An 83,244-nucleotide genomic window follows, 5' to 3' on the forward strand; every position below is an offset into this window, starting at 1 on the left:
GCACCTTCCGCTTACGAAGACAGTTATTCCGAGAATAAGATTTTGTACAGGAAAATATTGGTGGGCGCAGTGGAAGTTTTCGAGTATTCGAACAATCCAACCGATGTGCTCTTCAATGTGAAATTCACCTTGGTCGGGAACAATCAGGGCAATTATATTTTGGTCAGCAATCAGGCCGTGGGGCGTATTTACGAATATGTGGCACCCGTGGCCGGCATTCCGCAGGGAAATTTCGAACCGATTACCCGTTTGGTTCCGCCAACGAAAATTCAGATTGCGACCGTTTTGGGAAAATACAATCCGGGTGAGAAAACGAATGTTGATTTTGAAATCGGCATCAGCAATAACGACAAAAATTTATTTTCTTCGGCAGACGACAACGACAACAAGGGAATTGCCGGAAAAATCAATGCAAAACAACGCCTTTTCACCGGAAAATGGCATGTGGATGCGTTTGCCAATTATCAGCTGGTACAGAAAGAATTCAAAACCATCGAACGCCTTTTTACCATTGAATTTAACCGCGACTGGAATTTGACGAACCCGTTGGGTGACCAAAGTCTGCTGATTTCCGGAGTGAATTTCACTTTACCCAACAAAGGATTTACAAGATATCAGCTGGAAAAACTCGACTTCTCGGAAAGTTTTTCGGGAACCCGACATGTTTTGGATGGTTTTTACAAATTACAAAATTGGACTTTTTCCAACAACAACAGCGCCTTAAAAAGTGACGGAACGTATGCCGATTCGCGTTTCATCCGAAGTCAGACCCAAACAAAATACCATTTTAAGAAAAATTGGATTGGCGGCAGTATCCGATTGGAAGACAATGAGGAGAAAATAAAAGCAACCAATCAGTTTTCCGCATTGAGTCAGCGTTACAAAGAATTCGGAGCGTTCATTGGTCGTGGCGACAGTACGAAAGTGTACACTGAAATCGGCTATCTGCAACGTTCAAACGACAGTTTACAAAACGGTTTCATTCAGAAAGTCAGCACTTCCCATTCCTACTATCTGAAATCCAAATTAATCCAGACGGAAAAAAGCGATTTGTCGTTATTTGTGAATTACCGAAACCTGACGTTTGAAGACACCAACCGTCCGAAGGAACCTTCTTTGAATTCCCGTTTATTGTACAACGACCGTTTTTTCAACCAACTGCTTCAACTTTCTACAGCCTACGAAACCACTTCCGGAACGATTCCGCAACAGGAATTCACCTATCTGGAAGTCGAACCCGGACAGGGCGTTTACACCTGGAACGATTACAACGGCAATGGCATTCAGGAATTGCAGGAATTTGAAGTCGCTCCGTTTCCGGATCAGGCGAAATATGTGCGTGTGTTTCTGCCCAATCAGATATTCGTAAAAACCCATCAGAATAAATTCTCGCAATCGGTAACCTTAAACCCGTTGCAGTGGCAGAACGAAACCGATTTCAGAAAAATACTCTCCTATTTCTACAATCAGACTTCTTTCATGATGGACCGGAAAATACTGCGTCAGGGCGATAATTTTGATTTGAATCCGTTTTCCTATAGCGATGAAAACCTCTTGGGATTGAATGCAACCTTCCGGAACAGTTTCTTTTACAATCGCGGAAAGCAAAATCACTCCGTAACCTATACGTACCTTACCAATCATACAAGAATCTTACTTTCGGCAGGGTCCCAGGAAAGCCGGAATGATTCCCATCAGTTCCAGTATGCGCATTTGGTTCAGAAACTCTGGCTCTTCGGATTCCATGGAAAAACCATTTTAAACACGGTAACTTCCGAAAATTATCCGAGTAAAAACTTTGATTTGAAAGGCTATCAGTTGGGGCCGAAAATCTCTTATTTGTTTTCACAAAATGCCAGTTGGGATCTTTTTTACGAATTTCAGAACAAGGAAAATACCATCAATGCGATGGAAGCTTTAAACCAGCAGCGATTCGGCACCTCTTTTACCTATTCCTCGGAAAAGAAATTCACGGCAAACGGCGAGTTCTCGTTTTACAAAAACAGGTTTGACGGAAACCAATTATCGGCAGTGGCATTTCAGATGCTGGAAGGATTGCAGGCTGGCGAAAACCTGACCTGGCGTTTGTTATTGCAGAAAAATTTAACACAATACCTTGATGTGAACGTGAATTATCAGGGCAGAAAAAGCGAAACGAGTAAAGCCATCCACACCGGAAGTATCCAATTAAGAGCCTATTTTTAATTGTCGGTTTTTGCCGTTTTTTTTCATACATTTATACTGACAATCAATAATTTACCGAAGTATGAAAAAATTCATCCTGCTATGTTTGAGCATAGCGTTCACGTGGGGTCTTTCCGCACAGGAAACCACCGTTAAGAAAACCACCCGAAAAGTTAAAGCGAAAACCGAAAAAGTGGCCGATAAAACGGAAGCGGCCTTAGAAAAAGGGGCTAAAAAAACGAAAACAAAAACGAAGGAAGTAGCGGAAAAAGCGGAAAAAACAGCTAAAAAGGTAGAAGCCAAAACGGCAAAGGTAGCCAAAGAAACCGGAGCCAAAATAGACAAAACCGCTAAAAAAGTTAAAACCAAAGCCGGAGCGTTAACCGAAAAAAATGACGCTAAAGTTAAAACCACCCCAAAAAAAGCGGCAAAAAAGACAAAAGAAACCCCAAGTAATGAAAAAGCACCTAAAGTAGCGGATCGGGTTACCGGGGAGTACAACGGGAAAAAAGTATATACCGGCCCGAGAGGCGGACGCTATTACATCAATTCCAACGGAAACAAAACCTATATTCAGGAGTAACTTAGTGGTTTCAAAAAATAAAAGAGGCTATCTTAAAAGTGATTTTAAGATACTTTTTTTCTAAACAAAAGTTAAACTTTTACATATTGATAGTATTACTATTATATTTGCATTATTAAATATCAAAATATGCAAAACTTACTATCGAATTTAAAAATAACCATCAACGAAAAATTATACGTAAAGGACCCGGAAACTTCGGAGTTGGGACGGAATATTTTAAAAAACAGCATTCTGTTGATGGATGAAATTGGATTTGAAGCCTTTACTTTTAAAAAGTTGGGCGAAAAAATACAATCCAATGAGAGTTCCATTTACCGCTATTTTGAAAACAAGCACAAACTTTTGGTGTACCTGACATCTTGGTATTGGTCGTGGATGGAATATCGAATGGTCTTTGTAACAACAAACATTGCAAATCCGGTTGAAAAATTGGAAAAAGCAATTAAACTGGTAACCGAAAATGTGGCAGACGACCATGCGACTCCGCACATTAATGAAGAAATCCTGAACCGAATCATCGTGGAAGAGTTCACCAAAACCCTGATGACCAAAGAAGTGGACAACGAAAACAAAGAAGGCTTCTTTTTGGTTTATAAAAGAGTAATCAATCGTATTATAGAAATCATAAAAGAAGTCAATCCCGAGTATCCGTTTGCTAAAAGTCTGGCTTCAAGTATTGTTGAAGGCGCCTTACACCAACATTTCTTAAAAAATCATTTAAAAACGATCACCAATCTATCAGAGAAAGATTGCGCAACCGATTTCTACACCGATATGGCAAAAAAAATATTACTATGACACCTTTAAGAAGATTTAAAAACCTCATTATAATTGACAAACAGGATATTTACCAAATTTTTCTGTACTCGATTATTGCAGGATTAATCAGTTTATCGCTTCCGCTTGGAATCCAGTCGATCATAAACTTTATTCAGGCGGGAAAGGTAAGCACCTCATGGATTGTTTTAGTCTTAGTGGTGGTGATTGGAGTGGCCTTGGTTGGTTTGTTAAAAATCATGCAATTCAGAATTACCGAAAATCTACAACAAAAGATATTCGTGCGTTCCTCCTTTGAATTTGCCTACCGCTTTCCTAAAATAAAGTTCAGCGAGCTACACAACCAATATCCTCCGGAATTAGCCAATCGTTTTTTCGACACCCTAACCGTTCAGAAAGGATTTTCAAAATTACTATTGGATATTTCGGGCGCAGCTTTACAGATTTTTTTCGGAATCGTATTGCTTTCCCTATACCATTCGTTTTTTATCTTCTTCGGCATCATTCTGCTTTTGTTGTTGTACCTGATTTTCAGAATCAACTTTAATTTAGGCTTACAAACCAGTTTAAAAGAATCGAAGTACAAATATAAAATTGCGCACTGGTTGCAGGAAATTGCTCGAAATCACTTAAGTTTCAAAAGCAATGCGATCTTTAATTTTTCCCTACATAAAAATGACAAACTGGTTAGCGAATACTTAAAACAAAGAGAGAATCATTTTCAGGTTTTACTGAAACAATTCATCCAATTAACTGGTTTTAAGATTATTATTACAGCCGGATTATTGATTATTGGCGGATTATTGGTGATTAACCAACAAATGAATATCGGGCAATTTGTCGCTGCAGAAATTATCATTTTAAGCATCATTACCGCCGTTGAAAAATTATTCTCAGGATTGGAATTGTTTTATGACGTATTGACTTCCTTAGAAAAATTAGGCTCTGTAGTGGATATGGAATTGGAAGAAGACATTCAGAATTCCAACTATTTGGTCGATAAAAACAAAATTACGATTGAAACCGAAAACGTGGCGTTTCAGTATCCGAAATCGGATAAGGAAATCCTGAAAAACCTGAACATTTCCATTCAACCCAAACAGCACACGTTAATTTTAGGCGAAAACGGATCTGGTAAAACCACCCTTTTGCGTTTGTTGGCCCGACTGATTGAACCAACATCGGGAAGTATTTTCATCAACAACACCAATTATAAAAAATATTCTTCCGATGAATACCGTTCCAAAATAGGTATTATCACAGCCCATGAAATGCCCTTTGAAGGCACCATTTTAGAAAACATCACGTGTAATAATCCGGAAATAAAAATGGATACGGTTTTTGAGTTAATCGAAAAATTAAAACTTACCGAAGCCATTAAGGCACTTCCAAAAGGATTAGACACGCAGATATCTTCGGAAGGAAAACAAATCAATTCGTCTACGATTCAAAAAATCGTATTGGCGCGTTGTATAATTAACCAACCGAAACTGTTGTTTTTAGAAAACCCGTTGGACAAATCCGACGAAGAAAGCTGCAAAGAAATTATTGATTTCCTTAACGAGGAAAAACATCCCTGGACATTGATTGTAATCAGTAAAAACAAGCATTGGAAACAAATTTGCAAACAAACGATTCTTTTGGAAAAAGGAGAAATTAAAGCTATTTAAATCATGCTCAACATCACAAAAAACAGAATTGACCAATTTATAAAAATTGACGATTTCAAATCGACTGCCATTTTTAAAGAGCAAAAGTACTACAAGGTAATCCGTAAAATTATCTGGTCTTTTGTTGTGCTTATTGTGCTGTTTCTTTTTCTTCCGTGGACGCAAAACATTAAAGGAACCGGAAATGTGACCACCTTAAAACCGAATCAACGACCACAAACCATACAAACGGTTATTGCAGGGCGCATTGAAAAATGGTACATCAATGAAGGGGATTTCGTAAAAAAAGGCGACACGATTTTATTCATTTCGGAAATTAAAGAAGACTATCTGGATCCTAATTTGGTTGAAAACACCGGAAATCAGGTAAAAGCCAAAGAAAATGCGGTGCTCTCTTATGTGGATAAAGTAAATGCATTGGAAAATCAAATGAGCGCGATTCAGAACGAGAAAAACCTAAAATTAAAGCAAGCCCAAAACAAATTAAAACAAGCGCATCTGAAAGTACAAAGTGACAGTGTCGATTTTGAAGCCACGAAAACACAACTGAAAATTGCGAAAACACAATTCAACCGTTCGGTGAATTTAAACAAAGAAGGTTTGAAACCCATGACCGATGTGGAAGAAAAAAGAATGAAATTGCAGGAAACGGAAGCTAAAATCATCACTCAGGAAAACAAATACATTGCCAGTAAAAATGAGGTTTTAAACGCTACAATGGAACTGAACCGAATCAGTGCCGAATATGCTGAAAAGAACGCTAAGGCCAGCAGTGACAAGCAAACCGCTTTGAGTTCCCAATTTGATACCGAAGCTCAAGTGAACAAACTGAAAAACCAGTATAAAAATTACCAAATCAGAAATGGCATGTATTACATCACCGCACCTCAGGATGGGTATGTGAATCGTGCGCTGCAATCCGGCATTGGCGAAACCATTAAAGAAGGCACACCGGTTGTTAGCATCATGCCGGCCAATTTTGAAATTGCCGTTGAAACCTACATAGAACCCGTTGATTTTCCCTTGATTAACAAAGGGGAGAAAGTCCGCGTTTGGTTTGACGGATGGCCAACGGTAGTCTTTAGCGGATGGCCGGGTGTTTCCTTCGGAACGTTTGGCGGTATCATTGTTGCCAAAGAAAATTTCATCAGTCCGAACGGCAAATACCGAATTTTGATTGCACCCGACCCAAAAGACAAAAAATGGCCGGAGCAATTAAGCATCGGTGCCGGAACCCAAACATTAGCCCTTTTAGGCAATGTGCCGATTTGGTTTGAAATTTGGCGTACCTTAAATGGTTTCCCACCTAACTTTTATCAACCGACAGCAACTGAAAACACTAAAAAGTAATGAAACCGAAACTGTTTTATTTATTTCTTTTCCTTTGCAGTAGTTTAAAATTACTCGGACAAAACAACGCGACCGAATTCAGTTTCAATGAGTTCTTGGGTTATGTGAAAAAATACCATCCATTGGTAAAACAAGCCGATTTAAAACTGAATGAAGCCCAGGCAAATTTAATGCAGGCACGAGGCGCTTTCGATCCGAAAATTGAAGTGGATTTCAATGAAAAACGATTCAAAGACAAGGACTATTATTCGTTGCTCAACAGCAGTTTTAAGATTCCGACCTGGTATGGCATTGAACTAAAAGCGGGATTCGATAATGCGGAAGGCATGTATGTGAATCCGGAAAACACCTTACCCAACAGCGGTCTCACATCCTTAGGGATTTCGGTACCCGTCGGTCAGGGATTGTTCATCAATCAACGCATGGCCGATATCCGAAAAGCCAAAATTGCCCAAAATTTAAACATCGCCGAACGAAATCTACAGGCTGTCGAAGTCATTTATGCCGCTGCTTTGAGTTACATGCATTGGAAAAGAAGTTTTGACGAAGTACTGCTTTATGAAACCTATTTAAAAAATGCCTTAACGCGATACGAAGGGGTGGCAAAATTAATTGAAGAAGGCGACAAACCGGCCATTGATAGTGTGGAAGTAGGAATTGCGGTAAAAACGAGACGGTTAAATCTGGAAGAATCCAAATTAAAACTGACCAAGGCGAAACTGGAATTATCCAATTATTTATGGATGGAAAACAACATTCCGCTTGAGTTAAATGACAATTTGCAACCTGAAACCTTACTTTCCAAAACCGTTAAAGAAACCCTTCAAATAAACGAACTAAGCAGTATTACTTTAGACAATCACCCGAAAATCAAAGCTTTGGATGCTAAAATCGCGCTGTTGAAAGTCGACCGGAAACTGAAAGCCAATTCCCTGTTGCCCAAACTGGATTTGAGTTATAACTATTTATCCGAACCCGGTTATTTCGATAATTATCGTGTTGAAGATTATAAAATCGGACTGAATTTTTCCTTCCCGGTATTTCTAAGAAAAGAAAGAGCCGGTGTTAAACTGGCCGACCTTAAAATTCAGGACTCGGAATTTGGTTTGCAATTCGAACGAAAAAATCTGGAGAATAAAATCAAATCGCAACAACAGGAAATCATTTCCTTAGAAAAACAACGCGATTACAATACCAATTTGGTAAAAGACTACAACACGCTTTTAAATGCGGAAGACCGACTCTTTGCAATGGGAGAAAGTTCTCTGTTTATCATCAACTCCAGGGAAAATGCGCTAATCAGTTCGCAACTCAACGAAATCATTTTAGAAAACAGGTACCTGAATGCCCTGTTGGGATTATACAAAACCATTGCAAATCCGGAATAAACAAAAGGGTTACAGTTTGAACAATTGTGTGTAAAAACTCCTTTTCTGAAAAATAAAAAAGTACCGTGCAACCACCGTACATTTAAAAACAACAAAAACCGCAACTGTTACTGCTGCGGTTTTTTACTGTGGAGAAGATGGGGCTCGAACCCACGACCTCTTGACTGCCAGTCAAGCACTCTAGCCAACTGAGCTACATCCCCAAAATTCAGATTCGCTTGTCTATAAAAGTTACAGGCTTACGACTCATCGGTGCAAATATAATCTTATTTAGGATATCTTGCGCAATAAATTCAACTTTTGGTGTAACTCTTAATTTTGCCCTGAAATGATCCTTGATATGATCGAGTAATTCTTCCGTGGGTTCGTTGGAAGCGATTTTAATCAGAATCTCATCCGTACCCAGGTCATTTGTCGAAATTTCAATCAAATGGCCCTGTACGCCTTCGAAAAAGGTTAGCAGGTCGTGCATCGCCGGCGGGTACAGGGTAGTACCCTTATATTTTATCATGTGTTGCTTTCTGCCTACAACGGGACCGACACGAACGGTAGTTCTGCCGCACAAACAAGGTTCCGAATGCAGCCTGACGATGTCACCCGTTTTGAAACGCAGCAACGGTAAAGCTTCCACACCAAGTGTGGTAATCGTTAATTCGCCGCTTTCCCCAGCTGCTACGGGCTGATTATTGTCATCCAGAATTTCGGTGATGATTAATTCCGGATGATGGTGTCCGCCCTGAAAATGGCCGCATTCGTTAAAAGCGGTACTCATTTCGGTGGAAGCATACGTTGAAAACAACTGTATATCCCATTTATCGGTAATTTTTTTGGCCAAGACCGAGGGTGAAAAATCCTGATTTCGCAAAGCCTCTCCGATGCAGATTACCCCTTTCACGCTCGAAGCGTTATAATTGATGTTGTTATTTTCGGCGTATTCTATCATTTTCAGTAAAAAGGACGGAACGGTAATTAAATATTTCGGATTGTATTTCAAAATCGAATCCCATTGCAGCTCCGGAATCCCGGCGCCCACACGAATCACTCCTGCACCCAATTTACGAAGCCCTAAAAAATACGCCAATCCTGCCATGAATCGGCGATCCATCGTGGTCATCAGCTGTACTACGTCGCCTTGCTGAATTCCGGAACACGCGAACGAAATGGCTTCATTATAGGCCAGACGCTCCAAATCGCCATCGGTTAACCCGAAAGTCACCGGATTGCCTAAGGTTCCCGAAGTGGTGGCATAATCAACAATCTTATGCATCGGAACGCAAAAGAAATCATCGTTATTTTCCTGAAGGTTGGTTTTGGTGGTAACGGGAAGCTGTTGCAGATCTTCCAGTGTTTGTATGGCCGTAATATCAATATTCTCTTTCGCAAAAAGCGCTTTGTAGTATGGTGAGTTTTCACTTAAATATACCAGCGTTTCTTTCAGTTTTGCTTCCTGAAATTTTTTTATTTCCTCTAAAGGAGCCTTTTCTATTGCCGGTATCATTTGCGTTTTCGGTTTATTTTTTCAAGATATGCTTCGATTCGAATCCTATCCGGAACGGTGGTTATTTCTTTGGTTAATGCTTTTTGGAATTCCGCTTCGGCCGCTTTGTACCATCCGTTTTCGTAATAATACTTGCCGGCTTTATAATACACGATCCAAAGATTCGGATTCAGAGCCTGATAAGCTTTCACAAAATCCACATCCAATTTCTCTTTTTTCGTTATCGCTTTATCAATGATTCTGTCCTGAATGCGGTAGTGTTCATAATTCTTAAACACGTCCGTTTCTGAAAAATCATCTTTCGGAATGTTCAGCGCATCTGTGCCTAAAGCTACAAGATGATTTTCTTTCTTACTGAAAATCCTGTTCAGGTCATAGGCCACGAACTCACCTAACTGATAGGGATTGGAAGAAACCCAGGCCATACGGCTTTCCGGTTTGAAAATAACACTGTGATGGGCCAACAGCTGGTTCAGTGACTTTTCGTTCCCGAAACCGATATGCTCCTCGTTCAATCCCTCTTTATTTCGCAGAATTTCAGCAATCTTGACCGGGTTCATCCGATCCTTCTCTGCCAACAATTCGTGCATTCTGTCAAAACGATATTTGGAATGGCTTTCCTGAATATGCAGCTGATTGCGTTCATCCGACTGATAAACTTCGCTTTGAAAATGATTGGAACACACCAGTTGGTTGCTGTTCTGCACGTCAAAGACCCCGAATTTTTCCGGTGAGACTTCAATCAAAACCGCTTTTTTGTCTTTGGCACTGCCTATCATAATGGATTCGGAAACAAAAACAGGTCGCTTTTTCGCTATTGCCACCGCTTCCTCAATAGTGGAAGCATATTGTAAAATTTCCCGCGCTACAATGGCAATCGGGGTTTTAGCAACAAAAGGGATTTCCGATTTTCCGGCATTAATCGTTACCGTCAAACCTTCTTTGTTCATACCCGAAACGGCGCCAATCATCCCTCCCCAGGTAACGGTCATGAACGGATGTCCTTTTTCCGGAGTTATGAAAGCCACTATTTTATCCTGAGCGAATTCATCCCCGGCATAAAAATCGAAATTCCGGCCAATCAGCAATTCCCCGTCATCCGACTTATCACCCCAAACCGCTAAAGAGGAACAACCTACCAACGCCAAATCCTGTAAAGCATGCCCGATATCGTGGGACCCGTGAAGGTAAAGGGTTCGCAAATATCTGGGGGCTACAAAATTAAAATCGTCGGAAGCATATTGCGAAATACCGTAAATTTCGGTTTGGTATTCTTCCGGAACATGAAGATACAGTTTGCGGTTGTACCATTTCAGAAATTGGCGCAGCAACTGCAGTTTGAACTTCGACGGAATAATCTCCTGGATTTTGGAAAAGAAGACACGCTCCTGCTTTTTTACCAGTGGCTCCGAAAGACTGCCCATAAGCAACCCTCTTTGCAACGCGTCGCCCGAAACATACAATTCCCAAAGCTGTTGTTTGTTCTTAATGAGGTAATTCGAGCCCGAAGAAAAAAGGGTGTCGGAATGTTTTACAACAACGGGTTGCTCCTGATTGTATCCTTCCAGTTGTGGCTGGTGTCGAATGGATTTCGAAACCCCACAGGAAATCATGGAAAATAAAATTCCGGTAAGAACCGCTATTTGAATGCTCCGCACCATACTTACTGCTCTAATTCACTGTTTATTTTATTGATAAGATAGTCTTTTCCTAAAATTTCGGAACAGGTAACCACTGCGCCGATAGTCACTCCCAAAACACCGTGCATGTTGATACTCTGACCGGTCAGGTACAGGTTCTCCAATTTTGTTTTTGGTGAAATGAACGTTTTCATCGGATTGTTGGAATCTTTGATGTAACCGTACAGATTTCCGTTGTGTCCGCCGATATAATCACGGTAAGACAAAGGAGTTGATGTGTGCATGGACTGAATACAATCGCGGATTCCCGGAAACTTCTTCTCAATTTCAGACAGAAAGGCTTCCGCTTTTTCGGCTTTGTATTTTTCATACGATGCGCCTCGGTCCCCTTTTTCCGAAACGGTATTGTGCGTGGCTGCCCAGGCTTCAAACTCCTCGAATTTCAAATAGGTGATTGCCGTTAGACTTTCGGCCCAAATCTGGTTCTCGTCGGAAATATTCATCGAGGCCATATAGGCTTCCGGCCAGGACGATTGGGTATATTCATTCGCATTCCATACTCTTGTACTTTCCCTGAAATGATAATAATTATGATTCAAATATTTGAAGGTATTCGGTTTAAAAACCAGGTACAGACTAAAAGCGGAAGGCAATACTTCCAGACTCTGAATCCGACTGAAATACGATTTTCGGAATTTGTCTTCGCCAATCATTTTCAGTGTGGTCTTGGGTTCAATGTTCGAAATGAAAAGATTTCCAAAATACTCTTCTCCGTTTTTCGTTTTAACCGAAACCAGTTTTTCGTCTTCAAATCCGAATCCGACCACTTCTCGTCGCTTGTAAACCTCTCCGCCGTATTTTCTTAGTTCCTTAATCAGCAATTTTGTAATCTGACTGCCTCCGTTGATACAACGCCAGGAGCTCTGGATATAAGAGTTCACGGATAATGCATGGACATAGAACGGTGTTTTGTCGGCAATTCCGGCATACAAAAAATTGGAACCGGCCAGAACCGCTTTTAACTTCTCGTTATCGGTCAATTCGTCAAGATATTCTTTGGCGTTGATGGACAAAATCTCGCTTTGATAGCCTTCCCCCTGTTTGAGGTTGTACAACGGAAACGAATCACAGGTGTAAATCAGCTTTTCGCAATATTTCCGAATCGTGGCTTCTTCTTCCGGGAAATGAACCGCCAACTGTTTGATGAAATTCTCATAACCTTGTGCGTGCGGGTATTCGGTGGCATCATCATCAAAGGAAATGACATCGAAAGCGTCTTCGTTCATTTTTTTCAGCTTTAGCCGATCCATAATGCCGATGTAACTGAAATATTTATACAGGTTTTGTCCTTCAGCCAATCCTCCGATATAGTGTATTCCGGTATCAAAAATGGTTTTATCGCGCACAAACGTCTGCAGGTTGCCGCCGTATTGGTTGTTTTTCTCCAGCACACAAACGCTTTTGCCTTCTTTAGCAAGAAGAATAGCCGATACCAAACCGCCCAAACCGCTACCGATAATTACTATGTCGTATTTTTTATTCACCTTTTATTTCTTTAAAACCACTAAGTCCTTCTCTTCCGTACTCACTTCAAAACCAAGACTTACAAAATGGCTTTTCCACTCAAAATTATTAATTAAAACGATTTGTTTTACAATTCCCGCAATTTCCGGATGCTTTTCAAAATCGAAATGCTGATCCGAAACCAAAAGCGTATCGGTTTTCTGCAAGTCTTCGGAAAGCGAATTCAGGTACGCGATTTTTCGTTTTTTCAGCAGGTAATTCGTGGAAGCTACGGCTCTTTTCTCTTCGTTATCCAACCAACTGTAAATTTTACGTTTCGGTTGTTGTAACGCTAACAAAACATCCAATTGTCCGTAATCATCAGCGAGGTGCAGAATTTTCGCCTCTTCTTTTATAACCGCATTCAGCCTGAAATACAACGCTTTTTTCTGTTCAAAATCGGATTTCACCTGTTTGATAATCTCCTGTTCTTTGTATAAATAACTCAGCAGCAATTTCTTTCTGAAATAATTCTCCCCTTCCAATTCCTTACGCAACGAAGCAAATTCCTCGCGGAAAAACTTGTTTATGCTTTTGGTACGCTCCGAATAATTTGTTCCGAAAGAAGCATCTTCCGCAGCAATGCGTTTCCCGATAACCACCGAAATGTTTTCATCATAAATAATATGATCTCCTTTTGGTAAAGCGTCTGAATTCCCGTGAATGTACACCGGTAAAACATCCAGGTTAAAATGTTCCGCCAGATAAAAAGCCCCTTTGTGAAAACGCTGAATGTTGCCGTCTTCCGAACGCGAACCCTCGGGAAAAACCATTAACGAAAAACCTTGCTCCACTTTATCCCTCAAATGTTCCACGCTGCCTTCCACGCCTTGCGAAACGGGATAAAATCCGGCCAATTTTACCGCTCTACCGAAAACGGGTGAATTATACACCCAATCGTTCACCAGAAAAATGATTTTAGGACTTAACATGCCCACCGCAAGAGTATCCAAAAACGACGTGTGATTGGAAATGATTACGGAAGCTTTCTCAAATTTTTCACCGTTCGTATTGATAATCTGTTTTTTGACAAACGGATTGGTATACAACACCGATTTCATGAATTTCGACATCGTTCGTCGGAACCACATCATTTTCACTTCCCTGTTCAACGGAACAATTTTCATCACCAACTGCCCGGTTAAAGAAAGCAAGAATCCGCCCAGACCGTAATAAATGAATGACAATGTGGAATGAAGCAGCAATCGCAGCGATATGGGTGATTTCCCCTTTTTGACCCTATTGAAAATGCAGATTTTAAACAGAATCGGATAGAAAATAAAGGTAATAAGCAACGCGGCAAAAACCCCGATTAAAGAAACGGAAGAAATCGATTTCAAGGCCGGATGTTCCGCAAAAATCAAAGCTCCGATAGCCAGAATCGTGGTTAACGCGGCTAAGATAATTGACGTTCGGTACGTAGGCATTTCATTCTTGCCCGTGGTATATTCTTTTTGCAGTGCGCTGGTCATGAAAATACTGAAATCGACCCCATGACCGAAAATCAACGTACAGACAATCGTACTGAAAATATTGAGTTGGATATCGAAAATCCCCATGACACCCGCGGTCACAATTCCGGTAATTACAATAGGAATCGTACTGATGATAACCAGCTCCATGCGTCTGAAGAACACAAATAAAACCAGAATTACTGCCACAAACGAATAGTTGATCAGGTCGTTGAAGTCATCACGCAGTTTGCCTAAAAAGGTTTCGTTCATCTGCTGGCGGTCAATGGCAATGACATCGATTTCCGAACCTATTTTATCCACAAAAATATCTCGTTGTGCGTTGGAGACTTTTACCACCGATGAAATCGTATAAAAACCGTCTTTCTCCGAAACAAATTCGTCAAGAAAAAAGGCTTTCACTTTGGCATATTCCTCAAAACCAATCGGCTTGAAGCTTGTTTGAAGCAAATCATAAAACCGTTGATGCGATTGGGGTTTGAAACCGATGGCGCTTCCACTGGAAACCAGACTATTTTGAACAGCGGCTTTCCTTTCCGGTGTCCAGAACGAATTCCACTTGTGGATTTTTTGCTGTTGTGCGGTTTTAGGAAGTACGATACCGCCCAGCGAACTGAAATTCAGGATTTCGTTCTTGTCTTTTTTGGCGGACAATTTTCCGAAAAGCGCATTATTCTGTTCCAAAACCGCTTCCATCGAAGTGCCGTACGAAGCCAGATAAATTGATTTTGACGTCAGATTGGTTGTGCTTTCCAATTTGGCTTCGGCATTTTTAATTTCGGTCGGCACAAAATTCAGTTCCGAAAGGTTGTTATTGAACTTTACTTTTCCGAAGGTAAAAAAGCTGACCACAATCAGGATCACACTGGATATAATCAAAAATTTGTTGCGTTCGAATGAAAAACCGGCCGCTTTATCCAAAACCGTTTTCCGGTTTTCATCACCTGCTTTCGGTTGGTACAAATGCGGAATAATCAATAGGGAAAATAAGGCCGAAACGACCACACTAATCGCCGCAAAAATCCCCAAATCCTTCAAGGCCTCGGAATTGACAAACAGCAGACACAAAAACGCCAGAGCGGTAGTCGTGCTGCTCATAATCAGCGGCATGGTGATGTCTTTGTACAGCGTTTTCAGATCGCTGTTGTTTTTATAATGCGTGAGGATGTGCAGCGAATAATCGATGGTTACCCCAAGAAGTACCGCGCCCACACTCAATGAGATAGCGGAAATGGTTGTTTTAATGAAATACAGACAGGCAATCGCAAACAACACTCCGAAAATGGTTGGAATAAAAATGATGACCGGAATAAGTATTTTCCTGTAGAATACGATTAAGATCAGCATCAGTGTTCCCAAAGACACTAAAATGGTGGTGATGATGTCGTGTTTGATTTGCTTCGCATTGGCTACTGCAATTAAAGACGCACCAAAATAATCAACCTTTGCTTTTCCTTTAAACTGAGCGTTTAAATTTTCTTTTATATGGGTTAGCTTATCAACGAAAATCGTGTTTTTTTCAGTCTCGCTTCCGCTTAATTTCGGGTTGATGAACAGCAATAATTTGGATTCGTCTTTTGTCACCAGAAACCCATTTTTAAGCTGAAATTCATCGCCCACACTCAACTGTTGCAATTTCTTCAACGCAATGAACGAAATGCCCAAAGGATCGTTCAGGATAAAATCTTTGGCTACAATTCCAGTGGGTGAAATCAACGTTCTGTAGTTTTGCTCCACCTGTACGGCAATACTGTCTTTGCTGAGTTTTTGTTCTATTTGAGCATAATCGGCATCCTCTAAAAACAAAGGAAGGTTGTTGTACACAAAGTCAAAAGTCTCCTGAATGTTTTCGTCTTCAACTTTTCCCTGAATGTCTTTGACATAGGCGTTGCAGGAAGCGATACTGTCCAGAAAAACGGTAGCGGTTTCCGACAGATCGTCTACCGTTCCGTTCTTGTCTTTTTCAATAATAACCGTGATTTTATCGGAAAAATTGAGTTGTTGTAGCACTTTTGCAGTAACATCGGCTTTGTCATTTTTAGGAATAATGCGGGTAATGTCTTCCTCGAACTTGATTTTAGAAGCAAAAAAACCAAAGCCCAATAAAAACGCCAAGGCTATTCCAATTGAAAACAGCTTATTTTGCTGGACAAAACGATGAATTCTAATGAAATAGTGGTGCATTTATTCTCTTGATTTTTTCGAAAGCGAAAGTAATAAATAACTTCCAACTCCGAAAAGAATTGCCGCAACAGTTGCTAAAACAAAACTTCCGATGATGTACTGGGTCACATGAACCTTAATATGATCCAGTGATACCGGGGTGTCCAGACTGAATTTTGCGGTATCCTCCACAAAAAAACTTCCTAATTTTAAAGATCCGAAAATGATAAACGGAATCATGGGCGGAATGCTCACATTAGAAAAAGCAAAAGCCAACACCTTATTCCACCGCAAGACCACGGCCAGAAAAATAACAATTGCCGTTTGAAATCCCCAAAAGGGAGCAATTCCAATAAAAACGCCCAGAGCTATGGAAAGTGCTTTTATGGTATTGGAATCGGAACTTTCAAGAATGTCTTCTTTTATAAAATCTTTAATGCTTTTTTTTTTGAAACTTCTGAAAAAGTTTCTTGGCTTGATGTATAAAAGGGTGATTAGCACCAAAATCGTATTGAGAATACTGATTCGGGTAAAATCCTTAAACGGACGGAAATGGGTTACGCGTTCGTTGGGATCGTATAGGATATTGATAGGGACATTCTTCACTTCCACGCCATTCCAGGCGGTGCGAACAATGACTTCGATTTCAAATTCAAATTTTTTGGTAAAAAAACGATTCGGAATCGCATGTAACGGATACAGTCGGTAACCGGATTGCGTATCTTCTAAGGTAATTCCGGTTTCAAACCAAAACCAGAAATTGGAAAACTTGTTTCCGAAACTGCTTTTTTTGGGGATTCCGTCCTGATTCATGTTTCGGTTGCCAATCAACAGGATGTCTTTTTCGGAAGCTTCCAAATGATTCAGAAAAACAGGAATGTCCTCCGGAAAATGTTGTCCGTCGGAATCAATCGTAATGGCGTACTGAAATTCTAGTGCTTTTGCTTTTTTAAACCCTTCGCGCAAGGCATTTCCTTTTCCCTGGTTTTTGGCAATATGCAGCTGGGTTACATTCGGATAGGAGTCCAGAATGTCTTTGGTCGTATCGGTAGAACCGTCATTGACCACGATTACATTTTGGGTATATTTCAAAACCCCGTCGATAACGCGGCGCAGTGTTTTGTGATTATTATAGGTCGGGATAATAACACACAATCTCAGATTGTCAATTCGCTCGCTGATGGATTGATTTGGGTACATAGTGTGTTATTTCAAGATCAGTTGCTTCTCTTTGTCGGTAAAAACTTTGGATTGTTTGACGTAACGCTGGATGATTTCCTTCAAATCGCCCGATTGCTTTTCGTAGGCCGTTACAATTACCTTTTTATCTTCGTCGATATTGGCTTTGTACTTTAGTAACTTCGGAGTGTTTTCCTGAATACTCAGACGGATTAGGCGGATTTCGACATTATTGGGTTCCTTTTTCACGGCATTTTCAACCAACTTCACGCCTTCGATAAAAAAATCCCGTTTTAGTTTTCTGTCCGGCTCAAATTTTGATTTCAATGAAATTCCCGCTCCTTTATAAGCCAATACAGTTTTGTTGTCCCCATTGTATTTTGCAACCAACTGATAAAACTGTTCCGCATTCTGCTTTGTTTTTGAAGCCGAATGGTAGCGTTCCCTAACGTCAGGCAATTCCTGAGCGGCTAAGAAAAGAAAAGAAACTACTATGGAAAACAAGGTTTTCAAAACTACGCTTTTTTATAGGTATTGGTCAGTTTCAACGCCACGGTTTCCTCAAAAACAGTAGTGTTTTTCACTTTTATTTCGGAGTCCAGATCGCCTGAAATTTCCAATTCCAGTTTCAGTGTCGGATTGACTTCCGGATTGATAAGCGCCATGAATTTCACATTCGAAGAACTTATCATAAACAAAGAACTCCCAACAATCTGCTGTGAAAGTTCTTTGATTATCTGCATCATACAAACGCCGGGCGTTACCGGATTTCCGGGAAAATGTCCTTTAAAAATATCGTGTTGGTTATTGAGTGTAATAACCGCAGTATATTTTCCTTCAGAAACATTTTCGAGTTTATCAACCGTGTAAAAATCCTTTAGTAACATCGTGTTCATACCGTATTATTTTATGTCAAAGGTATAAGTAGCTCCAACCTGGAAAACAACATTGGTGTAATTCTCATCGTAATCCCAACTGTCGTTAACCGGAATAATTCCTTTTTTAATTCGGGCTTCAACACCGAAGTTTTTAGTAAAATCGTAACCAACTCCAGCGAAAAAGGCAAAATCAATTCCGGTATACGGGTTGTTATTGAATTCATAATAGCTTGGATTGCCACTATTGGGAGCAATCTCTTTATGCGAATCATTCACTTTAATATCGATGGTTGGACCTACCTGAAAGTTAAAACTCTTAAAGGTGAATTTGTTGGCAACACCAATAGACAAATACGAAACATCCAAATCCTCTGTACGTCTTCTATTATCTTGATCAAAATACTCTCTTTCAGCTCCTTGTCTTGTATACACCAATTCGGGTTGCAACGTATAAACTTTAGTCAGTTTCAAAGCGCCAAATACACCCGCGTAAAAATCGGTTTTTGAATTAAATTTTTCGTCTGTTCTGTTCGTTTGTGTGAAATGCGACACGTTTAAACCTGCTTTCACTCCCGGTCTGAAAGATACCTGAGCATTCATCTGTGTTAGTCCGAAGAAGCATAGTACTGCTACAACAATCGATTTTTTTATGTACTGGTTTTATTAATTACTGATTTGATTTAACTCTATTTTTAATTTAATGTTTTTATGCTGAATCGTAATGTACTTGGCAAAAGTACTGTTTTTTGATTCAAATTCGAAGATAACCTTTTCCTTCCTTTTTGAAGCATTGACTAACTTTATCAGTTGGTTATCCTTTTTGCTTTCGTAAAAATAATTGAATCGTTTTGCGTCGGCCAATTTATAAATCACGTATTCCTCATTTTCAAAAACTTCCTGAACCTTATGATTGGTTTTTAAAAGCAGCCGAAAATCATCGCGCAGGGTATTGACGATCATTTTCCGGTCTAAATCCTCCATGATGTAATTTACCTTCAACTCTTTTTCAGACAACTCGAAATCCAATAATTTATTACCGAAATCGGTCGTAAAAACAACCCGGTGCAACGTATCGTTAATTCTTTTCGCAATAAAAAGGCCGCTTAGTTGGTTTCCGTACACTTCAATATGCGCTTTGTAGACATAATCAATTTCGGGATTCGAAAAATACGGGTTTTTATAGTCGGATACCGGAACTTCTTTTTTAACCGCGTTTGCTATCTGATAGGATTTACACGAAAAAAAAAGGATCGACAGTACGCTAATTAGTAAAAAACGAGTCATCGACTTTAACATTAAGCTGTTTGTTTTTGAATACGATGCGAGTAAAATCGCCCGAAGGTTCAATCAGTTTGACCTGTGACACCGTAGCGTCATTCATCGGAAAATACAAATCCACCTGATTGATGTATTTCTTGATTGTTGCTGTTTTCGGAGTCAGTTTTGCGATATACGAATCCTTGTTTTTGAAATAGGCAATCGAAAATTCCTTATCATCAAACATGTTTCCGCTCACACTGCCTACAATCAGTTTGTTGATTTTTTCAAACATTTTGCTTTTGGCATCCACGGTGCTTTTGTTGCCCTGATCGTTAATATACACTTTGTTGTTTTTAAAAACGATACTGTACTGATACGGTTTCGTGTATTGCCAGTTCAGTAAATTGGGTTGTTTGAAGTACATTTTGCCGGAAGTTTCGATGTCTTTCGACAGGAAATCCAGGTGTTTGTATTGGATAAAATCGGTTTTGAGTGATTTTATGGTCTTCGTTTCTTTTTCCACTGTAGCTTTAAAAACAGCAATTTCTGAAGCCGACATTTTTTGCTCTTGTGCAAAAAAGGTCAGACTCATCATAAAAAGAAACACTAAAAAAACGTTACGTTTCATAGGCCGGAAGGTTTATCAATTTGTCGATGGGAACCACATCATAGTTTTCTGACTGCAAAAATAGCAATAACTGTTCCAAAACGTTCACCGTTTTTTGGGAAGTGTCGTGTAACAACACAATTCCGCCGGGAGCGACCCTGTTTTTTACTCTTTTCAGAATTTTATTTTCGTCTTCAATAACCGTATCCAGCGAACGGTTGTTCCATCCGATTACGTGGTGGCCGGTATGGGTGACGGCTCTGGCGATATTCGGATTGGTAACCCCAAATGGCGGTCGGAAGTACACTACTTTCTTTCCCGAAACAGTATGAATGATATCATTTGTACGTTGAATTTCCTCTATTACCTTTTGGGTGGAAAAAATGCCAAATTTGTTGGTATGCGAATAACTGTGATTTCCAACTAAGTGTCCTTCGGCAAGAATTCTTTTAAAGATTTCCGGATGTTTTTCGATTTGTTTACCGATGCAGAAGAACGTCGCCTTCACATCGTATTTTTGGAGTACATCCAACACTTTTTCGGTTATCGGATGCGGACCGTCATCAAAGGAAAGCGCTATTTTCCGCTCCTTTTCATTCGGATTGTTGCAATGGGTTTTCACAAAATACCCCAATCGGATATCGGAAGAACCCCAGACCGTCATCGTTAACCAAAACAAAAAAAGCAGCAGGAAACTCCACCATTTCACTTCAAAAAAGAAGCTTGTAAAAGACAGAATAACCAAAACAGCAACACAAAAAAGAAGTGTATTTTTATGTTTTAGCATTTTTTGAGTACGATTAAACTATGATCTTTTCCGCGGTATTGGTTGTACAACAATACGGTTTTATAACTTTCCTTGTGTAATTTATTTAGGCTCACTACCTCCGGAAGTTGTTGGTTCTTAATGATATTGGAAGCAACCCAAAAACCAAAAGAAGAAGCAGTATTGTATTCGCCGCTTAAATGCTTGTAATACACCTGAGGCGTTTCTTTGAATATGGAATCTGAAATCGCGTAATAGCCGTCAAATTCAACATCGCCGTTGTTTCCTAAAACCACAGCATCGATATCGGACTTTTTTAAATTATTGGAGGCTAGGAAAGCTTCGATGTAATTTTGAACCTCATCCATTTCCAGAGCACTAATCGTCGAAACTGCCTGGATGGAAGCATACGAACTCTCCTTTTTCTGATTTTCCAGCACAAAGAAACTCGCGCCTTCACTGAAAACGATTCCTTTCGAATTCGGCTGCAAAACAGAATACGGTTGGTCTTCTTCCTTTTTAATTAAATTCACCAGTTTGAACAACTCAAGCGTGTGTTTTGAAGTTTCATCGATTCCGCCAACCAAAACGGCATTGGCTTCCTCATTTTCAACCTGCATTTTCGCATCCAACAAAGCCGTCTCAAAAGAAACCGCGCCGTTCACATAGGTAAAATTATAGCCTTTACACTGTAATCCTAAAGCAATCTGACCTCCCACGGTATTGTGAGTGGATTGTATAAATGATGTTGGTGTCAAAAACTCTTCGTTATTGTCCAGAATCGCCTGTAGAAATTTTTCAGAATCTTCCACACAGCCCATTCCGGTTCCGGTAATGATGGCGTCCGGTATTTCCACATTGGCTTCTTCCAGGGCTTTTGTGGATGCGGCAATCCCCATTTTCACTCCTTTAGCCATACGACGGATGGCCGCTGGCGGGATAAATTCTTTATAGGAAGGCTGGTTGGCAAAAAGTACATTTTCCGTTGTATTAATTGCGACTTCCGACAGAAATTCCGTGTCAAACGTATTTTGGGTCGAAATACACCCCACTCCATTGATATAGCACTTCTTCATTAGTTTTTCGAAAATATTACGGTTGAACAATTGCCTCCAAATCCAAACGAATTGGACAATACGTGATGCATCGTTTTTTCTTTCAAAGTCGTTTGCGGAATCAGGTCGAATTCGGCCATGGGCGTTTCGAAATTCAGATTCGGGAAGATGACATTATGCTGTAAGGCCAAAACGCTGTAGACCGCTTCAATGGCGGCTGCGGCGGCCAAAGTATGCCCCGTGAACGCTTTTGTCGAACTGAATTCCGGTACGTTGGCTTCGAAAATCCGAAGAATCGCACGGCCTTCCGACAAATCGTTGTTCGGGGTTGCTGTTCCGTGAGCGTTGATATAATCAATGTCTGACGGTTTCAGGCTGGCTGTTTTCAAGGCTTTTTGCATCGCCAGGAAAGCACCTTCGCCATTTTCGGAAGAAGCGGTCTGATGGAACGCATCGTTTGCATTTCCGAAACCGGAAACATACGCCAAGACTTTTCGGTTCTCTTTCTGAACGATTGCGTCGGATTCCAAAACCAAAAAAGCGGCGGCTTCCCCTAAATTCAATCCTTTACGATTGTTGTCAAAAGGTTTGTTGTAGCTGTCCGATAAAATCATCAGGGTTTTGAATCCGTTAATCGTGAATTTGGCCAAGCCATCGGTTCCGCCCACAACCACGCGATCCAATTGTCCGGACTGAATCATTCGGGCGCCCAACATAATGGCATTGGCCGCGGAAGAACAGGCGGTACTTACCGTGGTTACAAACCCTTTCAGTCCAATGTGTTCCGCGATTTTATGACTGGAATCTCCGGCATCGTGACTGGTAATGTATTTTCTGCAGGCCTCGTTTTCAAAATACTCGTAATAATACTTTTCCGTCATGTCCATCCCGCCCACACTGGTAGCGGAAATCAAACCGGATCGGCAATCGTTCATGTTTTGAATACCGGCATTTTCAACCGCCTGCTGTGCTGCTATAGCGCCAAGCATTGCCGTTCTGCTGAAATCATTATCGTGCCCAATACCGAGTTGTTGCGCTAACTGTTGGTTCGTCAGTTTAATTTCTCCCACTTTGATAACGTCTTTGTGTACCGTTTCAAAGTTTTCAATGACAGAAATTCCCGTATTACCGTGTACTAACGCATGATAATTTTCTTCGACATTGTTTCCAATCGAAGAAATTATTCCCATTCCGGTTATCGCTACTTTCATAAGTTAGAAATTTGAAGTTAGAAATTTGAAGTTAGAAACTACTTCGTATTCATTCGTAACTTTGTGTTTTTTAATATGGCTACAAATATAGCAGTCAATTCATTTGCTTCTTTCAAGGCACTATCAACTGTTACATCATTAATCCACTTTTTCTCTTTAATAGTTTCAGGCCAAAACAAACTTTCATCTGATTCTTCTAAAACAATATTCATTTTAGAAACAAATTCATTATCGCTTCTAGACCTTAGCGACGCTCAGTAATTAGCGCCAACTGACGTTCCTGACTTGGCTAATTGATGACATATCACTCTTGCAGAAATGGTAATAGGAAGTAAATCAACAATATCTAATATTTGTAATGAAAAGACTTTTGTTCTTACTTTTAAATCTTTATCCACAATTCTAACCTCTAAATTCTGAATTTATTTTGTTCTGTTTGCAGCAATGTAATTCGCCATGGTTTCAATAGATACGAAAATTGATTTTCCTTCTTTCGGATCGGTCAATTTGATTCCGTAATCTTTATCCAACAACACGATCAATTCCAATGCATCGATAGAATCCAATCCTAAACCATCACCAAAAAGGGCATCGTTATCGTTAATATCCTCAACTGCAATGTCTTCTAAGTTTAAAACTTCAATGATTTTTGATTTTAATTCCTGCTTTAATGCTTCCATGATTATTTAGTGTATAATGTATTAACTGTTTGTTCGTTATGTTCTAATTTCCCTTGTTTTTCCACCAGATAAACAACGGCTTTGAATTTTTCATTGTAATATTCCACCCATCCGCATAGGACTTTTTCTGCCTTGTTCGTTTCCAGAAGCAGGTTGGCGTAGTTACTCATAAACGCTGCATTGAACTCCCCAAAAACAAAAAAAGCGTTTTCCGATTGCAACTTGTGTTTGATACAGATTTCTCCAATACAGATGTTCGGCAACGTATACACAAACACCGACGGACTGGGAAAATACGCAGTTTCATCGGCAATCGAGCTTTGGTACTTCGCATCGGTATCCAAACTGGACGACTGATTGGCGAAAACCAACGCAATATCATTTTCTTCTGCGGGATTTACAACTTCTTTCAGAATAATTTCGGAAGTCAGAAAAGCCAACTTGCTCAGATTATCCATTTTGAAAAACTTCGGATAATCGATACCGAAATGTTTATACGCCGCTTTGGCAAATTCCGAAAAGGAACCGTTTTCCAATGCAAACTGCGGTTCCCCATTGATGGCAACCGAATTGTTCTCGATTACGCAATACTGTGATATGTACTTATTTGCCTCCAAAATTAACGTACTTTTTCAAATAAAACTGCCGTATTACAACCGCCGAAACCGGAAGCTGTTTTCAGGAAGTAATTGATTTCGTTTTCCGTATGTTCTTTTATCACTTCAATTGACTGTGTCACCCCCATTTCTGAAAATCCTTTGGATCCGATCAACTGGTTTTTTCGGGCACTTTCAATGGCAATTACCGTTTCCAATAAACCTGAGGCGCCCAAAGTATGTCCGTAAAAGCCTTTCAGACTGTTCACGGGAACTTTTTGCAAACCCAATCGGTTGAAAGCAACGGCTTCCATCTCGTCATTATACAACGTTGCCGTTCCGTGTGCCGAAATATAGGACAATTTTTCAGGCTCCAAACCCGACTCCTTAAAAGCACTTTCAATACTTCTAAACAAACCTTCGCCTGTTCTTGAAGGCCCCGAAATGTGGTTCGCATCATTGATCGCTCCGTCGCCCAAAATTTTCATGTCACCATTTTGAACCTCATCCGAATGGGACGTCATGTAAACTGCTGCGGCGGCTTCCCCTAAAGTCACCCCGTTTCTGTCCTTATCATACGGTTTACAAGGTGCTTGACTCATCGCCTGAAACGAATTGAATCCGGACAAAACAAATTCCGAAACCTCATCTCCAGCAACCACAAAGGCGTTGTCGTAAACACCCGACTGTAGCATTCTTTTAGCCACCGCAATCGCCAAAATACCCGACACGCAGGCATTGGAAACCACAATGGGTTCGGTAGTGAATCCGAAAAAAGTGCTTATTTTTTTGGCCAAAGCCGATAAATGAGCCGCTTCGATTTCGCAATTTTCATTTTCCAACAGACTGATGTTTCCTTTCGTAGTGGAAAACACAAAAGCCGTTCTGTTGGTAATTTTATGTTGACTGATAATTGGCGCCAAAGCCAAAATCAGCATTTTTTCTAATTTGGTAAAATGACTTTCCCCGGAAATTCCGGCAAAAGCGGTATTCAGTTGTTCCGAATCGATTACTGAGGCATAAAACGACTCCAGCATTCCCAGTTTATCATGCAACCCAATACCGGACTGTCCTTTCAGCAAGGCTTCCCAGTTAGAGGTCACATCAAAACCTAAAGGCGTGACGCAATTGGTATCGGTTATGTAAACGTTTTTTTTCATTTTTTTGTTTCCTGATATGCTAACAGTTTCCTCTTTAGCCCCGACAGTAGCGGTATCCTTTTTCTTTTTTCAAGAAAAAGATATAGCGGATGGCGGGAATTGCGTTCGCAAACATACCCAAGCCTTTCGCTTCTTATTTTAACAAGCCTACTTTACGCTTCCATTCTTCGAAAAAAGGCGGAAAATTCAACGACAAGGTTCCTGTTTCATCCACAAATACCTGAACGGTTTCTCCCGTACAGGCTATTTCATTGTTCGCATCGTAAATCTTATACCTGAAAATCATTTTGGCAGCCGGAGAATCCACGATAGTCGTTTCAATTCGGGCCACATCCCCATAGCGCAACGACAATTTATGTTCGCAAGTGGATTTCACGATTGGCGTTGTATACCCGTATTTGTTTACGTCCAAATAGGAAATGCCATGTTCGCGACCGAACGCTTCACGGCCGTCTTCGAAATACGTAATGTAATAGCCGTGCCAAACAATACCCAACGGATCGGTTTCATTAAAACGAACACGAATCTCTTTGGCAACCGTAAGTTCCGCGACTTCGTTATACTGCTCTTTTCTTTTTATCATAGCCGATTGCAATGGTTATTGTAATTATAAAAAACAAAAGTAATAAATTAATCTCGGGAAGGATTTCGACTATGCCTCCGTTGCGCAGCAGCACATCGTAAAAAGCATTCAGCCCCCAGTTCATCGGTGAAATGTGGGACACGTATTGCATGATTTTCGGCATGGCGAAAACAGGTACCCAAACGCCTCCGATGGCCGCTAAAATAACTACAGACGTGGCTCCGAAAGGTGCCGACTGTTCCTGTGTCTTAGCAATGGTTCCCAATAGTATTCCGAATCCGATAGCGGCTAATCCGGAGAATAGGGCCACGATGCTCATCAGTATCAGTTTTCCTTCGACTTCCAGCACTGGTAATCCCAAATACGGGAAGAGGTATACGCCCACAGCCACCATCAGGAAAAACTGTATCATGCAAATCAACAAATAAGTTGCTGTTTTCCCCGCAATGATTACGGCATACGGCACCGGATTGGTAATCAATCGGATTTGCGTGCCCTGCCCTTTTTCCTTAACGATATTGATGGAAAGCGGCACCACAATGAAAAATATGGCGAACAATGCCCAAGCCGGAACGTTGTGCTGTACCGAATTGGGAAGGATTTCTTTGTCGTTTACTTTGGGAACGATTTCTTTGAAGGTAATGAAACTTTCCTGTTCGAAAATAGGTTCGTCACCTTCACCCAGCTGATCCTGAAACGTACTGTAAATGGATTGGGTTTCAATTTGTGAAATCATTTTATCGATAGCACTTTTCACTGCGTTTTTAAACGTAAGTTGGGTAGCCGGATCGAAATAGAGTTTCACTTCTTTGGATTTCACAACCGGATTCTCCTTTTTAACGGAAATCGTGTCCTCCAGACCGAACTGGCTGACGATCTTTTCCACATTCTGATTTACTTTGAGTTGTAAATCGGCACTTAATTTTTCGGGGATGACAATGGCTAATTGGTATTTTCCTTTAAAAACCGCTTCTTTTGCTGTTGCTTCCGTTACAGTGTTTCCATCTATTTTGGTTACGATTTCGAAAGAACCGCTTTCGTTTAAATTCTCCTTAACGGTTTTGGATATGTTGCCGTTATCGTTATCAACCAACAGAATCGGAATACGGCTTTCAGTAACCGACTTGAACGTACTGTCCTGAATCAGGGTAATGGTTATAATCAGCACCAAGGGCATCACAAAAAGGATAACCAAGCCGCCGAAATCCCTTTTCAGCAAGAGTATTTCTTTATAGACCGACATTAAAAACTTATACATCATCGCGTAGTTCTTTACCGGTTAATGAAATGAACACGTCTTCCAGATTATGGGCGTGTGGTGTTTTATGAATCAGCCCTTCCGGAGTGCCTTCTGCGTAAATTTTTCCGCGATCGATAATGGCAATTTTGGTACAGAAATCCTGTGCTTCCGTTAAATGATGGGACGTATAAATGATGGTTGTTCCTTTAGAATTCAGTTCTTTCAGATAGTCGATGATTACGTTTTTGGACTGTACATCCACGCCTACTGTGGGTTCGTCCAAAAACAAAACCGAAGGCTGGTGCAAAATACCGGCAATCAGGTTCACACGGCGTTTCATTCCGCCCGAGAACGTTTCTATTTTTTTATCGGCAAACTTTAGAAGCCCGAGATGCTCCAGGGCCTCGTCCACTTTCCGGTACAGTTCTTTGCCTTTCAAGCCATACATGCTTCCGAAGTAACGAAGGTTTTCACGCGCCGTCAGTGTGGGATACAGCGCATACTCCTGAGGCACAACCCCAATCGTTTTTTTTATTTGCGTGGCATTTTTATCGTAGGAAAGTCCGCTGATCGTAAATTTACCCGAAGTGGGTTTCACCAATCCGCACAACATGGAAATCAACGTGGTTTTTCCGGCACCGTTGGGTCCCAATAGCCCAAAGATCTCGTTTTTTTCAATGAACAGACTCAGGTTGTTGACTGAAAAATCGTCGGCATCTTTATACTTTTTATAAAGTTCGGCTATATGGATTATCGGTTCGCTCATTGGATCAAATGGCCTTTTTTAGTTTTTTGAAAAAAGCTTCTTCCAAATCGGCCAACTTTAACAATTCATCGGCCAGACTGTTGTACACGTCGTTTTGATTGCTTCGGTTTTTGTAAATACGAGCGGCATTTACGGCAAAATCGCGCCATAAATCACCGATTGCGGTCATTTCCTGGGAAAGTGCTGCCAGTTTTTCATTTTTCAGAATAACCGAAGCTTCCTGAAGAAAAGCCGCATAAATGAATCGGAAGCCGCCACCGCCGGTACCAATTTCTTCCTGCATGCGCACCATTTGAGCCAAATAATGATTGGCTACTTTCACGCCTTTTTTAGCAGGCCATTTTCGGATACTTTTGGCAAGAAAACGCATGGCCGCCACCCCTACAATTGGAACTGGCGCCAACATATCGGTGCACGTATTTTTTATTCCTTTTTTTATTGCGGATTCCCAGTCTATCTCTGTTGGGATTTCAACCGGATAGTACATTTGCCCTTTCGGTGCCAATGCGCCTTTGGCAAAACGTACTTTTTCCAATTCCTTTTCGGTTAGCGTGGTAACAGTTTCCATTACCGGATCGCTGATTAAAAACGTATCGTTGTTTTTTCCGTACACCACCAGATTGTGGGCATTGAAATGAAAACGGTATTCGTCCGGGAAATAAGTCAGGTTATAAACACCCACCTGTAATCCCGACGGTATATTATTGTTAAGATTGTCTTCCAAGGCTTTTTGTGCCGATTGCGGATTGGAAAACTTAACGCGTTTTACCTTAATCCCCAATCGTTTCGCGGCTTTATTGAAGATAAAACCAGGCATTGGTCTGTAACTGATTGCCGGAGCATGATTTACCTTAAGTAGGGGCAAATAGAAAAAGAACAGTCCGGAACCGATACCGAAAACCATGGGTTCGCTGATGTTTATTCCGTGGTGCTTCAGCAAATTGGAAGCAACCCCGTTCTCACAATGCGCCGACTGATGATGAACAAAAGTAGTTTCCATTACGCTCCTTTATAATTTTTTAGCTCCTCCACCGAAATTTCAAAAGCTTCGGCATATTTCGCTAACATTTTATCACTCATTTTTTTAAATACCGAAGGCTTTCCGTGTCGTTTTACACGCCAGGTCCACATTCCCACATAGCCCGAAAGCGTCATCCAGTCCATCTTATGCACTTCCATAAAATAGACAATCGGACTCAACGTCCCGTTTTTCACTCCTGCTTTTGCCGCTTCAATGCGTTCGTTAATATCCTGAATGGAATTTTCCAACGCAATGGTTTTGGGCTCCCAGCCGGTACTTAATGCGGTGGTGTAATTGCCGTTTTCGTCGGTGGCATAGCACAACTCTTTCATGTTATTGGATGAAAGGTTGCTGTTGTCCTGTGGTACTTCTTCCTTCTTCATTTATCGTTTCTCCTGTATGAATAAATTTATTTCGGCTTCGAAAAGCAAAATATCATTGCAATACGTACTGCATATCATGGTACAAATGCAGTACTCATCCGTATCAAAACGGGAATGCAAAACCGCATTGGTAGTGATGCTGCTGCCCACTTGAGGCAACGCAAACACTTTCATTTTTTTTATCCCACTGATAAAACCTATCACTTCAATACCGTCTTTTACCTGATCCTCCTCGTCTAAAAAAAAGGATTGCCCTACGATTGAGGAACACGTTTGAGCGGCATTTTCAATTAACCCGACCTCGGCGAAAGCATCATCCGCAACAAAAACATTGTCTGCTTTAATCTCGAAAACGGTTTTCACCTTCTCATTAGTGAGTTCCAGGATGGAATCCACCATAAGCATCGGCTTTCGATGGGGCAGGTAATTTTGGATATCGATGGTATTGACTGTTGACTGCATAATTTAACTTGCCAAAACCGTTTTCATCTGACCGCGCGCCACTTCCTTATTGTTCACTCTGGAAACAATATCCACCAAAGTTACCCCCATAAATTCCTGAAGTACATTTACCGTAGTTTCAATCTCCGCTTCTAATTTGGGTAATTCGGCAATAGTTATCGATTTTATGGAACCAATGTACCCAGTTGGTGCCGGTTCGTTTTTCAAATGAAACTGATACCCGGTAAACAAAGCTACCGATTGCGCCATATGCTCAATCAATCCGGATTCCTGAAAGATCCCGTCGGTAACAAAAATATTATCCTCTGAAACGGTCAAACCAGCCACTACTTCATCTTCTGAAAACGAAAGCAGTTTGTCGACCATTACAAACGGAAATTTCTGTGGAATAAGATTTCCGACAAAATTTTTATCTAATATGGGTAGTGTACTTTCCATTAGCAAACCGTTAAATACGCGTAGGAATATGAAAATCTTCCGCTTTCAGGCACCGATAACAATATCGTTTCGCCTTTTTTCAATTTACCGGAATTCATCAATTCTTCCAGCATCAGATAAATCGATGCCGAACCTACATTTCCTACTTTTTTCAGATTCATAAACCATTTCTCCATCGGAATTTCAACCCCTTCTTCCGCTAAAGCCTTATACAATCCCGCAACAAAATAATGCGACGAAACGTGGGGCAGGAAATAGGTAATGTCCTCCGGTTTAACGTTGTTTTTGTTCATGGCCGCTTTCATGCTGTCGGCGCCTTTCACAAGAATATGTTTGTCCAGTATTTTCACATCCTGTTTGATGGAAAACACCGATTTTGTCAACCATTCGCTTGATTTGTAATCACTCCACGGTTTGATTTCGCCATTTTCCATTTTATCACCACCGGCGTACATACAGGCTTCGAGTTCGTGGGCAAAGGAAAACGCTTCCATCCATTCGATTTTCAACGGATTTTCACCCCTTGGTTTGTTTTCCAGTAAAAAAGCCGCGGCACCGTCGGACAACATCCAACGAAGGAAATCTTTTTTGAAAGCGATGATGGGTTGTTCCTCTAAACTTTTCAGACTCACCACTTCATTTTCGAATTTGTCGGCAAGCATCCAGCTGGAAACCCTTTCCGAACCGGTACAAACCGCATTGTTGGTGTTTCCGGATTTTACCGAAAGATACCCGAATTTCAGTGCGTTCATCCCTGCATTGCAAACTCCCGATGAGGAATTCAGTTCCACCGATTGGTTTTTCATCAATCCGTGTACCATGGCAGCGTGTGACGGCAATAAGTTGTCCGGAGTTGATGTTCCGCACGAAAGCAATTCGACGTCTTTTCGGGAAAAAGTTGCGTCATAAAGAGTTTCAATCGCGTTATTTGTCAATTCGGCATTCGTGTGTGTGGGATTTCCCTCTTTATCCAAAGCATAGTAACGCGAAACAATTCCGTTATTTCTAAGAATTATGCGTCGTGCTTTTGAGGCCGAGTTATTTATCAACCCAAGAAAGGATTCCATCTCCTCATTCGAAACGGATTCGTTAGGTAAATATTTTCCCGATTTTGTTATGTAGACTTCAAGCATATTTAATCAATAATTCTTTAAACCCCGCTATAGTAGGATTTTCCTCTTTTAATGGAGGCATATTTTAGGGGATACGTAAAAAGGTGCAAGATATAGACAATTGGTGACATTACCCAAATTGCCACCAACAAATAAATATTAAATCCTTTAAGCCAAGCCGGTCGTGAAGTTGTTTTTTTAACGATGATATTGGCCCATATTTTAAACATTTTGTTCGCTTTTTTATCCATTTCTATTAAAAACGGACGGATTTCCACGGCATCGTTGGCTACTAATTCTGTCTGCAAAGAAGTGAACGAATCCGCTTTTAAATGGTTGAGAATAACCGTGCCGAATTTGGAAGACTCCGCGATGTCTTTATCCGAAACACCGGGTCTTGGAAATATCCCTAGGAATTTTTCTTTTTTTCCCGTAAACATCCATTCCACAATGGTAATTACACTCACATGATTGATGTGTCTGTCCACCAAAGCGATATTTCCCACCAGTTTTGCACCAGTAGCCACCAAAAGCGCTTTCATTTTTTCCTGTGCCAAGGCCCACATGTTTCTGCAGCCTATAACGGTAACCACCGGCGTGTTTTCTAACAATGGCTTGGCAAATTCGCTTTTCAGAAAAGAATTTATCGGAATGGACGGTGACAGGTACCAAACCTGATAGGCTAAAATCACCAAATCGTATTTTTTGGAAAGCACGTACTGTGATGGCGCGTGAATTTCGGAGGGTATCTGAAGAAACGACTCGGGAAAAGCATCGAAAAAAGACGCTTTCTTCCAAGGAAAAGGAAACGGCTTTACCATCTCAATGTTGCAGAAAGTAACCGAAACCTCCGCATCCTCCAAAAGCGGTTTTGCAATGGTTCGTGCGATTTCTTCCAACTGACCCGATTGGGTATAATACAGTACAAGTACGTTTTTCATTTCCTTATTTTATAAACGGTAACAAAGATAAAGTTACCCCGTATTTTTCAAAATAGTTTATTTAATTAACTTTCATTTCTTTGAAATTACGCATCTTATCCTCTCTTTTTTTATGAATAAATTCACTCCAGGTCGACGTGTCTTCGGCATCATAAATGGTGATTTTCTGGCTGTCGTCTTTCAGTAACAAATCATCCGATTTGCAATTTAGAATTCGTGCCGCCGTTTCCAATCCGGAATAGGTAGCTCCGGTTACACCATGCGATAAAGTGCTGGCGCCACAAAGGAACAGATTCTCGAATTCCGTTTTATTCTTATAGGCAAAAGGACCTACCTGACGCAATGTTTTTTCGGTGCCGTATACGTTTCCACCGGTTGTGTTGACGTAAAACTGATTGGTTTTTGGCGTTCCTAATTCGGCCTGAACGATATGTTTTCGGGCATCCGGAATGATTTTTTCAACACTGTTGAGGAATTTCTCAATAATTCTCTCTTTGAACGCTTCGTATTTCGGACAATGGTAATCGTCCAACGCGTCAAATTCTTTAAAACTATCGTAATCCACATAGGTCACCACTTCGAAATTATGGTACCTTCCGTTAAAACTCACCGGATCCTTAATTGTCGTGCAACTCATGAAAAACGCCGGAAACTCTTCATCCTGCAGAATATCCCCTTTCGTTAAGGTTTCAAAATGTTTGTCGATATTTTCATCCTTGAAATTCCAGATGTTTCCGGAATCGATTCCGTATTGGGTAACATCCATGTCCAAGGTCAGAAACAAAATAAGCGACGTAACCGAATACCGGGTCTTGTCGATTTTCTTACTCAGCTTTTTGCTGATGTTTTCCTTTCCGATCAATTTTAAATAGGTTGTGGAAGGATCCGCATTGGAAATAATGTTTTTGGCCATTATTCGTTCTCCGCTCGCCAACTCCACTCCAAACGCCTTTTTATTTTCCGTCAGTATTCTGACTACCGATTGCTGTGTTCGCACAACACCTCCGTAACTTTTTATTTTGGTGGTCATGGCTTTAACGATACCGCTTCCGCCACCCATCGGATAAAAACCACCGTCGAAATAGTGATTCATTACCGAACAGTGTACCGGAAAACTGGCCTTGTTGGGCGGTAAACCGTGATCGCCGCATTGGGCATTCAGGATGGCTTTCAGTTTTGAATCTTTAATATGCCAGTCGATAACCCTTTTCAGACTGAAAAGAGCAAACTTCCCAAAATGTTTGGTTCGGAACGGTACCGTAATGTTTTGCCAGATTCCTTTCAGCTTAGGGATTAACTGCAATTCTTCGCTGACTTTATAAACCAAGTGAAGGTATTCTTTGATGTTTTTTTCCTCTTTAGGAAAACGGGCAATCAAATTTTGCTGCAAATTTTCTCTGCCTGCGGGAAGATCGAATTTTTCACCGTCTACGATACAATGATCGTAAGCTTTCGGATTCATTCGGAAGAAAACGATATCGTTGGCAACACCCAATCCTTTGTACAACTCGCTGGTGGATTGCCCTTCGTCCAGAAGTCCGATATAATGCACCCCGGGACTGAACCGTTGACCGTTTAACGTAAAACTGTGGCACCAACCTCCGGGAACGGAATGTTGTTCCAGTACGAGCACTTTTTGTCCGGCACGGGAAAGACATAAGGCGGTCGCTAATCCTCCGGCACCTGAACCTATAACAATCGAGTCGAATTCTTCCATACTTTTATTTTGAGTTTAGCTAAAATTGGAATGAATATGAGAAGTCAATTTTCGCCGGATGTCTATTATTTTTCTGATTTATTCCAAAATAGGAAATAATTAAACCATTGCAAAGGATATTTTTCAAGCATGGATTCGACACTTTCAGCATAAGCCTTCAAAAGTCCTTTTTCGTCACGCTGTTTCACATTGGCCATTCGGGCATACAGATGGTAATGAAGATTGGGTTCTTTCATTACGTACACAAAAACCACGGGTACCTTTAATCGCGAGGCAATCAGGAAAGGTCCGGCCGGGAATTTGGCTTCCTCACCCATTAAGGTTTCGGTCATAACTTTGCTTCCTTCGAAATAGCGGTCGCCGGTAAAACAAATCAACTCATTCTTCGACAAGGCATTATTAATCTCAAAAATATGGGATAAATCGTCTTTTACGATAATGAACTTTACGGATGGTTTTTTGGTGACGCGCTCGAGATATTCTTTGATGGCGGAATGTTCTCCATCGGAAGTCACCAGGTTAATCTGACATTCCAGATCGATTTCTCCGAAAAAATGCTCGGCGATTTCAAAATTCCCCACATGGGCACTGATTAGCACTCCGCCTTTTTTCTCGGCAAGAAGTTCGCGCAGTAAATCAATACCATCAAACTCATAGGTGAATTTATCGCGCAGACCGGCTGAAATTGCGGTTTTATCAATAAGTGTCTGTCCGAAAATAAAATAGCTCTTGTAGACCATTATTTTCGACTTCAGATAGGAATAATGAAGTCGGCTTCGGAAATAATAAAACGTAGCCCGATTGGATTTTCGTTCAAACAGAAAATAATAAAAAGCTACAAAAATCAAGACAGAATAGGCTGCTTTGATTCCGAGCTTTTTTATGCAAAAAACAAATATTTTGTATCCTAAAAGAGTCCCTTTGGACTTTCCATCCCATTGACTCATAACGGATTAGTTCTTGTGCTGAATTTTAGTTTCAATCAGATTATAGAAATCCTGGAACGTGGCGATTCCGACAAAATCAGCCTCACCCAGTTTTACTCCAAAGTTTGCTTCAATGGTTACTACCAAATCCACATAATCCAAACTATCCAAACCCAATGTATCTTTAAGGTTTGATTCCGGGGAGATTACCTCTGCATCTACTTCAAACTCGTCGATTAAAATCTCATTAATCTTCTCTAAAATCTCTTCTGTATTCATATAAACTGTTTATTATTTTTTAAAGGTAATGTGGAATCTCATTTTCATTGGCTTTCTTACCTACTGCAGATGCTTACTTCCTGTTTACTCTTTAAATTTCTTTACCACAACTGCTGAATTTGTCCCTCCAAATCCAAAAGAATTCGACAAATATATATCAAATTTTTTATTTACGGTCTCGGTTGCAATATTTAACTTTTTGGAATCCTCATCAGGATTTTCGAAATTAATGTTTGGTGCGATGAAATCATTCTGCATCATTATGGTCGAATAAATCACCTCACTGGCTCCCGCCATCCAACATTCGTGACCGGTCATTGATTTGGTGGAACTTACGTGCGGATTACTTTCCCCGAAAACTTCATGAATCGCTTTGGCTTCATTGGCATCCCCAAGTGGTGTTGACGTGGCGTGGGCATTGATATAACCTACTTCACTCGGATGTACGCCCGCCTGTTCCAAGGCGCGTCGCATGGCTGTTGCCGGTCCTTCCACGTTTGGCGTTGAAATATGGCCTCCGTTTGAAGAGAAACCATACCCTATGATTTCAGCGATAATCGGCGCTCCGCGTTTCACGGCCGATTCATAACTTTCCAGGATTAATGTGGCACCACCACCACTTGGCACCAATCCGTCACGGCCGGCATCAAAAGGTCGGGATGCTTTGGCAGGTTCTTGTTCGTTGGGTGAAAAAACGCCCAATCCGTCAAAACTCGCCATGGCATATTTGTTGATTTCCTGTGCGCCTCCGCAGATGATCATGTCCTGCATTCCCTGTTTAATCAACAGAAAACCCAATCCAATGGAATGCGAACCGCTCGCGCAAGCCGCACTGATGGTCATGTTCACGCCGCGCAATCTGAAAATGGTAGACAAGTTCATGGTTACGGTAGAGTTCATCGATTTGAAAATCGCACCGGAACCGATTAAAGCGGTATCTTTCTTTTCACGGATGATATCGGTCGCTTCAATAATGGCTTTGGAAACACTGTCGTTACCGTATAAAATTCCCACTTCGTTTTCGTCGAAATAACTGTCTTCAATTTTGGCGTTTTTCAATGCCTCGATGGTTGCCATATAGGCATATTCCGTTTCTTCGCCCACACTGATGCGTTGGCGACGGCTTAACAGGTTTTTCAGATCCGGTTTCGGAACCATTCCACTGATGGCCGACTGAAATCCGAATTCTTTTCGTTCCTCATCATATACTATCCCTGATTTCCCTTCGTAAAGCGATTGTTTCACTTCCTCCAACGAAGTTCCAATACAGGAATAAATCCCCATTCCGGTAATAACGACCCTTCTGTCCATTTTTTAAAAAGTAATGTTATGAATAAATTCCCCCGTTAATATTAATAACTTCTCCTGTAATGTAACCCGCTTTTGGTGAGGCTAAAAAACCAACCAATTCGGCCACCTCTTCAGCTTCCCCGAAACGGTTTGCCGGCACCATTTTGATTAATTCTTTTTCATCCAAATCGCTGGTCATGTCGGTACGGATAAAACCGGGCGCCACAGCATTCACGGTAATATTACGTTTAGCCACTTCCTGAGCCAAGGCTTTGGTCGCTGCTACAACAGCTCCTTTAGCCGCCGAATAATTGGTTTGTCCCGCCGTTCCTTTTACACCGGAAACCGACACCATGTTCACGATACGGCCGTATTTGTTACGCAACATTCTTTGAATAAAGAAATTCGTCACGTTGAAAAACCCGTTCAGACTTGTGTTGATTACATTGGTCCAATCTTCGTGCGACATCCACATGAACAAACCATCGCGTGTGATACCCGCATTATTAACGATAACCTCAACTACCGCTTCCGGATTGGCTTCCTGCCATGCGGTCAGTGTATTTTTCACTTCCTCTGCATCGGAAACATTGAATTTTATAATTTCACCGGTCGCACCTTTTTTCACCACTTCTTCCAAAGTTTTTTTGGCCGCTTCCTGATTGAACTGATAATTGATCAGTATATGATATTTTTTATCTTCTGCTAATTTCTGGCAGATAGCGCTCCCGATTCCGCGGGAACCTCCTGTTACTAAGGCACACTTCATAGTCTTATTTTTGAAATAATTCGGCGTTCTCAAACCACTTTCCGCCCAAAACGCTTCCGTCCGGTTTGATAAAACCCCATTGTTTTCCTGATTTGACACGTGCCAAACCATTGATGAATCCTTTATCGCTTTTCTTGAACAAAGCAGCCAAACCACCGGCCGTAATTTGATAATTGGCCGGAATAACCAGTTTTCCGCTGGCATTGATGAAGCCCCACTCTTTTTCTTTTACCGGTGCCAATCCGTCCGGACTAAAAATTTCGGCATCAAGATAGGTCGGCTGAACCACATATTCCCCTTTCAGGTTGATGTAACCCCATTTTTTTCCTTCGCTAACCGGCGCCAGGTTTTTTGAAAACGCTTTTACTTTGTCAAATTTAGGCTCGATAATCCAATTCCCTTTCATGTCGATGAATCCGATTTTATCCCCTTTTTTGGCATAGGTATTGTCCTGTGTATGGAAATCCCAAATTTTATTCACTCCTTCTATAGCAGTGAATTTATTGGCTGAAACCAAACCGAACACTTCTCCTTTTCTGGCCCAGGTGGTATTTTTGAAAAAGTTACCGATTTCATCGTATTCGGTGTTTACCACCAACTTTCCGGTTTTATCGATAATTCCCCATTTATCGTTGAGTTTCACACGGGCAAAACCTTCGTCAAACGATTTGATTACCTGATAGGTTGGCTGAAGTAGGATATCGCCTTTTGGATTAATTAATCCGATTTTTTCATTTTGTTTTAGAAATGCCACACCTTCTTCAAAGTCAAATACTTTTTCCGAAGCCGGCATTTTAAGAGTTTCCCCTTTCTTATTAATGTAGAACCACTGCTTGTCTTTTTCCACCACGCAGATACCGCTGTTGAAATATTTGGCATCCGAAAACGAAGGCTGAATTACCCATTCCCCTTTAGGACCGATAAAACCCCATTTCCCGTTCTCTTCGGCAGCAGCCAACCCTTCTGAAAAATTCTTTGCCACTTTAAATTTCGGCTGAATCGCAAAATCTCCGGTTTTGGTGATGTACCCAAATTTCCCGTCCTGACGTACCAGGGCCAATTCCTGTGCCGAAACCAACTGAACCAACAATAGTAATAATAAAGCGACTTTTTTCATAATTAATTAGGATTTTAAAAGGTTTTATTCTGCCATTAAATATTCTTTCACCTTCTGAACAAACGGATACATTATCTGATCCTGTTTGAATTCCGGGATGATATTGCGCACTTCATCGTACATTTTTCGGGTTACTGAAGAAACCTCGCCTTTAAATTCCAAGGCGTCGATGGCCTGTACAATAGTTATCAATTCGATTGCCAAAACCTCAAACGCGTTTTCAATCACTTTACCGGTAATTACCGCAGCGTTGGTTCCCATACTTACAATATCCTGATTGTCGTTGTTGTTCGGAATACTGTGAACGTACATAGAATTGGACAACATCTGACTTTCCGCCGTGGTGGAAGTAGCCGTAAACTGCACCCCCTGCATTCCGAAATTGAATCCTAACGTACCTAAATTTACAAACGGAGGCAAGATTTCATTCAGTTTGGAATTCAGCAAATAGTTCAGCTGACGTTCGGCCAACATCGTTAATTTGGCCACCACCAGTTTCAATTTATCCATTTCCAACGAGATGTAATCCCCGTGGAAATTTCCGCCGTGGTACACGTGTTGGTTTTTCACATCCACAATCGGGTTATCATTGGCCGAATTGATTTCGTTTTCCAATACCGATGCCACGGTGTTTATCGTATCGAGTACCGGTCCTAAAATTTGCGGCACACAACGTAATGAATAGTATTCCTGTACTTTTTCTTTGAAAACGTCTTCGGTATTTTCACCCGTATAAAGGTGGTCTTCGCGTTTGCGTACCAAAGCACTGTCGGCAAGGTTGTCGCGCATCATTTTAGCAATTTCCTGCTGACCGAAATGACGTTTGGTGTTGTTTAACTCGGCCGATAAATGATCGTCATACGCCTGAACGATTTCGTTGATCGCACAAGAACATTTCACTGCCCAATCCAGAACTTTTTCAGCATTATGAACATTTACGATACCGATTCCGGTCATTACCGAAGTTCCGTTCATCAAGGCCAATCCTTCGCGGATTTCCACATTGATCGGTTGCAGGTTTTCAATTTCGAAAACTTCTTTAGTCGCTCTTCGTTCGCCTTTGTAAAAGACTTCCCCTTCACCGATTAAGGTCAGTGCCAAATGCGCCAACTGAACCAAATCACCACTCGCTCCTACACCGCCGTGTTCGAAAATCAAAGGTGTAATATCTCTGTTAATGAATTCTTTCATCAAATGAATAACCGAAGGATGTACGCCTGAATTCCCTAGTGAAAGCGTATTCAGTCGCGCTAAGATGGCGGATTTCACACAAACCGGGCTCAATGGCTTTCCGGTTCCGGAGGAATGACTTCGAATCAGATTGTATTGCAATTGTAAACGGTCTTCGTCTTTAATTCGGTATTGTGCCATGGGACCGAAACCGGTGTTTACTCCGTATATTACTTTATTTCCTGAAAATTCCTTTAAAAAATTAAAGCTCTCTTCCACTCGGTTCAAAACCTGGTCGCTTACGGCAACTTTGTTGTTTTTAAACACGATGGCTGTGAATTCTTCCAAGCTCAAATATTCATTTATTGTATTCATTAAGGCTGTATTTTTTTGCTTAAATATTGTAAGCAATTTTATTTTAAAATTGAATTTATGTCTTTACATTTGAATGCCTGCAAAGGTAACATATTATTAAAAAGAAAAAAGAAAAATATGACACAGGAGTTTGTAGATGTTTTGGTTATAGGAGCCGGTCCTTCCGGTTGTGTTTCAGCATCTTACCTACATAATAACGGCACAAAAGTCAAAGTAGTTGAGAAAACAAAATTCCCGCGCCTCGTGGTTGGTGAAAGCCTTATCCCGAGGGTTATGGATCATTTTGATGAGGCCGGTTTGTTTCCTGCTCTTGACGCCATGAATTTTGAAAAAAAACTTGGTGCGCGATTCATCAGAGGTGAAGAAATATGTGTTTTCGACTTCAGTAAAAAATTCGGAGAAGGTTGGGACTGGACCTGGCAGGTACCAAGAGCCGATTTCGACAATACGCTCGCTCAGGAAGTCATCCGAAAAGGGATTGACCTGGAATTTGAAAGCGAAGTTTTGGCGGTGGAATTCAACGGAAGCGATTCGATTACCACTGTAAAAGACAAAGACGGGAACCTGAAAGAAATCCATGCGAAATTCATTATCGATTCCAGCGGATACGGACGTGTTTTACCGCGTCTACTGGATTTGGACACCCCTTCTAAATTAGACCCGCATTCCTCCATTTTTACCCATGTCAAGGATGTTAACCGTCCCGAAGGTGAAGAAGGCACACTGATTTCTTTCGATATTTTAGAAACCGAAGTCTGGTTATGGGTTATTCCGTTCTCCAACGGCAATACCAGCTTAGGTGTTGTGGGACCAACTACCTTTATCAATTCCCTTTCCGAAAATAAAGACAATGCGGAGGCGTTGAAAAATGCCATCCAGTTATCCGACTACTACATCAAACGTTTTGGCGGGGTGGAGTTCTTATTCGAACCGGTGAAACTGGAAAATTATTCCCGTTCGGTGAAGAAAATGTACGGTGACGGTTTTGCGTTAACCGGAAACAGTTCGGAATTTTTGGACCCGGTTTTCTCATCCGGAGTTGCTTTTGCTACGGAATCGGGTATGCTTTCCGCGAAATTGATTCACCGTCAGTTGCAGGGTGAAAAGATTGACTGGGAAGTGGAATTTACCGAATACATGCGTAGAGGCATCGGTGTGTTTACCACTTATGTGAAAGAATGGTACACCGGTAATTTACAGACTTTATTCTTCCACCAGCCGGAAAACCCGGAAGTGAAGGAAAAAATCTGTGCGGTTTTGGCCGGTTATGTTTGGAATCAGGACAATCCGTTTGTGAAGAAACACGACAATGTGATTAAAAATATGGCACACATGATCAATCTTGAAAAAGAGCAAGCGAAATAAAATAAAAAACCCCGATGCATTATCGGGGTTTTTTATTTTTCTATTTTCCGTTGTACTCACTCATGGTATTTCCCAAACCGGCCAATGCGAATGAAGTGACTGCTGCCACTGCCATATCGAGACGTTCGGGCAACGCAGTTTTTTCCTGTTCGTCCCATTCGCCCAAAACATAATCCACCTGTTTCCCTTTTTTGAATTCGTCACTGATGCCGAAACGGAAACGCGGATAGTCGGTGGTATTCAGAATCTGTTGGATGCTTTTCAGTCCGTTGTGGCCGCCATCACTTCCTTTGGGTTTGATGCGTATGGTTCCGAAGGACAAATTCAGATCGTCGGTGATGACCAATACGTTTTCCTTGGCGATTTTCTCTTTTTCCATCCAGTACTGTAAGGCTTTGCCGCTCAGGTTCATGTAGGTATTCGGTTTTAACAGTAAAAGCGTTCGTCCTTTGGTTTTGTATTCGGCGAGCGCGCCCAACTTTACGGTTTCAAAAGACAACCCTTCCTTTTTGGCCAGATGGTCCACGACTTTGAATCCGATGTTGTGGCGGGTGTTGACGTATTCGGCACCGATATTTCCTAAACCTACAATTAAAAATTTTTTGCTCACTTCGTTTGTATTGTTTTGTGGCGTTTGCAGCATCTCCGATTTCATGGGATCAATAGTAGCTGTAACCGCTGTTTCCTTTTTAAAGAATTGTGTTAACCATTTCATCCGGCAAAAGTAAGTTAATTTGAAAACGTTTCCAAAAACACGATGCCTTTGGTCCAATAGCCCCGATAGGAGTGGAAATCCTGTTGTTGTGAGATTGCTGCGCAAGCTCGCTACGACAGAATTGCAACGGATAGCGGGAACAGGGATTGCCTAAACGCCCAAGCCATTCGCTTCCCGATAAAAATAAATTAACCGCAAATTGGCAGCTTAAAATTATCAAAATCTACGAATCTGCGGCATAATAAAACCTCTAAAAAAAGAGCATAAAAAAAGTCCCGAATACATCGGGACTTTTTGGTATTGAATAAAATAGAAATTATTTTTTCTTTTTTGCTCCACCTTTTTCTGCTTTTGCAGCTTCCTGAGCCGCTTTCATTGCAGCACGAGAAATTCTCACTTGCGCAACCACCGTGTTGTCCGGGTGCAATAAACGGAAATTGTTTGTAGGGATTTTAGTCACATACAATTTGTTACCCATTTCTAATGGCGTAATGTCCGCTTCTACGAAGTCAGGTAAGTTAGCCGGTAAAGCTCTCACTTTAAGTTTACGTTGGTTAAGACGTAAAACACCTCCTAATAATACACCTGGAGACGTTCCAACAACTTTCACAGGAACTTCCATAGTGATTTCTTTGTCATCATGTAACTGATAGAAATCGATGTGCAAAATTTTGTCAGATACCGGGTGTACCTGAATGTCCTGAAGAATCGCTTTGAATGATTTTCCACCTTCCAATTCAACTACAACAGTGTGTACGTTTGGAGTGTAAACCAAGTTTTTGAATGCTTTTTCTTCAGCTGAAAAATGTACTGGTTGATCTCCTCCGTATAACACGCAAGGAACCATTCCAGCATTACGTACCGCTTTCGTTGAAGCTTTTCCTACGCTTTCTCTTTCTGATCCTTTAATCGTAATTGATTTCATTTGAACTATTTAAATATTAATAAAATACTACATTAAAAATTTACCGCTGATGGAGTTGTTGTTCTGCACCATGTGCATTACTTCTGCAAATAGTGGTGCGCAACTTATCGCTCTGATTTTTTCGCTTTCTTTTTTCAAAGGAATCGAATCGGTAACTATTAACTCTTTAATTTGTGAGTTTTCAATTTTTTCATACGCCCCACCGGATAAAATCGCATGCGTACAAATCGCTCTCACGCTTAACGCACCTCTTTCCATCATCATGTCGGCTGCTTTTGCCAGGGTGCCTCCGGTGTCGATCATGTCGTCCACCAAAATCACGTTTCTTCCTCTTACATCTCCAATCAGCTCCATCGTATCAATCACGTTAGCCGCTTTTCGTTGTTTGTAACAAATGACCACATCGGATTCCAAAAACTTGGAATAGGCATAGGCTCTTTTGGAACCGCCCATATCCGGTGATGCGATGGTTAAATTCTCTAAATTTAAACTTCTCACATACGGAAGGAAAATGGTCGATGCAAACAGGTGGTCCACCGGTTTTTCGAAGAAGCCCTGAATCTGATCGGCGTGTAAATCCATCGTCATAATTCGGGTTGCTCCCGCGGTTTCCAATAATTTGGCTACCAGTTTGGCTCCTATCGGCACTCTCGGTTTGTCTTTTCGGTCCTGACGGGCCCATCCGAAATACGGAATTACAGCGGTAATGTGTCGAGCCGAAGCTCGTTTAGCGGCGTCAATCATTAACAAAAGCTCCATCAGATTGTCGGCGCTTGGGAATGTTGAGCAAACTAAAAACACGCGTAATCCGCGGATTGACTCTTCAAAAGACGGCTGAAACTCACCATCACTATATTTAGAGAACGTTACCTTACCCAGCTCTACACCATAGTGCTTCGCGATTTGTTCGGCAAGATAGACACTTTGTGAACATGCAAATATCTTTGCTTCCGGTTCAATGTGTGACATTTTAATTCGTTGTTATGTAGTTAGTTAGTGTTGTGTCGCGTTAACGAGGTGCAAATTTAGAAATTAAATTCAACTCTGAAAGCAATTTTTTCTTTTATTTTTTGATTGTTTGTAGAATTTTTTTTTACATTTGCACCCACAAATTGAAACAATCAATTGTTCAAACAATTACTGTTTTAGCGTTTTTCTCTAAATCACTAATTAATTTGAATTGCCCGGATGGCTTAACTTTAATTAATTTTTTATAAAAATTAGCAAGTAAAACATCCAATCCATTAGCCCGGATGGCGGAATTGGTAGACGCGCACGACTCAAACTCGTGTACTTAGGTGTGTGGGTTCGATTCCCACTCCGGGTACTAAACCTCTCAGCAATGGGAGGTTTTTTTATTTCTAACGATTCGTTTTTTTAAACACTCTTCAGTTACAAAGTGAAAAAGGCAACCACTCCAGCCAACAGCATCACGCCATACCCGAGGTAGAGATAGTATTGCAGATGTCGGCCGCCGGCCCAAATCCCAATCCCCATCTTCACTAACGTATTGCTTAAAGTCGCAACGAGAACCGCTTTGGAAGCCAGCGCCACATCCAAAGAATGACCGGTTAGTTTCGAGATGGATATTGTAATGGCATCGATATCCGAAAAACCCGCTATGGCACTGGAAACCAGCATTCCTTCGGCACCCAGATTCGCATTGGCATAACTGACAATCAACAGAATAACCGTATACAACAACCCGAAAACCAAGGCACCCGGCAAATCCAACGGCTTGTCTTTTCGAACCACTTCCTCCATTCCTTTCACGTTTCGTTGTTTGAAATAAAAATAGAGCACGCAAAGGACAGCCGATCCGAAAACGATAAGCATGGCCAGGTACAATTCGGAAAAAAGCAATCGGTTAAAAACGAAAGTCCACACAAAAACACGGACAATCATCATGGCGGAAGCCGAAAAAATAGCGGTGGCACAATAAAGGGACAAATGGTCGTTTTCCTTGCTTTTTTTTGCAAAAATCCAAGTGGTGGCCGTACTGGAGACCAACCCTCCAATGAAGCCCGACAATAAGATTCCCCATTCGGCACCAAAAAAGCGCATGAGTACATACCCTACAAATCCCAAACCGGAGGTCAGGATAATGACCAATCCGATTTCATGTGGATTAATAACATCATACGGACCAAAAGTTGCATTGGGCAAAAAAGGAAACACCAGCAATACAATTACCGTAAAGCGAATAAAATCATACAGTTCATCTCCGGTTATTTTTCCGATTACGGCTTTGAGTCGGATTTTGGCGGAAAGCAGTACCACGACCACCACGGTAATCATCAGACTGATTTCTATAAAACCCAAAAACGTTAAACTTCCCAGCAAAAAAGCAATCAGTACGGAAGATTCGGTTGTGGCACCGATATCACCGAGCGAGGCCGTTATCCAATAAGATATTCCGACGACAATTATAATCGCCAGCAGCACTCCGAAATAAATCCAGGGTGAAAAAAGAAACGAGGTCATGGCCCCCATGAAACCCAACAATACCACAAAAACAAATGTCCGCATCCCCGCCACACTTTGCACCTTCTCTTTCAAGGCGTTGTGCTCCCGCTCCAAACCGATCAGACAACCGATTCCGATGGCCACGAGCAACCGGACCACAAACTCCGATTGCGTCATTTTGAACGTAAGCATGTCAACAAATTGAGAATCCATCCTAAAAAAAGGTAACGGTTAGCGGTAGAACTAATTTCGGAATTTTATCTGAATCACAGTCACTTCCACCAAAAAATCAAAACCGGACAGCAATCTTTACAAACACCTGTAACTTTACCCACAGAACACTAACCAAACCCATATATTAAGAAAATAACTTAAAAAATTAAGTTATTTTCTTAATGCATATACTTATTTTCTTAATAGATTGATAACGACTATTTATAATTTTAAGTTGTTCTCTTAAAAAACACAGTTATTTTCTCAATTTACCACGTCGGTCAACGTGGTAAAAGACGTTTAAAAACACTCCTAACAAAATTTTTTACTTCGTATCTAATTACCTATTTTTGAACCATTCAAATAATGTAGTATGAGTACAACAACGAAACACAACTGGACGAAAGAAGAAATCATTGCGATATATAACAAGCCATTGATGGATTTGCTTTTCGAAGCGGCCTCCATTCACCGTGTAAATCACGACCCTAATGTGGTTCAGGTTTCCACGTTACTGTCGATTAAAACAGGCGGTTGCCCGGAAGATTGCGGATACTGTCCGCAAGCAGCCCGTTACCACACTAAAGTAGAAGGTAACGATTTAATGTCGGTTGCACAGGTAAAAGCACAGGCGTTACGCGCCAAATCCGGAGGTTCTTCCCGCGTATGTATGGGAGCAGCCTGGAGAAACGTAAAAGACGGACCCGAGTTCGATCAGGTTTTGGAAATGGTACGTACCATCAACAAACTAGACATGGAAGTATGCTGTACTTTGGGAATGTTAACCGAAAACCAGGCGCACCGTTTGGCAGAAGCCGGATTGTATGCCTACAACCACAATTTAGACACCTCTGAAGATTATTATAAAGAAGTGATTTCCACCCGAGGATTTGAAGACCGTTTGCAAACCATTGAGAACGTTCGTAAAACGAATGTTACCGTTTGCAGTGGCGGAATCATCGGTATGGGAGAAAGCATTGAAGACCGTGCAGGCATGTTGGTGGCCTTATCGACATTGAACCCACAGCCGGAATCGGTGCCGATTAATGCGTTAGTTGCGGTAGAAGGCACGCCGATGGAAGACGAATTGCCGGTGGAAATCTGGGAAATGATCCGTATGGTAGCCACTACGCGTATCGTAATGCCGGAAACACAGGTGAGACTTTCTGCCGGAAGAACACAAATGTCAAGAGAAGGTCAGGCGATGTGTTTCTTTGCAGGAGCGAATTCAATTTTTGCAGGTGACAAATTATTAACAACACCAAATCCGGATGTAAACGAAGACATGAAAATGTTTGAAATGTTGGGATTACAACCGCAAAAACCGTTCATCAAATTAATGCAACCGGAAACTGTGGAAGCGGAAGACTCCAAATTCCAGGCCTTGGGCGAAAAACCAAAATGGTCCCGACCGGAGCATAAAATTGAAAGAAACCTTGAGGCGCAGGCTAAAGGAAAATAAAATCACATCTCACTTAATTGATATAGAATACTTTATCTTATATTATAAAGATTTTTCTTAACTTTGCTCTTAGCCGCCCCGCTAAGAGCATTTTTTTTGCAATTCATTTTAATCGCCGAATATGAAGTTACATTTAACCGAAATTGAGCGCGTAAAAACCATTTCAAAAGAAGATTTTTACCACCATTACGTAAAAAAACAAAAGCCACTGGTAATTGAGCAGCTGACTACCGATTGGCCGGCGTATGAGAAGTGGAACCTGAATTACATCAAGTCCATTGCGGGTGAAAAAACAGTGCCGCTGTATGACGACCGTCCCGTTTCACATGAAGATGGTTTTAACGAAGCGCATGCCGAGATGAAAATGAGCGATTACATCGACCTGTTACAGTCAAAACCCACCAATTACCGCATCTTTCTTTACAACCTGATGAAACAGGTGCCGCAACTGCAAAACGACTTCCTATGGCCTGATATTGGCCTGAAACTGATAAAACAATTGCCAATGTTGTTCTTTGGTGGTGAAAATTCCAAGGTGTTTATCCATTATGACATTGATTATTCCAACATATTGCATTTTCACTTTCACGGAAAAAAACAATGCATTCTTTTCGCTCCGGACCAAACCCCTTATTTATACAAAGTCCCTCATGCTTTGATTTCAAGGGAAGACATTGATTACGACAACCCCGATTTTGAAAAATGGCCGGCATTAAAACAAGCCAAAGGGTTAATCTGCAATCTGAATCATGGTGAAATGCTCTATATGCCGGAAGGCTACTGGCATTATATGAAATACCTAACACCTGGTTTTTCGATGAGTCTGCGCGCCTATCCCCGAAAACTGAGCAGTTTTTACTATGCCGTATACAACATTGTGGTCATGCGTCATTTTGATGAACTGATGCGCAAATGGAAAGGTCAGCAATGGATAGATTACAAAAACGAGCAGGCTATTGTGAGAACGCACAAAAACCTGAACATTATCACATAAAAAAATCCCGATATGAATCGGGATTTTCTGTATTAATCTACTTCTGATTTAGTACATCACTTTTTTAGTAACCACCTGATTGTTTTCCAAAGTTACCTTAACGATTAAAGCGCTTTGTGTCGGTCTTACATGAGTGAGTTTCGCTGTATTACCGTTCACGTTTTTCTCTTCTGCAATTTGTCGCCCTAGAACATCATACACCACAACCGCTTTAATTTTCACTAAAGACGATGCCACATTGATACTTCCGTTGGTGTGAATCACTACCGAATTGGCCACCGCTTCAAAGGTATCATTGGCTAAAGTTGTATTGGTGAAACGCAATTCGAAACGGTCGTTGAATTCACCCGCCGGAGTGGAGAACACATAATCGGTCGCCTTTAAATCGTGAACCACATTCAATTGACGGTCTACCAGATAAACATTCTCACGATTCAGGATTCCTTCCACTGCAGCAATTGAAATGGTATAGGTTTTTTCAAAATTCGACTGAAACCCTAACACTACCGTATCGTTGATATCAAACGCTCCTCTACCCTGAATTTTATATTTGTCTGTTCCGATTAAGGAATAGAAGGTAGCCGGCGTATTTGTTTTTGCATACGCTCCATCATAACCAAAATCCACTCCGGAAGTCGCTTCGGGAAAGAAACCGGTTAACAGTTGACTGAACACCCCTTCCTCATTGGATAAAGTAAGCCAGATTCTGTCTCTGGTAACCGGAGCCACAGACCCATTACGATAAAAATTCGTATTCGCATAGGTAATGTTACGCATGCTGTTATTGAAAACCACATTTCCATTAACGGAGGCATCCACCTGAAAGCCCTGTCCCGAAGCAATCACACCTGTTGGCTGCGTCGTGTTTCCGGTTCCGGTTGCCGACGTAGCTGTTCCGCCCGAAAGGTTATAATAAGCAAAGTCATTCGAACTGTAGGCCGTTCCGTTAAAATTACCCACATGCGTCCAAAAATACAGTGTTCCAGAAATCACTCCTGCATTCGCATTGATAAAATCATCCGCGTCAATTGCTGAAGGATACGGATTTCCGATCAAATTGAAATCGTCGTTATTTTTAGCATTGTCCAAGCTCAAACTCACCGGTACCGAAATGATTCCGTTATTAACCGGTCCGTTAAAGGCAACGCTTGCCTGTCTCGGGAAAACCCCGGATAAGTTAGCCATAGCAGCGTATCCTCTTCCCGGCGACATGGTTTCTGTTTGTGGTGTGAACACCCAAGCATCACCGTTATCATCGTGAGAATCGTTATTATCGTCACGGAAATTGGCTGCGTTTAATTTGTAAATGGCATTTTGATTCCATCCCGACAACACATTCCCAATAGTGGTATTGGCAACCGGTGAAGACCAGAAGGTATAATCCAGACGATCAAAAGCCGCCGAAGTTTTGTTTACCGTCATTGTTCCGTTATTGGTAACTATGCCCGCATTATTAACCATCACCAACGATCCTTCATTAAGGACATTCAGCGTTCCCGTTGCATTAACCGTCAGATCACTGGTTACTTCCACATAATTGTTAGCACCCACTGTTAGCGTGTTTCCACCATTAACAATTAAGCTGCAGCAAGAAAAACTACCGTTAATTGAGGTGTTATAATTTCCGGCTATCGTTACAGCGGTATTCTTTGTCGGCACTCCGTTTGACCATGCGCTTCCATTCCAGGATGAAGAAATCACTCCACAAACCACAGGGATTTCGGTTATCACCTTTTGACATATTTCTATGGAAAAACTGTTTAGTGTCCCTGAATTCGCAGGCCCTCCTATGGCTTCAACATCCGCCACTCTGAACCTCCAGGTCCCGGCTGAACTTTTACCGTTCAAAGAAGCCAAACTTCCTATTGGTCTGTAACTATTACCAAGTCCGGCCCCTGCACAGGCAAAGGCTGCTCCGGCATCATCAAAAGTGGTAATCAAACTGGCTTCCCCGTTACCGCAAGCGTAATCGTCACTTCGGTACAATTGTACAAAAGTCAGGTCAGGATGATTTACACCAACATACAATTGGTTCGCCCTATGCGCAATGTTAGTCGATACATTCACATCGGAAATAACAACATTATCAGGCACATTGATTGTAAATGTCTGGTACGCCAACGGATTTTGTTCCACTATCGCAGCGTTTGGAGTAGCCGTGTAAGTCGTACAAACTGTAGCAACCGTATAACCGATAGCAAAATCCACCGTGTTAATCGCATAGTAATCATTACCGGTAGGTTCAATCAACAAACGGCAATATGGAGCTGCAATTCCCGGAACCGTAATGGTTTGGGAACCGTCATTAGGAACGTTTGCGATTAGGGTAATCGGGAACGTTTGTCCTCCGTCTGTGGAAAGCAAAATATTCACATTTGCCGAACCTGCCAAAGCGGTCGTATTGTTAACGGACCATGTAACAGTTTGCGTACTTCCTTGTGCCCAACTGATTCCTGCCGTATTTTGTGACGTGACTGCGAACGGACCATAGGCATTATCAAAAGTAACCGTCATGTTGTCACTTTCGTTACAAGCGCCGCCCGGGCGATTGTCTCTTACTGTGAATCTAAAATTCAGTACCCTGTCTACCCCGGGAACAATCTCCCACATATTTCCGTTCACCCCATTAGCCACATGACCCGCCAGATTTGGAAATCGACGCATGGCACTGTTAGTTGGAGTAAAAGAACGGAAGTTCGGTCCGGCTGTTTTTGTCGTATTCGGATAGGTTGATGCGGCAGTACCGACATCCATTTGTTCCCAGCAATATGTGAGCGATGCCAAACCGTCCGCGTCCGTACCAACCCCTGTTAATTTAAAAGCGGTTCCGATGGGCAATAATTTGTCGGCACCCGCATTGGCAGTTGGCACATTATTTCCGGTTGGAATAACAACAGGACACGCCTTTCCTTTTATATTATTGGTAACCTGTTGTACACTTATAGCGTGAAAATAGGCATCACTGTGCGCCTGCACATCAGTGGCCCCGGTGATTCCGGCATAGCCCATAATGGTACTTCCGCTTCCCGGTTCTAATTGTGCCACAGCTACCTGGGTAGAATGTGTAAAAGTATGATTGGCGCCAAACTGATGGCCTAATTCGTGTGCTACGTAATCAATATCGAAAAAATCCCCTTGCGGAATCCCGTCTGCCGGAGAAGTGTAGCCACTTCCTTTTTGTCCGTTAACACAGACACATCCGATACAACCTGCATTTCCACCGCCTCCGGTAGCCCCAAACAGGTGACCTACATCGTAATTCGCCTCCCCAATCACATTGGTCAAGGTGGTTTGCAATTCGTTGTTCCAATTGGCCATCTGCGCTGCTGCAGAATAAGGATCTGTAGCCGCATTGGTATACACTACGTTAGCGTTTGTGGCAATAAGCACCATGGTAACATTGAAATCATTTTCGAAAACACCGTTAACACGGGTCATTGTCGCATTGATAGCCGCCATTGCGCCTGCAACGGTACCACCATGAAAAGTCGTATATTCTCCGGTACAGGACATGGCTAAACGGAAACGACGCAATTGGCTGTCATCGGCATTGTTTAGTACGCCCCGGTTATTGAAATCGGCTGTGAGATTAGCTTCTTCCGTTGAACAAGTAAAGGGCAATCCCGTTTTTTTGTTGTCTTTTCGGTTAAAAACCACATACGTTTCATGATTAGCCGTTAACGGATCAATAATCATGGTTCCTTTATCGGCTGAGCGAATGATGGCGCTAAGTCCTTTTTCATCCGACATACTGAAACGGATTATGGTGGTAGGATTCGTTACCGACACCCCTGCATAAGAGCGGATGTTAGGAAACTGTTCCTGAAGACCTGGCTCCATAACAGAAGCTTCGTACACCGTGAAGTTTTCATGATTCCCCTGAGCATCCGGAAATGAAATTACCACCGGAGCACTGTCCGAAATGGCAAAACGCTGTGGAGCACTTCGCAATTTTTCCTTTAAAATCGTTTCGTTTAAAACATAAGCCTTGTATTCTGAAGGAAATGAAGTTTTTAGAATGGTCCCTTGTAATTTATCCGTAGAAGTTTGGGTTTCTTTCCAAAGTGATTTCTCTTGAGACCATAGAGAAACCGCTAATAATTGCAATAGCGCAATTAGTAGGATTTTTTTCATTTTTTTAGTAATTGGTTAGTTAAGTCGGTGCAATACTATTAATTTTATCAACAAATCACAACGAAAACCACTTTTATTTTAAAAACGCTCAAAAAAAAGAGCGCCCGGCTTTTAAAACCGGGCGCTCTGATATAGAAAAGTTTCTTTCTTAGTAAATCACTTTTTTGGTTACCACCTGATTGTTTTCCAAAGTCACCTTAACAATTAAGGCACTTTGTGTTGGTCTCACATTTATCAGTTCCGCAGTGTTACCGTTCACGTTCTTCTTCATGGCAATGGTACGTCCTAAAACATCGTACACCGTTACCTCTTTGATTCGCTCCAAAGAAGAAGACACCTGAATACTCTCGTTTGTATAAATCACCACCGAATTTGCAGTAGCATCAAAATCATCATTACCCAAAGTACTGTTGGTAAAACGCAAAACGAAACGGTCATTTTCAAAACCTGAGTTATCCACTGTAAACGCATACGGATTGGCTTTTAAATCATGAATGATGTTCAGTTTCTTGTCTTCCAGATAAATAGTCTGATTTCCGGAGAACAAACCATCTACGTGTCGGATAGCAATCTTATGGCTGCCTGAAGTAGGGATTTCCATACCCATCGCCACCTTATCTTCTGCATTAAAAGGCAATGCTCTTCCTTGAATATGAATGGCTTCATTTCCTATTTTGGAATAGAAACTCAATCCCGAATTTAATTTGGCGTAAGCATCATAACGATTATCTTTTTCCATAGTGGCGCCGGACACATACCCAACCACTGTTGTGCTTATCTTATTGGAGGCATTAATCAAATCCAACCAGATTCTGTTCTTCTCAGTAACCTCATTTCCGTTCGCGTCTCTGAAGAACTGACTGTTGTCTAAAACTGCCGTTGCGGAACTGCCGCGCATGGCATTGGTGAACGTGATGGTCTGATTAACCGCACCCGCTTCATTCATCTTGATGAAGAACCCTTGACCGGAAGCAATTTTTCCATCGAAAGCCTGTGGAATTGTGGTGGCGGTTCCGTTATAAACGATGTAATCATTCATCGTATAATTCGCCGAAAAATTCTGATAGAACGGGCTTGTTATCGCAGTACTTGGCAATGTCCCGTGTGTCCAGATGTGAACTGCTCCTTCTATATTAGGATTCGTAGCTAAAAACAGATCCGCATCGATAGCACTTGGGTAAGGGTTACCTATCAAAATTAAGTTATCATTCATCGACCCTACATCGGTTCCTCTGGTAATAGGATAGGTAAATTGTCCGTTGAACGGTTTACCGGTAAAATTCACATTAAGGGTTTGCGGAGTCGTGAACGAAGAGGGTCCTCTAACAATATACCCTTGGCCTTTTGCCATGGCACCTGAAGCCGCCAACCAATACCCCTGAGTACCGTTAGGGTTCGCCGCTGTGGTATTCCAATAATATCTTAAACTTCCATTAATACCGGCGATGTCATAATTTTGTACCGGAGCACTCCAATATACATAATCCAGACTTCGAAGATTATCTACTGTTCGGTTAACCTGGAAAGCGGTTCCTGTATAGGTTCCCGAATTGGTATCTGTTTCGTTAATTTGAATTAGCTGCCCGTCATTTTGAATGACAATCGAACCGCTGTTGTTAACGTTGTTCTGTACTTCTACGTAACCGTTTGAAGAAATAGTTAAAGTTCTTGTGGCGTTTACTGTTAAACTACAACAACTGAAATTACCGTTTGTTGCGGTTACATATGTTCCGTTGATTACCGCTGCGGTAGTGATGGTTGGCGCTCCGTTATCCCAAGCTGTTCCGTTCCATGTGGTGGATGTTCCGCCAAGCATTAATACCGTCGCATTGGAAGCCACATAACAAGTAGCTGTATCTTCCATTACCTGACAATAGTACTGATAACCGTTCAGACCGGAAAGATTCGATATGGAAAGAACATTGGTGGTAACGCCGGAATAAATTCCTGCATTTGTTAAGGCCGTCCATCCGATATTGCCCGGAACCGCAACAAACCACTGGTATGTTAGGCTTGCTCCGCCCAAAACCGCTTCCGTACCCGTAACGGTGATTTCGGCGGAATTCAATCCGCAATTTAATGTGACCGCCGGAGAAGTCGTTAAAGGAGGGTTTCGGATTCCCGCATAAGAATCGATTGCCGAATAATCGTCACTACACGCATTAAAATCAACTATATTCCAATCTGCCGCATTAAAGGTGGTGGTTGGTAGTGGTGTTGCTGTTTCTTTTCTTCTAAAATCATACCCGGCAGAACCCAAACCTAAAGCATTGATCCAGGTAGTTCCATCGCATTCTCCCCATGTATCAATATTTACACCTAATTTACTTAAGTGAATACAATCATTATTATTGATACCACTGTGTACCTGTGTCTGATCAGCCAAACTAGCATCACCACCCGGCACCGCACATCCTGTACCTACAGAAGTTGCCAATGTGAAGGAATCTCCGGAAGCTAAAGTACCTGTTAACGGTATTACTACAGAAGACGTACCGTTATTCACAATTTCAATAGCATAATCCGTCATATCGATAGTAGTCGCCGTAGCATTGAAAACCTCAATATAAGATAACGACCCTGAAGAAGCATCCGTAACCTCAGAAATAAACAGTTCTGAAATCCCAACAGCAGAAGGGGCGCATGTGGTTTTATCATCGGTTATTACGGTAAAAGAGGAGAAACTTTCCTCACAAGTTCCTGCATCAACAATCGTAATATTAGAAGACGTAGCATTACTTGGAACAGTGGCTTGAATTACCGTATTTGAAATTACCGTGAAAACTGCATTAAGAGCGCCAAATTTAACAATGGATGCGGTTGTAAATCCGGTTCCGTTGATGGTTACCAAAGTGCCCACCGGACCCGAAGCAGGTGTAATTGAAGAAATGGTTGTGGTAGGTGTACAAGTAACACCGGTACCTTGAATTGAGAAATTATACGGACTTTCGTCAGCATCATTATTAGCAATTGAAAGTGCTGCGGTTCTTATGCCTAAAGCCGAAGGTTGAAAAGTAATTTCAAACGCGGTTGTTCCTGAAGCTGCAATTGGCGTGCTTGGTATAACCGATACACTAAAATCTGCGGCGTTAGCTCCCGAAATTGTAACATAAGGATTTGCTCCAGTTAAGGCTAACGGGTCTAGACCACTATTTTCAATGGTAAAAATTTTCGAAACTATATTTCCAACTAAAGTATTTCCGAAATCAGTATTATCAGTTAAGGTAGGCGAGGCATCACCATCTGTAATCACATTTCCATTTCCGGAAACGGCTATTTCTACCACACCTGGGGCACCACAATAAACCATGATATCATCCACGCCCCATCGAGCTACAGAGCTGGATGAGCTTTTTCTGAATCTTACATATACGGTATTACTCCATGTATAACCCGACAAATCAACGGTGCAATTTGTCACACCACTTTCAATTGTATTACTATGATCGTATGTGGCTACTGTGGTGAAACCCGCTACTTGACTTGTAGTTGAAACTTCAACATACATAATTTTTGAAACAGTACTAGCAGTTCTATCTAGATTAAACGTCAGGCTTTGAGGATTGCTAACAGCAATGGTAGTTAATTGACCATTATTAGCACTAAATTCCGCCCTGTTAGACGCAAAAGTAACACTGGTTTGATTCCATCCTGCCGGTAAAGCGTTAACGGCAAAACTTTCACCCAAACACGGACCGGTTGAAACCGTTAAAACAGCACTGGAAGAAGTAATTGCACTACAGGGAACTGTCCCCGAAATAATTACCTGATATTGATATCCATTCATTGCTAATGTTGCCGCAGGTGTTGTATAAGAATTAGAGTCCCCGCCAATATTAGTCCAAGAAGTGCCTCCATTAGTAGAAACCTGCCATTGGTATGCTGTAGCATTCGAAGCCGTAACACTAAAAGTTACTGTATTTCCAACTGTTGCAGATTGGTCTGCAGGTTGTACAACAACACTAACAGGATTAACAACCGTAACCACATAAGGTCCAACGGCACTAGCCGACCAACATGTACCATTATAAGTTCTTACATAATAGTTACCAGAAGTACTAACCGATAAATTAGCTGCGGCGTCATTTGTCATTAAAGTTCCAGTAGAAGAATTCTGCCAATAATAAATCTCCGGAAGAGTTGCTACTCCAGAAAAATTCAGATTCGTACTTCCGCAAGCTGATGCTACTTCCGAAATAACCCCTACCGGAGTGTTTGCCGTACACGAAGATCCATTACAATAAATTGAAAAATCATCAATTCCCATTCCATCATCTGAGTTTGTTGCATCTAAATCATTCCATCTAATCCAAACAGTCGCTCCATTTGCAATACTTAAACCTGTAATTGTTGATGAAATCGCAGAAGAATGCTGCATGCTTCCACTACCAGCGATCTGACCAGGATTACCATAATCCAGAGCATTAAAGTCAGTCCATGTACCTGTTGTTAATGATGTCGCATCAGTTGAATATTGGAAATCCAAACGATCCGGTCTCGAAGCAGTTCCTACACGCCATGTTTCACCTGTGTAAGCAATAACCATTTCGGTAACAGTAGAACCTGTATTATTGGTAAATGCGACACCAACAGTTGGTATCAAACTACCAGAACGCAATCCGCCGAAATTCCACTCATTCGCTACTCCAAAAAAATATGTGTTCCCTGTTGCTGACGCACCAGCGCCTGAAACAAAAGTTGCATTTGCACCAGTACCTGACTCACTAAAAGCCCAGCCAGCAGGCAATATAGGGGTAGCTGTATTAAAATTTTGATTATAGGCATTTCCAACCCCTAAGCCAGTAATACTCACCTGCCCCCACCCAAAGGTCGCGGACAATAAAAAGGATAATAATAGTAATTTAAATTTCATACGATTTGAGGTAAAATTTTAAATAATTTCCTATATTTAGTCCGCTGTTTGCAATCCGATTCGTAAAAAGCGGGCAACAAAGTTAAGTAAATTTAACAGAATTTCAAGTACTTACGATTAATTTAATGTTAACTTATGAGCAATTTATGAACACCAATTCACTAAAACCCTTTACGGTAGAGGAAGCCAAGCGAAAACTGGAGTATTACTGCAGTTATCAGGAGCGATGTCATTATGAGGTGGTGGAAAAATTGCGCGGCATGAACATGATTCCGCAGGTTATTGACACTATTGTGGTACACCTTATCGAAAATAATTTTCTGAACGAGGAACGTTTTGCCCAAAGTTTTGCCAGAGGAAAGCATAACATCAAAAAGTGGGGTAAAATTCGCATTGTTAACGAACTGAAATTTCGCAACATCTCCAAATACAATATCGAAAAGGCGCTGAAAGAAATCACGCCGGAAGACTACCTGAACACCTTTCACGAACTTGCCGAGAGACAATGGGAATCTATTACCGAGAAAAACCCCCAGAAAAAGAAAAGAAAATTTTGCGATTATTTACTCCGCAAAGGTTTTGAAAGCCATCTGATTTTTGAAAAACTGAATGAGCTAGAACAGTGAGCTTATCGAAGTGTACTTCAAAATACACGAAGTCTTCGACAGGCTCAGGCTAACATTTCAAAACAAGCTTTCTGTTTCAAAAATTTAAAATTAATTTATTTGAAACGTTTTTTGTTTCAAATAAATTTTTTTTGAAAAATTGAAACACTTTCTGTGTCAAAAAAAAGAATTTATAAAAAAGACACACGTAAAAGAGAAAAAGTAAACACTTAAAGGTAGTGTTATAGTATACGATTACGGCAAACCAACCAACACACTCACTGCATTGCCGCCAAATCCAACCGCATTGACCAGAACCCTACGAATCGTTTTGCGTTGCGCTTGCGACTTCGCAAAAGGAACCGCAATAAACTGTTGGCGTTGCAGCATTAAAACCGCCATTTCCAGACTTAAAATTCCAGAAGAACCAAAGGTATGCCCGATTTTCCATTTATTTGTCGTCAACATCGGCAGGTTATCACCAAATACGTTTTGAATCGCCTTATATTCCGACAAATCCCCTTTAATGGTTCCCGGCGCATGCATTACAATCGCATCAATTTCCGTTAACGGAATTTCCCCAATAGCCATTTTCATCGACTTTTTAAAACAGTCGGCCTCCGTGGAAATGGAAATCCCATGCTCCAGAATATCCGTCGCATAACCGATGCCTTCCACATACGCCAAAGCCTTGTCGTACCTGCCCATTTCGAGGCAAATCACACCGGCGCCTTCACCTAAAACCATGGTATTTTTCTCTTTATCCAAGTCGAAAGCCTTACAAGGAAAAGCGCTTTGGTCGTTGGAATAAATTTTCAACGCCTGCATTTGTGCGATGGTAAAAGGCGTCAGAGGCGCTTCGCTGCCACCAATCAGAAACTTGTCGGCCATTCCGGCGCGAAGCCAGGCCACCCCGTTTAACAAGGCATGAAGCGCGGTGGAACACGTAATGGAATGGGAAATTTCAGGACCGGTTGCTTTCAAATCATGCGCTACCCACGAAGAAATATTTCCCATAGTGGTGGTTGGCGAGGCCAAAGTGGATGTTTTTCCGGTAGTAACAAACTCTTCGTGATAATTTTCAAACAGTTCGGTAGCCCCGCGAGACGACCCAATATTAATTCCGAAAATATCGTCTTCCGTCCAACCCGCTTGCCGAATAGCGCTTCGGGAAGCCAACATCGCATACAAAACCGAACTGTCCAGCGATTTGTATTTGTTATCGGAGGCTTTTAAATCGACAACCATTTGCTGTAGTGAAGTCGGTAACGATGCCACCGGAACACGATAAGACCCAATTTGCCTTTCTGCGATTAAGGAAGTGGGTTTGAGGTATTCTTCCCAAATCGACTCGGGTTGGCTTCCCAACGATGAAAAAGACGCTAAGGCGGTTATGGCAATGGGTTTCAAAATCAATTTTTTTACAAAGTTAGCATTCTGTCAATGCTTCTTCTATGATTTGATAAATTTTTTCCAATTGAGTATCGGAAATACTGTACGGCGGTAAAACATACACAATATTTCCAATCGGTCGCAGGATGACGCCTTTATCAATAAAGAAAGCATACAACTTGTTTCGGAAACTTCCGTAATAACTTTCGGCACCATCGGTTTTGATTTCCAAGGCGAAAATCACACCCAAAACGCGGGTCGTTGCCACTCTCGGATGCTTTTGTATTTTCTGCTGAAAGACCAAATGTTTCGCGTTCACCCGTTGGATGTTTTGCTGCATCGCATCGGATTCCAACAATTGCATGCTGGCCAGCGCAGCGGCACAACCCGTAGGATTAGCGGTAAACGTATGCCCGTGAAACAGCGCTTTGTTCACATCATCATCATAAAAACCATCAAACAATTCCTGAGTAAACGAGGTAATCGCCATCGGAATGGTTCCGCCGGTTAAGGCTTTCGACAAACACATCATGTCGGGTTGTTCCGTAAGATATCCACAGGCGAAATTCATTCCGGTTTTCCCGAATCCGGTCATGACCTCATCGGCAATCGTAAACACCTGATGTTTTTGGCAAAGTGCCATCAGTTTATCCAGTTCGGTGGCTTCATACATCACCATTCCGGCAGCACCCTGAACCAAAGGTTCAAAAATAAAGCAGGCGAACTCTTCGGTTTTTACCAACTGTTCCAAAGCGGCATAACTTGCTTTTTCATGGCCATTCGTAGGCACCGGAATCCGAACCACTTCAATCAACGAGCCTTTGAAGGCTTCGGTAAAAAAAGAAATCCCGCTCGCAGCCATGGCTGCAAACGTATCGCCATGAAACGCATTTTCGAAAGCGATGATTTTCGTGCGACGTTCGCCTTTGTTGTAAAAAAACTGTAACGCCACTTTCAGGGCAATTTCCACGGCAGTCGAACCATTATCGGAATAAAACAGTTTCTTCTGATTGTCGGGCAGCATCGGAATGAGTTTTTCTGCTACCTGAACCGCCGGTTCGTGTGTGAAACCGCCGAACAAAACGTGCTCTAAAGTCGTTAATTGTTTGTAAATCGCATCGGCAATAAACCTGTTCGAATGCCCGTAGGGATTAACCCACCAGGACGCAATCGCATCGATATATTCTTTGCCGTTTTCATCCCATAACAAAGCGCCTTCCCCTTTCGCAATGGCAATGTGAGGTTGTGCGGTTTTGTGTTGGGTATAGGGATGCCAGTTGTATTGTTGGTCTCTTTCGGATAAGTTCATTTTATTTTCAGATATTGAAGAGGCAAGAGACAAGATGCAAGAAATCTATTCAGAAAACAATAGCATAAACAGTCTCTCTCTATTTTCTTGTCTCTTGGTTCTTGCTTCTATTTTCTATTTTCATTCTCTTAATAATTTCAATAAATTCACTCTGAATAAATCGGCATAATAGCGAATCACATTCTGATCGAAATACGGTTCGTTGTCGATGCGGCCAATCATGTTCAGTCCCGTTTTTTTAAGAATGATTACTTCCGAAGCTTTATCCCGATAGCTATCGGGATCATCACCGTTAAAAAGAATTCCGGCTATCGTCAGCTTTCGGTTTTTCAAGGCTTCAACGGTTAACAAGGTATGATTGATACTGCCCAGATAATGACGGGAAACAATAATCACCTTATACTCGGGTTGGATCAGATCGATTACGCAATCGGTGTCATTTAACGGTACGAAAACGCCTCCGGCTCCTTCAATCACAAGATTGTTCTTCGTTTTCGGCTCTTTGATGGTTTTCAAATCGATGGTAATGCCGTCCAACTCGGCTGCCAAATGCGGACTGGCGGGTGTTTGTAAGGCGAATGCATTGGGAAAGAATTTGGTCTTCGCATTCGACACGTAACGTTTCACTTTATGACTGTCGGAATTTTCCAAATCGCCGGCTTGGATTGGTTTCCAGTAATCGGCTTGCAGGGCTTCGGTGATGATGGCGGAAGCGATGGTTTTACCTACATCGGTTCCTATTCCTGTGATGAAGATTTTCATGTTTTTAATTTAACGGCAAATTTCGTGAAGAATAGCACACAGACAACACCAATCAGACAGATTTTAACGGATTATTAAAATTCTTTCTATCATTCGTGTAAATATATCTTTTAAATTCAGGGGTTTCTCCAAAATTCAACAACATTCCCAATTCTATTTGAGTTGCTTTCAAATAATTAATCAACTGTGCTTTGTGAGCATCCATCAAGCATTCACAAGCTTTAAGTTCAACAATAATTACATCGTCTATCACCAAATCAGCAAAGTATTCACCCACTACTTTTTCCTTGTAGTATACTTTAATTTGCTTTTGAGCCTCCACTTTAAATCCTTGACTTAAAAGTTCAAAATACATACTATTCTGATATACTTTTTCAAGAAACCCATATCCTAAAGTATTGTAAACCTCGTAAAATGTTTTTAATATGGCTTCGGTTCTTCTTTTATGTAGAAAATTGCTCATGAACTAAATTGTGTAAATCTGCTAAACCGGTGTCCTCTGTGTTCCAAAGACAAAAGTACTCAATAAGCGTAAAACTTCAGAAATTTCTTCTTTCGAATTATAACTGTGTAGGCAAAAACGAAGGCGCTCCTGTCCTCCCGGAACAGTTGGGGATAAAATCGCCTTCACATCAAAACCGTTTTCCTGCAATTGTTGCGCAATGGCTTTCACTTTTTCGTTTCCGGGAATGATGGCCGACTGAATCGCCGATTTACTTCCAACAAACAACGGTTTCAGTCCCAACATGTTTTTATCCTGATTGAAATGCACGATAGTATCGCGAAGCGAAATTATTTCACCCGGTTCCAATTGCTGATAGGCGATTAAAATGGTGGCGACCGAATGCGGAGACAAGCCCGTGGTATAAATAAAACTACGGGCGAAATTGACCAGATAGTTTTTCAGCTCCTGGCTTCCTAAAATGGCCGCCCCGTGACAACCCAAGCCTTTTCCAAACGTCATAATCCGGGCAAAAACCTTATCCTGAAGGCTTAGGCTCTGCACCAATCCTTCGCCTTTTTTACCAAAAACACCCAAAGCATGGGCCTCGTCCAGCACTAAAAGACATTGGTGTTTTTCACACAAAGCGACCAATTCTTCCATATTCGGACAATCGCCATCCATGGAAAAAACGCTTTCGGTTACCACATAAATTTCGGAAGTATCGGTTTTAAAACGTACAATCAGTTTTTCCAGCGCTTCAAAATCATTATGCTCAAACTTATAGGATTTCGCATTCGACAACTGAATCCCGTCGCGAATGGAGGCGTGACTCAATTCGTCATACAGAATCACATCGCTGCGCTGCGGCACCGAACTGAAAAACCCCACATTAGCATCGTATCCCGAATTAAAAATCAGCGCACTTTCCGACTGATGAAATTCCGCAATGAAAGCTTCGGTTTCGGCATACAAAACATGATTCCCGGAAAGCAGTCGCGAACCGGTAGCGCCGTTAGTTTTTATATTCCTGTCCGATAAAAACCGATGGGTCGCATCAAAAATCAGGTCGCTTTTCGCAAAACCCAAATAATCATTGGATGAAAAATCAATCAACTCATTTTGCTCCGACAATTTTCGAAGGGAATGGCTTTGAATCCGTTGGTTCAGCTTGTTTGCTAAAGATTTCGGGAAGTGTTTCATCCTTCAAAAGTAAAAAAAGCGCAACAATTACATACGACTTTCGTTTTTTATTTAACAAGTACGATTTCGAAATACTTTCAATATCTTTATTTTATGAAATCGCAATCCGAAATCCTTCAAATCATCAACAGTTATCATGAAATGGGCGAACCCGCTTTGGCCGGAGCGTTCGTGATTGAAGAATTCGGCCTGGCACAACCCAATTTTCTGGGTTTCGAATTCCGTGAAAAAGCCGACCCAAGTTATATTTTAATGACTACCGAAGGGACTTTCGGCGCACCGCAAATCATCCGCATTCCGGAAAACGCTTTCGAATTTCCGTTTCCGCTCATCATCAACCTCATCGCCCACGAAATGCTGCATGTGATTCAGAAAGCTACAGCAACAATGGTTTCGGATAAAAATGAACGCGAATGGCAGGCCTATTGTGAAATGTTGTTTCATCATCATTTCCCATTGGTTCCCGAATGCTCGGATTATCACAAGAAATTCTTCGCTTCAAAGGCCATCGAATACTATAACCGTATGGGTGAAGGCTCGGAATTGCAACAAAAATACGCCCAACAGAAATTGGAAGTGGAAAATTTAGTAGCTTCGCTGTCAGAATAACACCCTTTTTTCGATGGCAATACGAACCAAAAAGCAAAAGTTTTTTTTCTTTCTGAAAATCTTCGCAGTCCTGTTACTGCTGGCTTTGGGCGGAATGTATTTTTTCCGCGATGCCTTATTGCAAAAAGTGCTTACCAAAGCCGAATCTAAATTCGACACGGAATACAACTGTCGTTTTTCGGTGAAACAGGCCAACTTCATTGGAATTTCCGGCGTGGAAATGCACGACATTGTTTTAATTCCCAAAAATGCCGATACGCTATTGTCGGTGCAGAAAATAAAAACAAGTTACAGTCTTTTGGAACTGTTAACAGGAGATATTCAGCTGAAAAATCTGGAAATGAACAACGGCTTCATCCAATTGGTAAAAAATAAAAACGGACGTAATTTCGACGCTTTCCTGAAAAGAGACACGACAGCACTATCGAACGAAAAACGCAATTATGCCAAACTCGCCTACCGATTGTTGTCGAAAGCACTCAACTTGGTTCCCACCGAAATGAAACTCGAAAACCTGTCGTTACGCATGGACGATATGGGCAGAAAAGTGGTGTTACACATGAATACATTGCAATTGGAAGACCATCAGTTGCAAACGGCCATCAACGTAAAAACCAATTCGTTTTCGCAAAACTGGAACATCAAAGGGTTTGCCGATCCACGGGAAATGAAAGCCGATCTGAAGTTCTTCAACAGCGATACCTCTAAAATTCAGTTGCCTTATATTGAGGAACGTTTCGGACTCAAATCAAGTTTCGATAACATTCATATGAAATTGGACCGACTCGAAATGGAAAGCGGTGAACTGCACATTGACGGCTTTACTTCGATTGACAACTTCACCATCAACCATCCTAAAATTGCCCGAAAAGACGTGGTGATTAAGAAGGCCCGTTTCGATTACCGTTTCTTGTTGGGTAGCGATTTCATCTCGATTGACAGCACCTCATCGGCACAACTGAACCATATCAAAGTACGTCCGTTTGCTCAATACAACACCGAAGAAGACACGATTTACCGACTGAAAATCGACATCCAAAAGATGAAAGCACAGGATTTCATCACGTCGTTGCCACAAGGATTGTTTACCAATTTTGAAGGCATGGAAGCCGAAGGAACGTTCGATTACAAACTCGACTTCGAATACAACAAAAACAAACCAAACCAATTGGTTTTCGACAGTAAACTCAACAAAGAAAATTTGCGCATCATAAAATATGGTGCAGCGAATCTGGCGAAACTCAACGGTGAATTTACGTATCGCGCCATTGATAAAGGAGTTGAACAACGTCCTATTTTTGTCGGTGCCTCCAATCCGAATTTCACGCCTTTGGATCAGATTTCCCCGTATCTGGAAAAAGCGGTTTTAACCAATGAAGACCCGTCGTTTCGCCGTCACCGCGGATTTATCAACGAAGCTTTCAAACAGTCGATCGTAAAAAACATCCGAACCAAAAAATTTGCGCGAGGCGCGAGTACGATCAGCATGCAATTGGTAAAAAACGTATTCTTAACCAGAGAAAAAACGCTTTCGCGGAAGCTGGAAGAAATTCTCTTGGTGTACATTTTGGAAAACAACCGCATCGCTTCCAAATCGCGTATGCTGGAGGTTTATTTCAACGTGATTGAATGGGGTCCGAATGTCTATGGTATCGGAGAAGCGGCGCAGTTCTATTTTCAGAAAAGACCGAGTGACTTATCGTTAAACGAATGTTTATACCTCGCTTCCATCGTACCGAAACCTAAGAAATTCATGTGGCAGTTTGACAACGAAGGCAACCAAAAACCGTATGCGAAGAAAAACCAGAACTACATTAAAAACCTGATGCTGCGTCGCGCGTTGATTACTTCGGAAGACACGGTAGGACAATCGGTACCGATATACATTTCCGGTCACGCCCGTTCGTTTCTGAAACTGAAAGTGGTTCAGGATTCCATTGCGGTGGATTCTACTTTGGCTGATGAGTTTGATTTTTAGGTTTAACCGCAAAGGCCGCAAAGAAGGCGCAATGTTCGCAAGGCTCTTTCTATGAATTCGTGACAATCCGTAAAATCTGTGCTATCTGCGTGTCATTATTATCCGATTCCTATTTAAAATTCCGTAAAAAATCGTCTTTGTAAGTCGGAGAAATTTCAATTTCCGCACCGTCGTTCAGCATGATTGAGCCTCCTTTATTATAGGATTTCACGAAATTCACATTGATGATGTGCGATTTATGTACGCGTAAAAACGGAAACGGCAAAATCTCCGAAAAGTGTTTCAGAAAGCGACACACCATTTTCTTGCTGCCGTCGGACAAATACAAATCGGTGAAATTCCCGTTACCACGCAGACGCACGATGTCTTCCATTTTCACCACTTCAAAACCTTCCAATGTAGGCAAAATCACCTGTTGCTTTTCGGGTTTGGTTTCCCGGAAATTCTCCACGATGATTCGATTCCGGTTGAAAAGTTCGTTGTTCAAAATATGTTGCTGTACTTTGTTTACCGCGACGATCAATTCCTCAATGCTAATCGGTTTCAGCAGATAATAGGCCGCACTTTGGTTTAAGGCTTTCAGCGAATATTCGGAAAAAGCGGTTACGAAAATCGTCTCGAACTGCAAATCTTTACAGGCTTCCAATACATCAAAGGCATTTCCGAACGGCATTTCCACATCGAGAAAAACCAGTTGCGGCGTCACTTCGTGCAATAAAGGCAAGGCTTCTTTTATGTTTTGCGCTTCACCGATGACTTCCACCTGCGGGCAATATTTACCCAGATAGTTTTTAAGGACTTCTCTTGCGGCGACTTCGTCTTCCACAATTACGGCGCGTATTTTCTGTAAGGTCATCATAGTTTATTTATCAGAGGAAACGTGATTTCTACTAAGGTTCCGGTTGTTCCGCTGTTTTTTTCGGTAATGGAAAAAGCGATATGCGACTTGTACAATTCGTTCAGCAGGCTGATGCGTTCTTTCGTATTGGTCAGTCCGCGTGACTGATGCACTTTTTGGTTCCGGGTTTTGAGTTCGGCACTTTTGGTCAAACCGATGCCGTCATCATCAATCACCACCGAAATTTTATTATTCTTCAAACTGAAGCGCAACTGCAACAAGCCTTTCGTTTCCCGATAACGCAAGCCGTGCCATATCGCATTTTCCAGATGCGGCTGAATGAGCATGTTGGGTACGAAAGTGGTTTCGGCATCGATATTTTCGTCGAGGATGATTTCATAATCAAATTTGTCCTGAAAACGCAGGTGTTCCAAATCCAGATATTTCTTCAGTTGCTCAATTTCACTGCTCAGACTGATGAAATCCTTATTGGAATTTTCCATCATGTTCCGCATCAGGTGTGAATACGACGTCAAATATTTATTGGCTTCCAGTTCCTTATTCTGTGAAATGAATTGGTTGACACTGTTCAGACTGTTGAAAATAAAATGCGGGTTCATCTCCCGGCGCAACGACTGCAGCGCTATTTCCTTGTTCTTCGTTTTGATGGAATACAGCGCTTTGACAATCAGTCCGAAAAACAGCAACAGCAACCCAATCGAGCCCATCAGGAAATAATTGAAGGTGTTTTTCTTGAAAATCAGTTCGTCTTTCAGGGCTTTTTCTTTTTCTAATTGACGGATTTTTTCTTCGGTGATTTGAAAGGCTTTCGTATCAATCAGCGAACTGTCGTTTTTGATCAGCTTATCGAAATTCTGAAAAAACTGTTCGTACAACGCAATGCTTTCCTTGTCTTTCCCGTTCGATTTGTAATACTGTAACAATTGTGTCAGACTGTTTTTAACCTCAGCGGTTCTGCCTTGTTCCGTGGCCAAAGCATACGCTTGTTTTAGCGCTGAAATCGCTTTTTCAGATTCGTTTTTCCTGAAATAAATTGTCGCCAGTTCCTGCAATTGTTTGATTTGCGTGTCGAAATCGTTTTTATCTTGTGCTTCCGTCAGTAATTTTTGGTTGATGGCAATGGCTTTATCAAACTGATTGTCGGACGCATAGACTTTGGCTATTTCGTTTTTCAGTTTTACGACTTCCTCCGGTTTGTCTTTCGAATAGGAAATCGCTTTTTCATAGCTCTCGATGGCGACTTCCTTGTTTTTTTGTTGCAGACTTACTTCGGCTTTTTGCACATAGGCATCGGCAACTTCGGCTTTTTTATCTTCTTTCTCCAACAGCTGAATGTTCGATTTGTTATACGCCGCCTGAGCCGCAGGATTGTTGACACTGCGCAAACGGTTCGCGTCATTTTGGTTGACCTGCTCTTCGCTTTTGTCCATCGCCGCTGCACCTGCAGCTTCATAATTTCTGATTGCGGAACTGACTTTATTTTGCGCTTCCTGAACTTTGGCTAAACTTCTGGTTGCCCGGATTCTATCATTAGTACGTTTTAATTTAATGTATCCTACTAAGGCTTTTTTCAGGTATTCTTCGCCTTTGGCATAGTCTTCCTTATCGATGAATCCCTGCGCAAGGTTTTCATAGTTTTTGGCGATTCCCAATTCGTCATTGGCATCAAAGGATTCTTTCAGGTCGTCGGCCGCTTTACTGATTTTGGAAACCGATGCTTTTTTACTTTTTGAAATCGGCTTAATAGTATCCTGTGCCGACGCTTCCATACCGAAGCCCAGCAACAAAATCCCTCCAAAAACCATTGCTTTCAACCTCATCATTATCGTATTAATTTCTAAATGTAAAGTAAATTATTTTAAACTCCTTTTCCTAATAGTTTCACCAAGTCAAAACCCCGTTTCACCCATTCTGCAAAAAACACGTGATTTCTCTGAATAATTTTGAGCTATAATCATAAAACGAAAAACCATGAAAACACTTTTTTTAGTACCCTCAGCACTTTTAGCAACGACTTTATCTTTTGCAGCCTGTAACAATTCAAATGCCAAAGACCGAGAAATCGCATCGGAAAAAACATTTGAAATCACCGAAACAGCCGAAAACACCAAAATTCAGGTCGCCATTCTTTTGGATACCTCCAACAGTATGGATGGTTTGATCGAACAGGCAAAATCCCGTTTGTGGAACATCGTCAATACCTTAACCACATTAAAATACCGAGGCAAAACACCGGACATTGAAATCGGATTGTACGAATACGGGAATGACGGACTTTCACCACAATCAAATTACATCCGACAGGTTGCCCCATTGACTACCGATTTGGACCTTATCTCCGAAAAACTGTTTGCTTTGCGTACCAATGGCGGCAACGAATACTGTGGTGCCGTGATTGCCGATGCCACAAAACAACTGAGTTGGGGTAAAGACAATTCCAACATGAAATTGATTTACATTGCCGGAAACGAACCGTTCAACCAAGGCGGCATCAATTACCGGGAAGCCATCAGCGATGCCTTGCACAATGACATTTACATCAACACCATTTTCTGCGGCAATCAGGAGGAAGGAATCCGTACCTTCTGGAAAGACGGTGCCGATGCCGGGAAAGGAAAATACTTCAACATCGATTCCAATCGCGCGGTTTTATACATCGCCACGCCTTATGATGTCCGAATTTCAGAATGCAATGCCAAAATTAACGAGACCTATGTGAGCTACGGTTCTTTAGGCCATTCCAAAAAAATGAATCAGGAAACACAGGACCGCAATGCGCAGGGAGTATCCGCGGCGAATTATGCCGAACGCGCCGTAAGTAAATCGAAAGCCGTGTATAAAAACGAAAGCTGGGATTTGGTCGACAAACTGAAAGAAGACAAAGAAGCGGTTACCAAACTGAAAAAAGAGGAATTGCCGAAAGAACTCCAAAACAAATCGGCGGCCGAAATTAAGGCCTATGTGGAGAAGAAAGCCAAAGAACGCGAAGCCATTCAGAAAGAAATAGGCGAATTGGCCAAAAAACGTCAGGCGTTTATCGATGCAGAAGCCAAAAAATCAAAATCACAGGACGATTTGGGCAACGCGATCAATACTTCAGTGGTTGCTTTTGCAAAAATAAAAGGCTATAGCGTGGAAAAGTAATTCAATTTATAAAGCAACAATCCCGGCCAAGTGTCGGGATTTTTTTATAAATTTATGATAATCAAACAATTACATTATGAAAACAAAATTTCTGTTTATTGCTTTGGTCTTTATACAATGTGCGCAACATTCGCAAACCTCACCTGCTGTCATTGGATTACAGAGTTTCGCCACGGGTTTTTCTGCTCCTGTGGAAATTACCCATTGCGGTGATAGTCGGCTTTTTGTGGTGGAACAGGATGGACTCATTAAGATTCTGAATCCCAACGGGACCACCAATGCCACTCCTTTCCTGAATGTAACGACTTTAACCAATGCCAGTGGCGAACAGGGTTTATTGGGTTTGGCGTTTCATCCCGATTATACTTCCAACGGCTACTTTTACATCAATTATACCAATCTTAACGGAGATACCGTAATTGCGCGTTATTCGGTGGCGGCGGGTAATCCCAATCTGGCCAATCCTTCCGGAACGATTCTTTTAACCATCCCACAACCTTTTTCCAATCATAACGGCGGCAGTGTGAAATTTGGTCCCGACGGTTATTTATACATTGGCATGGGCGATGGCGGTAGTGGTGGCGATCCCGAAAACCGGGCACAAAACACCAACGAATTATTAGGCAAAATGCTGCGTATTGATGTCAACTCCGGTTTTCCATACGGAATTCCGCCGAACAACCCGTATGTGGGTGTGGCCGGAGCCGATGAAATCTGGGCCATCGGACTTCGGAATCCCTGGAAATTCAGCTTCGACCGTCAAACCGGTGATTTATGGATAGCCGATGTGGGTCAGAATCTGTATGAAGAAGTCAATCGTGCCGGTGCTGCGGAAGCCGGACTGAATTACGGTTGGCGCTGCTATGAAGGCAATGTTGCCTACAACACAGCGGGTTGTGCGGCTCAAAACACGATGAAAGCCCCTTTGTTTACCACCAATCACACCAATGGATTTTGTTCCATAACAGGTGGTTATGTCTATCGCGGGACTGCCTATCCGAATTTTCAGGGGAACTATTTCTTTTCCGATTACTGCAAGGCTCAGATTGGCATGGCCGACAGTACGGGTAATGTTACTTTTTCGCAAACGTTCACTGGTAACGGTTTTGTAACCTTCGGGGAAGACATGCATGGTGAACTCTATGTGGGCTCCATCAATAATGGCGTCATTTACAAACTGGTCGACAGTTCGCTAAATATGGCAGAAAACGACAAAAAAGCGTTTGTCATTTATCCGAATCCTGCAACATCGGAAGTTTTTGTTCAAAATAATGAAGAAGAACATTTTGCGGACGTTCTGGAAATTTTTGACCTTAACGGAAAAAGACTGGTCTCACAAAAAACGGAAAACCGGTCACTACTTTCCGTGAATACGTCAAAGTTAGCAACCGGTTTGTATTTTTTAAACGTCCGAACAAATTCGGGACACGTGTCAACCTATAAATTACTAAAAATTTAAGGCGCCGGATTAGGAATCAATTCCTGAATTTTATCGATTTGTGCTAAAACCGCATCAGTCAACTGTACCTCAAAAGCATTGATATTTTCTTCCAGCTGACTTAAGGTGGTAGCGCCGATGATGGTCGAGGTTACAAACTTTTGATGGTGTACGAAAGCGATTCCCATTTCGGTAACGGTCAATCCGCAATCGTGAGCCAAATCCTGATACATTTTGGTTGCCTTGTGGCAGTTTTCATTCGTATAACGGGTAAAATGCGGAAACAAATCCAAGCGGGAATTCGGCACAATGCCCTTCAGGTGTTTTCCGGTGATAAAACCAAAACCGAGTGGCGAATAAGCCAACAAACCTACATTCTCTCTCATACAGATTTCGGACAAGCCCACTTCAAACAAACGGTTCAATAACGAATACGGGTTTTGGATTGTAGCAATTCTCGGCAGGTTGTGCTTCTCGCTTTCATTTAAAAACTTCATCACGCCCCACGGATTCTCATTGGAAACCCCGATGTGTTTGATTTTCCCTTCTTTGATCAAACCGTCAAAAACCGTCAGAACCTCTAAAATATTGTCTTGCCATTTAGTATCAATTTCTGAAACACCACGCTTGCCAAACATGTTCATCACGCGCTCCGGCCAATGCATCTGATACAAATCGATGTAGTCGGTTTGCAGGTTTTTCAGGCTCAGATTGACCGCTTCGTGCAAACTTTTTTTCGAAAAATCCAACGGTTGGCGAATGTAGCCCATACCGCGATTGGGTCCGGCTATTTTAGTGGCCACCACCAGTTTTTCCCTTTCACTTTTTCCGATTTTGTGCAACCACGTTCCTATAAAACGCTCGGTGCTTCCGAAAATGTGTTCGTTGCCGCCAATCGGATACATTTCGGCCGTATCAATGAAATTGATGCCTTTTTCAACCGCAAAATCCAGTTGGGAATGCGCTTCGGATTCCGTATTCTGGTTTCCGAAAGTCATGGTTCCGAGACAGATCTTGCTTACTTGTAAATCGGTATTAGGTAAAATAGTGTAGTTCATGTTTTCTAAGTTGCTGAGTAACTAAGTGACAAAGTCTTTCAAAGTGCAAATATAAAACGCAAATTATATTTGAAATTCAATTTAACAGAAAAAGGTTCAGCGCTTTCACGTGAACCTTTCCTTTAGTGATGGATTAAATGACTCAGAAACTAAGCTACTCAGTCACTTTGTTACTTTAAAACTTTTCTTAAATATCGTTCAACATCTTAGTGATTTCATCCAATTTCGGGGTCAGGATGATTTCGATACGACGGTTTTTCGCTTTGCCTTCCGCGGTTTCGTTGCTCATTAAAGGCGAATATTCGCCACGTCCGGCAGCCGTAAGGTTTTCTTTTCTTACCATCGTATTTGACGTTAGGATGTTCACAATAGCCGTAGCACGTTTTGTAGACAAATCCCAGTTGTTTTCCACGCCGCCGCCAATGGTTCCGGTAATTTTATCGTTATCGGTATGTCCTTCGATTAACACGGCAATATCCGGATTGTCGCCCAACACTTTTCCGACCAGGTCAACGGCTTTTTTACCTTCAGAACCAACGGTCCAGCTTCCCGATTCGAAAAGCAGTTTGTTTTCCATGGAAACGTACACTTTCCCGTCTTTTTGCTGTACGGTTAACCCTTTCCCTTCAAACGCCCGTAACGATTTCGATAAAGTCTCTTTCAATTTGTTCATCACCGCTTCTTTCGCTGCGATCATGCTTTCCAATTCGTTCACGCGGTCAGAACGGTCTTTCAAATCTTTGCTCAGTTTATCCAAACGGGATCTTTCGGCAGCCAATGCTTTTTCTTTCGCTTCCAATTGCGCCAACAATTCACGGTTTTTGTCCATGTTGTTTTTCAGCGCCTCGTCGCTGTTTTTCTCCAAAGCGTTGTAAGACGACTGCAATGTTTTTAGATTATTGCTTGCCGCCGCGTAATCCGAAGCCAGTTTGTCTCTTTCGGCTTTCAGTTTGTCGAGTTCCGACTGCAATGTGGATTTTTCGTTTTCCAATTGGCCTTTAGCGGTTGATAATGCGGTATTATCGTCCGCCAACTGACGGTTTTCTTTCTTTAAATCGGCGAATTTGGTTTCTAAATCGGTGTACATTTTTTTAGAAACGCAAGAGGTGGTTAAGGCTAACGCCAAAATTCCTGCAGATACTTGTTTTATCATCTTCTTGTGGTATTTATTATTATTCAATTTCTACTTTACACTTGTCTTTATTCTTTACCTTGAGAATTCATACGCGAATTCTATATATTCCAATTGGTCATAATGCTGAGCGTCTGTTTTCACCGAATACCCTAGCCCCGATGGGAGTGGCATCCTTTGCTTGCTTTCTTTAAGCAAGCAAAGATAGAACGTCCCGATAGCTATCGGGAACCGGGAACAGCTCCTGAAAGCTATTCTATTTCCACCAGCACCGGACAATGATCGGAATGCTTGGCTTCCGGTAAAATCACGGCACGTTTTAACCGGTTGCGCATCGGTTCGCTCACCAGATTGTAATCGATTCGCCAGCCTTTATTGTTGTTTCGGGCATTGGCGCGGTAACTCCACCAGCTGTAATGGTGCGGCTCTTTATTAAAATGACGAAAACTGTCGATGAAGCCGCTCTTCATGAAATTGTCCAGCCAGGCTCTTTCGACCGGTAAAAATCCGGACACTTTTGCGTTGCGGATCGGATCATGAATGTCGATGGCCTGATGACAGATGTTATAATCGCCTCCGATAATCAGATTCGGAATTTCTTTTTTCAGGTTGTCGATGTATTTCTGGAAATCGTCCATGTACTGGAACTTGTGCTCCAAGCGGTCGATGTTGGTTCCCGAAGGCAAGTACAAACTCATGACTGAAAAATCATCGAAATCCACTCTCAGATTGCGTCCTTCTTTGTCCATATAGTCAATTCCGGTACCGAACACCACATTTTTAGGTTGTATTTTCGAGAGAATCGCCACACCGCTATACCCTTTTTTTTCGGCCGGAAACCAATAATGGTACGGGTAGCCCGAAAGTTCGAAATCCAGTGTGGGAATCTGCTCCGGGGTGGCCTTGATTTCCTGTAGGCAAATTACATCAGGATTAGCGCTTTGCAACCAATCGAGAAAGCCTTTGGTGATGGCGGCGCGTATTCCGTTGACGTTATAGGATATAATCTTCATTTTAGGAGAATCTTTTTCCCAAATGTATATAAAAAACACCCAAATTTGAAACACATTTTTCAATTACTTATAAACAATTGATTGTCAAATAAATATCTTTGAAAGCCTGAGAATTTACATTTATCCGCCACAAACTTTTCAACCATTACACTATTATTGCTATCTTTGTTTTTCGCTCAAAAACCAAAACTAAATGGGTTTAGTTACCGCTAAAGAAGTTGCAAAAGCAATTAATGCTGATAAATACGGCTTTTTAGGAACCTTTTCAGGCTGGTTACTGATGAAGGCACTGAAAATATCTACTCTCAACAAAATATACAACAGGAACAAACATTTGAAGGATGTTGAGTTTCTGAATGCCATATTGGATGAATTTCAGATTAAATTTGAAATCCCCGAAGAAGACTTAAAACGATTACCGAAAGAAGGCGCATACATTACCGTTTCGAACCATCCGCTGGGAGGCATCGACGGTATTTTGCTTTTGAAATTGATGCTTGAAAGAGAGCCGAATTTCAAAATTATCGCCAATTTCCTGTTGCACCGTATCGAACCGATGAAGCCGTACATCATGCCGGTAAATCCTTTCGAAAATCATAAGGATGCTAAATCCAGCGTGATTGGAATCAAAGAAACGTTACGTCATTTAAGCGACGGGAAACCGCTGGGCATGTTCCCGGCCGGCGAAGTTTCCACGTACAGAGACGGGCAATTGGTAGTGGACAAGCCCTGGGAAGAAGGGGCCATAAAAGTGATTCGTAAAGCACAGGTGCCGGTGGTACCCATTTATTTTCACGCCAAAAACAGCAAATTGTTTTATTTCCTATCCAAAATAAACGACACGTTACGTACTGCAAAACTGCCTTCGGAACTGCTTACCCAAAAAGACCGTGTGATTAAAGTCCGCATCGGAAAACCGATTTCGGTAGCCGAACAGAACGAATACGAAACCATTGAATCCTATTCGGAATTTTTACGCAAGAAAACCTACATGTTGGCCAACCCTTTCGAAACCGAAAGCAAGTTGCTGACTACGCCGAGTCTGAAACTTCCGAAAAACCCGAAACAGATTGCCAAACCGGCCAATCATGATAAGATTCTGGAAGAAGTCAGCTGTCTGAAAAAAGGCAATCATCGTCTTTTACAAAGCAAGAACTACGAGGTTTTCTTTGTAACGGCCGACAAAATCCCGAATATCCTGCATGAAATAGGACGTTTGCGCGAAATCACTTTCCGCGAGGTGGGTGAAGGCACCAATGAAGCCATCGATCTGGACCAATACGACAACTACTACCATCACATGTTTTTATGGGATGATGACAGCCAGCAGATCGCCGGAGCGTACCGTATGGGATTGGGCGCCGAAATTTTTGCCAAACACGGAATTAACGGTTTCTATCTTCAGGAATTGTTCCGCTTCGAACCGGAATTGTTTGACATGATGAGTAAGTCCATTGAAATGGGGCGAGCGTTCATCATCAAAGAATACCAGCAGAAACCCATGCCGTTATTCCTGCTTTGGAAAGGAATAGTTCATACCACTTTACATTATCCGGAACACAAATTCCTTATTGGCGGCGTAAGCATCAGCAACCAATTCTCGGAATTTTCAAAATCCCTGATGATTGAGTTCATGAAGTCGAATTACTATGACCCTTATATTGCGCAATACGTACATCCGAAAAAGGAGTACAAAGTCAAACTGAAGGACGCCGATAAAGATTTTATTTTTGACGAAGCGGAGTCTGATCTGAACAAATTCGACAAAATTATCGACGAGTTGGAACCGGGCAGTTTGCGTTTGCCGGTATTGATCAAAAAATACATCAAACAAAACGCAAGGGTTGTGGCTTTTAACGTGGACCCGTTATTTAACAATGCGGTGGATGGCTTGATGTACATCCGGATTGCCGACATTCCCGAAAGCACAATGAAACCGGTTATGGAAGAGTTTCAGGCCGAACTGGAACGAAAACTTGCGGAAAAAGGCGAAAACATTTAACCAATTTTAACCAAAACCTTATAATTTATGGCAGCAGCTTTACTAACTATTTTATTGTTTTTCTTCGGATTTACCCTTTTCCTTATTATTTGTCAGTGGAAAGTTTTCACTAAAGCCGGAAAACCGGGATGGGCTTGCTTGATTCCAATTTACAGCGGAATTGTTTTACTGGAAATCATCAAAAAACCAATCTGGTGGATTTTCATGTTACTTATTCCTATCGCAAACATTTATTTTGCTATTGTGATAACGAACGAATTATCGAAATCTTTCGGTAAAACTTCAGCCTTCACGGTAGGATTGATTTTCCTTCCGTTTATATTTTATCCGATACTTGCTTTTGGCGATGCGAAATACATCTACAATCAGACAGAAGAGATTAGTGAAATTGGCATGGTCCAGGCCTAACAGGCATAAAATAAAAAAAGCCCCGAATATTTCGGGGCTTTTTTATATCCATCGGATGCTTATTTATATGCTTTTTTCAACAATAGTTTAGCCAATGATTTTCCTGTTTTGGCATAACCTTCTCCAATTCGGTCTTCGTTACTGAAAGAACCTCCGAAAACATCTCCGGGCGCTTCCTCACTTTTAATTTCAAGCACAACATTATTTCTGTTTGCCGTTTCAACGAATTTAAGGTTAGTGGTTACTTTAGCTCCCTTTTTAGCCATAACTACATTATAACCAGGGTAAATCCAAACCGCATCCACAATTAGAGTATATTTGGCCTGTTTCAGATCTTCCTGAAAAGAAATGTCTTTTTTCTCTTTGGTATGAACAACATTCATCAATTCTGTGAATTTGTTTTCGAACAACAAATCCCTGCTAGCGTACCATTTTTTCTTCCAGGTTTCACCAACACCTTTTCCTTTTTCATTCAAGTCAGCAACCCTTTCCGCCACATACTGCTCATCGGTAAGGTTTTCTTTCATTAACTTCAGGTTGTCGTAAGTAAACTCCACATTAACTTCTTTTTGATCCTTAAGAAAACTGAAATCGCCTTTAATCACTTCCATATCTTGTGCCGACATAAATGCGGAAGCAAACAAGAATGCTAAAACTGTAATTTTTTTCATATGAATATATAATAATTGTTCACAACAAACATAGCTATTTTATGTTAATTTTAATACATCCGAAGAAAATATAACAATATTCCTCTATTTTTGTGATTTTTAATTTTACAAACCACTGATGAGGCTATTATTTCTTATATTATTGATTGGTTCTAACGTAATGAATGCACAATTAAGCAAAAAGCACTGGATACCCCCCATCCATGCCAGAAACGGACAAACTTTTGTTAGAGATCATTATGTATACCTGTCAACACCGGAAACAACCCCTTTTCAGGTCACCGTAACCCGCGGGGATAATACCCCGATAGCCGGTTCTCCTTTTACGATTTCTGCCGGAAATCCCGTGAGAGTCGCCATCGGAAACAACCAACCTTCCACAATGTTAATCTCGAACAATGATCTGAATATCGTAAAAAACGATAAAGGACTGATTCTTGAAGGAAGTAACGAATTTTACGCCACATTTAAAGTCAGAGCAGAGAATCATGCTGAAATATTGGTCGCGAAAGGATATCAGGGATTGGGAACCGAATTTCGACTAGGCAGTTTACCTCAAAGCGATTACGGCGATTTACGAAACTTTTTTGCAAGTTTCATGGCAACCGAAGACAATACAACCGTTACACTATCAGATTACGACAGGAGTGTCGAATTTGCGGTTAACGGCACCACTTTAACACAAAACTCCCAAACATTCCGACTCAATAACGGTGAAAGCGTAACCGTATCCGGTTACACCAATACATCGGCAAATTTAACCGGATTCATTGGCGCTTTACTGGTATCGGACAAACCCATTGCCGTAAACAGCGGAAACGCCTTGGCAGGAATGGGAACAGAACAGGACGGTCAGGATTTCACTTTCGACCAGATTGTCCCTTTAGAACAGGTGGGAACCGAATATATCGTTGTGAAAGGTAATGGAAGCAGCCTTGTTGAAACCCCGTTAGTAATCGCTACGGAGGACAACACGGAGGTATTCATAAACGGATCACCAACATCGTTTGCCACTTTAAATGCAGGCGAATACACCCTGATTCCTTCTACAATGTATCAGGGAACCAACAATCAGAACATGTACATCACCTCTTCAAAACCGATTTATTTGTATCAGATTTTGGGAGGATCTTCTTCTGACGCGACATCCGGATTGAATTTCATTCCTCCTTTAAGCTGTTATTTTCAAAAATCCGTGGATTTGATTCCTAGTGCCAACTCCATAGGTTCCACTAATTATTTCAGTGAGATCATAGCACTGACCTATGCGGGCTCTACATTATCTATAAACGGAGTACCCGTTACCGCCTTACCGGAACCCGTGTTGGGAACTTCCCAATGGGTAACCTACCGCTTACAGGGATATACCGGAAACATCAAAGCCGAGTCCACAGGACCACTGGCAGTGGGATTATTTGGCTCCAGCAATGTAGCCGGTTTTGCAGGGTATTATTCAGGTTTTGGCAGCGAACCCAGAGACACTGAAATTACCGTTTGCTCCAACACAACCACCGACTTGTTCGGTCAAATTGAAGGAAATCCCGATCCGGGAGGTGTTTGGACACCGGCTTTATCCAGCGGTACGGGTGTTTTCGACCCCGCGATTGATCCTCCGGGAATTTACAACTATAATTTTACGGGATTGTGTGAAATTGTCAACCTGCAGATTACCGTAACCATACAACAGGCGCCAAACCCGGGAAACAACAATCAAAAAACGGTTTGTAAAAACGATGCCGCATTTGATTTATTTGCATTGCTGGGACCAAACGCCAACACTGGAGGAACATGGTCACCTGCTTTAGCCAGCGGAACGAACATCTTCAATCCGGCCGTGGATGTTTCCGGAAATTACACGTATACCTTACCGGCTATCGGTCCGTGTACCTCCGTGTCCGCTACCGTAGCCGTTACTGTAAATCCATTACCGGTTATCAATACCATCTTGGATTATGAACTTTGCGACGACACCACTGACGGCAGTGACATCAATGGAACAGCAAACTTCAATTTCAGCACAAAAACAAATGAAGTTCTTGCCGGACAAACAGGAATCATCGTTACTTACCATTTATCTCAAAACGATGCCGACACGGGAAGCAACCCGCAAACAATTTTAAACACAAACAGCAGAATCATTTACGTTCGTTTACAGAACGCAACCACAAACTGTTTCGTTACCACAACATTTAATGCAGTGGTTCATTCGCTTCCGGTAATAAATAACAACATTACATTAAAACAATGTGATGATAATCAAGATGCCATAACCGCTTTTAATCTGACAGAAGCAAATTCGCTGATCAGTACCGATCCGGATGTGGTATTCTCTTATTTCACTTCCAGCGCAAATGCATTGGCAAACACGAATCCGATAACGGATTTCACCAACTTCATTTCAGCCGGAACAACGATTTGGATTCGCGTGCAAAACACTAACGGCTGTTTCAGAATTGCCACAACCACACTCTTGGTTTCAGCCACACAGATAACGGCTGCCGATATGCAGACTTTGGAAGAGTGTGACATGTATATCGACCCGAATGACCCGGAAAATGACGGTTATGCCTATTTTGATTTCACTCCAGCCACAACAGGCATTTTGAATTCGTTCACCAGCAGTCAGAATTTAAGGGTTACTTACTACGAAAATTTAAACGACGCTTTAGCCGAACAAAATGCCGTAATGGGCACCAATTCCGCTCCTTACCGAAATACGGTTGCCAGCAGCCAGACTCTTTACGTTCGGGTTGACAGTAATTTAAACAACGAATGCGTTGGCATGGGACCCTATTTAAACCTTACGGTGAATCCGATTCCGGATATTGATTTGGGTGATGATTTCACACTTTGTCTTGATCCCGCAACCGGTTTGGGGTCGCAAAACATCGACGCCACTCCAAGCAATACAGGGAATTTCAGCTATACCTGGACTCCGGCCAATCCGGATACCGATGCTAACGGCAATCAAAATGCCGTATACCATATCACGCAAGCGGGAACTTATACCGTGGTGGTTACCAACACCAATACCTCTTGTGAAACCAGCGATACCATTACCATAGACGCTTCCTCAGAACCGCTAACTGTAACTGCTGTCCTTATAACACCGTTGTTTTCAAATGGGCTAGCCACCATTCAGGCTACTGCACAAGGTGGTTACGGCGTATATGAATACAGTATTGACGGCACGTACTGGCAGCCTACAGGAATCTTTTCCGGACTTTCGAACGGAGCCTACTTGATTTTTGTCAGAGACCTAGCGAAGTGTGGTGTCACAACATCAAACCTTGTCCATACCGTTACCTATCCAAGCTTCTTTACCCCTAACGGAGATGGATACAACGATACCTGGAAAATCGACAATTTGTTAGCTTCCTATGAAGCCAAAATTTATATATTTGACCGATTTGGAAAACTTGTAAAAGAAATCAGTCCGGATGGGAAGGGATGGGATGGTACCTTCAACGGAAACCAGCTTCCCGCAACCGATTATTGGTTCAAGATAGAGTACACCGTAAACAATGTACGCAACGAATTTAAAAGTCATTTTTCACTTAAACGCTAATTATGTCTTCAGGCAACGGAACATTATCAACAACTATTGAAAATAATATTGCCACGGTTACTTTTGGACACCCGGCAAGCAATTCATTTCCGAGCGAACAATTGCAGCGCTTAACCGATGAAATAAACAGGTTAAGCAACCATCCGGACGTGACTGTTATTCTTTTAAAAAGTGAAGGTGAAGGCGCCTTTTGTGCCGGGGCTTCCTTTGATGAATTATTAGCTGTTTCAAACTTAGAGCAAGGTGCAAAATTCTTCTCGGGTTTCGCCAATGTGATTAATGCGATGCGAAAATGTTCCAAGATGATTGTGGGACGGATTCACGGAAAAGCGGTTGGCGGCGGTGTTGGTCTGGCAGCGGCTTGTGATTATGCCATGGCCACTACCGAAAGTGCCATTAAATTATCGGAATTGGCAATTGGCATCGGGCCTTTCGTTATTGAACCGGCGGTTTCGAGAAAAATAGGAAAATCCGCATTAGGCGAAATGACATTGGCCGCTCACGAATGGAAAAACGCAGCTTGGGCACATGAAAAAGGATTGTATGCCAAAGTTTTTGAAACGGTTGCCGATTTGGATACGGAGTTGGACAACTTCACCACAAAATTAGCCGGTTACAATCCAGAAGCTTTAGCGGATATGAAAAAAGTATTGTGGGAAGGCACCGAAAACTGGGACACCCTATTGTACGAAAGAGCCGGAATTTCAGGCAGATTGGTCCTTTCTGATTTCACCGTGAATGCCTTAAACCAATTTAAGAAAAAATGAGCCCTTTATTTCTTTTAGTTCAACAGACCAATATTGAGGAAAAAATCAAAAACGCTCCCGATTCCGGTTATCAGATTGGGGTACTCATCGGAACTTTTATTCCTTTCGTGGTTCTGGTGGCTATCGCGTATTGGATGTATTATCGTGCGAAGAAAAGAGAAAAAAACCTGTAGCGCTATCGTGTTTTCAGCCATCCGGTAATACTCAATCGCGGCTGTTTTACCGGCTTGACTTCGTGCTCCAGCTCCTGACTTTCAAAAATCACCATTCTCCCCTGTTCGGGAACTATATTGCGTTCCGACTCCACTCCATTTTCTTTTATGTAAATGGTGAGTTCCCCGCCAAAATCGATTTGCCAATGTTCTTCATTGAGATAACAAACCATCGAAAGTTTACGACGACTGTCGTTTTGAAAAGTGTCCAGATGTCGTTTGTAAAAAGTCCCTTCCGGATACAAGGCATAGTGGAATTCCTTATCCTGAATCCCTAAAAAACAGGTTCGGTTTAGATAGTGTACAAAATCATTGATTCGATCAAAATACAGCTTCTCGGCTTCATTTGCACCTTCTTCGTTCAACCAAAGAATAAAGTCGCCGCGAATCGCATCCACAATTTGTTCGTTGGCCTGATTGCCAATGGCCGATTTCTTGAAATGGTCTTCTTCAAATTTTTCCAAAAGGCTTTTGCGCAATGTCGCCACCTCTTCGGGAGAAAAAAAATGATCGGCAATACTGAATTTCTGACGCATCAGATCATCAATAATTTGTTCGTACAACGGATTGATTTCGGAATCACTCATAGGTCACTAAATAGATTATCAAAGATAAGATGAAACCCACATTAAAAAACAATTTTCTTCCTATAGAAATAAAAAAATAGGGTCCTGACGACCTTGAGCAAAACAATAACTTTCCCGGAAGAAAAACCGAAAAGGTGTTGCTCGATTTTATTTACTAAATTTGTCTCCTAATTCAAGTACGATGAGCAACATCAGAATCACAAAACAATTTACTTTTGAAACCGGACACGCGCTTTACGGCTATGACGGAAAATGCAAAAACGTTCACGGGCACAGTTACAAACTTTCTGTTACCGTAATTGGGAAACCCATAACGGATACTTCGAATGTGAAATTCGGAATGGTGATTGATTTTGGTGATTTGAAAAAAATAGTGAAAGAAGAAATTGTCGATGTTTTTGATCACGCTACGGTTTTCAATCAGAACACACCACATATCGAGTTGGCGAACGAGTTGAAAAACCGCGGTCATCATGTGATTTTAGTGAATTATCAGCCTACCAGTGAAAATATGGTGATTGATTTTGCCGAAAAGATAAAAAACCGTCTCCCCCATAACATTCAACTGCACTCACTAAAACTCCAGGAAACCGAATCCTCGTTTGCCGAGTGGTACCAGTCCGATAATTGATTCCGGTTATAGCATAAAAAAAGCGCTCCTGTTAC

At 41.7% G+C, this 83,244-nt stretch carries 70 protein-coding genes, 2 tRNA genes and 1 pseudogene (1 of these 73 only partly in view); 21 read left to right on the forward strand and 52 right to left on the reverse strand.

The window, feature by feature from the left end; translation table 11 throughout:
- The 6 genes from BLQ05_RS03025 to BLQ05_RS03050 form a co-directional block, all read left to right on the forward strand.
- On the forward strand, positions 1–2,205 hold the 3' portion of the coding sequence (locus tag BLQ05_RS03025; protein ID WP_023575654.1) for a hypothetical protein. It extends 1,200 nt beyond the left edge of the window; 2,205 of the gene's 3,405 nt are visible here — the last part of the coding sequence; the start codon falls outside the window, past its left edge; it ends in the stop codon at positions 2,203–2,205.
- Between the two features lie 61 nt (positions 2,206–2,266).
- Positions 2,267–2,767, forward strand: a complete 501-nt coding sequence (locus BLQ05_RS03030; RefSeq protein WP_023575655.1) for a hypothetical protein — start codon at positions 2,267–2,269, stop codon at positions 2,765–2,767.
- 129 nt (positions 2,768–2,896) lie between these two features.
- A complete protein-coding gene (locus BLQ05_RS03035) occupies positions 2,897–3,568 on the forward strand; it encodes a TetR/AcrR family transcriptional regulator (protein WP_023575656.1) in 672 nt (223 codons plus the stop codon).
- Positions 3,565–5,217 (forward strand): peptidase domain-containing ABC transporter, encoded by a 1,653-nt coding sequence (locus BLQ05_RS03040; RefSeq protein WP_035653978.1) that lies wholly within the window; start codon positions 3,565–3,567, stop codon positions 5,215–5,217. Before BLQ05_RS03035 ends, BLQ05_RS03040 begins: the two co-directional genes overlap by 4 nt.
- 3 nt (positions 5,218–5,220) lie before the next feature.
- The gene (locus BLQ05_RS03045; protein WP_023575658.1) at positions 5,221–6,567 is read left to right on the forward strand and encodes an HlyD family secretion protein; all 1,347 of its coding nucleotides are present in this window, start codon (positions 5,221–5,223) and stop codon (positions 6,565–6,567) included.
- Positions 6,567–7,955, forward strand: a complete 1,389-nt coding sequence (locus BLQ05_RS03050; RefSeq protein ID WP_035653980.1) for a TolC family protein — start codon at positions 6,567–6,569, stop codon at positions 7,953–7,955. The genes BLQ05_RS03045 and BLQ05_RS03050 overlap by 1 nt, the downstream gene beginning before the upstream one ends.
- Positions 7,956–8,084: 129 nt before the next feature.
- On the opposite strand, the gene BLQ05_RS03055 is transcribed toward BLQ05_RS03050, so the two are convergent.
- The 34 genes and pseudogenes from BLQ05_RS03055 to flxA form a co-directional block, all read right to left on the reverse strand.
- Positions 8,085–8,158, reverse strand: a tRNA-Ala gene (locus BLQ05_RS03055).
- Between the two features lie 5 nt (positions 8,159–8,163).
- Positions 8,164–9,453, reverse strand: coding sequence for a flexirubin biosynthesis putative acyl-CoA ligase FlxY (flxY, locus tag BLQ05_RS03060; RefSeq protein ID WP_035653982.1), 1,290 nt, complete (start codon positions 9,451–9,453; stop codon positions 8,164–8,166).
- The gene (locus BLQ05_RS03065; RefSeq protein WP_023575661.1) at positions 9,450–11,114 is read right to left on the reverse strand and encodes a C45 family autoproteolytic acyltransferase/hydrolase; all 1,665 of its coding nucleotides are present in this window, start codon (positions 11,112–11,114) and stop codon (positions 9,450–9,452) included. Before BLQ05_RS03065 ends, flxY begins: the two co-directional genes overlap by 4 nt.
- A 2-nt stretch (positions 11,115–11,116) precedes the next feature.
- Positions 11,117–12,637 carry a phytoene desaturase family protein gene (locus tag BLQ05_RS13695; protein ID WP_023575662.1) on the reverse strand — a complete coding sequence of 507 codons (1,521 nt, stop codon included), beginning with the start codon at positions 12,635–12,637 and terminating at the stop codon, positions 11,117–11,119.
- Between the two features lie 3 nt (positions 12,638–12,640).
- Complete coding sequence (locus tag BLQ05_RS03075; protein ID WP_023575663.1) at positions 12,641–16,312, reverse strand: MMPL family transporter; 3,672 nt, start codon at positions 16,310–16,312, stop codon at positions 12,641–12,643.
- On the reverse strand, positions 16,313–17,491 hold the full coding sequence (locus BLQ05_RS03080; protein ID WP_023575664.1) for a DUF2062 domain-containing protein: 1,179 nt from the start codon (positions 17,489–17,491) through the stop codon (positions 16,313–16,315).
- A gap of 6 nt (positions 17,492–17,497) precedes the next feature.
- Complete coding sequence (locus tag BLQ05_RS03085; protein WP_023575665.1) at positions 17,498–17,983, reverse strand: hypothetical protein; 486 nt, start codon at positions 17,981–17,983, stop codon at positions 17,498–17,500.
- A gap of 2 nt (positions 17,984–17,985) precedes the next feature.
- Positions 17,986–18,357 carry an ApeI family dehydratase gene (locus BLQ05_RS03090; protein ID WP_035654084.1) on the reverse strand — a complete coding sequence of 124 codons (372 nt, stop codon included), beginning with the start codon at positions 18,355–18,357 and terminating at the stop codon, positions 17,986–17,988.
- A 15-nt stretch (positions 18,358–18,372) separates the two neighbouring features.
- Positions 18,373–18,999, reverse strand: coding sequence for a porin family protein (locus BLQ05_RS03095; protein ID WP_035653984.1), 627 nt, complete (start codon positions 18,997–18,999; stop codon positions 18,373–18,375).
- A 12-nt stretch (positions 19,000–19,011) separates the two neighbouring features.
- Positions 19,012–19,632 (reverse strand): flexirubin biosynthesis protein LolB2, encoded by a 621-nt coding sequence (gene lolB2 / locus BLQ05_RS03100; protein ID WP_238321132.1) that lies wholly within the window; start codon positions 19,630–19,632, stop codon positions 19,012–19,014.
- A complete protein-coding gene (lolA2, locus tag BLQ05_RS03105) occupies positions 19,610–20,236 on the reverse strand; it encodes a flexirubin biosynthesis/transport protein LolA2 (RefSeq protein ID WP_035653987.1) in 627 nt (208 codons plus the stop codon). The genes lolB2 and lolA2 overlap by 23 nt, the downstream gene beginning before the upstream one ends.
- On the reverse strand, positions 20,226–21,002 hold the full coding sequence (locus BLQ05_RS03110; protein ID WP_035653989.1) for a polysaccharide deacetylase family protein: 777 nt from the start codon (positions 21,000–21,002) through the stop codon (positions 20,226–20,228). Before BLQ05_RS03110 ends, lolA2 begins: the two co-directional genes overlap by 11 nt.
- Positions 20,996–22,057: a beta-ketoacyl synthase N-terminal-like domain-containing protein gene (locus BLQ05_RS03115; RefSeq protein WP_035654086.1), complete on the reverse strand. Its 1,062-nt coding sequence runs from the start codon at positions 22,055–22,057 to the stop codon at positions 20,996–20,998. Before BLQ05_RS03115 ends, BLQ05_RS03110 begins: the two co-directional genes overlap by 7 nt.
- Complete coding sequence (locus BLQ05_RS03120; protein ID WP_023575671.1) at positions 22,057–23,247, reverse strand: beta-ketoacyl-[acyl-carrier-protein] synthase family protein; 1,191 nt, start codon at positions 23,245–23,247, stop codon at positions 22,057–22,059. Before BLQ05_RS03120 ends, BLQ05_RS03115 begins: the two co-directional genes overlap by 1 nt.
- A 38-nt stretch (positions 23,248–23,285) precedes the next feature.
- A pseudogene (locus BLQ05_RS13860) lies at positions 23,286–23,480 on the reverse strand (four helix bundle protein); the annotation flags it as partial.
- 189 nt (positions 23,481–23,669) lie between these two features.
- Complete coding sequence (locus BLQ05_RS03130; protein ID WP_023575673.1) at positions 23,670–23,927, reverse strand: phosphopantetheine-binding protein; 258 nt, start codon at positions 23,925–23,927, stop codon at positions 23,670–23,672.
- A gap of 2 nt (positions 23,928–23,929) precedes the next feature.
- Positions 23,930–24,544: a hypothetical protein gene (locus tag BLQ05_RS03135; RefSeq protein ID WP_023575674.1), complete on the reverse strand. Its 615-nt coding sequence runs from the start codon at positions 24,542–24,544 to the stop codon at positions 23,930–23,932.
- A gap of 2 nt (positions 24,545–24,546) precedes the next feature.
- Positions 24,547–25,683 (reverse strand): beta-ketoacyl synthase N-terminal-like domain-containing protein, encoded by a 1,137-nt coding sequence (locus BLQ05_RS03140; RefSeq protein ID WP_023575675.1) that lies wholly within the window; start codon positions 25,681–25,683, stop codon positions 24,547–24,549.
- A gap of 133 nt (positions 25,684–25,816) precedes the next feature.
- Positions 25,817–26,266: an acyl-CoA thioesterase gene (locus BLQ05_RS03145; protein WP_035653991.1), complete on the reverse strand. Its 450-nt coding sequence runs from the start codon at positions 26,264–26,266 to the stop codon at positions 25,817–25,819.
- Positions 26,241–27,527: an ABC transporter permease gene (locus tag BLQ05_RS03150; protein WP_081711835.1), complete on the reverse strand. Its 1,287-nt coding sequence runs from the start codon at positions 27,525–27,527 to the stop codon at positions 26,241–26,243. Before BLQ05_RS03150 ends, BLQ05_RS03145 begins: the two co-directional genes overlap by 26 nt.
- Positions 27,517–28,272, reverse strand: coding sequence for an ABC transporter ATP-binding protein (locus BLQ05_RS03155; RefSeq protein ID WP_023575678.1), 756 nt, complete (start codon positions 28,270–28,272; stop codon positions 27,517–27,519). Before BLQ05_RS03155 ends, BLQ05_RS03150 begins: the two co-directional genes overlap by 11 nt.
- A gap of 4 nt (positions 28,273–28,276) precedes the next feature.
- Positions 28,277–29,272, reverse strand: a complete 996-nt coding sequence (gene darH / locus BLQ05_RS03160; RefSeq protein WP_023575679.1) for a BtrH-related acyltransferase DarH — start codon at positions 29,270–29,272, stop codon at positions 28,277–28,279.
- Positions 29,272–29,676 (reverse strand): flexirubin biosynthesis protein DarG, encoded by a 405-nt coding sequence (gene DarG / locus BLQ05_RS03165; RefSeq protein ID WP_035653993.1) that lies wholly within the window; start codon positions 29,674–29,676, stop codon positions 29,272–29,274. Before DarG ends, darH begins: the two co-directional genes overlap by 1 nt.
- Positions 29,677–30,138: a hotdog family protein gene (locus tag BLQ05_RS03170; protein ID WP_035653994.1), complete on the reverse strand. Its 462-nt coding sequence runs from the start codon at positions 30,136–30,138 to the stop codon at positions 29,677–29,679.
- A gap of 3 nt (positions 30,139–30,141) precedes the next feature.
- On the reverse strand, positions 30,142–30,576 hold the full coding sequence (locus BLQ05_RS03175; protein WP_035653995.1) for a hotdog family protein: 435 nt from the start codon (positions 30,574–30,576) through the stop codon (positions 30,142–30,144).
- On the reverse strand, positions 30,576–31,709 hold the full coding sequence (gene darB / locus BLQ05_RS03180) for a dialkylresorcinol biosynthesis protein DarB (protein WP_023575682.1): 1,134 nt from the start codon (positions 31,707–31,709) through the stop codon (positions 30,576–30,578). Before darB ends, BLQ05_RS03175 begins: the two co-directional genes overlap by 1 nt.
- A gap of 17 nt (positions 31,710–31,726) precedes the next feature.
- A complete protein-coding gene (locus BLQ05_RS03185) occupies positions 31,727–32,629 on the reverse strand; it encodes a hypothetical protein (RefSeq protein WP_023575683.1) in 903 nt (300 codons plus the stop codon).
- Between the two features lie 61 nt (positions 32,630–32,690).
- A complete protein-coding gene (locus BLQ05_RS03190; RefSeq protein WP_023575684.1) occupies positions 32,691–34,346 on the reverse strand; it encodes a phytoene desaturase family protein in 1,656 nt (551 codons plus the stop codon).
- A gap of 65 nt (positions 34,347–34,411) precedes the next feature.
- Positions 34,412–35,293 (reverse strand): lysophospholipid acyltransferase family protein, encoded by an 882-nt coding sequence (locus BLQ05_RS03195; RefSeq protein WP_023575685.1) that lies wholly within the window; start codon positions 35,291–35,293, stop codon positions 34,412–34,414.
- A 6-nt stretch (positions 35,294–35,299) separates the two neighbouring features.
- Positions 35,300–35,551 (reverse strand): acyl carrier protein, encoded by a 252-nt coding sequence (locus BLQ05_RS03200; RefSeq protein WP_023575686.1) that lies wholly within the window; start codon positions 35,549–35,551, stop codon positions 35,300–35,302.
- A gap of 84 nt (positions 35,552–35,635) precedes the next feature.
- Complete coding sequence (locus BLQ05_RS03205) at positions 35,636–36,862, reverse strand: beta-ketoacyl-[acyl-carrier-protein] synthase family protein (protein WP_023575687.1); 1,227 nt, start codon at positions 36,860–36,862, stop codon at positions 35,636–35,638.
- Between the two features lie 16 nt (positions 36,863–36,878).
- Positions 36,879–37,610 (reverse strand): flexirubin biosynthesis SDR family reductase FlxB, encoded by a 732-nt coding sequence (flxB, locus tag BLQ05_RS03210; RefSeq protein ID WP_023575688.1) that lies wholly within the window; start codon positions 37,608–37,610, stop codon positions 36,879–36,881.
- 4 nt (positions 37,611–37,614) lie between these two features.
- Positions 37,615–38,727: a WG repeat-containing protein gene (locus BLQ05_RS03215; protein WP_023575689.1), complete on the reverse strand. Its 1,113-nt coding sequence runs from the start codon at positions 38,725–38,727 to the stop codon at positions 37,615–37,617.
- Between the two features lie 24 nt (positions 38,728–38,751).
- On the reverse strand, positions 38,752–40,272 hold the full coding sequence (gene flxA, locus BLQ05_RS03220; protein ID WP_023575690.1) for a flexirubin biosynthesis tyrosine ammonia-lyase FlxA: 1,521 nt from the start codon (positions 40,270–40,272) through the stop codon (positions 38,752–38,754).
- A gap of 117 nt (positions 40,273–40,389) precedes the next feature.
- On the opposite strand from flxA, the gene BLQ05_RS03225 reads away from it, so the two are divergent.
- The gene (locus BLQ05_RS03225; protein ID WP_035654089.1) at positions 40,390–41,637 is read left to right on the forward strand and encodes an NAD(P)/FAD-dependent oxidoreductase; all 1,248 of its coding nucleotides are present in this window, start codon (positions 40,390–40,392) and stop codon (positions 41,635–41,637) included.
- A 40-nt stretch (positions 41,638–41,677) separates the two neighbouring features.
- On the opposite strand, the gene pth is transcribed toward BLQ05_RS03225, so the two are convergent.
- The 3 genes from pth to BLQ05_RS03240 form a co-directional block, all read right to left on the reverse strand.
- Positions 41,678–42,292 (reverse strand): aminoacyl-tRNA hydrolase, encoded by a 615-nt coding sequence (gene pth / locus BLQ05_RS03230; protein WP_081711840.1) that lies wholly within the window; start codon positions 42,290–42,292, stop codon positions 41,678–41,680.
- A 376-nt stretch (positions 42,293–42,668) separates the two neighbouring features.
- Positions 42,669–43,277, reverse strand: a complete 609-nt coding sequence (locus tag BLQ05_RS03235; protein WP_023575693.1) for a 50S ribosomal protein L25/general stress protein Ctc — start codon at positions 43,275–43,277, stop codon at positions 42,669–42,671.
- A 27-nt stretch (positions 43,278–43,304) separates the two neighbouring features.
- The gene (locus BLQ05_RS03240; RefSeq protein ID WP_023575694.1) at positions 43,305–44,246 is read right to left on the reverse strand and encodes a ribose-phosphate pyrophosphokinase; all 942 of its coding nucleotides are present in this window, start codon (positions 44,244–44,246) and stop codon (positions 43,305–43,307) included.
- A gap of 278 nt (positions 44,247–44,524) precedes the next feature.
- Here BLQ05_RS03240 and BLQ05_RS03245 point away from each other — a divergent pair.
- Positions 44,525–44,604: transfer RNA gene (locus BLQ05_RS03245), tRNA-Leu, on the forward strand.
- A 65-nt stretch (positions 44,605–44,669) separates the two neighbouring features.
- Here BLQ05_RS03245 and BLQ05_RS03250 read toward each other — a convergent pair.
- Positions 44,670–45,935, reverse strand: coding sequence for an MgtC/SapB family protein (locus BLQ05_RS03250; RefSeq protein WP_244884963.1), 1,266 nt, complete (start codon positions 45,933–45,935; stop codon positions 44,670–44,672).
- Between the two features lie 394 nt (positions 45,936–46,329).
- On the opposite strand from BLQ05_RS03250, the gene bioB reads away from it, so the two are divergent.
- Both bioB and BLQ05_RS03260 read left to right on the forward strand, forming a co-directional pair.
- Entirely contained in the window at positions 46,330–47,418 is a 1,089-nt protein-coding gene (gene bioB / locus BLQ05_RS03255) for a biotin synthase BioB (RefSeq protein ID WP_023575696.1), read from the forward strand.
- Between the two features lie 121 nt (positions 47,419–47,539).
- Positions 47,540–48,412 carry a cupin-like domain-containing protein gene (locus tag BLQ05_RS03260; RefSeq protein WP_023575697.1) on the forward strand — a complete coding sequence of 291 codons (873 nt, stop codon included), beginning with the start codon at positions 47,540–47,542 and terminating at the stop codon, positions 48,410–48,412.
- Positions 48,413–48,460: 48 nt separating this feature from the next.
- Here BLQ05_RS03260 and BLQ05_RS03265 read toward each other — a convergent pair whose 3' ends face one another.
- Both BLQ05_RS03265 and BLQ05_RS03270 read right to left on the reverse strand, forming a co-directional pair.
- A complete protein-coding gene (locus BLQ05_RS03265; RefSeq protein ID WP_023575698.1) occupies positions 48,461–52,546 on the reverse strand; it encodes a reprolysin-like metallopeptidase in 4,086 nt (1,361 codons plus the stop codon).
- A gap of 148 nt (positions 52,547–52,694) precedes the next feature.
- Positions 52,695–57,419: a choice-of-anchor D domain-containing protein gene (locus tag BLQ05_RS03270; protein WP_023575699.1), complete on the reverse strand. Its 4,725-nt coding sequence runs from the start codon at positions 57,417–57,419 to the stop codon at positions 52,695–52,697.
- Positions 57,420–57,565: 146 nt separating this feature from the next.
- Between BLQ05_RS03270 and BLQ05_RS03275 the strand changes: the two genes are divergently transcribed.
- A complete protein-coding gene (locus tag BLQ05_RS03275; RefSeq protein ID WP_035654097.1) occupies positions 57,566–58,045 on the forward strand; it encodes a regulatory protein RecX in 480 nt (159 codons plus the stop codon).
- 234 nt (positions 58,046–58,279) lie between these two features.
- Here BLQ05_RS03275 and BLQ05_RS03280 read toward each other — a convergent pair whose 3' ends face one another.
- From BLQ05_RS03280 to BLQ05_RS03300, 5 genes are all read right to left on the reverse strand, one after another.
- Complete coding sequence (locus BLQ05_RS03280; RefSeq protein ID WP_035654099.1) at positions 58,280–59,437, reverse strand: beta-ketoacyl synthase N-terminal-like domain-containing protein; 1,158 nt, start codon at positions 59,435–59,437, stop codon at positions 58,280–58,282.
- 16 nt (positions 59,438–59,453) lie between these two features.
- The gene (gene bioA / locus BLQ05_RS03285; protein ID WP_023575702.1) at positions 59,454–60,725 is read right to left on the reverse strand and encodes an adenosylmethionine--8-amino-7-oxononanoate transaminase; all 1,272 of its coding nucleotides are present in this window, start codon (positions 60,723–60,725) and stop codon (positions 59,454–59,456) included.
- Positions 60,726–60,845: 120 nt separating this feature from the next.
- Positions 60,846–61,487 carry a dethiobiotin synthase gene (gene bioD, locus BLQ05_RS03290; RefSeq protein ID WP_023575703.1) on the reverse strand — a complete coding sequence of 214 codons (642 nt, stop codon included), beginning with the start codon at positions 61,485–61,487 and terminating at the stop codon, positions 60,846–60,848.
- A 52-nt stretch (positions 61,488–61,539) separates the two neighbouring features.
- Positions 61,540–61,950 carry a GxxExxY protein gene (locus BLQ05_RS03295; protein ID WP_023575704.1) on the reverse strand — a complete coding sequence of 137 codons (411 nt, stop codon included), beginning with the start codon at positions 61,948–61,950 and terminating at the stop codon, positions 61,540–61,542.
- Between the two features lie 21 nt (positions 61,951–61,971).
- Positions 61,972–63,132, reverse strand: a complete 1,161-nt coding sequence (locus BLQ05_RS03300; RefSeq protein WP_023575706.1) for an aminotransferase class I/II-fold pyridoxal phosphate-dependent enzyme — start codon at positions 63,130–63,132, stop codon at positions 61,972–61,974.
- A 93-nt stretch (positions 63,133–63,225) separates the two neighbouring features.
- Between BLQ05_RS03300 and BLQ05_RS03305 the strand changes: the two genes are divergently transcribed.
- Together BLQ05_RS03305 and BLQ05_RS03310 are read left to right on the forward strand one after the other, a co-directional pair.
- On the forward strand, positions 63,226–63,741 hold the full coding sequence (locus tag BLQ05_RS03305) for a hypothetical protein (protein WP_035653996.1): 516 nt from the start codon (positions 63,226–63,228) through the stop codon (positions 63,739–63,741).
- A 19-nt stretch (positions 63,742–63,760) separates the two neighbouring features.
- Positions 63,761–65,719 (forward strand): transglycosylase domain-containing protein, encoded by a 1,959-nt coding sequence (locus tag BLQ05_RS03310; protein ID WP_035654101.1) that lies wholly within the window; start codon positions 63,761–63,763, stop codon positions 65,717–65,719.
- Between the two features lie 109 nt (positions 65,720–65,828).
- On the opposite strand, the gene BLQ05_RS03315 is transcribed toward BLQ05_RS03310, so the two are convergent.
- Together BLQ05_RS03315 and BLQ05_RS03320 are read right to left on the reverse strand one after the other, a co-directional pair.
- Positions 65,829–66,578 carry a LytR/AlgR family response regulator transcription factor gene (locus BLQ05_RS03315; RefSeq protein ID WP_035653997.1) on the reverse strand — a complete coding sequence of 250 codons (750 nt, stop codon included), beginning with the start codon at positions 66,576–66,578 and terminating at the stop codon, positions 65,829–65,831.
- The gene (locus BLQ05_RS03320; protein ID WP_023575709.1) at positions 66,575–68,401 is read right to left on the reverse strand and encodes a tetratricopeptide repeat-containing sensor histidine kinase; all 1,827 of its coding nucleotides are present in this window, start codon (positions 68,399–68,401) and stop codon (positions 66,575–66,577) included. Before BLQ05_RS03320 ends, BLQ05_RS03315 begins: the two co-directional genes overlap by 4 nt.
- 148 nt (positions 68,402–68,549) lie before the next feature.
- Between BLQ05_RS03320 and BLQ05_RS03325 the strand changes: the two genes are divergently transcribed.
- Both BLQ05_RS03325 and BLQ05_RS03330 read left to right on the forward strand, forming a co-directional pair.
- Positions 68,550–69,722 carry a vWA domain-containing protein gene (locus BLQ05_RS03325; protein WP_023575710.1) on the forward strand — a complete coding sequence of 391 codons (1,173 nt, stop codon included), beginning with the start codon at positions 68,550–68,552 and terminating at the stop codon, positions 69,720–69,722.
- 76 nt (positions 69,723–69,798) lie between these two features.
- The gene (locus BLQ05_RS03330; protein ID WP_023575711.1) at positions 69,799–71,181 is read left to right on the forward strand and encodes a PQQ-dependent sugar dehydrogenase; all 1,383 of its coding nucleotides are present in this window, start codon (positions 69,799–69,801) and stop codon (positions 71,179–71,181) included.
- Here the strand turns inward: BLQ05_RS03330 and BLQ05_RS03335 are convergent.
- The 3 genes from BLQ05_RS03335 to BLQ05_RS03345 form a co-directional block, all read right to left on the reverse strand.
- Positions 71,178–72,218: an aldo/keto reductase gene (locus BLQ05_RS03335; RefSeq protein ID WP_023575712.1), complete on the reverse strand. Its 1,041-nt coding sequence runs from the start codon at positions 72,216–72,218 to the stop codon at positions 71,178–71,180. The genes BLQ05_RS03330 and BLQ05_RS03335 overlap by 4 nt on opposite strands.
- Before the next feature lie 187 nt (positions 72,219–72,405).
- Positions 72,406–73,371: an OmpA family protein gene (locus tag BLQ05_RS03340; RefSeq protein WP_023575713.1), complete on the reverse strand. Its 966-nt coding sequence runs from the start codon at positions 73,369–73,371 to the stop codon at positions 72,406–72,408.
- 230 nt (positions 73,372–73,601) lie between these two features.
- The gene (locus BLQ05_RS03345) at positions 73,602–74,363 is read right to left on the reverse strand and encodes an exodeoxyribonuclease III (protein WP_035654103.1); all 762 of its coding nucleotides are present in this window, start codon (positions 74,361–74,363) and stop codon (positions 73,602–73,604) included.
- A 193-nt stretch (positions 74,364–74,556) separates the two neighbouring features.
- Here BLQ05_RS03345 and BLQ05_RS03350 point away from each other — a divergent pair, with 193 nt between their 5' ends.
- Together BLQ05_RS03350 and BLQ05_RS03355 are read left to right on the forward strand one after the other, a co-directional pair.
- Entirely contained in the window at positions 74,557–76,365 is a 1,809-nt protein-coding gene (locus BLQ05_RS03350) for a GNAT family N-acyltransferase (protein WP_023575715.1), read from the forward strand.
- Positions 76,366–76,392: 27 nt separating this feature from the next.
- Complete coding sequence (locus tag BLQ05_RS03355; RefSeq protein WP_023575716.1) at positions 76,393–76,773, forward strand: DUF5684 domain-containing protein; 381 nt, start codon at positions 76,393–76,395, stop codon at positions 76,771–76,773.
- Positions 76,774–76,832: 59 nt separating this feature from the next.
- On the opposite strand, the gene BLQ05_RS03360 is transcribed toward BLQ05_RS03355, so the two are convergent.
- The gene (locus tag BLQ05_RS03360) at positions 76,833–77,444 is read right to left on the reverse strand and encodes a hypothetical protein (RefSeq protein ID WP_023575717.1); all 612 of its coding nucleotides are present in this window, start codon (positions 77,442–77,444) and stop codon (positions 76,833–76,835) included.
- A gap of 118 nt (positions 77,445–77,562) precedes the next feature.
- Here BLQ05_RS03360 and BLQ05_RS03365 point away from each other — a divergent pair, with 118 nt between their 5' ends.
- Genes BLQ05_RS03365 through BLQ05_RS13770 form a run of 3 tightly spaced genes read left to right on the forward strand, consistent with a single transcriptional unit; the run spans position 77,563 to position 81,952 of the window.
- Complete coding sequence (locus tag BLQ05_RS03365) at positions 77,563–81,012, forward strand: T9SS type B sorting domain-containing protein (RefSeq protein ID WP_081711836.1); 3,450 nt, start codon at positions 77,563–77,565, stop codon at positions 81,010–81,012.
- Positions 81,013–81,014: 2 nt separating this feature from the next.
- On the forward strand, positions 81,015–81,779 hold the full coding sequence (locus tag BLQ05_RS03370) for an enoyl-CoA hydratase/isomerase family protein (RefSeq protein ID WP_023575719.1): 765 nt from the start codon (positions 81,015–81,017) through the stop codon (positions 81,777–81,779).
- Positions 81,776–81,952 carry a hypothetical protein gene (locus BLQ05_RS13770; protein WP_176756865.1) on the forward strand — a complete coding sequence of 59 codons (177 nt, stop codon included), beginning with the start codon at positions 81,776–81,778 and terminating at the stop codon, positions 81,950–81,952. Before BLQ05_RS03370 ends, BLQ05_RS13770 begins: the two co-directional genes overlap by 4 nt.
- Positions 81,953–81,954: 2 nt before the next feature.
- Here BLQ05_RS13770 and BLQ05_RS03375 read toward each other — a convergent pair whose 3' ends face one another.
- Positions 81,955–82,578: a 2OG-Fe(II) oxygenase gene (locus BLQ05_RS03375; RefSeq protein ID WP_023575720.1), complete on the reverse strand. Its 624-nt coding sequence runs from the start codon at positions 82,576–82,578 to the stop codon at positions 81,955–81,957.
- Positions 82,579–82,759: 181 nt separating this feature from the next.
- Between BLQ05_RS03375 and BLQ05_RS03380 the strand changes: the two genes are divergently transcribed.
- On the forward strand, positions 82,760–83,209 hold the full coding sequence (locus BLQ05_RS03380; protein WP_074460083.1) for a 6-pyruvoyl trahydropterin synthase family protein: 450 nt from the start codon (positions 82,760–82,762) through the stop codon (positions 83,207–83,209).
- Positions 83,210–83,244: the final 35 nt, after the last annotated feature.

It is taken from the genome of Flavobacterium saliperosum, assembly GCF_900100625.1.
In the GTDB taxonomy this organism is placed as follows: Bacteria; Bacteroidota; Bacteroidia; order Flavobacteriales; family Flavobacteriaceae; genus Flavobacterium; species Flavobacterium saliperosum.

Bases quoted from the DNA above. Each gene is read 5' to 3' on its own strand.
- BLQ05_RS03185 (WP_023575683.1), bottom strand. From the start codon at position 32,629: ATGAAAAACGTACTTGTACTGTATTATACCCAATCGGGTCAGTTGGAA.
- BLQ05_RS03080 (WP_023575664.1), bottom strand. From the start codon at position 17,491: ATGTACCCAAATCAATCCATCAGCGAGCGAATTGACAATCTGAGATTG.
- BLQ05_RS03215 (WP_023575689.1), bottom strand. From the start codon at position 38,727: ATGAAAAAAGTCGCTTTATTATTACTATTGTTGGTTCAGTTGGTTTCG.
- pth (WP_081711840.1), bottom strand. From the start codon at position 42,292: ATGAAATCGGAGATGCTGCAAACGCCACAAAACAATACAAACGAAGTG.
- BLQ05_RS03035 (WP_023575656.1), top strand. From the start codon at position 2,897: ATGCAAAACTTACTATCGAATTTAAAAATAACCATCAACGAAAAATTA.
- BLQ05_RS03335 (WP_023575712.1), bottom strand. From the start codon at position 72,218: ATGAACTACACTATTTTACCTAATACCGATTTACAAGTAAGCAAGATC.
- BLQ05_RS03075 (WP_023575663.1), bottom strand. From the start codon at position 16,312: ATGCACCACTATTTCATTAGAATTCATCGTTTTGTCCAGCAAAATAAG.
- flxY (WP_035653982.1), bottom strand. From the start codon at position 9,453: ATGATACCGGCAATAGAAAAGGCTCCTTTAGAGGAAATAAAAAAATTT.
- flxB (WP_023575688.1), bottom strand. From the start codon at position 37,610: ATGAAGTGTGCCTTAGTAACAGGAGGTTCCCGCGGAATCGGGAGCGCT.
- BLQ05_RS03275 (WP_035654097.1), top strand. From the start codon at position 57,566: ATGAACACCAATTCACTAAAACCCTTTACGGTAGAGGAAGCCAAGCGA.
- BLQ05_RS03295 (WP_023575704.1), bottom strand. From the start codon at position 61,950: ATGAGCAATTTTCTACATAAAAGAAGAACCGAAGCCATATTAAAAACA.
- BLQ05_RS03260 (WP_023575697.1), top strand. From the start codon at position 47,540: ATGAAGTTACATTTAACCGAAATTGAGCGCGTAAAAACCATTTCAAAA.
- BLQ05_RS03115 (WP_035654086.1), bottom strand. From the start codon at position 22,057: ATGAAGAAGTGCTATATCAATGGAGTGGGGTGTATTTCGACCCAAAAT.
- BLQ05_RS03320 (WP_023575709.1), bottom strand. From the start codon at position 68,401: ATGATGAGGTTGAAAGCAATGGTTTTTGGAGGGATTTTGTTGCTGGGC.
- BLQ05_RS03375 (WP_023575720.1), bottom strand. From the start codon at position 82,578: ATGAGTGATTCCGAAATCAATCCGTTGTACGAACAAATTATTGATGAT.
- BLQ05_RS03355 (WP_023575716.1), top strand. From the start codon at position 76,393: ATGGCAGCAGCTTTACTAACTATTTTATTGTTTTTCTTCGGATTTACC.
- BLQ05_RS03365 (WP_081711836.1), top strand. From the start codon at position 77,563: ATGAGGCTATTATTTCTTATATTATTGATTGGTTCTAACGTAATGAAT.
- BLQ05_RS03305 (WP_035653996.1), top strand. From the start codon at position 63,226: ATGAAATCGCAATCCGAAATCCTTCAAATCATCAACAGTTATCATGAA.
- lolB2 (WP_238321132.1), bottom strand. From the start codon at position 19,632: ATGACTCGTTTTTTACTAATTAGCGTACTGTCGATCCTTTTTTTTTCG.
- bioB (WP_023575696.1), top strand. From the start codon at position 46,330: ATGAGTACAACAACGAAACACAACTGGACGAAAGAAGAAATCATTGCG.
- DarG (WP_035653993.1), bottom strand. From the start codon at position 29,676: ATGAAGAAGGAAGAAGTACCACAGGACAACAGCAACCTTTCATCCAAT.
- flxA (WP_023575690.1), bottom strand. From the start codon at position 40,272: ATGAATACAATAAATGAATATTTGAGCTTGGAAGAATTCACAGCCATC.
- BLQ05_RS03370 (WP_023575719.1), top strand. From the start codon at position 81,015: ATGTCTTCAGGCAACGGAACATTATCAACAACTATTGAAAATAATATT.
- darB (WP_023575682.1), bottom strand. From the start codon at position 31,709: ATGCTTGAAGTCTACATAACAAAATCGGGAAAATATTTACCTAACGAA.
- BLQ05_RS03270 (WP_023575699.1), bottom strand. From the start codon at position 57,419: ATGAAATTTAAATTACTATTATTATCCTTTTTATTGTCCGCGACCTTT.
- BLQ05_RS03350 (WP_023575715.1), top strand. From the start codon at position 74,557: ATGGGTTTAGTTACCGCTAAAGAAGTTGCAAAAGCAATTAATGCTGAT.
- BLQ05_RS03205 (WP_023575687.1), bottom strand. From the start codon at position 36,862: ATGGACAGAAGGGTCGTTATTACCGGAATGGGGATTTATTCCTGTATT.
- BLQ05_RS13770 (WP_176756865.1), top strand. From the start codon at position 81,776: ATGAGCCCTTTATTTCTTTTAGTTCAACAGACCAATATTGAGGAAAAA.
- BLQ05_RS03300 (WP_023575706.1), bottom strand. From the start codon at position 63,132: ATGAAACACTTCCCGAAATCTTTAGCAAACAAGCTGAACCAACGGATT.
- BLQ05_RS03110 (WP_035653989.1), bottom strand. From the start codon at position 21,002: ATGCTAAAACATAAAAATACACTTCTTTTTTGTGTTGCTGTTTTGGTT.
- BLQ05_RS03130 (WP_023575673.1), bottom strand. From the start codon at position 23,927: ATGGAAGCATTAAAGCAGGAATTAAAATCAAAAATCATTGAAGTTTTA.
- BLQ05_RS03250 (WP_244884963.1), bottom strand. From the start codon at position 45,935: ATGCTTACGTTCAAAATGACGCAATCGGAGTTTGTGGTCCGGTTGCTC.
- BLQ05_RS03325 (WP_023575710.1), top strand. From the start codon at position 68,550: ATGAAAACACTTTTTTTAGTACCCTCAGCACTTTTAGCAACGACTTTA.
- BLQ05_RS03145 (WP_035653991.1), bottom strand. From the start codon at position 26,266: ATGATAAAAAGAAAAGAGCAGTATAACGAAGTCGCGGAACTTACGGTT.
- bioD (WP_023575703.1), bottom strand. From the start codon at position 61,487: ATGAAAATCTTCATCACAGGAATAGGAACCGATGTAGGTAAAACCATC.
- BLQ05_RS03050 (WP_035653980.1), top strand. From the start codon at position 6,567: ATGAAACCGAAACTGTTTTATTTATTTCTTTTCCTTTGCAGTAGTTTA.
- BLQ05_RS03200 (WP_023575686.1), bottom strand. From the start codon at position 35,551: ATGAATACAGAAGAGATTTTAGAGAAGATTAATGAGATTTTAATCGAC.
- lolA2 (WP_035653987.1), bottom strand. From the start codon at position 20,236: ATGAAACGTAACGTTTTTTTAGTGTTTCTTTTTATGATGAGTCTGACC.
- BLQ05_RS03240 (WP_023575694.1), bottom strand. From the start codon at position 44,246: ATGTCACACATTGAACCGGAAGCAAAGATATTTGCATGTTCACAAAGT.
- BLQ05_RS03040 (WP_035653978.1), top strand. From the start codon at position 3,565: ATGACACCTTTAAGAAGATTTAAAAACCTCATTATAATTGACAAACAG.
- BLQ05_RS03345 (WP_035654103.1), bottom strand. From the start codon at position 74,363: ATGAAGATTATATCCTATAACGTCAACGGAATACGCGCCGCCATCACC.
- darH (WP_023575679.1), bottom strand. From the start codon at position 29,272: ATGGAAACTACTTTTGTTCATCATCAGTCGGCGCATTGTGAGAACGGG.
- BLQ05_RS03150 (WP_081711835.1), bottom strand. From the start codon at position 27,527: ATGATGTATAAGTTTTTAATGTCGGTCTATAAAGAAATACTCTTGCTG.
- BLQ05_RS03315 (WP_035653997.1), bottom strand. From the start codon at position 66,578: ATGATGACCTTACAGAAAATACGCGCCGTAATTGTGGAAGACGAAGTC.
- BLQ05_RS03235 (WP_023575693.1), bottom strand. From the start codon at position 43,277: ATGAAATCAATTACGATTAAAGGATCAGAAAGAGAAAGCGTAGGAAAA.
- BLQ05_RS03030 (WP_023575655.1), top strand. From the start codon at position 2,267: ATGAAAAAATTCATCCTGCTATGTTTGAGCATAGCGTTCACGTGGGGT.
- BLQ05_RS03360 (WP_023575717.1), bottom strand. From the start codon at position 77,444: ATGAAAAAAATTACAGTTTTAGCATTCTTGTTTGCTTCCGCATTTATG.
- BLQ05_RS03120 (WP_023575671.1), bottom strand. From the start codon at position 23,247: ATGAAAGTAGCGATAACCGGAATGGGAATAATTTCTTCGATTGGAAAC.
- BLQ05_RS03140 (WP_023575675.1), bottom strand. From the start codon at position 25,683: ATGAAAAAAAACGTTTACATAACCGATACCAATTGCGTCACGCCTTTA.
- BLQ05_RS03265 (WP_023575698.1), bottom strand. From the start codon at position 52,546: ATGAAAAAAATCCTACTAATTGCGCTATTGCAATTATTAGCGGTTTCT.
- BLQ05_RS03045 (WP_023575658.1), top strand. From the start codon at position 5,221: ATGCTCAACATCACAAAAAACAGAATTGACCAATTTATAAAAATTGAC.
- BLQ05_RS03340 (WP_023575713.1), bottom strand. From the start codon at position 73,371: ATGATAAAACAAGTATCTGCAGGAATTTTGGCGTTAGCCTTAACCACC.
- BLQ05_RS03155 (WP_023575678.1), bottom strand. From the start codon at position 28,272: ATGAGCGAACCGATAATCCATATAGCCGAACTTTATAAAAAGTATAAA.
- BLQ05_RS03190 (WP_023575684.1), bottom strand. From the start codon at position 34,346: ATGGAAGAATTCGACTCGATTGTTATAGGTTCAGGTGCCGGAGGATTA.
- BLQ05_RS03065 (WP_023575661.1), bottom strand. From the start codon at position 11,114: ATGGTGCGGAGCATTCAAATAGCGGTTCTTACCGGAATTTTATTTTCC.
- BLQ05_RS03170 (WP_035653994.1), bottom strand. From the start codon at position 30,138: ATGCAGTCAACAGTCAATACCATCGATATCCAAAATTACCTGCCCCAT.
- BLQ05_RS03225 (WP_035654089.1), top strand. From the start codon at position 40,390: ATGACACAGGAGTTTGTAGATGTTTTGGTTATAGGAGCCGGTCCTTCC.
- bioA (WP_023575702.1), bottom strand. From the start codon at position 60,725: ATGAACTTATCCGAAAGAGACCAACAATACAACTGGCATCCCTATACC.
- BLQ05_RS03090 (WP_035654084.1), bottom strand. From the start codon at position 18,357: ATGTTACTAAAGGATTTTTACACGGTTGATAAACTCGAAAATGTTTCT.
- BLQ05_RS03330 (WP_023575711.1), top strand. From the start codon at position 69,799: ATGAAAACAAAATTTCTGTTTATTGCTTTGGTCTTTATACAATGTGCG.
- BLQ05_RS03195 (WP_023575685.1), bottom strand. From the start codon at position 35,293: ATGAGTCAATGGGATGGAAAGTCCAAAGGGACTCTTTTAGGATACAAA.
- BLQ05_RS03175 (WP_035653995.1), bottom strand. From the start codon at position 30,576: ATGGAAAGTACACTACCCATATTAGATAAAAATTTTGTCGGAAATCTT.
- BLQ05_RS03380 (WP_074460083.1), top strand. From the start codon at position 82,760: ATGAGCAACATCAGAATCACAAAACAATTTACTTTTGAAACCGGACAC.